Annotated in this window: 101 protein-coding genes, 6 pseudogenes and 3 riboswitches; of the genes and pseudogenes, 68 read left to right on the plus strand and 39 right to left on the minus strand. The window is 51.1% G+C overall.

Translation table 11 applies throughout. From position 1 onward, the window contains the following. Positions 1-380: 380 nt before the first annotated feature. Positions 381-695: a glycoside hydrolase family 18 protein gene (locus NWF35_RS07095; protein WP_435873853.1), complete on the minus strand. Its 315-nt coding sequence runs from the start codon at positions 693-695 to the stop codon at positions 381-383. 15 nt (positions 696-710) lie between these two features. After that, positions 711-1,034, minus strand: coding sequence for a hypothetical protein (locus NWF35_RS07100; protein WP_301238363.1), 324 nt, complete (start codon positions 1,032-1,034; stop codon positions 711-713). A 595-nt stretch (positions 1,035-1,629) separates the two neighbouring features. Here NWF35_RS07100 and NWF35_RS07105 point away from each other — a divergent pair. Together NWF35_RS07105 and NWF35_RS07110 are read left to right on the plus strand one after the other, a co-directional pair. Next, on the plus strand, positions 1,630-3,285 hold the full coding sequence (locus tag NWF35_RS07105; RefSeq protein ID WP_301238364.1) for a hypothetical protein: 1,656 nt from the start codon (positions 1,630-1,632) through the stop codon (positions 3,283-3,285). 104 nt (positions 3,286-3,389) lie between these two features. After that, complete coding sequence (locus NWF35_RS07110) at positions 3,390-5,525, plus strand: S8 family serine peptidase (protein ID WP_301238365.1); 2,136 nt, start codon at positions 3,390-3,392, stop codon at positions 5,523-5,525. A gap of 56 nt (positions 5,526-5,581) precedes the next feature. Here NWF35_RS07110 and mnmA read toward each other — a convergent pair whose 3' ends face one another. Further along, a complete protein-coding gene (gene mnmA, locus NWF35_RS07115) occupies positions 5,582-6,679 on the minus strand; it encodes a tRNA 2-thiouridine(34) synthase MnmA (RefSeq protein ID WP_301238366.1) in 1,098 nt (365 codons plus the stop codon). Between the two features lie 183 nt (positions 6,680-6,862). Here mnmA and NWF35_RS07120 point away from each other — a divergent pair. The 10 genes and pseudogenes from NWF35_RS07120 to NWF35_RS07165 all read left to right on the plus strand — a co-directional run bounded on the left by NWF35_RS07120 (position 6,863) and on the right by NWF35_RS07165 (position 16,690). Further along, a pseudogene (locus NWF35_RS07120) lies at positions 6,863-8,217 on the plus strand (TrkH family potassium uptake protein). 140 nt (positions 8,218-8,357) lie between these two features. After that, positions 8,358-9,083 carry an ABC transporter permease gene (locus tag NWF35_RS07125; RefSeq protein WP_301238367.1) on the plus strand — a complete coding sequence of 242 codons (726 nt, stop codon included), beginning with the start codon at positions 8,358-8,360 and terminating at the stop codon, positions 9,081-9,083. 5 nt (positions 9,084-9,088) lie between these two features. Next, a complete protein-coding gene (locus tag NWF35_RS07130; RefSeq protein ID WP_301238497.1) occupies positions 9,089-10,156 on the plus strand; it encodes an ABC transporter ATP-binding protein in 1,068 nt (355 codons plus the stop codon). Between the two features lie 113 nt (positions 10,157-10,269). After that, complete coding sequence (locus NWF35_RS07135) at positions 10,270-11,193, plus strand: tetratricopeptide repeat protein (RefSeq protein ID WP_301238368.1); 924 nt, start codon at positions 10,270-10,272, stop codon at positions 11,191-11,193. Positions 11,194-11,287: 94 nt separating this feature from the next. Then, a complete protein-coding gene (locus NWF35_RS07140) occupies positions 11,288-11,617 on the plus strand; it encodes a hypothetical protein (protein ID WP_301238369.1) in 330 nt (109 codons plus the stop codon). Positions 11,618-11,727: 110 nt separating this feature from the next. Continuing rightward, positions 11,728-12,159 carry a MerR family transcriptional regulator gene (locus NWF35_RS07145; RefSeq protein ID WP_301238370.1) on the plus strand — a complete coding sequence of 144 codons (432 nt, stop codon included), beginning with the start codon at positions 11,728-11,730 and terminating at the stop codon, positions 12,157-12,159. A 5-nt stretch (positions 12,160-12,164) separates the two neighbouring features. Then, positions 12,165-13,334, plus strand: coding sequence for an MFS transporter (locus tag NWF35_RS07150; protein WP_301238371.1), 1,170 nt, complete (start codon positions 12,165-12,167; stop codon positions 13,332-13,334). Between the two features lie 192 nt (positions 13,335-13,526). Beyond that, the gene (gene arcD, locus NWF35_RS07155) at positions 13,527-14,957 is read left to right on the plus strand and encodes an arginine-ornithine antiporter (RefSeq protein ID WP_301238498.1); all 1,431 of its coding nucleotides are present in this window, start codon (positions 13,527-13,529) and stop codon (positions 14,955-14,957) included. 124 nt (positions 14,958-15,081) lie between these two features. Further along, a complete protein-coding gene (locus tag NWF35_RS07160) occupies positions 15,082-15,702 on the plus strand; it encodes a DUF47 domain-containing protein (RefSeq protein WP_301238372.1) in 621 nt (206 codons plus the stop codon). Then, entirely contained in the window at positions 15,695-16,690 is a 996-nt protein-coding gene (locus NWF35_RS07165; RefSeq protein ID WP_301238373.1) for an inorganic phosphate transporter, read from the plus strand. The genes NWF35_RS07160 and NWF35_RS07165 overlap by 8 nt, the downstream gene beginning before the upstream one ends. Positions 16,691-16,709: 19 nt before the next feature. Here NWF35_RS07165 and NWF35_RS07170 read toward each other — a convergent pair whose 3' ends face one another. The 7 genes from NWF35_RS07170 to NWF35_RS07200 all read right to left on the minus strand — a co-directional run bounded on the left by NWF35_RS07170 (position 16,710) and on the right by NWF35_RS07200 (position 23,978). Beyond that, on the minus strand, positions 16,710-17,642 hold the full coding sequence (locus tag NWF35_RS07170; protein WP_301238374.1) for a DMT family transporter: 933 nt from the start codon (positions 17,640-17,642) through the stop codon (positions 16,710-16,712). Between the two features lie 131 nt (positions 17,643-17,773). Next, the gene (locus NWF35_RS07175) at positions 17,774-18,709 is read right to left on the minus strand and encodes an aromatic acid exporter family protein (protein WP_301238375.1); all 936 of its coding nucleotides are present in this window, start codon (positions 18,707-18,709) and stop codon (positions 17,774-17,776) included. Positions 18,710-19,041: 332 nt separating this feature from the next. Then, positions 19,042-19,755, minus strand: coding sequence for a LutC/YkgG family protein (locus NWF35_RS07180; RefSeq protein WP_301238376.1), 714 nt, complete (start codon positions 19,753-19,755; stop codon positions 19,042-19,044). After that, a complete protein-coding gene (locus NWF35_RS07185; protein WP_301238377.1) occupies positions 19,752-21,182 on the minus strand; it encodes a LutB/LldF family L-lactate oxidation iron-sulfur protein in 1,431 nt (476 codons plus the stop codon). The genes NWF35_RS07180 and NWF35_RS07185 overlap by 4 nt, the downstream gene beginning before the upstream one ends. Then, entirely contained in the window at positions 21,183-21,923 is a 741-nt protein-coding gene (locus tag NWF35_RS07190) for a (Fe-S)-binding protein (protein ID WP_301238378.1), read from the minus strand. A 77-nt stretch (positions 21,924-22,000) separates the two neighbouring features. Beyond that, positions 22,001-22,717: a FadR/GntR family transcriptional regulator gene (locus NWF35_RS07195; protein ID WP_301238379.1), complete on the minus strand. Its 717-nt coding sequence runs from the start codon at positions 22,715-22,717 to the stop codon at positions 22,001-22,003. A gap of 256 nt (positions 22,718-22,973) precedes the next feature. Further along, positions 22,974-23,978: an aldo/keto reductase gene (locus tag NWF35_RS07200; RefSeq protein ID WP_301238380.1), complete on the minus strand. Its 1,005-nt coding sequence runs from the start codon at positions 23,976-23,978 to the stop codon at positions 22,974-22,976. A 182-nt stretch (positions 23,979-24,160) separates the two neighbouring features. Here NWF35_RS07200 and NWF35_RS07205 point away from each other — a divergent pair, with 182 nt between their 5' ends. From NWF35_RS07205 to NWF35_RS07215, 3 genes and pseudogenes are all read left to right on the plus strand, one after another. After that, positions 24,161-24,982 (plus strand): inositol monophosphatase family protein, encoded by an 822-nt coding sequence (locus tag NWF35_RS07205; protein WP_363321571.1) that lies wholly within the window; start codon positions 24,161-24,163, stop codon positions 24,980-24,982. A gap of 47 nt (positions 24,983-25,029) precedes the next feature. Next, positions 25,030-26,454: a dipeptidase PepV gene (gene pepV, locus NWF35_RS07210; protein ID WP_301238382.1), complete on the plus strand. Its 1,425-nt coding sequence runs from the start codon at positions 25,030-25,032 to the stop codon at positions 26,452-26,454. A 317-nt stretch (positions 26,455-26,771) separates the two neighbouring features. Then, a pseudogene (locus NWF35_RS07215) lies at positions 26,772-27,166 on the plus strand (CDI toxin immunity protein). 453 nt (positions 27,167-27,619) lie between these two features. Here the strand turns inward: NWF35_RS07215 and NWF35_RS07220 are convergent. Then, positions 27,620-28,297, minus strand: coding sequence for a hypothetical protein (locus NWF35_RS07220; protein ID WP_301238384.1), 678 nt, complete (start codon positions 28,295-28,297; stop codon positions 27,620-27,622). A gap of 270 nt (positions 28,298-28,567) precedes the next feature. Between NWF35_RS07220 and NWF35_RS07225 the strand changes: the two genes are divergently transcribed. From NWF35_RS07225 to NWF35_RS07235, 3 genes are all read left to right on the plus strand, one after another. Then, positions 28,568-29,329, plus strand: a complete 762-nt coding sequence (locus NWF35_RS07225; protein WP_301238385.1) for a GNAT family N-acetyltransferase — start codon at positions 28,568-28,570, stop codon at positions 29,327-29,329. A gap of 4 nt (positions 29,330-29,333) precedes the next feature. Further along, positions 29,334-30,290: a lysophospholipid acyltransferase family protein gene (locus NWF35_RS07230; RefSeq protein ID WP_301238386.1), complete on the plus strand. Its 957-nt coding sequence runs from the start codon at positions 29,334-29,336 to the stop codon at positions 30,288-30,290. A 249-nt stretch (positions 30,291-30,539) separates the two neighbouring features. After that, on the plus strand, positions 30,540-31,505 hold the full coding sequence (locus NWF35_RS07235) for a metal-dependent hydrolase (protein ID WP_301238387.1): 966 nt from the start codon (positions 30,540-30,542) through the stop codon (positions 31,503-31,505). 910 nt (positions 31,506-32,415) lie between these two features. Here NWF35_RS07235 and NWF35_RS07240 read toward each other — a convergent pair. Beyond that, positions 32,416-34,680: a molybdopterin-dependent oxidoreductase gene (locus tag NWF35_RS07240; protein ID WP_301238388.1), complete on the minus strand. Its 2,265-nt coding sequence runs from the start codon at positions 34,678-34,680 to the stop codon at positions 32,416-32,418. A gap of 490 nt (positions 34,681-35,170) precedes the next feature. Between NWF35_RS07240 and NWF35_RS07245 the strand changes: the two genes are divergently transcribed. From NWF35_RS07245 to NWF35_RS07255, 3 genes are all read left to right on the plus strand, one after another. After that, positions 35,171-35,755 carry an RNA polymerase sigma factor gene (locus tag NWF35_RS07245; RefSeq protein WP_301238389.1) on the plus strand — a complete coding sequence of 195 codons (585 nt, stop codon included), beginning with the start codon at positions 35,171-35,173 and terminating at the stop codon, positions 35,753-35,755. Next, on the plus strand, positions 35,727-37,322 hold the full coding sequence (locus NWF35_RS07250; RefSeq protein WP_301238390.1) for a DUF4179 domain-containing protein: 1,596 nt from the start codon (positions 35,727-35,729) through the stop codon (positions 37,320-37,322). Before NWF35_RS07245 ends, NWF35_RS07250 begins: the two co-directional genes overlap by 29 nt. A 294-nt stretch (positions 37,323-37,616) precedes the next feature. Further along, a complete protein-coding gene (locus NWF35_RS07255; RefSeq protein WP_301238391.1) occupies positions 37,617-38,477 on the plus strand; it encodes an AraC family transcriptional regulator in 861 nt (286 codons plus the stop codon). A gap of 490 nt (positions 38,478-38,967) precedes the next feature. On the opposite strand, the gene NWF35_RS07260 is transcribed toward NWF35_RS07255, so the two are convergent. Both NWF35_RS07260 and NWF35_RS07265 read right to left on the minus strand, forming a co-directional pair. Next, a complete protein-coding gene (locus NWF35_RS07260; protein ID WP_301238392.1) occupies positions 38,968-39,168 on the minus strand; it encodes a hypothetical protein in 201 nt (66 codons plus the stop codon). Positions 39,169-39,376: 208 nt separating this feature from the next. Then, on the minus strand, positions 39,377-40,528 hold the full coding sequence (locus tag NWF35_RS07265; protein ID WP_301238393.1) for a cysteine desulfurase family protein: 1,152 nt from the start codon (positions 40,526-40,528) through the stop codon (positions 39,377-39,379). 232 nt (positions 40,529-40,760) lie between these two features. Here NWF35_RS07265 and nadB point away from each other — a divergent pair, with 232 nt between their 5' ends. Genes nadB through nadA form a run of 3 tightly spaced genes read left to right on the plus strand, consistent with a single transcriptional unit; the run spans position 40,761 to position 44,233 of the window. Next, the gene (nadB, locus tag NWF35_RS07270) at positions 40,761-42,266 is read left to right on the plus strand and encodes an L-aspartate oxidase (RefSeq protein WP_301238394.1); all 1,506 of its coding nucleotides are present in this window, start codon (positions 40,761-40,763) and stop codon (positions 42,264-42,266) included. Between the two features lie 15 nt (positions 42,267-42,281). Next, entirely contained in the window at positions 42,282-43,133 is an 852-nt protein-coding gene (gene nadC, locus NWF35_RS07275; RefSeq protein WP_301238395.1) for a carboxylating nicotinate-nucleotide diphosphorylase, read from the plus strand. Continuing rightward, a complete protein-coding gene (gene nadA / locus NWF35_RS07280; RefSeq protein ID WP_301238396.1) occupies positions 43,130-44,233 on the plus strand; it encodes a quinolinate synthase NadA in 1,104 nt (367 codons plus the stop codon). Before nadC ends, nadA begins: the two co-directional genes overlap by 4 nt. Before the next feature lie 485 nt (positions 44,234-44,718). Here nadA and NWF35_RS16825 read toward each other — a convergent pair. Then, positions 44,719-45,165: pseudogene (locus tag NWF35_RS16825) on the minus strand (IS5 family transposase); the annotation flags it as partial. 20 nt (positions 45,166-45,185) lie between these two features. Then, complete coding sequence (locus tag NWF35_RS16830) at positions 45,186-45,524, minus strand: IS5 family transposase (RefSeq protein WP_363321572.1); 339 nt, start codon at positions 45,522-45,524, stop codon at positions 45,186-45,188. 42 nt (positions 45,525-45,566) lie between these two features. Here NWF35_RS16830 and NWF35_RS07285 point away from each other — a divergent pair. Together NWF35_RS07285 and NWF35_RS07290 are read left to right on the plus strand one after the other, a co-directional pair. Continuing rightward, a pseudogene (locus tag NWF35_RS07285) lies at positions 45,567-45,738 on the plus strand (aminotransferase class III-fold pyridoxal phosphate-dependent enzyme); the annotation flags it as partial. Between the two features lie 124 nt (positions 45,739-45,862). Next, a complete protein-coding gene (locus tag NWF35_RS07290) occupies positions 45,863-47,272 on the plus strand; it encodes a sodium:solute symporter family protein (protein ID WP_301238397.1) in 1,410 nt (469 codons plus the stop codon). 159 nt (positions 47,273-47,431) lie between these two features. On the opposite strand, the gene NWF35_RS07295 is transcribed toward NWF35_RS07290, so the two are convergent. Then, positions 47,432-48,070 carry a TetR/AcrR family transcriptional regulator gene (locus tag NWF35_RS07295; RefSeq protein WP_301238398.1) on the minus strand — a complete coding sequence of 213 codons (639 nt, stop codon included), beginning with the start codon at positions 48,068-48,070 and terminating at the stop codon, positions 47,432-47,434. A 218-nt stretch (positions 48,071-48,288) separates the two neighbouring features. Between NWF35_RS07295 and asnB the strand changes: the two genes are divergently transcribed. Both asnB and NWF35_RS07305 read left to right on the plus strand, forming a co-directional pair. Continuing rightward, complete coding sequence (gene asnB, locus NWF35_RS07300) at positions 48,289-50,109, plus strand: asparagine synthase (glutamine-hydrolyzing) (RefSeq protein ID WP_301238399.1); 1,821 nt, start codon at positions 48,289-48,291, stop codon at positions 50,107-50,109. A 300-nt stretch (positions 50,110-50,409) separates the two neighbouring features. Continuing rightward, positions 50,410-51,810, plus strand: coding sequence for an MFS transporter (locus tag NWF35_RS07305; RefSeq protein ID WP_301238400.1), 1,401 nt, complete (start codon positions 50,410-50,412; stop codon positions 51,808-51,810). A gap of 414 nt (positions 51,811-52,224) precedes the next feature. Here NWF35_RS07305 and gbsB read toward each other — a convergent pair whose 3' ends face one another. After that, on the minus strand, positions 52,225-53,460 hold the full coding sequence (gene gbsB / locus NWF35_RS07310) for a choline dehydrogenase (protein WP_301238401.1): 1,236 nt from the start codon (positions 53,458-53,460) through the stop codon (positions 52,225-52,227). Between the two features lie 42 nt (positions 53,461-53,502). Continuing rightward, positions 53,503-54,999 carry a betaine-aldehyde dehydrogenase gene (betB, locus tag NWF35_RS07315; protein WP_301238402.1) on the minus strand — a complete coding sequence of 499 codons (1,497 nt, stop codon included), beginning with the start codon at positions 54,997-54,999 and terminating at the stop codon, positions 53,503-53,505. 995 nt (positions 55,000-55,994) lie between these two features. Here betB and NWF35_RS07320 point away from each other — a divergent pair. Continuing rightward, positions 55,995-57,536, plus strand: coding sequence for a high affinity choline transporter 1 (locus tag NWF35_RS07320; protein WP_301238499.1), 1,542 nt, complete (start codon positions 55,995-55,997; stop codon positions 57,534-57,536). Positions 57,537-57,659: 123 nt separating this feature from the next. Here NWF35_RS07320 and pcp read toward each other — a convergent pair whose 3' ends face one another. The 8 genes and pseudogenes from pcp to NWF35_RS07350 form a co-directional block, all read right to left on the minus strand. Continuing rightward, complete coding sequence (pcp, locus tag NWF35_RS07325; protein ID WP_301238403.1) at positions 57,660-58,307, minus strand: pyroglutamyl-peptidase I; 648 nt, start codon at positions 58,305-58,307, stop codon at positions 57,660-57,662. 60 nt (positions 58,308-58,367) lie between these two features. Then, a complete protein-coding gene (locus NWF35_RS07330) occupies positions 58,368-59,321 on the minus strand; it encodes a DUF979 domain-containing protein (RefSeq protein ID WP_301238404.1) in 954 nt (317 codons plus the stop codon). Positions 59,322-59,337: 16 nt separating this feature from the next. Then, positions 59,338-60,039 carry a DUF969 domain-containing protein gene (locus tag NWF35_RS07335; protein ID WP_301238405.1) on the minus strand — a complete coding sequence of 234 codons (702 nt, stop codon included), beginning with the start codon at positions 60,037-60,039 and terminating at the stop codon, positions 59,338-59,340. A 610-nt stretch (positions 60,040-60,649) separates the two neighbouring features. Beyond that, positions 60,650-60,868: an amidohydrolase family protein gene (locus NWF35_RS16930; protein ID WP_435873846.1), complete on the minus strand. Its 219-nt coding sequence runs from the start codon at positions 60,866-60,868 to the stop codon at positions 60,650-60,652. 1 nt (position 60,869) lies between these two features. Next, on the minus strand, positions 60,870-61,394 hold the full coding sequence (locus tag NWF35_RS07340) for an amidohydrolase family protein (RefSeq protein WP_435873847.1): 525 nt from the start codon (positions 61,392-61,394) through the stop codon (positions 60,870-60,872). A 136-nt stretch (positions 61,395-61,530) separates the two neighbouring features. Continuing rightward, positions 61,531-62,037, minus strand: coding sequence for an SH3 domain-containing protein (locus tag NWF35_RS16935; RefSeq protein WP_435873855.1), 507 nt, complete (start codon positions 62,035-62,037; stop codon positions 61,531-61,533). Continuing rightward, a pseudogene (locus NWF35_RS16940) lies at positions 62,011-62,472 on the minus strand (L,D-transpeptidase); the annotation flags it as partial. The pseudogene NWF35_RS16940 and the gene NWF35_RS16935, both read right to left, overlap by 27 nt. Before the next feature lie 153 nt (positions 62,473-62,625). Further along, the gene (locus NWF35_RS07350) at positions 62,626-63,528 is read right to left on the minus strand and encodes a L,D-transpeptidase family protein (RefSeq protein ID WP_301238407.1); all 903 of its coding nucleotides are present in this window, start codon (positions 63,526-63,528) and stop codon (positions 62,626-62,628) included. Positions 63,529-63,721: 193 nt separating this feature from the next. Here NWF35_RS07350 and NWF35_RS07355 point away from each other — a divergent pair, with 193 nt between their 5' ends. The 8 genes from NWF35_RS07355 (at position 63,722) to NWF35_RS07390 (ending at position 72,339) form a co-directional block, all read left to right on the plus strand. Then, positions 63,722-64,087, plus strand: coding sequence for a cupin domain-containing protein (locus NWF35_RS07355; RefSeq protein WP_301238408.1), 366 nt, complete (start codon positions 63,722-63,724; stop codon positions 64,085-64,087). A 92-nt stretch (positions 64,088-64,179) separates the two neighbouring features. Next, positions 64,180-65,583, plus strand: coding sequence for an amino acid permease (locus NWF35_RS07360; protein ID WP_301238409.1), 1,404 nt, complete (start codon positions 64,180-64,182; stop codon positions 65,581-65,583). 252 nt (positions 65,584-65,835) lie between these two features. Next, positions 65,836-67,902 carry a BglG family transcription antiterminator gene (locus NWF35_RS07365; protein ID WP_301238410.1) on the plus strand — a complete coding sequence of 689 codons (2,067 nt, stop codon included), beginning with the start codon at positions 65,836-65,838 and terminating at the stop codon, positions 67,900-67,902. 4 nt (positions 67,903-67,906) lie between these two features. Continuing rightward, entirely contained in the window at positions 67,907-68,170 is a 264-nt protein-coding gene (locus NWF35_RS07370) for a PTS sugar transporter subunit IIB (protein ID WP_301238411.1), read from the plus strand. Between the two features lie 40 nt (positions 68,171-68,210). Beyond that, positions 68,211-69,470, plus strand: coding sequence for a PTS ascorbate transporter subunit IIC (gene ulaA / locus NWF35_RS07375; protein WP_301238412.1), 1,260 nt, complete (start codon positions 68,211-68,213; stop codon positions 69,468-69,470). 137 nt (positions 69,471-69,607) lie between these two features. After that, positions 69,608-69,904: a hypothetical protein gene (locus NWF35_RS07380; protein WP_301238413.1), complete on the plus strand. Its 297-nt coding sequence runs from the start codon at positions 69,608-69,610 to the stop codon at positions 69,902-69,904. A gap of 175 nt (positions 69,905-70,079) precedes the next feature. Next, on the plus strand, positions 70,080-70,856 hold the full coding sequence (locus NWF35_RS07385; RefSeq protein ID WP_301238414.1) for an asparagine synthetase B family protein: 777 nt from the start codon (positions 70,080-70,082) through the stop codon (positions 70,854-70,856). Positions 70,857-71,148: 292 nt separating this feature from the next. Beyond that, positions 71,149-72,339: a DUF819 family protein gene (locus NWF35_RS07390; RefSeq protein ID WP_301238415.1), complete on the plus strand. Its 1,191-nt coding sequence runs from the start codon at positions 71,149-71,151 to the stop codon at positions 72,337-72,339. Between the two features lie 233 nt (positions 72,340-72,572). Here NWF35_RS07390 and NWF35_RS07395 read toward each other — a convergent pair whose 3' ends face one another. Then, positions 72,573-73,430, minus strand: a complete 858-nt coding sequence (locus tag NWF35_RS07395; RefSeq protein ID WP_301238416.1) for a metallophosphoesterase — start codon at positions 73,428-73,430, stop codon at positions 72,573-72,575. A gap of 773 nt (positions 73,431-74,203) precedes the next feature. Between NWF35_RS07395 and NWF35_RS07400 the strand changes: the two genes are divergently transcribed. The 11 genes from NWF35_RS07400 (at position 74,204) to rlmD (ending at position 86,360) form a co-directional block, all read left to right on the plus strand. Beyond that, positions 74,204-74,653 carry a hypothetical protein gene (locus NWF35_RS07400; protein ID WP_301238417.1) on the plus strand — a complete coding sequence of 150 codons (450 nt, stop codon included), beginning with the start codon at positions 74,204-74,206 and terminating at the stop codon, positions 74,651-74,653. 66 nt (positions 74,654-74,719) lie between these two features. After that, positions 74,720-75,718: a cell wall-binding repeat-containing protein gene (locus NWF35_RS07405; protein WP_301238418.1), complete on the plus strand. Its 999-nt coding sequence runs from the start codon at positions 74,720-74,722 to the stop codon at positions 75,716-75,718. Positions 75,719-75,955: 237 nt separating this feature from the next. Next, positions 75,956-77,095 (plus strand): HAD family hydrolase, encoded by a 1,140-nt coding sequence (locus tag NWF35_RS07410; RefSeq protein ID WP_301238500.1) that lies wholly within the window; start codon positions 75,956-75,958, stop codon positions 77,093-77,095. 450 nt (positions 77,096-77,545) lie between these two features. Continuing rightward, positions 77,546-78,163, plus strand: a complete 618-nt coding sequence (locus NWF35_RS07415; protein WP_301238419.1) for a superoxide dismutase — start codon at positions 77,546-77,548, stop codon at positions 78,161-78,163. 132 nt (positions 78,164-78,295) lie between these two features. Next, a riboswitch (cyclic di-AMP (ydaO/yuaA leader) is annotated at positions 78,296-78,445 on the plus strand. A 1-nt stretch (position 78,446) separates the two neighbouring features. Continuing rightward, complete coding sequence (sleB, locus tag NWF35_RS07420) at positions 78,447-79,175, plus strand: spore cortex-lytic enzyme (RefSeq protein WP_301238420.1); 729 nt, start codon at positions 78,447-78,449, stop codon at positions 79,173-79,175. A gap of 205 nt (positions 79,176-79,380) precedes the next feature. Next, a complete protein-coding gene (locus tag NWF35_RS07425; RefSeq protein WP_301238421.1) occupies positions 79,381-80,016 on the plus strand; it encodes an FMN-dependent NADH-azoreductase in 636 nt (211 codons plus the stop codon). Positions 80,017-80,157: 141 nt separating this feature from the next. Continuing rightward, positions 80,158-80,445: an alpha/beta-type small acid-soluble spore protein gene (locus NWF35_RS07430; protein WP_301238422.1), complete on the plus strand. Its 288-nt coding sequence runs from the start codon at positions 80,158-80,160 to the stop codon at positions 80,443-80,445. A 286-nt stretch (positions 80,446-80,731) separates the two neighbouring features. Beyond that, a complete protein-coding gene (locus NWF35_RS07435) occupies positions 80,732-81,853 on the plus strand; it encodes an MGDG synthase family glycosyltransferase (RefSeq protein ID WP_301238423.1) in 1,122 nt (373 codons plus the stop codon). A gap of 196 nt (positions 81,854-82,049) precedes the next feature. Further along, a complete protein-coding gene (locus NWF35_RS07440; RefSeq protein ID WP_435873856.1) occupies positions 82,050-82,940 on the plus strand; it encodes a fumarylacetoacetate hydrolase family protein in 891 nt (296 codons plus the stop codon). A gap of 159 nt (positions 82,941-83,099) precedes the next feature. Then, positions 83,100-83,229: riboswitch (SAM riboswitch) on the plus strand. Positions 83,230-83,306: 77 nt separating this feature from the next. Then, positions 83,307-84,620 (plus strand): homoserine dehydrogenase, encoded by a 1,314-nt coding sequence (locus NWF35_RS07445; RefSeq protein WP_301238425.1) that lies wholly within the window; start codon positions 83,307-83,309, stop codon positions 84,618-84,620. A gap of 351 nt (positions 84,621-84,971) precedes the next feature. Next, a complete protein-coding gene (gene rlmD, locus NWF35_RS07450) occupies positions 84,972-86,360 on the plus strand; it encodes a 23S rRNA (uracil(1939)-C(5))-methyltransferase RlmD (protein ID WP_301238426.1) in 1,389 nt (462 codons plus the stop codon). A 153-nt stretch (positions 86,361-86,513) separates the two neighbouring features. Here rlmD and NWF35_RS07455 read toward each other — a convergent pair whose 3' ends face one another. Next, positions 86,514-88,079, minus strand: coding sequence for a DNA-binding protein (locus NWF35_RS07455; RefSeq protein ID WP_301238427.1), 1,566 nt, complete (start codon positions 88,077-88,079; stop codon positions 86,514-86,516). 331 nt (positions 88,080-88,410) lie between these two features. Next, complete coding sequence (locus NWF35_RS07460; RefSeq protein ID WP_435873849.1) at positions 88,411-89,760, minus strand: Nramp family divalent metal transporter; 1,350 nt, start codon at positions 89,758-89,760, stop codon at positions 88,411-88,413. A gap of 184 nt (positions 89,761-89,944) precedes the next feature. Here NWF35_RS07460 and rnz point away from each other — a divergent pair, with 184 nt between their 5' ends. Further along, on the plus strand, positions 89,945-90,871 hold the full coding sequence (gene rnz / locus NWF35_RS07465) for a ribonuclease Z (RefSeq protein ID WP_301238428.1): 927 nt from the start codon (positions 89,945-89,947) through the stop codon (positions 90,869-90,871). A 36-nt stretch (positions 90,872-90,907) separates the two neighbouring features. On the opposite strand, the gene NWF35_RS07470 is transcribed toward rnz, so the two are convergent. Together NWF35_RS07470 and NWF35_RS07475 are read right to left on the minus strand one after the other, a co-directional pair. Next, positions 90,908-91,240: an ASCH domain-containing protein gene (locus NWF35_RS07470; protein WP_301238429.1), complete on the minus strand. Its 333-nt coding sequence runs from the start codon at positions 91,238-91,240 to the stop codon at positions 90,908-90,910. A 14-nt stretch (positions 91,241-91,254) separates the two neighbouring features. Beyond that, positions 91,255-92,760, minus strand: a complete 1,506-nt coding sequence (locus NWF35_RS07475) for a carboxypeptidase M32 (protein ID WP_301238430.1) — start codon at positions 92,758-92,760, stop codon at positions 91,255-91,257. 204 nt (positions 92,761-92,964) lie between these two features. On the opposite strand from NWF35_RS07475, the gene NWF35_RS07480 reads away from it, so the two are divergent. From NWF35_RS07480 to NWF35_RS07490, 3 genes are all read left to right on the plus strand, one after another. Beyond that, positions 92,965-94,578 (plus strand): amidohydrolase, encoded by a 1,614-nt coding sequence (locus NWF35_RS07480; RefSeq protein WP_363321573.1) that lies wholly within the window; start codon positions 92,965-92,967, stop codon positions 94,576-94,578. 268 nt (positions 94,579-94,846) lie between these two features. Continuing rightward, the gene (locus tag NWF35_RS07485; protein WP_301238431.1) at positions 94,847-95,266 is read left to right on the plus strand and encodes a cell wall hydrolase; all 420 of its coding nucleotides are present in this window, start codon (positions 94,847-94,849) and stop codon (positions 95,264-95,266) included. A gap of 16 nt (positions 95,267-95,282) precedes the next feature. Continuing rightward, complete coding sequence (locus NWF35_RS07490; protein ID WP_301238432.1) at positions 95,283-95,606, plus strand: spore coat protein GerQ; 324 nt, start codon at positions 95,283-95,285, stop codon at positions 95,604-95,606. A gap of 93 nt (positions 95,607-95,699) precedes the next feature. Here the strand turns inward: NWF35_RS07490 and NWF35_RS07495 are convergent, their stop codons facing one another. Further along, complete coding sequence (locus NWF35_RS07495) at positions 95,700-96,140, minus strand: YtoQ family protein (RefSeq protein ID WP_205493377.1); 441 nt, start codon at positions 96,138-96,140, stop codon at positions 95,700-95,702. A 275-nt stretch (positions 96,141-96,415) separates the two neighbouring features. After that, a riboswitch (SAM riboswitch) is annotated at positions 96,416-96,534 on the plus strand. Between the two features lie 79 nt (positions 96,535-96,613). Between NWF35_RS07495 and NWF35_RS07500 the strand changes: the two genes are divergently transcribed. The 6 genes from NWF35_RS07500 (at position 96,614) to NWF35_RS07525 (ending at position 101,789) form a co-directional block, all read left to right on the plus strand. After that, a complete protein-coding gene (locus tag NWF35_RS07500; protein ID WP_301238433.1) occupies positions 96,614-98,242 on the plus strand; it encodes a nitrite/sulfite reductase in 1,629 nt (542 codons plus the stop codon). Beyond that, positions 98,239-98,517, plus strand: a complete 279-nt coding sequence (locus NWF35_RS07505) for a DUF3906 family protein (RefSeq protein WP_301238434.1) — start codon at positions 98,239-98,241, stop codon at positions 98,515-98,517. The genes NWF35_RS07500 and NWF35_RS07505 overlap by 4 nt, the downstream gene beginning before the upstream one ends. A 46-nt stretch (positions 98,518-98,563) precedes the next feature. Continuing rightward, complete coding sequence (locus tag NWF35_RS07510) at positions 98,564-99,286, plus strand: phosphoadenylyl-sulfate reductase (protein ID WP_301238435.1); 723 nt, start codon at positions 98,564-98,566, stop codon at positions 99,284-99,286. Position 99,287: 1 nt separating this feature from the next. Next, the gene (locus NWF35_RS07515) at positions 99,288-100,043 is read left to right on the plus strand and encodes a sulfite exporter TauE/SafE family protein (protein WP_301238436.1); all 756 of its coding nucleotides are present in this window, start codon (positions 99,288-99,290) and stop codon (positions 100,041-100,043) included. A gap of 13 nt (positions 100,044-100,056) precedes the next feature. Beyond that, complete coding sequence (gene sat / locus NWF35_RS07520; protein ID WP_301238437.1) at positions 100,057-101,229, plus strand: sulfate adenylyltransferase; 1,173 nt, start codon at positions 100,057-100,059, stop codon at positions 101,227-101,229. A 182-nt stretch (positions 101,230-101,411) separates the two neighbouring features. Beyond that, the gene (locus NWF35_RS07525; RefSeq protein WP_301238438.1) at positions 101,412-101,789 is read left to right on the plus strand and encodes a hypothetical protein; all 378 of its coding nucleotides are present in this window, start codon (positions 101,412-101,414) and stop codon (positions 101,787-101,789) included. A 120-nt stretch (positions 101,790-101,909) separates the two neighbouring features. On the opposite strand, the gene NWF35_RS07530 is transcribed toward NWF35_RS07525, so the two are convergent. Then, the gene (locus NWF35_RS07530) at positions 101,910-103,235 is read right to left on the minus strand and encodes a tetratricopeptide repeat protein (RefSeq protein WP_301238439.1); all 1,326 of its coding nucleotides are present in this window, start codon (positions 103,233-103,235) and stop codon (positions 101,910-101,912) included. 195 nt (positions 103,236-103,430) lie between these two features. Further along, positions 103,431-103,652, minus strand: coding sequence for a hypothetical protein (locus NWF35_RS16835; protein WP_363321574.1), 222 nt, complete (start codon positions 103,650-103,652; stop codon positions 103,431-103,433). Between the two features lie 10 nt (positions 103,653-103,662). Between NWF35_RS16835 and NWF35_RS16840 the strand changes: the two are divergent. From NWF35_RS16840 to NWF35_RS07550, 5 genes and pseudogenes are all read left to right on the plus strand, one after another. Further along, positions 103,663-103,838 (plus strand): annotated as a pseudogene (locus tag NWF35_RS16840) (phenolic acid decarboxylase); the annotation flags it as partial. A gap of 283 nt (positions 103,839-104,121) precedes the next feature. Continuing rightward, positions 104,122-105,414, plus strand: coding sequence for an ABC transporter permease (locus NWF35_RS07535; RefSeq protein ID WP_301238440.1), 1,293 nt, complete (start codon positions 104,122-104,124; stop codon positions 105,412-105,414). Positions 105,415-105,427: 13 nt separating this feature from the next. Further along, positions 105,428-106,321, plus strand: coding sequence for an ABC transporter ATP-binding protein (locus NWF35_RS07540; RefSeq protein WP_301238441.1), 894 nt, complete (start codon positions 105,428-105,430; stop codon positions 106,319-106,321). Then, positions 106,318-107,073, plus strand: coding sequence for an ABC transporter ATP-binding protein (locus NWF35_RS07545; protein WP_301238442.1), 756 nt, complete (start codon positions 106,318-106,320; stop codon positions 107,071-107,073). Before NWF35_RS07540 ends, NWF35_RS07545 begins: the two co-directional genes overlap by 4 nt. After that, positions 107,051-107,767 (plus strand): TetR/AcrR family transcriptional regulator, encoded by a 717-nt coding sequence (locus tag NWF35_RS07550; protein WP_301238443.1) that lies wholly within the window; start codon positions 107,051-107,053, stop codon positions 107,765-107,767. The genes NWF35_RS07545 and NWF35_RS07550 overlap by 23 nt, the downstream gene beginning before the upstream one ends. Before the next feature lie 66 nt (positions 107,768-107,833). Here the strand turns inward: NWF35_RS07550 and NWF35_RS07555 are convergent, their stop codons facing one another. Beyond that, on the minus strand, positions 107,834-108,550 hold the full coding sequence (locus NWF35_RS07555) for a S1C family serine protease (RefSeq protein ID WP_301238444.1): 717 nt from the start codon (positions 108,548-108,550) through the stop codon (positions 107,834-107,836). Positions 108,551-108,662: 112 nt separating this feature from the next. Here NWF35_RS07555 and speE point away from each other — a divergent pair, with 112 nt between their 5' ends. The 3 genes from speE (at position 108,663) to NWF35_RS07570 (ending at position 110,734) form a co-directional block, all read left to right on the plus strand. Then, the gene (speE, locus tag NWF35_RS07560) at positions 108,663-109,541 is read left to right on the plus strand and encodes a polyamine aminopropyltransferase (protein WP_301238445.1); all 879 of its coding nucleotides are present in this window, start codon (positions 108,663-108,665) and stop codon (positions 109,539-109,541) included. Positions 109,542-109,604: 63 nt separating this feature from the next. Next, on the plus strand, positions 109,605-110,066 hold the full coding sequence (locus NWF35_RS07565; protein WP_301238446.1) for a hypothetical protein: 462 nt from the start codon (positions 109,605-109,607) through the stop codon (positions 110,064-110,066). Between the two features lie 113 nt (positions 110,067-110,179). After that, the gene (locus tag NWF35_RS07570) at positions 110,180-110,734 is read left to right on the plus strand and encodes a biotin transporter BioY (RefSeq protein WP_301238447.1); all 555 of its coding nucleotides are present in this window, start codon (positions 110,180-110,182) and stop codon (positions 110,732-110,734) included. Between the two features lie 24 nt (positions 110,735-110,758). Here the strand turns inward: NWF35_RS07570 and NWF35_RS07575 are convergent, their stop codons facing one another. Beyond that, entirely contained in the window at positions 110,759-111,250 is a 492-nt protein-coding gene (locus NWF35_RS07575) for a hypothetical protein (protein ID WP_301238448.1), read from the minus strand. Here NWF35_RS07575 and NWF35_RS07580 point away from each other — a divergent pair. Beyond that, positions 111,237-111,443 carry a YqgQ family protein gene (locus NWF35_RS07580; RefSeq protein ID WP_301238449.1) on the plus strand — a complete coding sequence of 69 codons (207 nt, stop codon included), beginning with the start codon at positions 111,237-111,239 and terminating at the stop codon, positions 111,441-111,443. The genes NWF35_RS07575 and NWF35_RS07580 overlap by 14 nt on opposite strands. A 165-nt stretch (positions 111,444-111,608) precedes the next feature. Next, entirely contained in the window at positions 111,609-113,021 is a 1,413-nt protein-coding gene (locus tag NWF35_RS07585) for an amino acid permease (protein ID WP_301238450.1), read from the plus strand. A gap of 41 nt (positions 113,022-113,062) precedes the next feature. On the opposite strand, the gene leuD is transcribed toward NWF35_RS07585, so the two are convergent. Next, a complete protein-coding gene (leuD, locus tag NWF35_RS07590) occupies positions 113,063-113,686 on the minus strand; it encodes a 3-isopropylmalate dehydratase small subunit (protein WP_301238451.1) in 624 nt (207 codons plus the stop codon). Then, positions 113,683-115,119 carry a 3-isopropylmalate dehydratase large subunit gene (leuC, locus tag NWF35_RS07595; RefSeq protein ID WP_301238452.1) on the minus strand — a complete coding sequence of 479 codons (1,437 nt, stop codon included), beginning with the start codon at positions 115,117-115,119 and terminating at the stop codon, positions 113,683-113,685. The genes leuD and leuC overlap by 4 nt, the downstream gene beginning before the upstream one ends. Positions 115,120-115,343: the final 224 nt, after the last annotated feature.

The raw sequence follows: 115,343 nt of genomic DNA on the forward strand, positions 1-115,343 counted from the left end.
CAAACAGTGCGGATACACCATCCACGCTGATCTGAATGGGGCGATCAACATCGCCAAAGCCATTTCAGGGTTAGTAGCCTAGCACACTGGTAACAGGTGTGCCGCCCATCCGGGTACGTGCTAACCGGGTGGGACGGGCTGATGACACAGCCCTAGCTTGAGGGTTGCCCGAAACAGAAATGGACTGAGGGCGTTAACCACTCAAGAATCCCACGGCTTTAGCCGTGTGGAGTGTCAACAGATACGGTTCATGGTTTGGATCACGTTTGGAGGGACCTTCCTTTCCGAAACAACACTTGCGCTGGTGAATATGTCTAGGGTTCGGGAGATGTCCGATCTGTCTTCCAAAGTTGGCCGGCCCACGGCAAAACCACTTGGATTTACTCCACCGGCATTTTGGTGACCGCAAAGTCGAGGACCTTTACCAACCACGTCAGCGGGGTTCTGGGCCCCGGCTGTTTTATGCTGTAGTTGAATGTCATGATGTTCACTTTGTCTGCATCTCGGCCAAGGTATTGCCAGTCTTGGGCGAGCTGCCCGGACCATCTTCCCGGTTCCCGTGTCTTGGGAAAGACGGAGATGTGCAGTTGTTTTCGCTTGGCGTGCAAATTCCGGGCGATAAGCGCGACAAAGTCAGACAAACGCTCCCGGTCCTCGGCGAGGAGCGGCTCCAAATTTAATTCCACACCGTCGATCCGTTGCTGTTCGGCTCATTGGTCGATTCGTTTAGCCAAGATACTTCGGTGGTCTGCCGTTGCCAACCAGTAATGCAGACGCTTGGGATCCCCCCCCCCGTTTCCCAAAGAATAGATGATTTCGATCCGATGTTGTCGTGCCAGTGTCAGGGCTTTTTCGTTCGCTCTCGCCGAAGGAGTGAGACCGATGGTACCGTCCGGCTTTAGTTCGTACCGAAAGAAATACACTGTGTCTATGGAGGCAGTATGTTGTTGAAAGGAAGTGATGGCTGCATCCGTTTGCCAATACGATATATAAACGGCCACCCTTGGACGGATAGTAGATGCTGGCGGGTTCACGGTCGGCGGCGCGACAACAGGTGGTGACGAGCGGGATCTCCTAATATGGTCTGATGAGGGATGCTGATCGGTTGAATGCCGAATGCCAGCGGTTATGTAACGGTGGTGGTACCGGTTTTTTTACATCCAAGTTGGGGAAGGGCCCAGATTCATTGTCCGTGTCTCCCCAATCATCCTCTTCTTCCCAACCGTACGGTTGATCTCCTCCGGCAAACGATCGGGTTGAAGACGGGTTGGAAGGGATGTGCTGCGGTTTTGCCGCCTTTACCAGAGGGACTCATCGGTTATCGCGTATAGAACTACCACACTTGATGTACCTGCGATCAACATAAAGAACAAAACAGTCCAAGGGTAAAGGATAAGCCCCGCCACTGCCACGATCGCTGTTTCTCGGGTGGAGATAGCGGCTTCGGGATATAAATCATAATCATTCCGCATGGTGCTATCCTCTTAAAAAATGGGTTCATGTCCATCATAATGAAACAGATCTGTGGACAATTGTGCCAAAGGACCTATTTTTGTTCCTGGTTTTCATGGAAGGAAAAGGGATTCTTCGTATCGTAATAAGCGGTAGTGGAAAAAAGGGGGAGCTTTCATGTGGAAAATGTGGTGTGGGCTGTTGTTGGCGGTTTTGTTGTGGGGAACGGCAGAAACCGGGCAGATGATTCCCCAGGCACAGGCAGAGGCAAGAAAGGCAGCGATGCTGGCGGACTATGCCATGGAAATCAGAGAGAAAACGCCACGGTCCGATGGGATTTACCATGTGGATACGCCCGCTATGATTCAACGGTTGAAGGAATTGAATATCAATACCTATTATTACCTGGTGTGGCATGAGCGGACTGATTGGGATGATTTTGTGCATGAATTCATGCCTGCAGCTCAGAAAGCGGGTATTCGCGTCATTGTTTATCTGGTCCCGCCGACAGAATCTACGGGGACGAGAAAATCGTATCCGTATGTAACAGATTATCTCGCATGGGCACGGGCGATTGCGGAGATGTCGAAGCAATATCCCAATCTGATCGGTTGGGCGATTGACGATTTCAGTCACAACCTCGATTTCTACACCCCTGCATATATGGAACAGATGAAGGAGACCGCAAAAAGCATCAATCCCGATCTGCAGTTTTACCCTGTCATGTATTCGGTGGCGTTGAACGAGGATTTCCTGAAAACGCACGGTGCTTATATTGACGGAGTTATTTTGGCTTACCGGGATGACCCTTACCGAAACACGCAAATCTGGGCGACCGAACCGGCGCAAATTGAACAGGCGAGCGCGCTCACTCAAAAATACGGATTGGACCTGATTTGGATGGTGTACGCGTCCAAATTGTCCCGCACGCCGGCCAATCCCAGTCCCGTTTATGTGCGGGAGGTGTTGCAGACGGCGCTGGACGCAGTGCGGGACGGGAAGATGGATGGAGTGGTCACCTACTCGTTGGCCAAGGAAAATCTGGCCGAACCGGAGGATCAGAAAGCGGCCGACGGAAATGGTTATCTCAGTTTCTTCGTTCCTGCTGCGGTAGCCACCCAACCTGGTGATCATGTGGATGCCACGCAAACGATCCGTTCGGTACCCGGTCAGACGGATTCGTACAAGCTCACCTTTCGGACAATGGACGAAGGACCAAATGCTCCCGGATATCATGTAAAGCAGCTGCTGATCGACGGGCAGGTCGTTTGGGAAGAGGACGTCGCAACGGAACTGACCGATCTCAAATGGCGGGAGATCAGCCTCGATTTGACGCCGTATCTGAAAGGGAAGTCCAAAGCGACGCTGACATTTCGGCTGATCGAAAAAAATAGCGTCAACAACTATTGGACCAATGTCGGTTTCGATTCGATCCGTACGGAAGGGTTTAAACTGGACAATCCCGAATTTGAAACCGATGCAGGTTGGACGATCGAACGGGATATGCCCCGTTTGATCGGTGAAATCCTGCATTATGACCCCGAACGGCAAGCGCATACCTTTCATCATGTCAACACCACGTATTTGACATACGGTTTGTTTGATGACATCCGATTGGCACATATTGACGAAGAAGTGAAAAGCAATCTGGTGACCACCGCCGAAAATGCGATGGATTACTATTTCTCCGAAGAAATCGGCAACGCACTGAATCAACTGGAAGCGTTGGAAAACAAGATTTCGGCACAAGCGGGCAAGGAGATCCCTCAGGAGACGGCAGATGCGTGGTTGAAGAAAATTGATGCTATCCGCGGGTTATACCAGACACAGTAAAAAGAGCAAAAATTTTTTGTTATATATTTTCAGTATAGAAGGATTTGATAGAATAAACGAAGTATTGTATATAGTCCAATGATATCAAAATTGGGGGGGACAGGATGCGCAGCCGAACTCGAGTGTTGTTCGCAGTGTTGTTGGCCGTTCTGCTCACAGTTACCGGTGTTTCCGTACCGGCTTCCGCATGGTATGATCCTTCCAGCGATCAGACGGTGGTCAGGTCGGGAGAAGACGGGTATTACTTTGTCGAGTTGAGCGATCCTGCCATCGCGGAGTACAACGGTGGAATCCAGGGATACGCCAAGACGAAGCCCGAGGCGGGTCACAAGATCAGCATCCAGTCCGAAGCCGTGCAATCTTATGCCAATCGATTGAAGAGCGAGCAAGATGCGGTGAAAAATTGGCTTCGGAGAAAGGCGCCCAAAGCACGGGTCGTGACAGAATATGAGATCACTTTGAACGGTTTGGCCGTCAAAACCAACGGCACCGACCCGAGTATCCTGCGTCAGGCACCTGGAGTCAAGCGGGTGGTCAAAAGCATCAAGTACCGCCCGGCAATGGATGTGAGCCACGAGATCATCAACGACATCCCGATGTGGAAATCCGGATATGACGGGAAAGGGATCAAAGTGGCGGTCATCGACAGCGGGATCGACGCCAAGCACCCCTTTCTCACCGATCCTGATCTGAAAACGCCTGAAGGCTTCCCCAAAGGGGACACCCGTTTTACCAGCAAAAAGGTGATCGTCGCACGGGTTTACTCTCCGGACCCGACCAAAACACCTGAAGCGATCGACAGTCACGGCACACACGTTTCGGGAACGATCGCCGGCATCGCGAATTACCAAGATCCGTCCGGTGTTGCGACGAAGCCTTTAAGCGGTGTCGCGCCGAAGGCATATCTGGGTAACTACAACGTGTTTCCGTGCAGCGATTGCGAAGCGGATAGCATCTATATCGCCAAAGCGGTGGAGGACGCGGTACGGGATGGCATGGATGTGGCGAATCTGAGCTTGGGCGGCCCGGCTGAACCGGGGTTTGACCTGCTGGCAGAAGTGGTCAACGCGGCTGTCGATGCTGGGATGGTCACCGTCATCTCCGCAGGGAACGAAGGACCTGGACCGATGACTATCGGTTCTCCCGGAACAGCGGACAAGGTGATCACGGTTGCCGCTGTGACCAACAAGCACTTTATCGGGTTACCGATCAAAGTGACGGTGGACGGAGTGGAGAAAACTCTGCCGGCCGGCTCTTCCGCACCTGGCGGACAAATCCAGACACGGGTGGCAGCGCCGCTGGCCGTCGTCACTGATGACAATGGTACAGCCTGTCAGGGAATCACAGCCGATCTCACCGGCAAAATCGCCGTGATCAAGCGTGGTGGATGCACGTTTACGCAAAAAGCTGCAGCGGCTCAGGAAAAGGGAGCTGTCGGCGTGATTTTGATAAACAACACTGATGGCGATCCCACTGCCATGTTGGTGGAAGAAAGCGTCACGATTCCGATGGTGATGGTGTCGATGAATGACGGGGATTGGATTTTGAAGGGACAATCGGCATCCGCCGTGTTGGAACCCCTCCCCGAGCGAGAATTTCTCACGACCAACGACAGTTATATCGCCAACTTCTCCTCCAGGGGACCGACGGTAAACTACACGCTGAAGCCGGATGTGGCCGCAGTCGGGGTAAATGTTTACTCCAGCGTGGTGGGAGGCGGTTTGGCGTCATACAATGGTACCTCGATGTCGGCGCCTCATGTTGCCGGAGCAGCGGCCTTGTTACAACAGGCTCACCCCGATTGGACACCGCAGGACATCAAAGCGGCATTGATCGGTACCGGCAGGGATCCGAAGAGTGCAGCCAACCCGTTGGAAGTGGGCGGTGGAATCATCGACGTGGCCGCGGCCAATAAGCCGGTCGCTTTGGCCAATCCGGCGAGTCTGAGTTTCAAAATCGTGCCGCCCAACGGGCAAAACAGCAGCAAAACCATGCAGGTAACGGTCAAAAACACCACAAAAACCAAACAGACGTATTACATCATCGTTGACAACAAAGGAAATGTCAAAACAAGCGCCACCTATCTCACTGTCAACCCGGGAGCTGAGGGCACGTTTAAAGTTACGGTTTCCGGTAAAGGAAAAACGGTGGGTCTGGATTATACCGGATACATCACGTTGTTGGCCAAAAACGGCAAGAAGATTCGCATCCCATACCACTATCGGGTGGATCACAACTAAAGCAACAAGCCCGGACCAATGCGGTCCGGGCAAGTTTTTGATCTTGTTGTGCAATGTCAGGATGCTTCTTTTTTGTGGGTTGTGTCGATGATGCCGCCGCCGAGGCATACTTCTCCATCATACAACACCACGGATTGTCCGGGTGTAACGGCCCGTTGCGGACGGGCGAATTTCACCAAAATCGTGCCGTCTTCCCGGGGGTGTACGACCACTTCTTGATCCGGTTGGCGATAGCGAAATTTGGCGGTACAACGGAAGGAGTCCTTCGGCGCTTCCCCGCTGATCCAATGTACGTCGGTGGCGATAAGGTAATCGGAATACAGAGCAGGGTGATCGTGTCCCTGTGCGACATAAAGAATATTGTTTTCCAGGTCTTTGCCGACCACAAACCAGGGTTCACCCGTTCCGGAACCACCGATCCCCAGACCGTGACGCTGACCCAATGTGTAGTACATCAGGCCGTCGTGCCGACCTTTGTACTCACCGTCCAAGGTGCGCATTTCCCCTGGTTGGGCTGGGAGATAATGGCTTAAAAACTCTTTAAAATCCCGCTCGCCGATAAAGCAGATTCCTGTGCTATCTTTCTTTTTGGCGGTGGCCAACCCAGCCTCTTCGGCGATGCGTCGAACTTCTGGTTTGGTCAGGTGTCCGATGGGGAACAGCGTACGTGCCAGCTGTTCCTTGCCGACCATATAAAGGAAATACGTTTGATCCTTATTGGGATCAGCCCCGCGCAGCAGTTGAATCTCTCCATTCGTTCGGCGTATTTGGGCATAATGACCGGTGGCGATGTAATCAGCTCCTAATTGCAGGGCTTTCTCCATGAATTCGCCGAATTTGATTTCCTTGTTGCACATGACGTCCGGGTTGGGCGTACGGCCTTTGCGGTATTCATCGAGAAAGTAAGCGAATACTTTGTCCCGGTATTCCTTTTCAAAGTTGACCGAGTAATACGGGATACCAATTTGGGCGCAAACCCTTCGGACATCTTCAAAGTCTTCCGTTGCGGTGCAATTTCCGAACTCGTCGGTGTCATCCCAGTTTTTCATGAACAAACCGATGACGTCATATCCTTGTTGCTTCAACAGGAGTGCGGAAACCGATGAATCGACGCCGCCGGACAAGCCGACGACGACACGCGTTTTTTTACTCATATGCTCAAGTCCCCTTTCGTCGTGAATTGCCGGATCAAGGGGGAACGCAGTTCGCTTGTTCCTTCCTATCTTCTCCATTATAATCAAAACCAAGTGATGGACATAGTATACCAAATGGAATGTCGCATCCCACTTATTTAAAGTTAGTATATCACAGATGTCAAGGGTGAAAAGTAAGGGATTATGACGGATACTACTATAGGCAAAAGAAAACTGACACCTGCTCAAATTTTGGTGATTGGGTTCGCCGTAACTATCCTGATCGGTGCCTTGTTGCTTACTTTGCCCATCTCAACGGAAAACGGTCAGCCGCTTCAGTTTGTCGATGCGCTTTTTACGTCTACCTCTGACGTTTGTGTGACGGGTTAGGTTGTTCGCGATACGGCGACGACCTTCAGCACATTTGGGGAATTGGTCATTCAGGTAGGCGGACTGGGATTCATGACATTCGCTACTTTTTTGGCGGTCTTACTGGGGGAGAGAATTGGAGTAAAAGAACGGTTGGTTTTGCAGGAAGCATTTAATCAGTTGAAAATGGCAGGCGTCGTCAAGTTGGTTTTGTATGTCGTTCTCATCACCTTCACGATCGAAGGGCTGGGAATGGTCGCATTGGCCTTTCAATGGGTTCCGCAATTCGGATGAGAAAAGGGCATATACTATTCTTTTTTTCACGCGGTTTCTGCTTTCAACAATGCGGGCTTCGACTTGTTCGGTGATGTGTACGGGAAATTTTCCGGGTTGACGCATTATGCCGAATCACCGATTGTTAGCTTGACCATTTCTACTTTGATCATTCTCGGAGGGATCGGTTTCATCGTCATCGTGGAGCTTCTGCAATACCCCCGAACCAAACGGTTGAGTCTACATACCAAGCTGGTCTTGTCCGTCACGGCAATTCTGATTGTGGTCGGTACACTGTTGATCATGCTGGTGGAATGGATGAACCCCAAAACACTGGGCCCCATGTCGTTTGGTGGTAAAATCTTGGCCGCATACTTCCAATCAGTCACATCGCGGACGGCTGGTTTCAATACGGTGGACATTGCAGGATTGTATCCGACGACACATTTCTGATCGTGATTTTGATGTTCGTCAAGGCTTCACCCAGTTCGACGGGAGGCGGGATCAAAACGACGACATTGGCCGCCATCTTGTTGGCTGTGTGGTCCATGGTACGGGGACATGACGAGGTGGAGTCGTTCCGACGTCGCATCCCCGGTACCCAGGTGTATAAAGCTTTGACGGTTACTGCTGCCGCTATGACGTTGGTGATAGCCGTGACGATGGTGTTGACCATAACGGAAAGTCAACATCTGCAAGGCATCTTTTTGAAGGCACTGTTCGAAACGGTTTCGGCTTTCGGTACGGTAGGTCTGACAATGGGATTAACGCCGTATTTGACGATGGCGGGCAAGTTGCTGATCGCGTTCACGATGTTTGCCGGACGGCTTGGACCGGTGACCATCGCGTTTGCCATCGCCAAACGAAATGAACAGCGCCCGTTCCGATATCCAGAAGAACGGCCGTTGATCGGATAATGAAGGATCAAGTGGTTGGAGGAAGAGCGTGTTCAGCTACCAGGAGGGATGGTTTGGGTACCGATTATGAACGGGGCGGATCATCATGGTGTGAATAGGATGAGGAACGGATGCCGGATCACCAATGGGGGGACCCGAGCATGAGACAAAGCTTGTCAGGGACGGCTATCTTGTTGATCTCATCGATTGTAGGGGTGCTTGCTTGGGGAGTGATATTGATTTTTTCCCCGGATGGGTGGCCAGCAATAATTGAAGCGGCACCCAAGTGGCTGGGTGTATGGTTTGGGTCGGTGACGGTGGGCTTGATTGTGACGGTTCTCAACCTGGCGGTGGCATTACCCGCAGCAAAAGTGTTGTCTCGTGTGGAATGGAAGGGAAAACCGACCATACCAGCCTACTTCCTGTTTGTGATCGTACTTTTGGCTTTCGCTTTGACCATGTTGGGGACGTACAAAGGGCCAGTGGATTTGGTACTGATGGTGTTCATCCCTACCATCCCTATTTCTATCTTTATACTAACCTATGCTTATCAGTCTATCGGGAAAGAAATGGTGGAGCAGGCCAGTACCTTGGGTGCTTCACCGATCCAGGTGTTTTGGACGATTACACTGCCTCTGTTGCGTCCCGTGATCGAAGTGGTTTCTTTGCTGGTTTTTTTTACTGCAGTTGGACAATCCCTATTGATCTGGTGGTTGGAAGGCGGTCGTGCCCTTGGCATTCCCGTTTTGTTTCATGGTTTGCACCGCAAGATCGCTACAGTTTGCTTGTTCCTGTTTGTTGCTTCCGGTACCGCTGCAATCATCTGGATGTGGTGGAGGGAGCGACAACATAACAGCAAACGTTCGCAAGGGGAGGGATGCGGTTGAAAGAAATGCTGAGGTTGGAAAAATGGACCGCATCGCAAAACAGGAAAACAGTGCTGAAGGACATACAGCTATCGGTGCATCAAGGGGAAATTCTCGCCTTGCTCGGCCCGGCTGGCGCAGGAAAAACCATCTTGCTCAAAACTATTGCCGGGCTGCATCCGAATCAGCGAGGTCGCATCTGGTTAAACGGCATGGATATCACGGCACAGTCCGCCCATCGTCGCAATGTAGTGATGGTGTTTCGGGAAGCACTGTTATTTCCTCATATGACAGTGGCAGAAAATGTGGATTATGGGTTGCGTTTTCGGAAATTGCCTCCGGATGAACGGAAAAACATGGTTCACAACGCATTGGCTTGGTTCGGGATGGCGGAGATGTCGAACCGGATGCCATCGGAGCTTACAACTGATCAGCAACGTCGCGTTTCACTTGCACGTGCATTGGTATTGCAACCCGATCTGTTGTTGCTGGACGAACCAATGAGTGATTTAGAACCATGGCTGCGGCAAGATCTGCGGATCCTGCTGAAAGAATTGTTGTACAAGCTGGGAATGACGGTGATTTACTCCACACGGGATCGCGAGGAAGCGGTTCGATTGGCGGATCGAATCGCCATCCTGCATCAAGGTCGTATCCTGCAGGAAGGAACGGCCAGACAGTTGGTCGACAAACCGGTTGCACCGGATGTGGCGAAGTGGATGGGATCAGCCGTTCTCATCCGGGGAGTTTGGCGAAAAAGGGTGTGGGAAACGGATGTCGGCTCTTTCCCCGTTGCCATGTTTCCCCGTTCTTTTCCGGAAGGAACGATTGTCAGCGGTGCGATCTATCCCCGTGACCTTCAGGCGGCAGGCTGGTCACAGCCCATTGGGGAGCGAACGCTGCGATTGGAGGGCAAATGGGTGTTATCTGCAGATACGGGAAGGGAATATCTGCATCACATTCAGTTGGACAATGGTGTCAAAGTGTCTATCTCAAGTCGACGTCCATTGGAACGAACGGAAAGCGGACGGGTCGCCCTGTTGGTGGAAGCGGATTGCATCCCGTTGTTTGCAGATGAGAAACATTTGTTATAATGATAGAAAAACATGATTCTTCCGATGGTATGATTTGTCTTTTATTTCTAAAAAATGTTGTCGTAGTGGAATCATGAGGAATCTGAACCTTGCAATTGAATGGAGGGCGAAGCGTGGGAGAAAAACAGATGATTCCACTGTTCGACGGAGTCGGACACCCAGTGTGGCTGGACCGGGAAGAATTCCGTAAAGAGGTGATTCCCGAACATTTGAATGCTGAATGGAATCATCCGGAGGAATTGTATACGTTTGTGGTGCAGATTTTTCGGGACGGTTTTGTAGAAGAAGCTGACCGTGGCGCCGACCGATTGTTGGAGTTGTACAACCGAGCTGAAGGTGTCCTCCTGTTGAAATCGCTGATTCTTTTGCGCAAGGGGGAAGATGAAGAAGCGGAAACCTTGTTACGTGAATGCATGAAGAAGTACCCGGATCGTGGCCTGGCACACACCTATATGGCCCGTATTTATGATAAACGGGGAGACCGGGAACGCGTGATCGAATCGCTGCGTCGGGGACTGGAGCTGGAACCCAATCAGGAGACGGCGCTATTGTGGTGGGTCGATCTGATGATCGAAGAAGGCGGCAAGAGTAAGGCAATGGACGAACTGAAGCCGTTTGTGGAAAAAGAAGGGGCTTGGTGGCCAAAATTAATCGCGGGCCGTCTCCATTTGGAAGAGGCGGATACCTCGGCAGCCGTTCATTTCTTCAGCAATGTGTTGGAATGGTTTCGATCCGAGCGGGATGAACAGACGCCCCCGTCGTTTGATGAAGAGGTAGCACTGATGACGATCGTCACCATCTTGAGTAAACATGGATGTAAGAATGAATTAATCAAGCTGTGTGATCAGTACTGGCGGGCAGAATACTCCACGCCTTTTGCTGTCTTGGATTATGCGCAGGCGCTGGTCGAAGCAGGACGTGTCCGGGAAGCAGTCGATCGGTTGCAACAAGCTTTCAACTTCGTCCTTCCCGAATATGTGCACTTGGTGGAACGAAAACTGGTGGAACTGAATCAAAAGTTTTCGTTGAAAACATGATGTCCCGACTGAAGGGACAGTCAGTATCATGTGGCCTCCGGTTATTGTCAAACGGAGGCTTTCTTTATATCATGAAAAGAAGGAGTGTGAACGGATGAGCAATCGATGGTATGAACTGATTTACGACGAACGTCTTCGAATTGAACGCCCGGTGTTGCACGTGGCATATGATCAGCTGACTTTGGAGCAACAAGACGAGTTCGAAATGGTTTGTCAACGGGTATGTGCCCAGATTCCCCCGCAAATCAAGCTGCTGGAACAAGCGTATATGGATTGTTATGAGCGCTTGAAACAGACAGACGAGGACGAGGCGTTTTATGAGACGATGGAGAAAATGAATGACATTTCCAGCCGCATATGTGATCTGAATGTTTTGTTTTTGCAAATTGAAGGTAGTTTTTTGGCCAGTCGAGCGCATACCTGACCAAGCAGGATTCTCCGCTTGGTTTTTCTTATGCTTAACGAAAAAAATTAACGTTGACGTAAACGTTAATTTGTCGGTACAATGAATATCAATTGAAGAGGTGACCTGCCATGGCTTGGCTCAAAATTGAAGATGTAGCAAGGAAAACGGGATTAACAAAGCGAGCGATCCGTTATTACGAGGAGATTGGGCTGTTTCAGCCCAGCCAGCGCAGTGGCAGCGGATACCGCCTCTATACGGACGAAGATGTCCAAGAGCTGAAACGCGTGGTGGACATCAAGGAGGTACTGGGATTTTCGTTACAAGAAATCCAGCAGTTTTTGGAGCTGGGCAAACGCATTGAGGCATATCGTCGGGAATACAGCCAAGCCACGGATCCGACGATGAAACGGCAGGATATCAAGGAGATGCGGGAAGCTTTGGAACAGCAATTGGAGATGGTGGAAGCGAAAATGAAGAAGATGGTGGCGTTTCAGCAAGAGGTGCGAAACATGCTGACCCAGCTCCAGCAGATCGAAGAGAGCAATGGAGAGGGAGGGTGAAAAGCGTGGGCTCGACGATACATGATGAACATGAGCGACGGGCGAAGCGCGGTATTTTGACAACCTGTTTGGCGGCATTGTTCGGTTTCATGGGGATCGGGGTGGTGGACCCGATTTTGCCGATCATCTCAAAACAGATCGGCGCGACACACTGGCAGGTGGAAATGCTGTTTACCAGCTATATTTTGATGATGTCGATTATCATGATTCCCAGCGGGATTTTAGCTGCTCGTTGGGGTAGCAAGCGTATTCTGGTATCTGGACTCTTCCTGGTGGCGGTCTTTGCGTCTGCTTGTGCGATGTCATCCACCATCGGACAATTGATGGCATTTCGTGCTGGGTGGGGAATGGGCAATGCGATGTTTTTCGCCACATCCATGTCCATCTTGATTGGGATGGCCGCCAACTTGGATCAAGCCATGGGTTATTATGAGGCCGCTTTGGGCATGGGTATGTCGTGCGGCCCGTTGCTGGGTGGATTGCTCGGTCAGTTTGGGTGGCGTTACCCGTTTATGGCCACCAGTGTCTTGATGCTGTTGGCATTTGTACTGACGCTTCTCCTGGTTCAGGAGCCGGCCGGTCAGAAAATCCGAAGCGCCGGGTTCGGCGACTTTGTTTCCGCCCTTACCTATCGGCCCTTTTTGTTGGTGGGAGTAGCGGCGATGCTGTACTATTACGCCTTTTTCACTGTTTTGGCCTATTCACCTTTGCTGTTGAAACTGGATGCCATCTCTTTGGGGTTGATTTTTTTTGGATGGGGTGTCGGCTTAGGGATCGGTTCCACTAAGTGGGCGCACGGATTGTTGCATCGTCATTCGCCGATGTGGGTGGTCCGGTTAGGAGCCGTACTGATGGCGGTCGTACTACTGTTGGTGCTGATGTCGCCCAACAAAGTGATTACGATCGCGGTGATCGTGTTGTCTGGTTTCGTGTCCGGGCTGAACAACACCGCTTATTCAACACTGGCAATTGAGACGTCCCAAGCCCAACGGAGCATCGCTTCGGGTGCCTACAATTTCATCCGATGGCTGGGTGCCGCCGTGGCACCCGTGGCGGCCGGATTCGCCTCCACGTACTTTCCGACGGCGCCGTATGCGATTGCGTTGTGCTGTATGTTGGTATGTGCAGGCTTGCTGATGTCAGCCAAAAGCACGCAGACACCTGTCGCATCCTGATGAGAATCCGTCTCCATCCCAGGCTCCGCTGTCATTTTCCAGCGGAGCCTGTTTCCCCTACTTTTATGGTAAAATAAACCTTTTTACATTCGCTCATCCTTTACTAAAATAAAGAGGGGCGAATATCAATATAGAAAGGTGGGGGAAGACGAGTCGAAGCCCACTGTTACGGACTCGTCTTTTTACTTTGATATGGTGAATCGGAAAGAACTCAACTTGTTTTCATTGATTGCCATTGTGGTCGGCACGATGGTGGGAGGCGGTGCGTTCAATCTGCCGAGCGACCTGGCCGTCGCTGCCAACAGTGGCCCTGTTCTTATCGGTTGGCTGATCACCGGGGCCGGGATGATCGCGTTGGCTTTGGTGTTGCAGAATTTGGCCATGCGCCGTCCCGATCTGGACGGAGGGATCTACAGTTTTGCCCGGGCAGGATTTGGTGAGTTTTTGGGATTCAACAGTGCATGGGGATACTGGGTGTCAGCGCTGTTGGGCAATGTGGCTTATGCTACCTTGCTGTTCGGCTCGCTCAGTTATTTCTTTCCCATGTTCGGCAAAGGGAACAATCTCCCCTCCATCGTTTTTGCATCTGTTTTGCTGTGGTTGCTCCACTTCTTGATTCTACGCGGGGTGAGGGAAGCAGCATTTGTGAACCTCATCACGACAATCGGAAAACTGGTCCCCATTTTCCTGTTTTTGATCCTGATGGTGTTTGCGTTTCACTGGGATGTTTTCGTCCGTGACTTTTGGGGAACGGCTCGGGGTTTCGACTGGCCGGTGGTCAAACAACAGGTGAAGGACACCATGCTGGTGACACTGTGGGTGTTTGTCGGGGTAGAAGGTGCCGTCGTGTTGTCCGGACGGGCTAAGCATCGAAAAGATGTGGGGCGGGCCACCGTCATCGGATTGCTGGGCACGATGGTGATCTACGTTTTGATCTCTGTCCTTGCCATGGGAGCACTCAGTCGCGGAGCGCTGTCGAAACTGCATGAGCCATCATTGGCGTATGTGTTGGAACACGTGGTCGGACCCTGGGGGGCTGTGATCATCAACTTGGGGTTGGTCATTTCCCTGTTGGGGGCGATGCTGGGATGGACGCTTCTGGCCGCGGAATTGCCGTATGTCGCAGCAAGAGATGGGATCTTTCCCCGATGGTTGGGCCAAGAAAACCGCAACGGCAGTCCGAGTGGGTCGTTGTGGTTGACCAACGGGCTGATTCAACTGTTCATCATCATCGTCCTCTTCTCTGAGTCAACCTATCAGGTGGCGTATTCATTGGCCAGTGTTGCCATTCTGCTGCCTTACCTGTTTTCGGCGTTGTATCAGATCAAACTGGTATGGACCGGTGAGGGGTATGCTAAAGGCGAATCCCGAGGCAAAGATTTGCTGCTTGGGATCGCTGCTGTAATCTACGCATTGTGGCTTGTTTATGCCGCCGGGTTGGATTTTCTTTTGATGACGGCGATTTTGTATGCGTTGGGCATTTTCTTCTATATTTCCGCCCGCAGGGAAAATGGAAAAAAAGCATTTCGCGGTTGGGAATTGCCGCTTGCGACCGGGATTGTCATCGCAGCTGGCGTGGCAATCTATCTGATCGCTGTCGGCCAGTTGTCTCCGGCGGGTTGATAGGTTCGTCAACGACTTCTATCATGAACCATTCCTTTACATTTTGGTAAATCCCATTTTCAACCCAATTGATTAAGAGTATGATAAGGAATGGTGAAGAAATCATGGACAGGAGGAATTGGCGTTGTTGTTCAACAGAGCGAAGGACCGGGTCTTCTACCAAACATTGATCGATGCAGCTGCAAACCTGGTCGAAGCCATGCAACTGTTTCGTGAAAATGTTGAAACCCTGGAAGAGAAAGAGCAGTTCGCCGAACGGCTTAAAGAGCTGGAAGACAAAGGCGACGATTATACACACCTGATCATCCGGGAATTGAATCAAACCTTCGTGACACCGTTGGATCGGGAAGATATCCTGCAGTTGGCGGTCAAGTTGGATGACGTGCTGGACGGTGTCGAAGCGTGCGCATCTCGTTTCGTATATTTTCGCGTGCATCAAACCACGCCGTATTTGATACAGTTCGCTGACATCTTGGAGCGTTCGGCCAAGTACTTGCATGAAGCCTTCATCGCACTGGAAAAAAGGGATTTCGCCACGATTCGTAAACTCTCCGTCGAAATCAACTTGTTGGAAAATGAAGGGGACCGGCTGATGCGGGAAAGTGTGGGTTCGTTGTTTGAAAACCCGACCGACCCGATTGAGCTGATCAAGATGAAAGAGATTTACGAGAAGCTGGAAGGCGTGACGGACACGACGGAAGACTTGGCGGACGTGATGGAAAGTGTGGTTATGAAGTATGCCTGATCCGATGTGGTTAATCGTACTCGTCGTCATTCTCGCACTTATCTTTGATTTTACCAACGGGTGGAATGATTCGGCGAATGCGATTGCAACCGTTGTCGGCACGCGGACGCTCTCGCCGCTCCAAGCCCTGCTGTTGTCAGCCGCGTTAAACTTGGCCGGGGCATTTTTCTCCACTGCCGTGGCCGAAGCGATCGGGAAGGACATCGTTGATCCTAATGGCATTACATTACTGGTGATCGTCGCCACTTTGTTGGCGGCCATTTTGTGGAATACGGCCATGACACTGATGGGCTTGCCGATCAGCGCATCCCACGCTTTGATCGGGGCATTGGTCGGAGCGGCTATTGCATACAACGGATGGGATGTACTGCGAGTGAAAGGGATTGTCACCATCTTGATCGCTCTTCTGGTTTCACCGTTGCTGGGAGGCGTGCTGGGATTTGCCATCATGAAACTGATCCGCCGGGTGTTTGCGGAAACATCGCCTTCCAAAGTGAAAAAATGGTTCCGCCCGCTGCAAATTGTATCCGCGTCGTTCATGTCGTTCAGTCACGGTACGTCGGATGCACAAAAGGCGATGGGCATCATCACACTCGCCTTGTTCACCAGCGGACATCTCTCCAAATTAGAGGTTCCGATCTGGGTGATGATAGCCGCCGGTTTGGCCATGGCTATCGGGACGGCGGCCGGTGGGTGGCGCGTGATTCAGACAATGGGCGCTCGTCTGAGTCGGTTGGAAACTCCTCACGGTTTTTCCGCGGAAACCGCTGCTGCACTGATTTTGACCACGGTGGCCAAAATCGGCGTCCCGGTCAGCTCCACGCATACGATCACCGGTTCCATCATCGGTGTGGGTGCGGCCGAACGCATTCGCAGTGTGCGTTGGGGCATCGCCGGCAAGATCATCTACGCTTGGGTGTTGACCCTGCCGGGTACGGCCGTGATGGGCTTTATCCTGTATGAAATTCTGCGGGTGCTGGAACCATAATTATCCATAAAAAAACCGGTCAAGTGACCGGTTTTTTGTTTTCCTTGGACAGTGCGACAACGGTGGCAACGATGCAGATCCCGCCGATGGTCTGCCACACGCCCATCGGCACATGCAGCCACACCACCGTAACGATGGCCGCCGCCAGCGGTTCGGCACAGGCCAAGAGGGAGGTTTCCGTCGGCGTGAGATAACGCAGACTGTCCAGATACCAATAGAATGCGAGCAACGTACCGAAAATGACCACAAATCCGACGAGCAACCAAGTGTTACCCGTCCACACTTGCTCCGACGTCTGCCAAAGCGGGTGCACGATGTTCATTCCCACACCGCCGATCAACATGGCCCAGCCCACGATGACACCAGCCCCCCACCTGCTCAACAATCGGGACGGATACAACGTGTAAAAAGCGGCGGTGACGGCGGAGCCCAACCCCCAGACAACGGCGGAAAGGGAGATGCTCAACTCGTCCAACCGTCCGTTGGTCACCAGCAATCCGGTTCCCACCAGTGCGAGCACCACGGCGACGATATCCTTCCGTCCGGGAAGTTGTCGGTTGCGGAGCGCAACGTAGACAGTGACGAAAATGGGGCCCAGGTACTGTAACAGGGTGGCAGTGGCGGCGTTCCCCGCTTGGATCGCTTCAAAATAGGTGTACTGCACACCTGCCATTCCTAAAAACGAAAAGATCAGCAGTTGGCGTCGATCCGATTTTTGCTTCCAGACCTGCCACACCTTTTGTTTTTGCACCAAAGCGAAATACAGGAGCAGTAGAATGCCGGAGAGGGACAACCGAAGGGAAACGAGCCAACCGGGTTGAAATCCTTGGTGCTGAAACAGCCATTGCGCTACCGTACCCGACAATCCCCAACAAGTAGCCCCGGCCAATACCATGGCGAACCCTTTGAGGCGGTGAAAGGAGGGGGGGACTGCCATTGTTACAGACCGCATTGGATTCATCCTTTCCCGAAAGACGTTTCCCTCCATTTTAACGGGAAAATGAAGAGTTGGAAATGGGTTCTTGCATCCGTGTTGAGGCGTCTGATACAAGGGATATGTTTTCGCCTTGGTCATCAGACACCTTAGACGGCATCGAAAATGTATCCTTCCAACTCGTTCAGCATCTGCAATAAAGCAGCACGGATTTCAAATTCCTTGCGGGTTTTGGGGAGTGGCATGTCTTCGCAGGTTTCACGCAAGGCGCGGATCTCCTCCTGGATTGGGTGGAAATCATCCTCACCAGAACGCAATGCTGCAGACATTTTTCTGAGAATTGAGGCCAGCATCTTCCCCTGAACGATCACCTGATCCACACGGGAGACGAGAGCAAGCATGTGTTTGATGCGTTCATACTGCTTTTCTTTTTTTTCAAAGTGATGAAACCGGAGGACGTCGTCCGAGGTGATATAGTTGTCCTCATGCAGGAGCGCTTCTTTTTTTCCTTGTTGAATCAGGTTGTGGATGGTGAGAATTTCCGCACCGTCCCACATATAGTCCTTCTCCTCCAACGCACGGGCGAAATGATCGAACACGTTGGCGACCACCAGCTCCAATTGGCGGTGGATGTTGAGGAGTTGTTCCTTGCGGCTCGGCATGTAGAGCCAGTTGATGGTAAGTGAAACGGTCATGCCGATGAGGATCAACCAAATTTCATTCAATAAAATGTCCATATCCAGATGGCCGGCGGTATACACGTGAATGGTGACGACGGTGCCGAGTAACAAGCCGCGCTCGGTCCTGGTCCGTACCAATATTGGAATTAGAAACAGCAGGATTAAGCCGATGACATAAACATGAAAACCCAGCAAACTGAATAGCAAGGTATCCACTGCCAGGGTGAACAACACGGCGATCGTCATTTTTCCGGCTGTGACCACTGTTTCTTTTCGTGTGTTCTTCAAAAGGAGCGCTGCGACGATCCCGGTGAATTCTGCCAATTTCAAATGAAGGACATCGGCGATGTAAATGGCGAGCACCACAGCAACAACGGTTTTTGCAGTTCGGAATCCGATTCTCATGGTTGGCTCATCCTTTTTCCGAAGTGACTAGGGCGTGTCTGGCAAATTCTGTCCTATTGCTCTCCCGGTTCGCTCCACCTGCCTCCCATAAGAAAGTAGGTCATGGCCGCTCCGATCCGGAGCACAGGACGCGGGCAAAGTACGCTTCGTTTCGATTTCATGTTTGCGCTATCCGGGTCTTCGCTCGGTCGGGCGTGGTGAGTCGCTCACCCGGGAATGCATTTGCTCCTTCCCGGATTCACTCTAAAAGCGAGAGCCGGTGGGCAAATCTCGGTAACCGGCTCCCATGTGAAAAGTATAGGCAATGGATCCAAGCTGTTCAACGGGTTTCGTCAGCGGTCCGTCACGACGATGTAGGTGGCTTTGACGGGTCCGTGTACGCCTACGACTAGGTTCATCTCAATGTCGGCGCTGTTGCTGGGGCCGGAGATGAAGTTGACACAAGACGGAATCGCTTCCCCCCGTTTAGCCCGATCACGGATCATGCGAGCAGCTTGCGTCATGCGGGGCACAAGCGTACTCAGGGGAACGATGGCGATAAAGTAACGGGGGAGAAGGCTGACGGAGCGGCCTTTTCCTCCACCGCTCATCAGGACGACGGTCCCCGACTCGGCCAGTGTGATGTCGCTGATCGAGATGCCCACATCGGCCTGCTCCGCGCGTTCGATATTGGTTTTCCCTTTTTCAGGATCCCATATATACACGTCCAACCCGTATGGATTGTCTTGGGTGGTGCATAGGGAAGATAACCCGAACTCGTCAAAACGCGGATCATCCGAACAGATCACGGAATTTCCGTTGTAAGAGCGGATCGTTTCCAAGAGTACGTCAGGCAGGGATGGGGATTCCGTTCGCCGAACATCCGTATGAATCATCCGACATTGACGTTCAAACACTAACAACAGTTCTTCCTGAGTCACATCGGCGAGGGTGCGCCATTGCGGTCCATACTCCCAATGAGAAGGCCGCTTCACCGATTCTGAAATACGGGGACGTCCCAGTTTCCGGGCGATTCGCTCCAGAAACGCTTCGCGGTTGTGAATCACAACTGCTCACCTCGTTTGCGCCGATTTTCGAACCATTCACGGAAGGTTTCCCGTTTGGGGGAGGGAAGGTCACGAATTGATGTCCACGGTTGGAGCGGTCCCGGACCTTGATGGATGACGCCATCTTCCTCCCAGGGTCGAAGAGCGGTTCGTGCCAGTTTGGTTCCCCACCGGTACAGACGGGGAGATTCGGACACCATGCCGAACGCCTTCATCGCCAAACGCTCGCCGAGCGGTGATTGCCTTTCTTCTTCGGCCGTTTTTTGCCGGTGTTGGATCAACAGTTCGTGCAACGGAATTTTCACCGGACACGCTTCCGTACATGCGGCACACAAACTGGACGCGTAGGGCAGTTCCCGGTAGAGATCTTCGCCGCCCAATAATGGCGAAAGCACGGAGCCGATCGGACCGGAGTAGATGGAACCGTAGGCTTGCCCGCCAATGTGGCGGTATACGGGGCAAACGTTGAGGCAGGCGCCGCATCGGATGCATTGGAGCACGCTTTGGAATTCGGTGCCCAGGATGTCGGATCGCCCGTTGTCAACGATCACCAGGTGAAACTCTTCCGGTCCGTCCGCGTCGCCTGCCGCTTTGGGCCCGGTCAGGCAGTTGATGTAGCTGGTCAGTTTCTGGCCGACGGCGCTACGGCAGAGCAATCCCACCATCACCTCCAGCTCCTCCCAAGTGGGTACGATCCGCTCCATCCCCATCACTGCGATGTGGACGGGCGGCAGGGAGGTGACAAGCCGGCCGTTTCCTTCGTTGGTGACCAAACAGACGGTGCCCGATTCGGCGACGGCGAAGTTGCAGCCGGTGATTCCCACTTCCGCCGTCAAAAAATCGGGACGAAGTTGCTGACGGACGAACGCGGTCATCTCTTCGGGCTCAGCGGACCCCGTATATCCCAGCTTTTCCGCGAACACCTGGCGGATCCGTTCCCGGTCCTTGTGTATGGAGGGCCCCACGATGTGGGAGGGGGGATCATAATCGTCTACTTGCAGGATGTATTCTCCCAGATCCGTTTCCACCACCCGGCAACCGATCGCTTCCAGGACGGAGTTTAGGCCGATTTCTTCCGTCACCATCGACTTCGATTTGACGATGCGGCGGGCGCCTCGTTTTTGAACGACATCGCGGATGTAGGCGGTCGCTTCCTCCGCCGTTTGTGCGAAAAAGACATGGCCCCCGAGTGCATGTACCCGGTCGCTCAATTGTTCAAGGTAAAAATCCAGATATTCCAGGGTGTGACGCCGAATCTCTTCACCCAGCCGTCGCCATTCCTCCCAGTCACCCAATTCCTCAGCTGCACGCAGGCGGCTTGTCTGCATGCGTTCCTGCGCGGCACGGACCGCGTTCCGCATAAATTGATCCCGAATTCCTTTGTCCACCCGCCGGTAGAAAACGACGTCTCCAAATTGCAGGCCCATTTATCTCCCCTCCTTCTCCAGACCGGACTGCAACACCTGGGCGATGTGCATGACACGGATCGGTTTTCCCTGACGGTGAATCCGGCCACCCAAATGCATCAGACAGCCGCAATCGGCCCCGATCAGGACCTCGGCGTCCGTTTCCTCAATGTGCGATACTTTTTCATCGGCCATCTGCTGGGAGATCGGCGCCATCTTCACGGAAAAGGTACCGCCGAACCCGCAGCAGTCATGTGCGCAGGGAAGCTCGGCCAGCGACAGTCCCTTGACATGGGCCAACAGCTTCATCGGTGCATCTTTCACCCCAAGCAGGCGGGTCATGTGACAGGAACGGTGATAGGTGGCTTTGACGGGAAGTGTTGCATCGACATCCTCCACTTCCAGGATTTCTACCAAAAATTGTGTTAATTCATAACTCTTTTCCGCCAATGCACGTGCTTTTTCCTGCCACTCCCGTTCGTCCTCTCCGGAAAAGAGATGAACATACTCCTTCAACATGGCCGTGCAGGAGCCCGAAGGGGCCACCACATAATCGGCGTGGGCAAACGTCTCGATCATGTGGCGGGCGGCCTTTTTCGCCTCCCGATGATATCCGCTATTGAAGGCGGGCTGGCCGCAACAAGTTTGCGCGACGGGGAAATCCACTTCACAGCCGAGCCGTTCCAACAGCTCCACGGTGGCTCGTCCGACTTCCGGATAAAATACATCGGCCAAACACGTGATGAACAACGACACTTTCATGGGAACTCCACTCCTCTCCCTGTTCATCAGGTCATCAGATGACTTTGTGTAAACACGTGATGCAAAGAAATTTTGTGTCACTCCTGTTCCCCGATTCGGCCTGACAACAGTTGTTCCACTCCGTTGAGATGATCCACCATCCGGATGCGTGCCTGTTCGGCGTCTTGGGCTGCAATCGCATCGTATATGGCACGATGTTCACGATTCAATCGTTCGGCGATGGACAGTTCGGCGAAGAGACCTTGTTGCCGTGCTTCCTGCATGGCAGTGACGATCATTTCCGAGACGCTGTCCAGCAGGTTGATCAGTAGGTGGTTTCGTGCCGCTTTGGCGATTGCCAGATGAAAAGACCAGTCCAGTTGTTCCCCGCGGGTATGATCGTGTACATATTTTTCCATTTGGTCCAGAATGTACTGGAATCTTTCAAGGTCTTCCTCCGTCCGGCGACGGGCGGCAAACATGGCAGATCCGGTTTCCAGCAGCCGACGGATTTCAAACAGTTGGCGCACGTCTTCGGGGCTCATCAACAGGGCATGCGACAAAGTGGAGGACAATGTACGCGGATCGTACTGCCGCACGTAGGTACCTTCTCCCTGCCTCATTTCGATCAGCCCCATGGCCTTGAGGGCGCTCAGCGCCTCCCGTATCGCCGAACGGCTGACTCGAAAGGATTCGGCCAGCTGTTCGACTGAAGCCAGTTTGTCTCCGGGTTTGAGTGATCCATCCTTGATTTGTTGGATCAACTGATCCGCCACTTGTTCGTAGATCTTTTTCTTGTGAATCTGTTGATACATGGTCTCCACTCCTGATGACACCATTGGATACGCTTGAGGGCGTGTCTGATTCCCTCCTGCGTGTTATTCAGGAGGGAGAGAATTTCTGTGCGGGAATAAGGCTACCCTGCCTTCCAAGCACTGTTGAATGGCTGGCTGGGTGATAACGTTTACACTTTTGGCCGAGTGACCATTTTCCCTTTCACTGCTGTTCGGGGGAAAATGGTCACCTTTAAATCGGTCACAACTTAGCATCCGAGTGTCGGCCCTTGACTTGTCATTTATTCATCAATTGAGAACGCGACGGCGGGCCGAAATTTTGCTCCGCCGGTATGGGGTTGGTCACCTTTTCCTGGAGAATACGGTCAATGCGTGCCAGATCTTCCGCGGTCAGCTCCCATCCCATCACGCCATCCACTTCTTTCAGTTGTTCTGGACGACGGGCTCCCCACAGTGCGACCGAGACGCCCGTTTGTTGCAAAGCCCAGCGTACGGCTAACTGCGTGACGGTTTTTCCTTTTTCATCGGCCAATTTTTTCAGCTCGTCAACGGCTGACAGATACTGGCGGAAATGCTCACCTTGAAACATGGGGCTGTGATGGCGAAAGTCGTCTTTCGGGAATGTGGTGTCTGGTGTAAATTTTCCCGTCAGCAGTCCGTGTGCCAGCGTGCCCCAGGTCAGGGTACCGATTTGGTGCTCCGCGCAGTAACGGAAGGTGGTGTCAAGCTCCTCCGTCTGGAACAGATTCAATCGCGGCTGGTTACTATGTAATGGCGCTGCTTGCCGCCAAACGTCCATCTGCCCTGGTGAATAGTTGCTGACGCCGATAGCACGGATTTTGCCGTCTTGATACAATCGGTGCAATGCTTCAGCTGTTTCCTCGATTGGAACTTCAGGATCAGGCCAATGCACTTGATACAGATCGATATAATCCGTACGGAGCCGGCGCAGGCTGTCCTCCACTTCCCGGAAAACACGATCGCGGGATGAGTTGCGCCAGACCCGCCCTTCATCGTTCCATTCTAAACCGACTTTGGTGGCGATGATCACCTGATCCCGTCCGTGTTCGGCAATGGCCTCACCGACGATCTCTTCCGAGAGGCCCATTCCATATACGGGGGCGGTGTCGATCAGGTTGATCCCTTGATCCAAGGCATGGCGGATCGCCCGAACCGCTTGAGCACGATCCGTGCCTCCCCACGCCCAACCGCCGATCGCCCAAGTTCCCAGGCCGATCCGCGACACGTTTAAATCAGACGTACCGAGTCGGATATATTCCATTTCATGACCTCCCGTTACCGGATTATTTTTATTGTCTTTTATTGAACGTCCGCTCGTCAAGGATGGGAGCGCTTCCCAACCCGATATTTTCCTTTCCCTGTTTTATAGCGGGTTTGGTCGTTTTTCATCCCCCGTGATATAGTTAAAAAGGGAACAAATGTGTTCCGTTACGGAAGGAGAGGGTGGGATTGACCTTTTTGGATGTCGCTGTAGAAGCAGCTCGCCGCGCGGGTGAGTTGATCCGTGAAAAGGCATACCAAACAAAACAAGTGAAACAGAAAACGTCAGCTTCCGACTTGGTTACCGAAGTGGACCAACGTTCGGAAGAGATCATTCAGGAGATCATTTTGCGGCATTTTCCCGACCACGCCATCCTGGGAGAAGAAGGTGTGGCCGCGGGAGATAAAACCGTAGACGAAGTATGGGAAGAAAGCCGGCAACACGAATATGTCTGGATCGTGGATCCTATCGACGGTACCAGTAATTTCGTGCACGGATTTCCCTTTTTCTGCGTGTCCATCGCGTTGGCGAAAAATGGAGAAGTGATCACCGGCGTCGTGTATGATCCGATGCGGGACGAGCTGTTCACCGCGGAAAAAGGGAAGGGAGCGTATCTGAACGGAAAGCCGATCCGAGTCTCGGGTGAGGAGACACTGGCCGAAAGCATGATGGCGACGGGCTTTTCGAATGGGCAGAGAAGAGTCGAGCAGCAGTTGCGCATGCTTTTGCGGACGGCTTCGCGTTTCCGGAGCCTCCGAAACGGGGGTGCCGCCGCTTTGCATCTGGCGTATATTGCCGCAGGCAGACTGACGGGATATTGGGAGTTGGGTCTCAATCCGTGGGATCTGGCGGCGGGTGTGTTGCTGGTGAAAGAAGCGGGAGGCGAAGTGACCGACACTTGGGGCCGGCCATTTGATCTGACGGTGCGGAACATGTTGGCCACCAACGGAAAAGTGCACCGGGAAATGGTGGAGCTGTTGCAGGAATCGCTGGCTGACTTGTAACGTGACGGTTGCATACCGGGAATGCCGATAATAGGGAGGCAGATACGATGACGATCGATTGGCAGAGGGAAGTGGAATCCCGAAAAGACGAGTTGCTGGAAAAACTGAACGCGTTTTTGTCCATTGAAAGTGTTTTGGACCCGGATACTGCAGGTGAAGGTGCCCCGTTCGGCAAAGGAATCGATCAAGCGTTGACCTATATGTTGGAACTGGGGAAAGAAAACGGGTTTTCCGTCAAAAACCTGGATGGATACGCCGGACATATTGAGTACGGTGAGGGAGAAGAGATCGTCGGGATCTTGTCCCATGTGGATGTGGTGCCGGCGGGGGACGGCTGGACCACGCCGCCGTTTTCGCCCGACATTCGCGACGGCAAATTGTACGCCCGCGGTGCGATTGACGACAAGGGACCGACGATGGCCGCGTTTTTCGCTCTGAAGATCGTGAAGGAGCTGGGCCTCCCGCTGTCCAAAAAAGTGCGCCTGATCCTGGGTACCGACGAGGAAACCTATTGGCGCTGCATGGATCACTATTTCAAACATGAGCCGATGCCGGTGATGGGCTTTACACCCGATGCCGATTTCCCGTTGATCGTGGCGGAAAAAGGTTTCCTCGACATCTCCCTGCGCGGAGAAGTGCCGTCCGGCGAACCTGTTGCGGAAGGGGAAGATACTTGGACGCTTGCTTCCTTTACCGCCGGGCAACGGGTGAACATGGTGCCCGATCTGGCCAAGGCCAAATTGGTGGGCGAAGGCGATGTTTTTGGCCTGAAGGAGCAGTACCAGGAGTTTCTGCTCAGCCGCCGCATCCGGGGCTATGCCGAGGAAGCGGATGATCACCTGATGTTGGTGCTGGAGGGAGTTTCACACCACGGTTCCGAGCCGGGCAAGGGGTTGAACGCCGCGCTGGAACTGATCCGGTTCCTGAAGGAAAAAGTACAGTTGGATGCGGACGGTCAGCGCTATGTGAATTTCGCCCATCGTTATTTGGTGGACAGCTTCTTCGGTGAAAAGATGGGACTGGCGCAGTCCGATGACATTGTGGGCAAATTGACGGTCAACGCCGGTGTGTTCCAGTATGAACGGGAGCAGTCTCACTTGGTGCGGATCAACGTGCGGTACCCCATTTCCGGCGATCATGAAACGATTTTGCGGGAGATCGACGAACTGGCCCGTCCGTACGGGTTGCGTGTCGAGGATGTAGATCACAAAGCGGCCCATGCTGTGGACAAAAACCACGAGCTGGTGCGCACGCTCTCCCAGGTGTATGAGGAGCAAACCGGGCAACAAGCCGAATTGCTCGCCATCGGCGGCGGCACCTATGCCCGTGCGCTGGATGTCGGTGTGGCGTTCGGTCCGCTGTTCCCGGGTCGCGAAGAGACGGCACACCAAAAGGATGAACACATCATGGTGGACGATCTGTTGAAAGCGACGGCTATTTATGCGCAGGCGATTTACGAGTTGGCGAAGTAATCGGACCAGCGTTACCAGCGGTAGCGGTTCTACCGCTGGTTTTTTGTTGATTGGAGTGGCACCGCAAAGGCTTGTTTACCTTGGAATATATGATCGTCATGGCTGCGGTGATTCTCTTGGCCGACGTGTTGTACTCGGTGCTGAGCATCAACGATGTGGCTGGTAAAATAGGAAAAAAGTGATTCAGGTGCTGAACGGGCAGAGTAATAACACCGGCATATTGGAGAGGTAGTTTGTCAACATCGGGAACCGGCTTTGTATGATGCCGGTTCTATATTAATACAGGGCGCGTATAGAGGGCTAGGAGGCTATCGAATGTGACTTTATTTGAAGAATGTATCCATGCTTTGGGCAGGAATTGCAAAGTACTTTCGAAAAAGGAAACAAACCGTTTATTCACCGAACTTGGAGAGAAATATCCTTTTACTGATTGGGGGCGGATTGATTGGGAAAAAGTAAAGAATCGATTTTATATGGAATCCAGTGATGAAATCATAAAGTATCTCAAAAGAGAAATACCTCAATTAAATAGCATTGTATATATTATATGGGATGAAGCCAGTTGCCTGCTGTAGAAAGTGATTTGCAAACGATACTTCGAGTAATTGATGATGCTACTGCTGTGAGTTATGACACATGGCTATATTGTCCATCTGACGGGTATGTAATAGAGTTTTTCCATGAAGGAGAAATCGTTTTAGGTGTGAGGTAAATATGTTTTCGTCTTCTGGATGATGTGATAATCGCCATCAAAATTTTGGTGAACAAAGCCAAGAAACAGGGGATTTCCACTGTAGTACTAAAACGATATCTATTGGTCGGTCACGGCGGATGAAAGTGAAAATGTCACAGCACCGGAAGAACCCTCGCTGGTTTTCGTTTTAGTTGGCGATTAGGAAAGTATCATGAAAATGATCCATGGACAAAATCCTACCACCATCGTCGATTTCGAAAGGCTGGGGAATATCCTGATTTCGATTGGCGAAGCAATCTATCATTTTCAAATGCCATACTAGGGGTGTGTAAGGAGGAAATGTTTTCCTGGGTGGTGACTTACCAAGCACTCCCCCCTCAAACGGTTATTAAGTGGGTCGGGGAAGGAAAATGAACCCCCGGGACTCTGTCAACAAACTAAACCGGCATCATTCGATGCCGGTTCGCTTTTTCATGGTAAGGTTTTGTTCACCGTGTTCAGTAACGGGTCCAGTATGCCCCCAATCAATCCGTTACCCCCGTTGTTGCCATTATTCCCTTGATCGCCATGATCATCGGGAGGTTGAGATGGTTGCTCCTGTGGCGGTGGCGATTGGGAATCCGGCGGATTGCTCGGTTCGGATTGGGATGGTTGACCCGAGTCATCCCGACGGGGTTTCCGTGATGGTTGATCAGAAGATGCCGGTTCCGGAGCAGGGTTCGGTTCGTAGGCGGGTTGTTCCCTCTCATTTGTAGATGTATTTCCGTTGGTACGACCGGTATTCGGTTTCGATTGTTCATATGTAGGTGCGGTGATGGATGGTTTGTTCTCCGGTTTCATCGCAACCGCCGGCAAATGAGGAAACTGTGACGGATAGTCGGCAGAACGGGATACATGGTTTTTAGACGCATCGTTTTGGCCTGACGGATGGACAACAGGTTGTTGTTGGTCGTTAGAAGTGGGTACGGACGACGGGGTATAGGTGTAATAATCGCCAGAGATTTCTTTCAACACATGTTGTCCGACAGGCGCTTGCGCCGTTTGTGCGGGGATGAAGCCGGTCAACAGGAAGCATCCCGTTACGGTGGCAAATACCATTCTCCTCCGCTTTTTCAACTGCTTTCGACGTTCCGATCTCGTTGGCTGCATTGAACACTCCCCTCCTTTCCAACCCTATTCATCGGCCATTGTATCAAATTGCAGGCGGCTTGTCTGTACCAGCGGAAATGCAATTGGTGTCAAAGTCAGGGGATATTTGACATTCATAGAGGGAAGTTGCTTGTACTCTTGTGTTCCGATGGGATAAGCCCTCTGTTTTTTAACGATTGCGCAATAGGGGCTCAATCTTCGCTACACAGGCGTTTGATACAATTCCTTCGATCCCGGTAAACAGACATTTCCCCAAGGAGGGGGTCCCTCATGGCGAAAACGATAGAGACACTCACTCCGCTGACAGTCAAGTTGGCGGAAAATGAGGAGGAGCGGCAACAAGCCTTCCGCTTGCGTTACCGTGTGTTTGTCGAAGAAATGAAGAATGCGTTACTATGCAATCCCCAACGGTTGGAATGCGATCAGTTTGACCCGTATTGCGACCATCTGATCGTCGTGGAACCTGACCGGGGGGAAGTGATCGGTACGTATCGTTTGTTGCCGGGTGACCGGGCTCGTCGTCACTGTGGCTTTTATTCCGAGACGGAATTTGACCTTTCCGCTTTTCAAAGTGCGGCATCGGTCACCTTGGAGTTGGGGAGGAGTTGCGTCGCACCGGAATACCGCGACGGAAAAACGATTCAATATTTGTGGGCTGGTATCGCGGATTATCTGAAACGGCATAGGTTTCGGTACCTTATCGGTTGCGCCAGTTTGCCGTCAATAGAACGAGAAGATCTGAACCGGGTTTACAGTTGGCTGCATTGGAAGGGGATGTTGACCGACGAATTCGGGATTCAACCACTTCCTGACCGGAAAGTAGAAGGGTTGGAACTCATCGACATCACGGGGCAGGAGAAAGCGATCATGCGGACCATTCCTCCTCTGCTCAAAGGGTATGGTCGTTTGGGAGCCAAATTGGCGGCCCAGCCCGCATACGACCCGATCTTTGGTACCTTCGATTGGTTGGTAGTGCTGGAAACATCACACGTAATCCGACGGTATCAGCGTCACTTTTTGGAGGGGAGGTAAACGTTTGTACGAATGGATCGGCAAATTGACGAAGAGTGAACGGAGGATGCAGACGGTCTCGTATTGGTTGCGGCGGATGCCGCGTCCGTTGGTTGAATGGATGTGCCGATGGTTGGGTTTGTTGCTTTTTACGGTAGGTTTTTCGTTGAGACGGAAAATCCGGGAAAATCTGTACCAATTGTTGCCGGAACGAACTTCCAGGCAAATCCATCGCATCGCCCGACAGTATTTTGAGCACGGGGTCCTTACATTGTATGAGATTCTGGTCGATGTACCGTCCGAGTCGATCGGGAACTGCGCAAGATTTACGGTCGAAGGGGAAGAACATCTGAGACGGGTGCTGGAGAACGGAAAAGGGGCCATTTTGTTTACTCCTCATGTCGGCAATTATTTTTATTATTACTGGTACTTCTCACAACGTTATCCCTGCCTGACCGTGGTGACGGCGGGGAGTGAAGAGTTGCGCCCCCTGTATCTCCGCATGCAATCACTCGGATGCCAAGGATTGGATTATGACCATACCCCGCCGCTGACGCTTTTGCGCAAGTTGCGGCAGCATTTGCGCGAAGGTGGTGTCATTCTGCTCTTGGGGGATTTTTGGCGGCCCAATTTTCCGCGCGCGCTGATGTTCGGCAGACAAACGCGCAGTCCCAGGGGAGCGGCCCAATTGGCTTTGCAAGAGCAGGTACCGGTGATCCCCTTTTACGGATACCGTGAGCGGGGCTTATGTCATCGCATGGTGATCGAACCGCCCGTTCACCTGTACAAGTATTTCGAGTCCAATCAAACCCTGGAAGCGACCAACCGGTTGAACGGTTTTCTGGAAAGAGCGATCCGCGCCTGTCCTGAGCAATGGTTTTACTGGTTTAATGTCGATCGCCGTTTGGATTTGGTGGGCGATCGGGCTGTGGAAGATGGAGGGAGTAAAGATGAAATCGACCCGGTTTCCGTTTCTTCGTAAGAATCAACAAGTTCGTCACTCGATGATTTCAAGAACGTTTTCGACGGGCATTTTGTCGCCTTTGGCAGGCCGGGCGGGCAAAGGAGGACAGGTTTCCACTCCCGCCCTTCTCTGTATTGGGGCGTTTTCGAAGGCAACGGGAAACGGGGGAGAAAGAGAGTGAGGTGATCCATTTTACCGGGTACACCGGGGATGGATTGTCTCACTCTCTCGTTTATTCGGGAAGTGTTCAGCAAGAGAAAGGGGAGAATGTCGTTGGATACGGGAAGCCATCTGCTGTTCGGATTCACCATGGCCGGGCTGTCGTATTTGGACCCGGCGATATCCGGTGACCCTACCTTGGCCCAGGCGGTGATGGTGGGAACGGTGGTGGGTTCCAATGCGCCGGATTTTGACAGCGTGGTGCGATTGAAAGGATATTCCGCCTACATTCGTCATCACCGGGGTGTCACGCATTCGATTCCCGCTTGGTTCATCTGGCCGGCGGTGATTGGAGTTCCGTTGGCCGCTGGATATCAAGTGTGGGATCATTTTTGGACGTTGTACGGCTGGATATTGCTATCCGTCATCTTTCATGTGATCTTGGACTTGTTCAACACCTACGGTGTGCAAATCGCCCGACCATTCGTGAAAAAATGGTTTCACCTCGATATTTTGGCGATCTTTGAGCCGTTTTTGTTTGTGGTGCATCTAGGAGGGTTGTGGTGGTGGTACCAAGGAGCCGACCCGCGTCAGGTGTTTGGTTGGGTGTATGCGGCCACCGTCGGGTATATTGTTGTTCGCGCGTGGCATCATCGGCGGGTGATCGACCGAGTGTATAGGGAAACGGGTTTGGAAGGAGTTTGCCATGTATTGCCCACGTTTCACTGGTTCCATTGGCTGTTTGTCGTAGAAACGGAGGATGGATTTTATACAGGGAAAGTGTCGGGGCGTTCGGTGCGGGTGGAAGATTTCTACCCCAAGGCACAGGAGCACTCGGCAATCCGGGCGAGTATGAAAACGGACGGGGTGCGGGCGTTTCTCAGTTTTGCCCAATGGGTGCACGTCACCTGTCGCGAGTTGCAAGACGGGTACGAAGTCATATGGAGCGATGTTCGCTTTTGGTACGACAAAAAACTGCCGTTTGGCGTCAATGTCCGGCTGGACAAACACGGCAACGTGGTGTGGCAACGGTTGGGCTGGCGCAAGCGGCTGTGGGACCCACCGTTTGTGTGAGGGGGAGAGAGGGAAAGAGCCGCCCGTTTGGGGCGGCTTGCTCGATTTCTTTTCGAATTTCTTCTGACTGGAGGAAACCGTTACACATCCTCCTGCATCTTTCAATCATGTTTGTGTTCCATCCATTTGCTCCAACGTTGGAATCAGGTCAATAACCCCCGCTCAGAAGTCCCATTTTTAAACAACTGTTTGTACAATGGGGGACCGCTCCTAGCATATACTGATTTACGGGTGTTGGGGAGAGGGGAAACCCTCTCTTTTTTTGTGTGTGGATGTGACGGGACCTCAACGAGTCATGTTTTTGCGGTACCGGCGCTTCAACGCTTACTGCAATATTGTATTCTCGGCAGACGGCCAGAAAACAACCCAGCATAAAAGCTGGGCAAGCAAAATCCACAATGTGGTGTCCAATCCATTTACCAATGCATCAAAATGCTGTTCTGTCGGAAATACCGATGAAGCGAGTAGTCCCAATCAGGATAGTAAAATAAGGCTACGACGTGAATCTCTCGATCAGAAGTGTGAGCGCACGACCGCTGCAATTGTGGGTCAGTCGCTGGATAGTTGTACAGAAAAAGCTCTAACCCAAGGCAGGCGACCAACCTTAGCGCTTGGGAGTGCGGGGCTTTTTTTGTTGTTCGTTGGGGGGAGTGAGTAGCTGACGTATCTCGAGGAAAGTTTTGAACGCGGTCAGTATACCAACCACGATCTCACCAGCAGGAAGATTGTGATGACTGTGTTCAGAGCACGGCAGAAGTACGCGCTTCAGGACACCCCCGCCGCGCAAGATTAGACCATCTCTCGTAAAACGGAGGATTGATCTAAATGAAAGGTCCTCAACTAACAGGCTGACTCCCCCTCCTTGGTGAGGGGGAGTAACAGGAATTCTCACCTAACTTATGCTGATCCGCTACACCGTTTCGGGGTGAGATTTCATAACAACCACAGGAATTCCATTCAAAATCGCATTCCCGGATAGTTCGTCTACGGCTAGTTCATCAGATAGTATGTTGTAGTTGACTCCGGCATATCGATTAGCAGTTTCGAGACGGATACCTGGAAGATTATGTCCCCAGCCATGTGGAAGACTGATAACACCAGGCATCACATCTTCCGTGACCTCAACCGGAACCTGAATCTTGCCCGTGCGAGAGGTGACTACCGCTTCTTCTCCGTTGGACAGTCCCAGTCGCGCTGCATCATCGGGATGAATCCACAGTGTACAACGATTGTCTCCCTTTACTAATGTTTCTATGTTATGGAACCACGAGTTGTTGGAGCGCAAATTCCGTCTTCCCACCAAAACCATCTTCTCACTCGGAGATACCCGAAGCATTTTCCGAAGCCTCTTTACATCCTCAACCAGCAAATCTGGAGCCAACTCAATTTTTCCCGATGGTGTAGCCAGAATTTCCGGAATGCGGGGTACAAGCGGCCCTAGGTCGACGCCATGCGGGTTGGCTTTCAGGACAGCCAAGCTTAAGCCTTCCGGGTTGGATCTGAAGTGGTCGCCATACGGTCCCACCCGCAGTAAGAAATCAAGCATTCGTTCTGGACCCCGATCCGCATTCAATTGAGACATTATTTCCTTCGGTTCACGGCCCGCTATCGATGAATTTGGATTTTTCACCTCTTGTTGGATCAACTGCATTATAGCGAAATCGTCCAAAGCCTTTACCGGATCACTGCCAAGTTCTTTTTCACTAAGAACGGCCATCAGGTTAAGCAAGATTTCCCACTCGTCCAGCTGATCTGCTGGCAAATCAAACACAGGTGGGGAATAGTGGGCAATATTTCTTACCGATAGTTGATAAAATGTTATATCGTAATGAGAATGTTCCAGTGGTGAAGGCGCTGGCAGGAACACGTGCGCATATCTGGTTGTTTCATTAAGATAACAATCAATACTAATCATGAACTCCAGGTTCTCGAAAGCTTTCTGAAGCCGGTTGCCATTTGGTGTTGAGAGAACCGGATTCCCGGCAATTGTAATAAACGCTTTGATTTGCCCGGGGCCAGGTACTTCCATTTCTTTGGCCATACAGACAGCAGGCAATTCTCCAATAACTTCAGGCATGTTTCGAACACGGCTGTGAAACCGGCCGTAACGGATTCTGCGCTTCTTCCCAGAGCTTTTTGCTGCAGCAGGTGTTGGAAACATCACACCGCCTGGACGATCTAAGTTTCCGGTTAAGATATTCAACACATCAACCAGCCAACTGTTGATTGTCCCATAAGCCTGTGTACATGTCCCCATTCGACCGTAAACCGCTGCTGTTGGCGCTGAAGCAACCTCACGGGCTAAACGGTGGATGGTGTCGGCAGGTATTCCACACAAGGGGGACACTGCCTCGGGAGAGAATTCCTGAGCCAACTTTCTCACTTCGTCTAAACCGACCAAGTGTTCTGCCAGCCTTCCCAAATTCACCAATCCCTCTTCAAAAAGAGTATGAACGAGCGCAAAGAGAAATAAAGCATCCGTTCCCGGACGGATAAAGTGATGTTCATCGGCCGCTTTTGCTGTAACAGTCCGGGCAGGATCAATTACGACTAACTTGCCGCCCCGGTTTTTTAACGCCTTTATTCGCGATCTCATATTGGGTGCGGTCATCAGAGAACCATTCGATACCAACGGGTTGGCACCTATCACCAGTATATAATCTGTACGGTCTACATCGGGAACCGGAACGTTAAAATTCCCACCAAACATGAGTTCAGACGACAGCTGCTTCGGTATCTGATCCACAGTACTGGCGGAAAATCTGTTTCGGGTACCAATTGCCCGGATGAACATAGGAGCATATAGTTGGGCGGAAAGGTTATGAGAGTTGGGATTACCCAGATAGATACCGACAGAATCCGGTCCATGCTCTTTAATGATAGGGAGCAGTCGTTTGCGAACCTCTGCAAATGCCTCTTCCCATGTCACTTCGTGCCATTCCGTTCCTCTACGGACCATAGGCTTTTTAATACGATCCGGATCTGCATGGAATTCTTTTAAGCTATATCCCTTTGGACACAAATAGCCCCGACTAAACGGATCTTTAGAATCGCCGCGAATGGTCAGCACTTCTTGATTCACAGTATGAATCTCAAGACCACAAGTAGCTTCACAAAGAGGACAGGTTCTGTAATGGACTTTCGTTTCGTGAGTAAGCTGTCCATCAGATTTCATCAACTTCCCTCCCACCCAACGCTACTAACCGGTTGGTATGTCCTTCTTCTACTATATTTTTTTTAGAAAATTCATTCAACAAAAATAAAGTCACAGCCTGAAGTTCATTATTTGACGCGAGTTACCCAGTTAGAACAGCGTTAACTATTGAAAAGCATGTTGTAAGGGGTATCTCATGCCCATCAAGCGGAGATGTGAAGATTCCTTAACTTGATGGGCGATGCGGTAGAGGGGCATTTTCGTTGCTTTCCACAGTTTATTTCCACTTATTTCTGAAATGGCACCAGACTTGCCCAATGCTCCCTCTACTCCGATGATACTGTCCGCCCGGGCATAAATGATCCTTCACCCTTGGTGCTCCTCTGTGGATACGTTTGTTAGCCGATTGACTATGGTCTTCACTTCACAATAAATTTTTTTTCATAAGCGAATGAAAATAGAAAAGGTGAAGGTAATATTGGATAGAAACAACGAGAGGGGAGGAACTGAGTTGCGTGATGAATCGCAGTGGGTGCAAGAGGTGCTACAAGGAAACAAAGAAGCTTTTGCCTTCATCATCGACCGATATAAACAACGTATCTACGCATTAATATATCGCATATGCCGGAATACGCATGACGCCCAAGACTGGACACAGGAGGTATTTATTCGCGCTTACCGCTATTTACAAAGTTATCGCCAGGATGAGTCCTTTTCCGCATGGATTTATAAAATCGCGGTAAACACATGCAACACGCAATTACAAAAGAGGAAAGTCTACACGAAGGATACGATTGTAGAAATTCCGGCAACAAATACAACGGACAGTCCCGAAGAGAAGATGGTAAGTTGCGAAAGAAAAAAAGAGTTGCAACAAGCTTTGGACCAATTGCCGGAACACTATCGCATGGTGATCATGCTCCGTTATATGGATGAGTTGAGTTATAAGGAAATAGGGGAGATTTTGCAGATACCCATGACCACGGTACAAAACCACTTGTATCGTGCACGAAAACAATTGCAGAAACATCTGGCAGGCCTAGTACAACAGGAAGGTGGAAAAATTTATGATTTGTTCAAAACAAAATCTTCTTGAGCAGTGGTGGGACGGGTTTTTAGAGAAGAAAGAAGTCCCGGATTTGGAACAACACCTTCGGTCCTGTTCGGCATGCCAAACCCATTTAGCTGAGCTTAAAAAGGAAAAACAAGTGGTGGAAGAATGGTTAAACGAACCTGTGTTGCATGACTCTTTCACCGAGCAGATCATGGCCCAGATTCGGGAACTGTCACCTGAGCAGGAAAATGAACCCGTCATACCTATAAAGAAAAAAAGGGCTCGGCGCAGAAGAATGGCGCTGGTGATCGGTTCCACCGTAGCGATTTTAGCGATATTCCTTGGGATCGGGACGGCAGTGTCACCTGCGTTTGCAAACTTTGTCAAGAAGAGCATTTTTCTGATCGATCGGTTCGATTCCCATGATGGCGGATTGAAACTAGCCGCAAAAAACGGGTTTAGTGCCCCTCTTAACAAAAAAATAACCAGTTCGGGGTATACGGTCGAATTGAAAGAAGTGATTGCCGACCCTTCCCGCATTACGGTTGATTTCCAAATCAGAGACGCAAATGGAAAATTGGTTCTCTATAAATTAGGCAATGATAACTATTCTCCCATCGCATCTTTGGTGGATGAAAATGGGAAAGTTCTGGCGTATGGCCATGACAATACTGGGGATTCCAACCAACATCGCCTTACCCTTATACCCACGGAGCCCCTGCCAAACAAAGCAACACTACGGATATCGGCGAATGTATTGCGCCACTTCGATCTGCATCATGAAAAAATAATCAAAGGGAGCTGGAATGTGTCTATACCGCTACAGCTAGACAAAGGCATATCCTTTACCAGAGTCGCTCACATTAATCAAACGCGGACTTTTCATGGTGTAGATGTCCAGTTGCATGACTTTTTATATTCACCGAGCGCGATGTCTATACAATACTCGTTAAAGCAAAATGAACAAGAAAAGAAACAGCTTCAACGAATCGCAAAACAATTCCCGCAACGTGATTATTCACCGAAAATGGATTATGAAATTACGGATAATCAAGGAAAAATCCTTGCTTACCTTACCCATGATGATCTATCCGGCAAGAGAGAGGAAAATCACCTTAACAGTGCCGTACAGAAAATTGGCGTTGGAGAGATTTCCAAGAAGGATCTGTACGATCTTCATCCACTGAAGAAAGGATACTTCTTCCGATTAAAAGGAATTGTGAAAAAAGAAGCTGCAGATGCCCACATCACATTTAACCCACAAACTGTCTCGCAACAGCCTGTATCGTTTAACTACAAAGGAAATTTGATCACCATCACTTACGCGGGGCATGAGCCTTCAAAAGGTTCACACAACCACAATCTTGCGGTGAATGTGGAGTTAAAGCCGGTTGACAATTATCAGGGCTCAATGGATTGGCACTTTGTTGACGACAAAGGAAAAGTACACAACTTCTATGGTAGTGCAGAGAACAAAAATGGCGTTTATCATTATACGCTGGTCATTGATGATATTGTGGATGCTCCCAAACAGCTTATCCTTGTTATGGATGCGATCGACCATTATTACCCGGCCTATTGGGAGGTTCCCCTCCGGTTTTCCAAATAATAGTCACCGCACATCGCTATCAAGCTAAGAAAATAGAATACCGCTAAGACGGAAACGCTATTCTTTCCTTAGAGATAAGAAAGGATGGCGTTTTTTCGTGAATCCCGATTCAATATGAACTTCGCCTGCGATAAACGGCTTGAATTATCATCTTCACCACTCTCGATCCTCAGTATGTTTTTGTATAATTTTGGATAATTAGGGAGATGCAATAAGAACCTGTTCGCGGAAAGCATGAAATGACAGGATTACCTGATAAGTCAGTGGTACGATTAACCAAGGGAGGTGGTGCGGTTGGATTGGTTAAACCGGATGAACGATGCTCTTGACTTCATTGAGAAGAAACTGGATGAACGTTTGGATATCGAAACAATTGCAAAGGCTGCTTATGTGTCTACGTTCCATTTTCAACGAATGTTTTTCATGGTGACTGGAATGACAGTGGCCGAGTATATACGAAAACGCAAACTAACATTAGCCGCGCAAGAGCTGACAACGTCATCATCTAAGGAGTTGGACGTAGCGTTGAAATATGGCTATGATTCTCCTGAGTCCTTCTCCAAAGCATTTCGAAAAATCCATGGCATTGCGCCCTCAGAGGCTCGAAATCCAGGCGTTAGCCTTAAAGCTTTTCCCCGCATCACCTTTCATCTATCACTGAAGGGAGACAAAGAAATGGATTATCGAATTGTGGAGAAAGAGGCTTTCACGGTCATCGGCAAGTCCATTCAAGTAACGTGTCAAGATGGAGAACACACACGCCAAATCCCGAAGTTCTGGGAAAAATGTCATCGAGATGGCACCATTGCCAAGCTTGCCTCCATCGGAACAGGTGAGAACTTGCTTGGGATCTGCTTGGATATGCAGCCGGGTAGGGGAGATTTTACCTATATGATTGGAACTCAAGCCGATCCAACAATACCGGCGGAAGGGTTCTCCGTGAGCACGATCCCTGCTTCCACTTGGGCTATATTTACCTGTGTCGGTCCGCTCCCCGGAGCCATACAGAGCGTGTTCAGCCGAATATTTCAAGAGTGGTTTCCCGCCACAGGATATGAACACTCCGGAGCTCCCGAGCTGGAGGTATATCCTCCGGGGGATACCATGGCGGAAGACTATCGGTGCGAAGTTTGGATTCCCATTGTAAAAAAATAGTCAGTTGACAAACCGATTGCAAACAGCAGTCGGTTTTAATTTTGCGATGAAGCAACGAGGCCGTTGTTAGTGTGGATCATTAGTGGCCAGTGATTGGCAACTCGATAGACATATCCTTTCCCGAAAAACCAAACGGGTTGAAGGGGGGAGAGGACAGAAAAGAACCCAGCATATAAGCTGGGCAAAATCCACAAGGCAGATGGTATAGTTTTCTAATTCCACCAAAGAATGCATAATCCAAATATCGCCATAAAAAGGAAGAAGAGACCCAACGAAAAACGATCAAGATCCATGAGAAATAACGCTAAAATAGAATCAATTACATCGAAAATAATATGTTTTTCAAGTATTTTCGGTTTCCATCTGAACACCCAAAATAAAATTACCCCAGCAGTTCCAAGTACGAGAAGGAATAATCCTAGCAATATTTTCAAATTCCTTCCCCCTACAAGTTAGTTCTCTTCTAAATATATGAGATGGTTTACAAAAATCAGTGAGAAGGAGAAACTGGAACAAAGATCGAGTTCAATATTCCGAATACTATTGGAATCAAAAAAATGATGATCGCGATCCATATCCATCGTTTCACTCGCTTGATTTCCACCCGTTGCTTCTCGATCCGATTCAGTCGTTCGATGACCTTATCAAACCGCTTGTCAATCTGGTCGAAACGCTCTTCCATCTTGTCCATTTTTTCGAACGCTCTGTCCATCGACTGTACTAGGCGTTGTGTCGTTTCTTCAATTTCCTTTGGTATTTTGTTTTCCATAAATGTGATTAACGGACATAGCCTCTTTGAAAAACAAGAGCTTGATGTCCACTAAGGTACTGATCTTTGTCACAAAGAGGGCGTTTCTCTCACTCCTGATCAAACCGTTGATCCGCAAACATGTGGAGTTTCACCGAATCAACGACCGCAGATACGCGATTACTTCCTTCAACCGTTCGACAAACACATCAATCTCTTCCTCGGTCGTCGTACTGCCGAGTGAAATCCGTACGCTTTGATGCGCCTCATCCTGGCCGCGTCCCATCGCCATCAGCACGTGAGAGGGTGCGTGTTTTCCCGCGCTGCAGGCGGAACCGCTGGAGACGGCAACCCCCATCCGATTGAGTTCCAGCATCACCGCTTGACCTTCGATGCGATGGAAGCTGAGATTCAAGTTGTTGGGCAAACGTTGTTCAGGATGGCCGTTTAGCCGTACTTCCCCGATTTCCGTTTCGATCCGCTGCCAGAGCCGGTCGCGCAATCGGGTGAGCCGTTCCCGGGTCTCTTCCGCTTCGCGGGCGGCCAGTTCGGCCGCGATCCCCAAACCGACGATAGCGGGAACATTGTAAGTACCGGGCCTCATACCGCGTTCGTGTCCACCGCCGTGAACAATAGGGGAGATACGGACGCCCTTGCGCACGTACAGTGCGCCGACCCCTTTGGGCCCACCGATTTTATGAGCGCCCACGGTCAGCAAATCGACATGAAGATCACGCACCGAAAAAGGGACCTTGCCGAAAAACTGGACGGCATCGGTATGAAACAGCACGTGTTTATCACGGAGCAACCGGCCGATTTCCGCGATAGGCTGAATTGTTCCTACTTCGTTGTTGGCCGCCATGATGCTGACCAGGATGGTGTCGGGACGCAGAGCCTGCTCCACATCTTCGACCCGGACAAGACCGTTTTCGTCAACCGGAAGCTCCGTTACCTCAAAGCCGCTCTCCTTCAGCGACCGGCATGTTTCCAACACTGACGGGTGCTCGATTTGCGTGGTGATGATGTGTCGCCCGATGTGACGTCGCTTTTTCGCGGCACCTTGGATGGCCAAGTTGTTGGATTCCGTTCCTCCGCCGGTGAACACGATTTCCCGAGGGCTTCCGGCTCCCAGTGCGCGCAGGAGTTGTTGCCGAGCATGCTCGACCGCATCATGGGCGTGTTGTCCCCAATCGTGTAAACTGCTGGGATTGCCGAATTCAAATTCCATATATTGGATAACACCTGCGCGCACTTCCGGCCGGACGGGCGTGGTGGCTGCATGATCCAGGTAGATCCGATTCATCTGATTCAAACGCCGGAAACCCTTGACCGGCGCTGTTCCCTCCCTTTTTTTGCTCAGTGATTAGCAAAGTGTTCAAACTCCATTTCATTATAACGAAAGGGGAAAACAATTTCCTCCCTATAGATTCGTAACCGTTTTCACCAGCTCAAAATTGGCAGTTGACAATAAGCCGGATCATATCAACAATAAGAGTGATCGGTTGAGTTGATTATGTGAAAGGAATCACAAATATATGCGGACGGTACAATCGGATTATATCGTGGTGGGCAGTGGTATAGCGGGATTGATGACCGGCCTGTTACTGGGAAATACAGGTGAAGTGATCATACTCACCAAAGCACGTGAGGAAGAAAGCAATTCATTTCGGGCACAAGGCGGGATCGCCGCCGCCGTCGGCGAGGGGGATTCCCCCGAACTGCATCGGGAGGACACGTTGCGGACGGGCGTTCAGCATTGTGATCCCACATCGGTGGATGTGTTGGTGAACATGGCGCCCAAAACGATTCAACTGCTGACGGAGTTGGGAGCGAAATTCGACCGTGACGGCGAGCAATGGGCATTGGGACGCGAAGGTTCCCACAGTGCATCGCGCATTCTGCATGCCGAAGGGGATGCGACGGGTGCGGCAATCACCCGGGCATTGCTCCAGCAGGTGGCGAAGCGCCCGCACGTGAACCTGATCTCCCATACGATGGTAGTGGATTTGGTTGTATCTGACGGGGAATGTGTTGGTGTGCTCGCGGCCGACGCTGAAGCGGGTGCGACGCTGTATTTGGCGCACGGCGTCGTGCTTGCCACGGGCGGATGCGGTCAAGTGTACCGTTTTACAACCAACGGCCTCGTATCCACGGGTGACGGGTTTGCCATGGCCCGACGGGCGGGAGTGCCACTGATGGATATGGAATTCGTCCAGTTTCATCCCACTGCATTGGCAGTGGAACAAAATCCGATGTTTTTGGTTTCGGAAGCAGTGCGCGGCGAAGGTGCCACTTTGATCAATGATCGCGGTGAAGCATTCATGCAACGGTATCATGAATGGGGCGACTTGGCACCGCGAGATGAAGTGTCGCGGGCGATTTACAGCGAAATGCAACAAGGGCGCCGTGTCTTTCTGGATGCTGGCGTGATCGGCGATCGTTTCGCCCGTCGATTCCCCACGATTGATCGCTATTGCAAATCACATGGAATCGATTCAGCAAGGGACCCGATACCGGTCACGCCTGCCGCACATTTTATCATGGGCGGAATACGGACCGATTCATACGGGCAAACGCGACTTTCCCGCTTGTTTGCATGCGGGGAAGTGGCATGCACCGGCGTTCACGGCGCCAACCGCCTGGCAAGTAATTCCCTGTTGGAGGGAGCCGTCTTCTCCCAACGGGTGGCGGAACGGATGGCGCACCTGCCGCCGCGGGAGAAAGGGCCGGATCAAGTGCTTGCTGCCGAACTGTTCACGGATCGTACGCAAATGGAACAGTGGAAAGATCGAATTCGGACGATCATGTGGGAAAAGGCAGGCATCGTTCGAACGGCGCAGGGCTTGGCCGAAGGGTTGAACGCGTTGCGCGAGATGGAAATCGAAGTACCCGTCTCCGCATGGGAGTGCCGCAATATGATCAGCGTGTCACAAGCCATTTTGCAATCGGCTTTGTGGCGTCAGGAAAGCCGCGGTGGACACTATCGGGCGGATTTTCCGGAAACCCTGGAGGAATGGGCGAAAAAACACCGCGTGGTGTAGAAAGGGGCGGGGGAGATGAACCCGTTGGAACTGGAGGCCGTCATTCGAACGGCATTGAATGAAGACCTCGGGCCAGGCGACATTACGACGGAAGCTTTGGCGGAAGAGCATCATGAAAGCGCGGCCGTATTTATTGCCAAACAACCGGGTGTCATCGCCGGCCTGCCCGTGGCGGAGCGCGTGTTCCGCCTGTTGGATGCAGATGTGCGGTTTGAATGGTTGGTGGAAGAAGGAGACGAAGTGGCGGCGTACACCGCTGTGGCTCGCGTGACCGGCCGGACGCGCGCCCTGCTCACAGGGGAGCGTGTGGCGCTGAACTTCATGCAGCGAATGAGCGGCATTGCGACAGTGACCCGTCAGGTCGTGCGCCAAGTGGAAGGATTAAACTGTGTCATCCTCGACACACGCAAAACGACGCCGGGATTGCGACTGTTGGAAAAGTACGCCGTGCGAATCGGCGGCGGTACCAACCACCGTTACGGTCTGAGTCACGGTGTGATGATCAAGGACAACCACGTGGCGCTGGCAGGCAGTTTGGAAGCGGCCGTTCGCCGCGTGCGGGAACGCGTAGGGCACATGGTGCAGGTGGAAGTGGAGTGCGACACGCTGGAACAGGTCAAGGAAGCACTGAAACTGGACGTGGATGCCATTCTCCTGGACAATATGAAACCCGCCGAGCTGCGGGAATCGGTACGCTTGATCGACGGCCGGGTTTGGACGGAAGCATCCGGGGGCATCACACCGGACAATGTGCGGGAAGTGGCGGAAACCGGCGTCAACGGCATTTCGCTAGGCTGGTTGACGCATTCAGCCAAGGCGTTGGATATCAGTTTGGATTGGACGGGAGAAAAGGGGGATGAGCGATGATCGACATGTTGACCGCGGTGCATCAGGATCTACCGGAAGAATACCGCACGCTCTCCGACCAGGAATTAGATCGACGCATCAGGGAAGCGAAGCGTCGGCTGGGATCTGACTTGGTGATCCTGGGCCACCACTACCAGCGGGATGATGTGATCCAATTCGCCGACTATCGTGGGGATTCGCTGAAACTGGCCAAAATCGCAGAGAAACTGCATGATGTCAAATATATCGTCTTCTGCGGCGTTCATTTCATGGCCGAAACGGCCGACACACTGACCACGGATAAACAGATTGTCGTGCTGCCCGATATGAAAGCGGGTTGCTCCATGGCTGACATGGCGGATATCGATGAAGTGGAAGAAGCGTGGGAAGTGATTCAGGAAGAGTTCGGTGACACGGTGATTCCAGTTACCTATGTGAACTCCACGGCGGCGATCAAGGCGTTTGTTGGTCGTCACGGCGGGACGACCTGCACGTCGTCCAATGCGGAGGCCGTGTTGAAATGGGCGTTTGAGCGGAAAAAGCGCATCCTGTTCCTGCCTGATCAGCATCTGGGGCGCAACACCGCGTACAAAATGGGCATCCCGCTGGAGCATATGATCATCTGGGCCCCTGAGACGGGAGAATTTGAGGATGATCATTGCCACCGGGAAGACGTGCGCATGATCCTGTGGAAAGGGCACTGCTCCGTTCACCAAAAATTCCTGCCCGAGCACGTGCACCGCGTCCGCGAACGCGACCCCGAAATGAAAGTGATCGTCCATCCCGAGTGCTCGTTTGAAGTGGTGCAACTGGCTGATGAAAACGGATCTACCGATTACATCATCCGCACGATTGAAGCCGCCCCGCCGGGAAGTAAATGGGCGATCGGCACAGAAGTCAATCTGGTCCAACGTCTGGCTCAGGAGCATCCGGAACAAAAAATCATGTTGCTCAGCACAACGATGTGCCCGTGCCTGACAATGAACCGGATCGACCGTCCGCATCTGTTGTGGGCACTGGAAAACCTGGTGGAAGGCAATGTGGTCAACCAGATCAAAGTGGACCCGGAAACCACTCATTGGTCCAAAGTGGCGCTGGATCGGATGTTGGCGATTCAATGATGATGACATCACGACCGTCATCCCAGTTCGATGGGAGACGGTCTTTTTTTGATTCTGGTCATCAGGACATGTTGACTTTCACTGGGCTGGGTACTTATTCATTTTTGAATGAACGGGTATACGGACTGTTATTCAAAATTGAATCGGCTGAGGAGAGAAGTGAAAAGGAAGAGGGATAAATAGCTGTTCAGAAAGAAATAGAATGGAACGAACATGAAAATGCATGAATACAGAATCACCAGAGCTAGAAAAATCAGCCCACTACAACTATGGAGAGAAAATTAAAAAAACACTATATAGAATAAATCTTGGCATAAAAATTGCTGTAATTAAAAATGGGGAAAAGGGAAGGGAGAAAATCGCGGTGTCAACAAGTTGGGTTCCGGTTGGCAGATAAATTAGGAAAAATCACACCCGAGGGATTAGACTGCTATTTCTTTGCAATAGTGGAACCGAAGCGGTTGAAGGAGCGATCAAGCTAGAACCTATTTCAAAATACGATTGACACACCATAGAATAAGTGCAACCAGACAAAAAGCCTTGTAATGTTCGACAAATCGTTCATAACGAACAACCAGGCGACGGTAGTTATCCATCCAGGCAAAGCAACGTTCAATTTTCCAACGATGTTGGTAACTGGAACTGACTTTGATGGGACGACCCTTCTTGGGAGAACGTCGTTTTCGACGTTGGATGGTGGGGATGCAGATCTTGATGCCTCTTTTTCTTCACCAGTTTCGAAAGGCACGACTATCATATGCCTTATCAGCTATCAATTCCTTGGGACGGTTTTTGGGGCGCCCCCGTTTTTGAGGGACACACACTGATTCCATCGTCAATCGAGCAAGTTGACTCTCATGGGGTTGGGCACTTGTGACATAAATACCAATCGGCAGACCATTTCCGTCTGCCACCACCATGACCTTGGAACCCTTCCCCGACTTGGTTTTCCCTACTTCAGACCCCCTTTTTTCGACGGTACAAAGCTACCGTCGAGGAAGGCTTGAGCCCATTCTATTTTCGATTGTGCATCCAACTGTGAAAGAAGGGCTTTCCATATTCGTTCCCATGTACCGTCTTCCGTCCATTGATGCAGCCTGCGCCAACAAGTGGTTGGCGATCCATATTTCCGCGGCATGTCTGCCCAAGGACATCCCGTTTTGAGAACGTAGAGGATTCCATTTAAAGTCTTTCTGGGATCTGCCGGAGGTCTTCCTGCTCCCGGCTTCCTTGGAGGAATCAGCGGCTCGATTATTTTCCACTGTTGATCAGTTAACTCGTGTCTGCCCATACTTTCAGATTACAATGAACAACACCAATTTTGAAATAGGTTCTAGCCAAATACGTCACGAGGCGCCTTTATGTCCTTCCATTTACCGGTTGTTTTCATGGACGTTCCATGGGGGCGTTAAGCGTAAGTAAGTTCGAAAAGCAAATACCGGAAATTTTTGCAGCCGAACGGTCTTACTTACCAGATTCCTTATGCCAATACAAAAGAGAGTCCGCCGTTGACTGTCACCAAACAGCAAATTGACGAGGACTGGGAATACTGGATGAGGCACTGACAAAGTATGAAGAAGCATTTTTCAGCGGCCTAAAAAAGAAGAGATTGATGGAGGAGGGACAATGATGCAATTGCTTGATATCATTGTTATTCTAATCTATTTTGGTACGATGATCGTGATCGGTGTATACGGTTCAATGAAAGCCAAAACAACCGAAGAGTATGTCTTAGCCGGAAGGAATTTAGGATTCTTTATGTTTTTTGGTTGTATGGCGGCGGTCATTTTGGGTGGGGCTTCTACGATTGGAACGGCAAAGCTGGGTTATCAGTATGGAATATCAGGTATGTGGTTTGTGGTCATGATTGGCTTAGGGATACTTCTGTTGGGGATTTTTATGATCAAGCCCCTCTTTGGGGAAAAAGTGAAAACAATCAGCGAATTGTTAGGCAAACGGTATAATACCGAAACAAGGTATCTAAGTGCCGTTGTGGCTAGTATCTATACACTCATGGTTTCTGTTACACAAGTGATTGGAATGGGAACCATTTTTCATGCAGTACTCGGTTGGGATAATAATTTATCCATGGTGACCGGAGGCGGGATCGTACTTTTTTATACGCTGCTAGGTGGTATGTGGAGTGTCACCATAACGGATATTATTCAATTTGTGATCAAAGCCACAGGGATTTTTATCATCATGTTGCCCATGAGCTTACATGCAGCAGGTGGCTGGTCAAATCTGGTTTCCAAATTACCCAGTACTCATTTCGATGTGACTCACATTGGATTAACCCAGATCTTTCAATATTTCCTGCTCTATACACTTGGATTGATTATTTCTCAAGATATTTGGCAACGGGCATTTACAGCAAAAACAGAAAAAATTTCTCGTACAGGCAGTATTTCTGCTGGTGTTTTTAGCATTGCTTATGCGATTGCGATCAGCATCATTGGGATGTGCGGCGTTATTGTCATACCAAACATCGATAATCCGCAAAATATTTTTGCTGCTATGGCAGTAAAAATTCTCCCGCCCGGTGTGCTGGGACTTGTGCTGGCTTGTGTGTGTTCGGCACTGATGTCAACTTCATCAGGTACACTGCTCGCCTCATCCACATTAATCACCAATGATATACTCAAACCATTTTTCTTCAAAAATGCAGATGAAAAGCGGTTAATGACCATTTCCAGGGTCGTAACTTTGCTGGTAGGGTTGACTGGGATCGCCTTTGCCCTTTGGATTCGAGATGTATTAGTTGCACTGGATGTAGCGTATGCGATTCTCTCTGGAGCCATATTCGTACCTGTTGTGTTAGGGTTTTTCTGGAAAAGGGCAACTGCGAAAGCAGGATTTTATTCCATTATCATCAGTACTTTGGTCATCATCGCCGGGTTAGCGATTGAAGGGATTACTTCAACCAATCCGATTATGTACGGAATCGCCACCAGTTTCTTCGCGATGATCATCCTCTCACTGATCACTACGTCGAAAGAAGTTGTTCATGAAGAGACAGCCAAAAAGGAGCTTAGTTAGATTTCGAACAGCCCTACCACATTGCTATCAGTTACGGGCGAAACTGTTCCAATCTCCAACCAGGTGAATGCATGGAGACGAAATCCCATTAAGGTCTCCGATTGGGGAAGACCCAAAAAGCCGCTTTGTCTCACAGTGGGATCAGCGGCTTCTTTTATTTTATCCGTTAGGCTCCGGTGGAAGTTCCAGCGGAGGGATTTGCAGATGCTGTACCCTCAAGCGTGTCAAATGTTTGGCCATGTCGTGAGGTGAATAGGGCATATCGTTTTTCAGCCACCAGGAAATGACGCCCAAATATGCAGAAGCGGCATAATGGATCAAGATCTCTTTGGGCACTTTGGGCTGGATCTCTTGGGTCATACTTTGTTCCAGGCGGCTGTCCAAGACGTTGACAAAAACGTCCATGAGCCGGAACCAAAAGCTTTGTTGCCCTTTCTTGCCGAGCATCACTCTATAAAATTTCTCGTGTTTGGCAACATGCTCAAATACATAGACCAGGTCGGGAAGCGGCTGAACAACATTTCCGTCCGAATCGGCAATGTCGTAGTCGATGATCCGGCATTCCTTCATTCCGGTTACCAATTCTTTCAATATCTCTTCTACGCTTTGCGCGAGCAGATCTTCTTTGTCTCGGTAATGCAAATAGAAGGTGGCGCGGTTGAGGGTGGCACGCTGGGTGATGTCTTGCACAGTGATCGCACTAAAGCCTTTTTCGCCGATCAGCTCGATGAGTGCGTTTCTCAGCATTTGGCGCGTGCGGATGACTCGGGGATCCAATTTTTGGGGTTTGGATGACATGGGTTCCCCCTCCTTTGTTATCTTTTTGTTAATTAATAAATAAATATATTCTATTTGTCGTATAATCGACAAATCGTCTGAGATTGATCATTGCAATCACCGTTAACAGTATTATAATTGACACTGCGTCGTTTATAAAACGGTTTGTTTAAAAAATGGAACTGTATGATTGAGTAGGAGCCGCTTTCCATTACAGTTATGGATAGGAGATGGTAGACATGTGTGGTATCGCCGGTTGGATCGATTGGGAAAAAGATCTTTCGGGTGAGCAGCCAGTCTTGGAAAAAATGGCCCAGGCCATTCGCCATCGCGGACCGGATGCGGACGGATTTTGGCTGTCGCAAAGGGCCGCTTTGGCGCATCGTCGCTTGATTGTGATCGATCCGGAAGGCGGTCTTCAACCAATGGTTTATCGCCAAGGGGATCGGATTTATACTTTGACATACAACGGGGAGATTTATAACTACCTTGAGTTGCGCCGTCTGTTACAGGAGCGCGGCCATGTATTCAAGACCAATTCCGATACAGAAGTGCTGTTGCACACCTATTTGGAATGGGGTGAAGATTGTGTTCGTCATTTGAACGGGATTTTCGCTTTTGCCATTTGGGATGAAGCGGAGCAGAAGCTGTTTTTGGGACGCGACCACTTGGGGGTCAAGCCGCTTTTCTATGCCGAACGCGGAAGCGCCGTCTTGTTTGCTTCCGAAATCAAGGCATTGCTCGCGCATCCGGCTGTCAAGCCGGAATTGGATCAGGACGGGTTGGCTGAGATATTCGGCATGGGGCCGATGCGCACTCCTGGCGTTGGGGTGTACAAAGATGTGAAAGAAGTGCGTGCCGGTCATACAGTTGTGTTTACGCGGGAAGGAAAACGCATCACCCGTTATTGGGAGCTGAAAAGCAAACCGCACACGGATGATGTGGAGACGACTGCTGAGCGCATTCGCGAGATCTTGGAAGATACCGTGCGGCGCCAACTGATTTCCGATATGCCGCTCGTGGCGATGCTATCCGGCGGGTTGGACTCCAGCGGTTTGACGGCGATTGCTGGGAAAGAATTGAGCCAAGAAGGGAAAACACTCCATACGTATTCGCTCGATTTTGTCGGCAGTGACCGAGACTTCCAAGAAGACTTGCTCCATCGCGATTTGGACCAACCTTGGGTCAAACGGGTGTCTGAACATGTGAAAACCGAGCATCACACGATTGTCCTGGATGCGGATGAACTGCTGGAGAACATACTTGTACCGCTTCGAGCTCGTGATTTGCCGGGAATCGGGGAAATGGAAACGTCGCTGTATTTGTTGTTCAGAGAGATGAAAAAAGATGCGACGGTGGCCTTGTCAGGTGAATCGGCGGACGAAGTGTTCAGCGGTTATCCATGGTTCCACCAAGAAGAATTTCTGAATGCACGCACGTTCCCGTGGCTGGTGAGCACCGGTTTCATAAGCAAGGTCATGTCCCCAGAAGCGTTGGCTAAAGTCCGCCCGGATGAATATGTGGCGGCGAGATACGAAGAAGCGATTGCCGAAGTGCCGGTCTTGCCCGGCGAAACGGAGTTGGAAGCGCGCCAGCGGGAAATGTCTTATCTCTTTATCACCCGTTTCTTGCCGTTCATGCTCGACCGTAAAGACCGCACCAGCGGTTATGTCGGTTTTGAAGTGCGTGTCCCGTTCTGCGACTATCGCTTGGTGGAATACCTGTTTAATGTCCCATATCAAATGAAAACAGTGGATAACATCGAAAAAGGGATTTTGCGGCGCGCACTGAAAGGCTATTTACCGGACGATGTGCTCTACCGCCGAAAAAGTGCTTATCCGACCGCACAAAATCCGAAGTATTTCCAAGCGGTCAAGCGCTGGATGAAAGAGATTTTGAACGATGCCAATTCCCCGGTATTACCGCTGATCGACAAAAAGAAAGTGGAAGCGGTCATTGATGGAAAAACAGAACTCAATGACGGCAGAATCACCAAATTGTTGGAATACCTCATCCAAGTGAACATGTGGTTGAAAGAATACGGGATTGTCATTCGTTAACTCTATCGTTATTTATTACAAAAACCTGCTACTGTATTAGTAGCAGGTTTTTGTATTTATGATAGAAATGATTTTTTCAGGTTCTCTTCGATCAGGTAGAGGAGCCGGAAGTAACAGTGAACGAACGGGATGATCTGGAGATCTTCTGGGTAGACAACATTCTATCTTTTCTTCATAAAAGACATTTACAAAAATATTAGAAATATGATACAGTGAAAAGAACAACCAGAGTTTTTTCGGTATTAATTACAGAAAAGTCAATCAATTATAAAGCAATTATGAAAAGGTGGGGAATGTGTAATGTCAAATGTTTCAATTGCCATGCGTTTAGACAGGCTACCGATTACCATCCTTCACAAAAAAGCAACGGTGTTAATCGGAACCGGTCTATTCTTTGACTTCTTTGATATTTTCCTAGCGGGAGTTCTCAGTACCGTCTTGGAGGAACATTTTCATGTCGCTCATGAACTTTTGCCCCTGCTGCTCGGCTCCAGCTTTTTGGGTATGTTTATCGGGGCAATCGTGCTCAATGGTTTGGCGGATCGGTTTGGGCGGAAAAAAGCTTTTATGTTTAATCTGGCTGTCTATTCGGTATTCACGCTACTCGCTGCATTTAGCCCAAACGTTGGGTTATTGATCGTTTTCCGGTTTTTAGCCGGGCTTGGTCTGGGGGCCGAACCGCCGCTTTGCGATACCTACCTCAGTGAGTTGTTACCAGCCTCCAAACGTGGGAAATATGTGGCCTGGGCATATACTTTAGGCTTTTTGGCGATGCCGGTCGAAGGATTCTTGGCAAAATTATTAGTACCATTGCAATTCCTGGGATTCGAAGGTTGGCGTTGGTTGTTTATCATTGGCTCCATCGGTTCACTGGTCGTTTGGATTTTGCGGCGGAATTTGCCCGAATCCCCACGATGGCTGGCAGCAGCGGGACGGCTGGAAGAAGCGAATCGAATCACTGCTCAGTTTGAAGAGGAGGCGAAGAAAAAAAGGACAGATTTGGTTCCATTGTTTTCCTCGAGTACTCAGACTCTTCCTGAACAAATGCCGAAACAAAAAGTATCCTTCGCTGTTTTGTTTCAGAAACAATATCTGCAATCCACTGTTATGTTATGGTTTTTTCAAATATTGCAAACCATCGGCTATTACGGATTTGGGACCCTTGTACCTCTAATCTTGAAGGCGAAAGGTTATTCCGTAATTCATTCGCTGGAATATACCGCATTCACTTTTTTGGGGTATCCGATCGGTTCATTGTTATCACTACCACTTGTGGAACGGATTGACCGCAAATGGCTAATCGTTCTTTCCGCTTTTCTGATGGGTGTGTTTGGTATCTCATTTGGAGTAACGGAAAACCCTATGCTCATCATCCTGTTTGGAGTATTATACACGCTCGTCAGTAATGTCTTTTCGAATGCTTTTCATATTTACCAAGCGGAGATTTTTCCAACCTCTGTTCGCGCAACAGCTACTGGGGTCGCTTACAGTTTGAGCCGCTTCATGAGCGGGTTGATGCCATTCCTGTTGCTTCCGATTTTAAAACAATACGGTTCTACGGTCATGTTTACTGTCGTTGCCATTGCGATGGGACTCATTATGATTGATATTGGCTTGCTAGGGCCGCGAACCACGGGGCGATCTCTCGAAGAAATCAATGAGGAAAAATTCCATCCTTCTGACTCGCATATCAGTATGTAAGGAGTATTCGGCTAAAAAAACACGTTCTGTTCTAGGGTGTCTGATATTCATCGAACCGAGAGAAGGGTGGCCTTTTCTCCAACAAGGACCTTTCAGATTGTGAAACAGGAGCGAGAGAAAAGGCTCACCCGTCAAAACATCTCTTAGGGAGTGCCTGGGGAATACTGTCCACATGGCTATCCCGACTCGCTCCATCAGCGCCCAGCGGGGAAGCGGATGTTGACCGCTCTGACCTGGTCAGCACAGGGCGCGGGCAAAGTGCATATCGCTCTGAAGAAATTGCCCGCGAGTTCAATCCTGCGCTTTCCGAGCCTTCGCTCAGTCAAGGCTTAGGTCTTCGCTCGCCTGGGAAAGCATTGCCCCCTTATGGAATGACAGACACGCCATAATCAGACAATATTCGTTCATGACATTTTAAACACTAACAAACGGCTTGCTGTTGTACTCTTCGATCGTCGATGGCTCCAAATTGAAGCAGCGGCGATAAATCCATTCATAGCCTTTTACATCGATGTCACGCGGATTTCCAATCGTTTGGGGATCGTTATATGCTTCCTGTGCCAAGCGTGGAATCATATCGGCAGGCACGCCTTGTTCCTCCAGGGTCGGGATTTCTACATCCCTGACTAATTGATAAACCGCTTTTACAGCTGCTTTTGCCGCTTCCTCGACGCTCATGCCGTGGATGTTCACACCCATTGCCTGTGCAATTCGCGCATATTTTTCCGGTTCTCCCATCCAGTTATATTCCATGACAGGCCCTAACAGCGCCGCTACGCATTGACCGTGAGCCACTGGGATGATTCCACCGAGTGTCTGGGCCATTGCGTGTGCGGCTCCCGCCGATTCGCTTCCATAGGAAAGACCGGCAAGCATGGCTGCCTGTGACATAGCATAGCGTGCTTCAATATCATTGCCGTTGGCTACTGCTCGACGTAAGTACTTCGCTACATACTCGATGGCGAGCAGCGCAACGGCATCCGTCATCGGTTGAGCGTAATGACACGTAAAGCATTCTATGGCGTGAGACAAGGCATCAATTCCTGTGGCTGCCGTAATATGCGGAGGCATGGAGACGTGAAGTTCTGGATCAATTATCGTCAAATGAGCAGCGATCAACGGACCTCCCACATTAAATTTGAATTGACGATTGGGGTCGGTAATCACTGCCCATTGCGTAACCTCACTACCCGTCCCGGCCGTAGTAGGGATCGTGGTAAGCGGCGGAATCCGTTTGGAGAGCGGTTTTTTCCCCTCAGCCGCTTCATACTCCAAAACCGGTTCTCCATGGACTACTTCAACCCCAATGGCTTTGGCTGTATCCATCGAGCTGCCACCACCAACAGCAACAAGGCCGTCACAGTTTTCGTCGAGGTATACCTTTGTCCCATCAGCCACAACATAAATAGACGGGTTTGGTTCTACTCTGTCAAAAATCACGACTTCAATCTGTGCTTCTTTTAAACTAGCAACAACGGGATCAATCAAACCTACTCTTCTTACGCCCGGGTCCGTGACAAGCAACACTTTGCTGACGCCGAGCTTTTTCACTTCTTCTCCGGTGTGCGTGACCACACCGACACCGTGTTTTACGACCGTGGGCATCTCAAAGCTTTTGAATCTGCTCATTCGTTCAAAGCGCATGAACATGTGTGATCTACTCCTTTTATGTAAGTGTAAATAAATAAACTGCTAGAACACTTCTTTTGCCTTCGGCTTGACCTCTTTGAACCAATTCATCGGTTGAGGGTTTGTATTTAAGTAGATATGTTTCAGTTCCGTGTATTCTTCCAAACCAATCAAGCTTAGCTCACGTCCGATTCCCGATTGTTTATATCCACCCCAAGGAGCTTGCGGGAAATACGGATGATAATCGTTGATCCATGTAGTTCCCATGCGCAATTGTCGGACAACCCGTTCTGCTCGGTTCAGATCACTTGTCCAAACAGCACCTGCCAATCCATATATGCTGTCATTTGCCAGGCGAATCGCTTCTTCTTCCGTATGGAACGTTTCTACAGTAAGCACGGGACCAAAGGATTCTTCTTGAACGATACGCATACTCGTATGGCAATTGATGAAAATAGTAGGTTCGATGAAGAAACCTTTTTGCAATTCCGGATTTTGGGGGCGTTTGCCTCCAAGCACAAGAGTGGCTCCTTCTTCCAAGCCCATTTGAATATATTTTTCAACTGTCGCTAAATGCTCGGCGGAAATCAACGGACCCATTTGCGTATCTTCATCAAAACCGTTACCCAGACGGATGTGCTTCGCCTTTTCAACGACCGCTTCTACAAACCGGTCGTGAATGGATGCTTCTACAAGCAGCCGCGCCCCGGCGGAACATACTTGACCGGCATGGAAAAACACAGCGTTCAGAGCGTAATCTACTGCTGTCTCAAAATCTGCGTCGGCAAATACAATATTCGGGTTCTTTCCTCCAAGTTCCATGGAAATTTTCTTGAAATTCCCGGCTGCTGCTTTCATAATCTGTCTTCCAGCTTCTCCACCGCCGGTAAAGGAGATCAAATCAACGTCGTGGTTTTCTGCTAATTCAGCGCCAACAGTCGAACCAGGCCCCAAGACGAGGTTTGCGACACCAGGTGGCAACCCCACCTCGTCAAATATCTCGAATATTTTAATGGAAGTAAGAGGAGTAATTTCCGCAGGTTTCAGCACAATTGTATTCCCTGCTGCGAGTGCCGGAGCCAATTTCCATGAAGCTTGTAACAATGGATAGTTCCATGGTGTAATTAATCCACAAACTCCCACAGGCTCACGAACCACTCTGCTGACGGAATGGGGATGGGGGGACTCAATCATATAGCCGCCGTCCTTGTCGGCGAGCCCAGCGTAATACTGAAATACACCAGCGATTCCATCCATATCAGCCAAGCTTTCAATCAGCGTTTTGCCCGTATTTAAAGTTTCTAATTCGGCTAATTCCTGTCTGTATTCTTTAATTTTAAGGGCTATTTGAAAGAGGATTTCTCCTCTTTCGATAGAGGTTAGATTTCTCCACTCTCCGTGATCAAACGCCTTTCTTGCCGCTTGAATGGCATCCTTCGCGTCTGAGCGGTCTCCACGCGGTACAGTGGCGATCACTTCTTGATTGTAGGGGTTCATAATCTGTTTGGTCTGTCCTGAACGAGCATCTACCCACTTGCCATTGATGTACATCTTGTTCATCTTTTCCACCCCTCTAAAAAATAAGGAGAGCCTTCTTTCATTGCGCTCAATTTAGGCGCTCAATTTAGAAAGGAGTTTTTAAAAACATGATATGACTCCCTCTACCATATCCACTTTTTCTCGAAATTCACAGGATGCGGAGTGATGCAGTTAATCGATCCGTATGGAACCGAGTGTTGCTTCTCAGGCCACGAAACAGTCATGGCGGCACCTTACGCGCGGAAGAAAGAGCGGCAAGGTGATTGGAATGGGACTGATCCCTGATACAGCAGTGACTCATCGTAAATTCGGACGAACGGCTTATAAAGGCGGTGTCCAGTGCGAGGTGTCATCATCGTCATCGTTGTGACACCGGGATGTGCTGTCATCATGCTGGGCGGTGAGTAGAGGCGAGCTGAAGTGAGTTTCTTTCTTGGTTTAAGTGAGGTTTTGTGGGGTGGAACTGAAGGTATCCCACTATCATGGTGGATAAGTGCGTGCATTTTCCGATTATTTTCGAGGAGTAGTGTAACAGCGATATCAAATGTAGTGCTTGAGATGACGTAAGAAACTGGGTCGTTAGTGTCCACAGTTTATTTCCTTGGACAACGCCCAAGTTCAGTATGTACCCACATCGATGGTGTAACTGTTACCTTACGTTTGTTTTCACCTCTCACTCTTATGGTTTTACTAGCAGAAGGGATTGTTGCTAAAAACAATTACACTGTAGGATGAGCACTTCTCGATGAATATTCTAACATTTCTAGTTTGACCGAACAATCCCCAGGGAAAAGATTTATCAAGAAAATAACTGCAACTTATTTAAATCGCAATTCGTCAAATAATGTAAAAGTAATTTTTTTTAAGAAGGAAGTGAACGGAAAATGGGAACGATGAATACAACCAAATCGAATCCAGCCTCCAATCTGGCTGTGCAAGAATTGAACGTGCAGAAAAGTTCTAAGACTTTTTGGACACCGTTAAAAACGGCTGTAGTTGGTTTTTTTGTATTTACTATGATCACACTGGCTTATTCGTATTTTTCAAAAAGCGAGATATACTGGCCCGGATTGATGATCATGCTACTGTTATACTGTGTTTTTTATTACATAGGTGCAAAAGCGATTACCAAAAGAAAAGGGAAAACGGATGACATGCTTGTAGCAGGAAGAGCGATGCCCCTCTGGATCTCTATGTTCACCATGACAGCCACCTGGGTCGGAGGCGGATACATTACCGGTACGGCGGAAAGTGTGTATAAATCAGGGATTGTGTGGACCCAGGCCCCGTGGTGTTACTCAATCAGCCTGATTATTGGCGGAATCTTTTACGCTCGAAAAATGCGCAAACTGAAGTTTATGACCATGCTTGATCCACTGGAAGCCCGTTTCGGTAAAAAAATGGCCGGTCTACTCTATATTCCTGCGCTTATGGGGGAGCTATTCTGGAGTGCGGCGATCTTAACCGCTCTGGGAACAACATTTGGAGTGATTCTCGGATTTAGCTTTACTGTTTCGATTATTTTTTCTGCTGTTGTTGCTGTTGCTTATACGGTTGTTGGCGGGCTTTGGGCTGTTGCACATACAGATGTTTTGCAATTAACGATTATGTTTATTGGTTTATTTCTTGTCTTACCTTTTGCTTTTTCTCATGTGGGAGGTTTTACAGCAGCTTTTGAACATTATCGGGCAGGTATGAAAGATTCTTTGAGTATTTTCCCTCCTCTCACAGGCTGGAAAGATCCAGACTGGGGGAATTCCTACTGGAACTGGTGGGATTACTCTTTGCTCCTGATTTTTGGCGGGATCCCCTGGCAGAGCTATTTTCAACGTATACTTTCTGCAAAAAATGAGAATGTAGCCATGTGGTTATCCATTACTGCTGGATTGTTATGCGCAGTAGCCGCAATTCCTCCAACGCTCATAGGAATTGCTGGTTACAATGCAGACTGGAAAGCATTAGGAACAACAGCTCCTGAAAACTCTTCTATGATTCTTACTTATGTATTCAAATATATGACCCCCAATTTGGTCGGTGCGATCGCGCTTGGCGGATTAGCTGCAGCAGTTTTGGCCGCGGTTGCCGCATCGATGTTGTCAGCCTCCGGCATGGCCGCCTGGAATGTATATCGCCCCTTGGTAAAGCCGCAAGCTACTCCCCACCAACTACAACAAATCATTAAGCGTTGCATTATCATAATTGGAACGGCTGCTACACTGATCGCGTTAAATGCCAAGAGTGTCTATGCTCTTTGGTATTTATGCAGCGATTTAGTATACGTCATATTATTTCCTCAGTTAACTTGCGCGCTATTTTACAAGGGTGCCAATCGGTACGGTTCTCTTGCTGGTTTTATTGTGGCAATGGTGTTGCGCATGGGTGGCGGAGAACCTCTTCTCGGTATACCGCCTCTGATTCCTTATCCGATGATTGAAAACGGTACTGTATTGTTCCCATTCCGCACTTTTGCTGCGCTAGCAGGGTTTGTCTCCATTTTCGTCGTTTCTTATTTTACCCGTTCCATCTGTCCCCCGATAAAACTGAGAGATACAAAATGATGAGAAGAGAGCATAAACTGATGTATAAAAAATAAAAGAGGCGACGGAAAAGAAACTCTGCACCACATCCAGCGAACTTTTCTCATCCCGCCTCTTTTACCAGTGAACTCATCAGTGCTTCCTCTAACAGATCTGACCGCCCATCGCTTGAATGTCCACCGTCTGAGTAACAGAGGTTTGAACGGCAATTTCAAGTGCTTGTACAATATGATCCAGACTCATACTGGGAGCTCCAGCATGGCGAATCGCCTGCTCGGGTAAGTACGGGATATGAATAAATCCACCGCGGATGGATGGAAACTCGGTCGCGATCAAATGGGACAGACCATAGAAAAGGTGGTTGCACACAAATGTGCCCGCTGTCTGGGAAACAGAAGCCGGTATATCCGCTTCCCTGATGTTTTTCACAATCGCTTTAATTGGAAGACTCGACCAGTATGCGACCGGACCATCCGGCACGATCGGATCGTCAATCGGTTGGTTTCCTTCATTATCGGGGATCCGGGCATCATCCACATTGATTGCTACGCGTTCAACCGTGATGTCGCTACGTCCACCCGCTTGCCCCACACAAATCACGACGTTCGGTTGAACCTCTTGAATTGCCTGTTTTAAGACCTCGATCGATTTATGGAAAACAGTCGGTATTTGTTTTGTGACAAGTTCGATATTGTCAAAATTCTTGGTGCTCAGTCGTTGAATCGCTTCTGACGCCGGGTTGACAGGTTCACCCCCGAATGGATCAAATCCTGTAAGTAACACTTTTTGCACACAAACTCCCTCCCGAAAAGTGCCAATCGACCGAACGATTGGCACCGCTGCAAAATACCACTAGAATACCAAGAAATACATCAGGAAGATGTTCACGACCAACAGCATCAATGCAGTTGGCACCTGTGCCTTGATGACTGCGTGTTTGTCCGGCAAATCGAGCAACGCTGCCGGCACAATATTGAAGTTTGCAGCCATCGGAGTCATCAGGGTTCCACAGTAGCCGGAAAACATGCCAATCGCGGCCATAACAGCAGGATTTCCTCCGTGCATTTGAACAACCAATGGCAATCCGATTCCTGCCGTCATAACCGGGAAAGCGGCAAATGCATTTCCCATGATCATGGTAAATAAAGCCATTCCAACCGCATAGGCCGCGACTACAAGGAAACGGTTATCGACTGGAATCGACGAGCTCACCAGACCGGCTATCACTTTTCCCACACCTGCCGCAGCAAACAAACCACCTAAGGTGGCGAGCATCTGAGGAAGCACAGCGGCCCAACCGATCGCATCCAACAAACGTCGTGATTCTTGAATCGGCTGCAAACTTTTTTCCCGGGTTAATGCCATGGCTGCAATCAACGCAATGACGCATGCGACACCCAAGCTGACAAGTGTCACATTCTCTTTATCCAGCAACAAAAGCCCGCCGATTTTCACATCTTTTAACCACATCGTTCCGACGATGGTAATCAACGGGATCAATAGAGCCGGCAGAAACAATTTGTTTCCGAACTTCTTGGCACTCACCGCCCGCTGCTCGTCTGTAGTTTGGCTGTAAGATCCCGTACTCACCCCTCCAAGACCTGCAATCAGCGCCATGATGATGACGAGAACTCCCATATACATGGGCGGAATCACTTGTCCAAACAAAAACGATATGGCAAACAGGCCCCAAAACAAAGCAGTTAACACCCGCTTCGGATTGCCCCTGTCTTTCAACGTCAACAGCGAAATGACAACGAGAAAAATACCTGCGATATAGTAGATATATTCAAGATTGAGAATCATGATTTTATCTCCTCTTTTATACGTATGTTGAAGTCGAATCGTTCACTTGAGACTCTTCTACTTGACGCTTTATTTTTCGCTCCAACAACAAGAGCCGAGTACCGTGGATCAGGAAAGCGGCGATCGCGGTTGGAATGCCCCACATAGCCATATCAAGGGGTTCCACCTTGATCCCGTTTTGTTCAAAGAATCCTTTCATCAACAAGATCGCGCCAAACGCAATAAAGATATCTTCGCCGAAAAATAATCCCACGTTGTCAGCAGACGCTGCGTATGCCTTAATCTGATTGCGCACCTTTTCCGGAAGTGTTCCATATCGGTTTTCAGCAGCGCCCTCTGCCATTGGCGCAACCAACGGACGCACCATTTGGGCGTGTCCACCGAGGCTTGTCAATCCTATAGTTGCGGCAATTTCCCGTACAAACAAATACAAGATGAGGAGACGTCCAGTCGTAGCCGCTTTCACTTTGCTGATCAACACTTGCGCTTGTTCCTTTAGGCCGTAACGTTCCAGCAGGCCAATCACCGGCAAGGTGAGTATGAACAATGAGAGATAGCGGTTTTTTACAAATGCTTCACCGAATGAGGTCAGGATCTGGTCGAATGGAAGATCTCCGGCCAAACCGGTGGCAATTCCTGCAACCGTTACGACAAGTAATGGATTAAATCGCAAGGCAAAACCGACTATCACAATTGCAATCCCAATAAGCGTCAGCATTCCTTTTTCCTCCTACTCGGTTATGGAACGATCTGTAGCCGACTGAAGGCAATCATAAAACACAATCTTCTCCTTATGATTATTTATCTGAATATAAAGACTGCCAACTAATTTATCTTCATTTTTGCCGCATCACTCCTCACTTCCATTAGGAGATGAAAACGCTTTGGATAGGGAGCGTCTTTTGGTGGGGTCATCCGACGGACAATGTATCTATTTTCATTCTATTGTATGTGGAAATTGAAAACCAGTCGAAGGGAGGGTAGCGAGTGATTTGTTCATAAGAGACAAGCAAAAATGGCGCTTATGATATGCCGTCATTCGTACATTGCCGCTTTGAAACGGCAGCGCTTTGCATAGCGGGTGGGGAATATCGCCCAATTTTTTCTATAATTTCCTTCTGATAGCAGGGATAAATGTAATCACGGAGTGATGATATAGATGCGAGTACGCAACGGTTGAGCTCATATCCATCTGTGCGCTTTCATGGTCGAGAGATCATGGGTGGATATGAAGCGATTCATGGTGGTGTAAAGTAGACCGTTGCGTACTCGTGTTTTTTGTCCGATTTTGCGGTTACAAAAAGAAAGCGAGTGGGAAAAAGGCTCAACTACCCCACTGTCATGCTGGAGGGCCGATACCATTCTACAGCATTGCGGTAAAGTACCTTCTCTGCAAGCGCTTCCCCAAGGGTCTCACGGATGAGGTCAATATCCGCATCCTGAAACGGTCTTACGGCCCTGGTGAAGGGAAGATCCGTGCCGAACATCAATGCATGGGGATTGACCACAGTGATGGATCGAATCGCCTCTTTCACGTCCAAATCCACTCTACCGAACCCTGTTGGCTTTGACTCGTATCCCTTTTTCCACCAGAGAGAGCAAAGTGGGAAAACCTTCACGGGATAACCCCAGATGATCGATGGAGACAGCGGGCAATCGAATTAACAATGGGGCAAGGTCGGTCAACATACGAGAATCGATGTAGAGTTCCACGTGCCAGCCTGCCAGCTCATATACACGTAGAGCGAATTGCTCCAATTGGGCCAATGGCACGGATCTCCCGCGATGTACATTGAACCGGACTCCCCTGACTCCGAGTTGGTGAAGGTGCAGGATTTTTTCGTCGGGATAATCGACAGGCAACTGAGTGACGCCGACAAAGTTCGGACCGAGGGTTTTCAGCGCTTCTGCCAGATAGCTTTGATCAAATGATTGAAAAGAGCCGGATACGACCACACCTCCGATCACACCAAGGTGACGGGTTCTTTGAATGTAATCATCACAAGTGAAAGGATCGGGCAAAAAGCCTTGATTTTTTGTCAGTGGAAAACGTGAGTCGATGATAATGGGCATCAAAAATGTTCATTTATTCAGTAAACTCCTTTTGAAGAATGAGGAAAGAAAAAGATGAATCCGGGAACCGATCGGTGAACGATTCCCGGACACGATGTGTTTTGACGGAACCTGGGGAGATGGACAGGAAAAATGATCAGTTCACTTTTTTGGCAACAGATTGATGGAGATAAGCCTTGTATCCGTTGGACAATTGGATTTCGTACCACTCACGGCCTTGCCCGGTCAGGGAGAACACCGTACCGTTCACCGCTTTTTGGATGATGGGAGCGGATAGTGACGGTGCCGTTCGGACGTTGGCCCGGCTGGCCGTAATTTGTACACGGCCGGATGCAGGCCGGATCGTGTCCATCCCTGTATCCTTGCCCGCGTTAACCACGTTGGCATTGTAGACGTATCCCGTTTTGCCGTCATTCAGCTTTACCTGATACCAGTCCCGCACTACACCGGTTTTCTCAATAACGGTGTTTTTGGCCAGCCGGGTGATGACAAAGGCGCCGGTGGACGGTCCGGTGCGAATATTGGTTTTGTCCACCGTAATTTTCAGCTGACCGGAAGCCGGTTGGACGCCGTAGGAGGGGTCGCCCTCCCAGCGGCCGGTATGTTGGCCGTTGTGAATCCAAACGGGTGTGCCTTCCGGCACGATGTCGTAGAGCTGAATCACGTCCTCGTTGCGCATCCGCACACATCCGCTCGATGCATGAGAGCCGATGGATTCCGGTTGATTGGTACCATGAATGCCGTAGGAGCGTCCTTTGTCACCGTTGACGCTGATGCCCAACCAGCGCGGACCGAGCGGATTGTTTGGATCGCCACCGGGGATGTTTTTCCAGCCCGGCTTCACAATCTTTACGACCAAGGTGAAGGTGCCTTCCGGCGTCAGGGATTGGGTTCGGCCGGTTGCAACAGGGTATACTTTGTAGAGATCCCCGTTTTTGTATAAATATAGTTTGTTGGTCTGCTTGTCCACTTCAATTTGGTAATGGACGGTTGGTGCCGCGCCGACGTTTGTCAGTGTGAACGTGAAGATCAACACCAGCGCGACAAGTGGAACGAACCACCATTTCCAATGGCGAATCGTTGTCGTTCCCTCCTCTTCACTCCGTCTCCCTGTCCCGTCTCGTAAAGAAACCGCCTCATCGGCGGATGGCTTGTTTCTATTTCTAGCATACAGAGATTCCGAATTCCCGTGAAGAGGAAGGAAGAGGAGATTTTGCGAAATCTCGTTTCACTAGTCGCGGACGACACTCCGGTGGACGTAACCGCTGGCATCTCCGATGCGGATTTCATACCAATCCCCGCTCATGCCGAAAACGGGCAACGGTGTTCCCTGCTTCAGCCAACGCAACACCGGCGCATGAAAGGATGGTGCGGTTCGAATCTTGGCTGTTCGAGGGGCGATCGTAACCGTGATCGGGTGTCCGTATCGCACGGGCGGATTTGACCTTACCACGGAGCGATGTACGAACCCGCAGCCGCCCCGCCATATCACCCGGTACCAGCTTCCTGCTTTTCCGGTAACCTTCAGTTGGGTTCCGCGGGGCAAACGGGCCAAAATGTCGGCGTGGAAAGAAGCGCCTTGACGGATATTGGCCGCAGCCGGCGTTGTCCAAAGCGTTCCGTCGGCGGAACGGACCGGAAGACGGACATCATTGGAGTGGGCGAGAGCGTGTTTGCCGCTCCTGTTCACAATGGTTACAGGGGTGCCCACCGGGATGAGCCGGAACAATTCAGCTACGTCCGCATTGCGCATCCGGATGCATCCGTGGGAGGCATAAGTGCCAATGGAGTCAGGACGATTGGTGCCGTGAATGCCGTAGGTCGTACCATCGTCACCATGGACGCTCAGACCCAGCCATCGTTTTCCAAGCGGATTTTGCGGTACGCCGCCGGGGACGTTTTTCCAGCTGGGATTCACCACTTTCATGACGATGGGAAACGTCCCTTCCGGTGTCAGGCGGGGTGACCGTCCAGTGGCGACGGGATAGGAGCGAACCACCGTTCCATTTTGGTATAATGTCAAGGTGTTGGTCGATTTATCGACCACAATGCGGTATCCCACGGAAGCGCCAGCGCTCGGTAACGCCCATCCCACAACCAACAGAAAGCAGATCAGAATGGCAAGACGTCGCAAGCCCATTCCCTCCTGATAAAAAAATTGACGGATCAACTGATGATGTGTTGTAATTCGGCGAAAATGTCTGTTTTTTCCTTCTATTGAGTGGAGATTTTTGTTGATCGATGAAACAGAAGCAGAGGAAAACGGTACCGCTCGGAACATGATCAAACCATCACTTTTTCCACAAGGATGTAAAAGGGGTGAGTGCATGAGAAAGCGAAGCCGTGCGAACGCGGAGCACTATCATTGGGGGGAGGCGTGTGACGGGTGGCACCTGGTCAAGCACCCGGATATGAGCGTGATACATGAACGGATGCCACCGGGAACAAAAGAGACAAGACACTACCACGAGCGGGCACGCCAGTTTTTCTTCGTATTGTCCGGAGTCGCGACGATGGAGATCGCGGGGGAGACGGTGGAATTGCATCCGCTGGAGGGAATCGAAGTGCCGCCGGGAGTGCCGCATCAGATGCAAAACCGATCTGCGAGATCAGTGGAATTTCTTGTGATCTCCCAACCGTTTGCACAGGGAGACCGGGTGACCGTTCCCCTTTCCGAATCGGAAAAAGCTTGACCCAACTGTGTAATGCAGAGTAGCATTGTTAATAGGTGTGTATTATTTCGCTAGTTTTCATTATTTTTAATTATGAGAAAAGAGGTGAAATGATGGCGAATGCATCGCAAACAACTAAAGAAGACTTGCGACGAGGTTTAAAGGAGCGCCACATTCAACTGATCGCATTGGGCGGTACCATCGGAGTTGGATTGTTTCTCGGATCGGCGAAAGCGATTCAAACGGCGGGGCCGGCCTTGATGCTCGCATATGTGATCGGCGGTATCGTCATTTTCTACATTATGCGGGCATTGGGCGAGTTGGCGATGTATCGGCCTGTTTCCGGCTCTTTCAGTACCTACGCTGAGGAGTTCATCGGTCCGTGGGCCGGTTTCTTCACCGGATGGACGTATTGGTTCATGTGGGTGGTCACGGGCATGGCCGAAATTACGGCAGTAGGGTTGTACGTGCAGTTTTGGCTTCCATCCGTTCCCCAGTGGGTACCTGCATTGGTGGCATTGGCTGGGGTGTATGTGGCCAATTTGATCGCGGTCCGTTTGTATGGTGAGTTTGAATTCTGGTTCGCTATGATCAAGGTGGTCACCATTTTGGCCCTCATCGGCACCGGTTTGCTGATGATTTTTACAGGGTTCGGCAATGCAGGGGAATCGGTCGGGTTCTCGAACCTGTGGAGCCATCAGGGCTTTTTCCCGCACGGCATAATGGGCGTCTTGCTGGCTTTGCAAATGGTGATGTTTGCTTACCTCGGTGTGGAATTGATTGGTGTGACCGCGGGTGAAGCGGAAAACCCGGAAAAAACGTTGCCTTCGGCGATCAACAAAGTGTTGTGGCGGATTCTGATTTTTTACGTTGGTGCGCTGCTGGTAATCATGTCGCTGTATCCCTGGAATCAGTTGGACGGCAAACACAGCCCGTTTGTCATGACGTTTGAAAAAATCGGGATTCCCGCCGCAGCGGGTATCATCAATTTCGTCGTATTGACGGCCGCCCTTTCTTCATGCAACAGCGGCGTTTTCTCCACGGGCCGCATGTTGTATGCTCTGGCACAAAAAGGGCAGGCGCCCGCCATCTTTGGCCGCGTGAGCAAACAGAAGGTACCGGCCAACGGATTGACTGTATCCGCCTTGATATTGCTGATCGGCGTACTGCTCAACTATGTGGTGCCGGAGCAGGTGTTCGCATACGTGACCAGCGTGGCAACGGTGGGGGCGATTTGGACGTGGTGTATCATTTTGGTGGCCCACTTGCGGTATCGCAAGGCGGTTCAGGAAGGCCGTGTCCCGCCTGCTTCGTTCCGGATGCCGGGAGCACCTTGGACCAATGTGTTGGCGCTGTTGTTCCTGGTGCTGGTGGTTGTTCTGCTCGCCTTTGACAAGGACACCCGCGTGGCTTTGTATGTCGCCCCGGTGTGGTTTATCCTCTTGGGCATCGGCTATGCATTGACGCAAAAGGGCAAATCGGCTCAGACCGCGGATACGAAAGCCTCCGCTCGGTGAGTAGAAACCCGCGGCGGCTCTGATCCCGCCTCCCTTTGCCAATTGATCTGCAATCTCACCCTCTCCCAACAGGGAGAGGGATTTTATTCGGCAACAAAACGCGGTACAGAGAGGTGAAAACGGTATAGAAGTGGCGAAAAGCAGAACGAAAACCCAATTTTTGTGCAAACAGATGTGTACAAATTGTGATGAAAACGCTTTCTGATATGAGATCACCTTTCATATAATGGTTTGTGAGGAAGGGGTTTATCTATGCAATTAGATCAAAGAAGTTTGAGGCTATTGCAAGAAATCATTTCTACACCAAACGCAAGGTTTGGGGATCTAGAGCGGAAACTTACCCTTTCCCGCAGACAGATTCAATATAATCTAGAAAAGATCAATGATTGGTTGAGCGAAAAAAATCTTCCACGAATTGAATACGACCGGCATCACGGTTTTCAGATTGACAAATCTCTTATGCATGCAGTGGTGGAATGGGGTTCTTTCCAATCCAAGGAGATGTATATTTTATCCGATGAAGAGCGTGTCAGATTCGTATTACTCCTCCTGCTTACAAAGAAAGAAGACTTGTCCCTTCTACATTTTAGCAGCGCTCTCCAAGTGAGCCGCAACACGGCTCTATATGATATCAAAAAAGCCAAAGCCTTCGCCAGAGAATTCGGCATCGACCTTCTTTATAGCAGAAAAGAGGGTTATACACTCGATGGTTTAGAATGGAACAAAAGACGTTTGCTAGTGTCTTTGATCCGCATCAGTCTGGAACACGAGAATGGGGAATGGCTGCTGGGTCAAGCGCTGGGAACGGATTTCAAATGGGTAGCCATTGTTCGCCGAGAACTGGAACAAATTGAACATCAGTTGCAAGTTCGTTTTACAGACGAACGTTTGGCAGAGCTGTCTTATGAGATGGTCTACACCATGATCCGCATCCAGACGGGAAATAGGCTGGTTTGGCCGGAGGGTGATTGGAATGAAGTGGTTTCCACTCCGGAGTACGAGGCGATAAAGAAACTTGCTCAAACGTTGCAGTTGGAAGAAAAGGGAGACTCTGCAGAACTGGCTTATTTTGCTCTTCAATTGCTGGTAACCAATCTAGTAGATGCAGGTAATGAGCTGCATTCTCACAGTCAGAGGCTGATGAGCCAATCCATTAGGATGATTGAGGAGTTTGAGAAGCATGCCTGTGTCATATTGCAGGAGAAAGAAGTACTGGCCAGGCAAATTTTCCAACATCTACGTCCTGCCTATTTTCGTGTGAAATTTGGCCTGGAGTTGGAGAATCCTCTACGGGATCTCATCTTGAAGGAACATGGGGAACTTCATCACCTGGTCAAGAAGGCGATGAAGCCATTTTACCAACTGGTGGGGCGTCCGGTGTCTGATGATGAAAGTGCGTATGTGACGATGCATTTTGGAAGTTGGCTCAGAAGGCAGGGAACGGAACTTTCATCCCGACCGAAAGCTGTGGTTGTTTGCCCCAAAGGAATCGCCATCTCCAAAATGCTTTTAAAAGAACTGAAAGAGATGTTTCCTGACATCCTCTTTCTGGATAGCTTATCTGTACGGGAATTTTATCGTTCTCCGTTTTCGAATGACATCGTTTTTTCCACGGTGTTTGTAAGAACTGAGGCACCGCTATTTATTGTGAATCCCATTATCGACATTGATGAGAAGCAAAGGATTTACAAAGAAGTTACGCAAGTTCTATACGGTATTTCGCAGACGGAACTCAATGTTCCGGACTTGCTCGAATTGATCGGCCAATACGCCGACATTCGTGATGCCGAAGGGATGGCGAAAGCCCTTCGCAGATATTTCAAAAGCAGTTACAAAAAAAGATTGGTGAGGAAGGAGAAAGACAAACCTGTGTTAGACCAACTCATCACTGAAGAAACGGTTCAGCTGATTGACGAGGTAGAGAACTGGCAAGAGGCGATCCGTTTCGCTTCCAAACCTCTTCTTGAAAATGGCTCGATTGAACCGTCGTATGTTGAGGCGATGATCCGCTCCATTCAAGAGACAGGGCCTTACGTGGTCATCACACCCAAAGTCGCCATCCCACACGCCCGCCCGGAAGAAGGAGTCAACATGTTGTCCATGAGCCTTCTTCGTTTGAAAAAAAGCGTGCGGTTTGGCGAAGATAAGCCAGTTCACCTTGTTATCGTACTGGCTGCTACTGACGATGAATCTCATCTGAGAGCACTCGCACAGTTGACGGAACTGTTGTCACTGGAAGAAAACATTGATCAACTGATCCAGTCAAAAGAAAAAACGGACGTCATGAATTTGATTCATCATTATTCGAAAGGAGAATGATCAAATGAGAATTTTGGTTGTATGCGGAAATGGTCTGGGCAGCAGTTTCATCATGGAGCTGAATGTGAAAAAAGCGCTTGTTGAACTCGGGAAAGAAGCTGTCGTTGAACATACTGATTTGGCGACGGCGCGCACGGAAAAGGCGGATCTTTTTATCGGAGCTAAAGACATCATTCACAGTCTTAACGATGGAACACGGAAAATCATCGCTTTGGAAAACGTCATGAATGTAGGAGAGATAAAAGAGAAACTCACTCCATATTTATGAAGTAAATACTCTCAAAGCGGGGGAGAAAGGAGGATGCTTGATGTTTAACATGATTATGAAAGACATTTTGGGAACCCCGGCCATTCTGGTTGGTTTATTTGCCCTCATCGGCCTTCTTTTGCAGAAAAAAGGAGTGGCTGACATCATCGCCGGCACGCTGAAGACCATCATGGGATTTGTGATCATCGGCGCAGGTGCGAACGTGATCATCAGTTCCCTAGATATTTTTGGGAAAATGTTTAACAAAGCATTTCACCTTTCCGGGGTGATCCCCAATAACGAGGCCATCGTTGCTGTAGCTCAAAACGCATTTGGCATGGAAACCGCCTTAATCATGGTTTTGGGGATGGTTGTCAACATCTTGCTTGCCCGTTTTACAAGATTTAAGTATATCTTTCTCACCGGACACCACACGATGTTTATGGCCTGCCTGATCGGGGTGATCCTATCGACAGGTGGTTTAAAAGGAGCCGATCTTGTCATCATCGGTTCTGTATTATTGGGTTTGTGCATGGTTCTGTTTCCGGCTTTATTACAATCCTATGTCAAACAAATCACCAATAGCGATGACTTTGCGGTAGGGCATTTTGGATCGCTGGGCTACTTTGCCGCAGGAACGATTGGGAAATATTTTGGCAATAAGGAAAATTCAACTGAGAACATCAAGGTGCCGAAGCAACTCAGTTTTTTACGCGATACTTCGGTGGCTGTATCTTTGACCATGACCATTCTCTTCGTCATCGTAGCGCTCTTTGCCGGTCAGTCGTTCGTCGAGAGCGAGCTTTCGGGTGGAACCAACTTTATCGTCTACTCACTGATTCAAGCCATTACTTTTGCTGCAGGCGTGTATATCGTTCTGGCCGGTGTACGGATCTTGATTGCAGAAATTGTCCCGGCGTTTAAAGGGATTGCGGATCAAATTGTGCCTAATGCCAAGCCAGCGCTCGATTGCCCGACGGTTTTTCCTTTTGCACCCAACGCGGTGATCATAGGCTTCATCATGAGCTTTCTTGCCGGATTGATCAGTATGTTTGTGCTGCCTGCGCTCGGGCTTGCCGTAATCGTTCCCGGATTGGTACCGCATTTCTTTACTGGAGCGACAGCGGGCGTATTTGGTAATGCGACCGGCGGAAGGCGTGGAGCGATACTTGGGGCGTTTGCCAACGGACTGCTGATTAGTTTTCTCCCAGCACTGTTGCTGCCGCTCTTAGGGACTCTTGGCTTTGAAAAGACGACCTTTGGTGACTCTGACTTCGGAGTGGTCGGCTTAATCCTCGGCTTTATCATGAGATTGTTTTAAAACTACCAGACCCCTACCGTTGATGGTAGGGGTATTTATATTGCTTGAACCTTTCTTTTGTTGGCGGGAGGAATTCAGGTGTTGGCCACCAAACAGATCCAGTGATATAGAGATAAAGGAGTTAGGGGGGGATCTCCTTGCAGAACACGGAATTAGAAGTTCCGGCAAACTGTAATTTTGACCATGCGAAGAAAGTAATCGAGCAGTGCTGTCGGGAGGAAGGGCTTCAGATCACTTTGACAGGCAGTCTATCGTCTTATCCAGGTTCTACCCATTGGCATTTTAAGAAAGGAAGGGAACGTGGAACATTGGAAGTGACGATTTGGCCAATAAAGAATCGGATTTGGTTTTCAGTTCAAAAGGGGCGGACAAGCGAATGGATCGAAGAGGTCATTCAACGGCTGAAACACTCGATTGAAAGTCGGCTCAAGTAGATTTCAAGCGAACTGGGATAACCGTGTATAAATAAGAAATCAAACAAGGGAAGAACCACATGAAAATAACGGATAATGCCCGGATTGCCGATCGGGGGTGGACGGAATAAAGGATTACCACTCGCTTCGCTCTTAGACAAAAAGGAAGGATAGCTGGGGAATATCTTGGCCGGCGATGGGCAATATGGGAACATCCTTGTACCTGCTTTTTAAGGAAATCAAAAAATCAGCCACTGTGGCCCTTTCAGGAGAATCCGTGGATGAAGTGTTTGGGGGTTACGCTTGGTTCCATAAAAAAGAGGTATGGGAAGCGGATACCTTTCCGTGGTTGGCCTTTTTGCTAAGGGACAAACATGACCACCTTCTGTCTCCTGAACTGGCCGAAAAGCTGAACCCATGGGAATATATAGAAGAGCGTTATCGGGAAGCGATTGCCGGTGTACCCCGCTTGCATGGAGAGGGAAAAACGAATGCACGTATGCGGGAAATATTTTTTTTGCACTTGAAGTATTTCCTTCCGATGCTGTTGGAACGAAAAGACCGTATGAGCATGGCGACCGGGCTGGAAGTGCGTGTTCCTTTTTGCGATTACCGTCTGGTCGAATATGTGTGGAATATCCCATGGGAGATGAAATGTGTAGGCGACATCGAAAAAGGAATTCTACGCCAGGCTTTTGCCGAAGTATTGCCGCAGGATGTGCTTTATCGACGTAAGAGCCCCTATCCCGCAACATATAGTCCAGGGTATAGGGAAGCGCTACGGCAACGGCTTCTGTCGGTCTTAAATGACAAATCATCCCCTTTGGTACCTTTAATCAATAGTGGAAAAGTAAAGGGAATAGTTCAAAAAATGACGGCTAAACCCGTTACTTACATGAGTATCGCTATGCTGGAACGTTTCATTCTGCTGGATGCCTGGCTTAGGGAGTACAACGTGCAGATCTGCTTGTGACCATGATGGTCCATCCGGTGGTGGTTAGAAATCGACATGAATGTCCTCATTCATTCAGACCTGATCGGTTCCTGTTCTGCTCTGATCCCCAAGGATACACAAAAGAAGAATAGAGGACCAACACCGGAGTTGTGGTGAACGCGATCGGTGTTGACGAATTGGGGTATATCCCCTCCCGCCATTCTCTCAGTTAACCCCGCCCCTGCTGACCGGTGGGGATTTTTATATCCAACTATGACATGTTATTGTATACAATAAAATGAAAAGTCTATCAACAAAGGGAGGGGAACCGATGAACTCGCATGAAACTGCTTTGGTGACCAGTCCGTTGGGGGTAGGAGCCGTCGTCACGCTGTTGATTGCCGTTTCGTTTTGGTTGGACCGCCGTTATCGGTGGTTTTCTTGGTTGGGAACGGCGATTCTCGTCATCACTGGTGGGGCTGTGCTGGCCAATATCGGCGTGATTCCCCCGTCGATCGAGATGGGTTCCAGCCAAGTCAATCCGTTTTACACGTTTGCGTATGATTACGGGGTCCCGTTGGCCATTGTCTTCATCTTGCTGTCCACGGATCTGCGTGCTTTACGAGGAGTGGGGAAGCCCGCATTGATCGCCTTTGTATTGGCCTCAATCGGCACGTTGGCGGGAACGGTGGTTGGAGCGTGGTTGTTGGCTGATGCGATCGGACCGGAAATGTGGAAACTGGGCGGGCAATTTGCGGCCAGCTACATCGGCGGTGGGGTGAACTATGCTGCCGTGGGACAGGCTGTGCATACAACTGGTTCGTTGTACGCCGCGGGTGCCGCTGCGGACAACATCATGACCAATCTGTGGATGGTGGCCACTGCGGTGATCCCCACTTTGCTGGCCCGTTTTTATCCGTCCATCCGCAACCGACAGGGAACTGATACGGCACCGGTGGCAAACGGCTTTATGAGCGGCGGACCGACCACTGTTTCCATCCATGAGATGGCGTATTTGACGGCGGTGGCATTGACGTTGGTCGCCGTTTCCCAGTGGATCACACCGATCGTGGCCCGATGGGTCGGATTCGAGATTCCCACCGTTATTTACTACACAACGTTTGCTTTGCTGTTGTCTTGGCTTACGCCGATCAACCGTTGGGGTGGCGGAGAAGAACTGGGCAACCTGATGCTTCATTTCTTCTTCGCCACCATGGGAGCGGGGACCATTCTTTCGACACTGGTGAACAAAGGACCGGCCGTCTTCCTCTTCCTGACCGTGTTGGTGGGTGTGCACGCGCTGATCGTTTTCGGTCTGGGGAAATGGACGCGGATCGAGATCGAAACGCTGTCCATCGCCAGCCAGGCAACCGTCGGCGGTCCGTCCACCGCGCTGGCACTGGCCGTTTCTCAACGCTGGACATCGCTGGTGACGCCGGGAGTGTTGTTGGGTGTGTTGGGCTACGCCATCGGGACTTATGTGGGGATTGCCACAGCCCGCCTGTTGCAGGTGTTGTTGTGAGAGGATTTGGACAAGGTCACAAAAAACCCGCCGAGGTAGATCGGCGGGTGTGAATATCTCTGGATGAAAGGAACCCCTTGTACCAACGGATACCGGCCAAAACGATTAAAAGAAGATAGATCACCAAAAAGGGTTTTGACTTTCTGTAGAATAAAAAGCCGATTGTGGACAGGATCTAAGTAAAGATTGAGAGCCTAACTGCAACGACAACACCATCTTTATCCACCATTTCATCAGGATATCTCCCTCCTCAACTCCAACACACTGATCTGCGGGCGGCAGTTGAAGCGAATTGGAAGCAAGGTGGTTCCAATGCCACGGTTGACATGTAACTGCATACGATCCAGCTGATACCATCCGTCCACATACTTTTTTGCCCCTGGTGGTGTGATCACGTGACCAATCAGAGGCAGACGAATTTGCCCACCGTGGCTGTGGCCGGACAATTGCAGGTCGACGGGATGATGTTTCGCTCCCTCCGCAACATCCGGACAGTGAGACATCAGGATGGTGCAGGCGTTTGCAGGTAACCCATCCAATGCGTGCCTGATGTCCGGATGCGACATCAGCAAATCTTCGATACCCGCAAGTACAATCACATCCTCCCCTTTTTGAATCAGGCGGTGTTCGTTTCGCAACACTTCAAAACCGCTCCGATTCCAGCCATCGACGATCGCTTCGGGATCTCGGTAATCGTGATTGCCCAGTACGGCGAATTGGCCGAGTGGGGCACGCAATTGGGTCAGATACGGGATCGCCTCGTTGACGACTTCGGTACCATCGTCGACCAGGTCACCGGTGAACAGGAGCAAATCAGGCTGACAACGCCGGATCGTTTTGGCAATGGTATCTAAATCCCGCGGCATCAGGTGAAATCCGAGATGCAAATCACTGAACTGCACGATCCGCATCCCTTCAAACGCTTGCGGTAAACAGGGAATGCGAATGGACACATGCTCTACCTCATGCCAATAGGGTTCAATCCAGTATCCGTACACGCCCGCGGAGCCGATCAGTCCAGCCAATCCCAAAGACGCCGTCAGCAAATGCTTGAGAAATTGCCTTCTAGTCAGTTTGGTAGTTACTTGCATGCTTCTCTTCCCCTTTTCATGCAGCCAGGGCGTGTCTGGTCATTAGAACTGGCGGTGATGTTTTCGAAGCGTATTTTGCCGCGTTCTGCGCACCCGGTCCAAAGCGGGTTTGCTTCCTAGGAGGGCGCAGGTGGAACAAGCCTGGAAAGCAATTTGGAAGATATGATCAGGCATGTCTCAGGTTGAGGATAGCATGAGTTGATCTCCTTCACCATTCATTTTTCAACATCCTTCATTGAAGTCAATTATTCTGAGCCCAGGCGACAAAAGGTGTCCTTTTCTGTATGGAAAAAGGTTCCCCTAGCTCAACATGGCTCTAACGAAAAAAAATCGCTACCCCTTAACAATTACATGCTAACGATCTGGTAAAGCCGTTCAAAATGTGACCAATGGTGTTTAGGGGGAATGGAATTTTACGGACGAATCGATTTCCATAAAAAGTAAATAATTGACAAATAAAGAGAATGGGGGCACTAACTCCAATTTGAGAGGAGGATCAGGGAAAACGAGAGCGGAGAGGGAATCGTCCTGCTGTCAAGGGCCGATCCATTGATGAAAAGGAGAGGATCAGATTGTTGAGAAGATGGGGGAAGCTGCTGATTGCTTGTTCATTGACGGTTTCGTTGATGATCATGCCGGTGATGGGAACAAACGCTTAGAAAGGTACAACGACGAAAACAAACGTACAAAAACAGCAACAATCGACCCAAGCACAGACGAAACAGCGTGCATTGACGCGGTTAAAACAGATGAAAGCCCGCGGGATGCTGAGGTTGCTGAGTGTTGTGGAGTTGGAGCAACAAGGAATGAAGTCGGGTAAACAGGGGACCGCGCAGTCAACCGAACCTGCCAAGGTGGAATTCAAAGGGCAAGCCACCATCTACGACATCCATTACTTCTACTATGCCGGGGGTATAGGGGCACCCTACTACTTGGTCAATGCAGATACCCTGCGGTTTGTGGAGGATCAGCACAACATGCCCACGGGCAACTACTATCTGATCACATTCGGATTGGTGGGTGCTGCCCAACCGTACGATTTCACATTGAGCGGGGAAGGGTTGATCCCGGAAAATTCGTACCCGGAGCAAGCTCACTTTACTACCCAGTTTCCTTTTGGTAACGCCCATTTCACCCGGCTGAAACAGGGAGAGGAAGACCAGGTGCAAACCTTGACTGCCCGTGTGGATGACGGCACTGGGTACGTCTATTTGAATGATTGACCGGTCGGGGACAAAAAAACGGGTGATTTTACGATTCAAACAACGTTCCGACTGGGGTATAACACGTTGGCCTATGATGTATTTCGCAACGACTCCCGCAACTGGATGTCCACCAACTATGAAGTGATCGGCACCGATCTGATCCGACTGGGCGGGGCGGATCGTTTCGAAGTATCGGCCAATATCAGCCGGGAAATTGACAAACGGTATGCCAACCCGCAAACAGTGTACATCGCAAGCGGTTTGACTTATCCAGACGCGCTATCCGGCGCCCCGTTGGCGACACGGATGGAAGCGCCGCTGTTGCTGACGCAATCGGATCATCTGCCTAGCAAGGTAAAAGCGGAAATCGAACGATTGAAGCCGAAACATGCCGTGATACTGGGCGGGACGGGATCGGTGTCCACTCAGGTGCGCGGAGAATTGGCCAACATGGGTATCGTGGTGGAGCGCATCTCGGGGGCGGATCGGTTTGAAGTGTCCGCCAACACGGCGGAACGCTTAGTCCAGATGCAGCCGACCGATACGGCCGTTATCGCGTCAGGTACGGTGTTTTCCGATGCGCTGTCCGCTTCCGTTCCCGCGGGTCTCAACGGGTATCCGTTGCTGCTGGTGACACGGGATGCCGTCCCCGGGGCAATCACCAAGTTTCTCCAAGCCCATCCTGAGATTCGTCGCTTCATCATCGCGGGCGGTCCAGCCACGGTGAGTGACCGTGTCATGGCCCAACTGGCCAAACGGGGCGAGGTGGATCGAATTTACGGGGTGGATCGTTATGACGTGTCGGTCAATGTGGCCCGTTATTTCGGTCTGTACACCGATTCCGCCGCGTTGGCACGAGGAGACGTGTTCACGGATGCTTTGTCCGGTGCGCCGCTGGCCGCGATGTCCGGTACGCCGCTGTTCCTCACTCCTTCCGACCGGTTGCATTCTTATGTGGAAGCTCATCTGAGCGAAGTGAGATCGCAGATCGGGCCGTTGAATACCGTTTACCTATTTGGCGGAACGGGTTCCATTTCAACAGCAATCGAGAAAAGGATGAAATGGTATTTGGGATATGAATAAGATTGGTTAATGAGCGAAGCCTTCTGACCGAATGATGGAAGGGCTACCCGGAGAGCGGGGTGTCCTTTTTTCAGCGAAAATGCCTGATAAGCCTTCCGTTCCGGTTCATCATGGAACCGATGCGGAAGGTTTTCTTTGTTAACCGAATTCATACAATTAACAGTTGGGCTTTGATGCGATCCTCTGGTAAAGTAAAAGGAAGTAGGTGAAAAAGAGGAGGAAGAGTTGTTGTATCGGATGATCTTGTTTGACGTGGATGGGGTGTTTTTAAGCGAAGACCGATGCTTTGACGCTTCCGCACTTTCTGTGTGGGAGCTGTTGTACAATCCCCGTTATTTGGGATTGCGGGGAGATGTGTTTAACACTCAACCTTCCGAGGAAAAAATCCGTCACTTGCGCCAACTGGTGTTTGACAGCGACAGGGTGTTGGATTGGATCAAAACGCGGGGGATCAACTCCAACTGGGATATGGTTCAGATGACGTTTTCCCTGCAGTGGCTCCGCTTGTTGAAACAAATTCAAGCCGAGCGGCCGGAGTGGGTGGCGGAAGCGATGAACGGCCCCGTCACAGCCGATGTGTTGCGTCAGTTGGGCGGACGGTTGCGTGAAGCGGGCATCATGTTTGAGCCACAGTTTGGCGCGTTCATCCCGGCATTGGCCGAGTCGAACGCCACCAAACAGGAATTGATCGCGTATTTCAATACGTTGGCGAAAGCGTGGTTGGGTGTGGAAACCGAGGTGTTCTCGCCCAAAAGCGCGTTGTGGGAGTTGGGGCGTCATGTGTTTCAGGAATGGTATCTGGGTGACGACCGATACCGGCAGGTGGAAGGCAAAGCACCAGTCACACCGGGCAAAACTGGATTTTTGCATCAGGAGATTCCACTGGCCGATCCCCAGGAGATTCGACATGTGCTGGACGGGTTACGAGCAGAGGGCATCGTGTTGGGATTGGGAACCGGCCGTCCGCTGATCGAGACGGAAGTGCCGCTTACCGCCCTTGGATTGTATGATGCGTTTGATCTGGAACGGATCGTCACCGCAGATGATGTGATTCAGGCTGAACGGGCGCATCCGGAACATGCCCCGCTCGGCAAACCGCAACCGTACACATATTTAAAAGGATATTTCGGTCGGAGCAAAGCGGATGCGGAAGTGCTCACCGTCGATTTGCCGTTGCCCAAAGGCGAAGAAGTGCTGATCGTGGGGGATTCGGTTGCCGATTTGTTGGCGGCCCGAAAAATGGGTTGCAAGTTTGCAGCCACGTTGACGGGATTGACCGGAGAGGCCGCGCGGGCCAAGTTTGAGGAGTTGGGCGCCGATTATATTGTACGCGATGTGACAGAATTGTCTCGCGTTATCAGCGGAACCGGACGGTAAACCGGTGTTTGTCCACTGGGACTGCTGACAAAGTGGCCCTGTGCCTGTCCGGTCACCCTAGTCAGGCAGGAATGTTACCCAGGTGAGCGACTGGCCAAGACCGGCCGAAGAAGAACCGTAAAAAACGCAGGACGCTATCGGCGGTCAATTTTCTTTTGAGCGAAGCACCTTCTCCGCGTCCTGCGTATCCGATCCGAAGCGGCCTTGTTTGCTTCCCTGCAGGGAGCAAGTGGAGCGAGCCGGGAAGATGATGCGCACCATCACGATCAAAAATCGGAACCTGTGGACCTGATCAACACATGGCGGGATTCTTAACGAAAGCCCACTTTTCATACATTTAAGTTGACTATAATTCCACGTTTTTTGCATAATAGAATCGGGAAGGATGTAAGTGCCCGTCCTTTTTCGAAGATGAAAAAGGACCAAATCCTACATATTGGAGGGTGAATCATGGCCAAGCACGAACTGCCTGCATTGCCTTATGCCTATGACGCTTTGGAGCCGCACATCGATGCGCAAACGATGGAAATTCACCATGGCCGGCATCACGCCACGTATGTGAACAACTTGAATGCGGCGTTGGAAGGTCACACCGCCTTGGCGGAAAAATCCATCGAAGACCTTCTGCGCAACATTGATCAAGTACCGGAAAGCATTCGTACGGCCGTGCGCAACAACGGTGGCGGTCATGCGAACCACAGCCTGTTCTGGCAAATCATGAGCCCGAACGGTGGCGGCGAACCGAGCGGAGAGCTGGCTAACGCGATCAACCAAGCCTTCGGCAGCTTCGACCGGTTCAAAGAAGAATTCACCAAAGCGGCAACCACCCGTTTTGGTAGCGGTTGGGCTTGGCTGGTCGTGAAAAAAGACGGTTCTTTGGCCGTGACGAGCACGCCGAACCAAGACAGCCCGCTGATGGAAGGCGACACGCCGATTTTGGGCTTGGACGTGTGGGAGCACGCCTACTATCTCAAATACCAAAACAAGCGTCCGGAATACATCAAAGCGTTCTGGAACGTGGTCAATTGGGACGAAGTCGCCAAACGGTACCAAGCGGCGCGCGGATAAGAAAGATCGACAAAAGCGCGGTGGAATCTTCCGCCGCGCTTTTTTGTTGTGTGATTTCCAAGGAAATACATACCTTACATTCTAATCATTTTCTCTTGAAAGGTTTCCATATCCAACTTATAATGGTCAACGTACATTGAACAGCCGAATCTTCGCGTCGGTGTTCGGCGCGGGGTACGGGGGATGCAATCAATGTTGGGGTGAAGTCACCATTTTGGTGGCCGGGATCAACTCCTTGCCCGAACCCGTCAGCTAACCTCGGAGGCTTGAAAGGAGGAATCACATGTCTATTTGGAAAAAGTGGGCTTGGGTGCTCACGGGTGCAGTAGTTGCGGTGATCGTTGCAGCGGTTCCGTTTGGAAACGGAAAGGCGGAAGCGGCTGCACCGACGATGATACAATACGGCAGTAATAACGGAGATGTCTGGGATTTGCAATATCGCTTGCTACAGCTGGGGCTGTACCGTGGCAAGCTGGACGGTATATATGGTTTGAAGACGGAAAAAGCGGTTATCCAGTATCAAATTCATCATAAATTGCGGATCGATGGTATTACCGGTCCCCAAACGTGGGGATCGTTGAAGCGGCATACCGTATCCAAACAGACGGTATCCAAAAAAGTCCACAGGCAGCCTTGGCATTCTGTAAATTCCCGATTTTCAAAACAAGACATTGCGTTGATTGCACGAGCCGTATACAGTGAAGCGCGAGGCGAACCCTACAAAGGGCAAGTAGCTGTAGCCGCTGTGATTTTGAACCGGATTGATTCACCGGAGTTTCCGAAAACAGTACGCGGTGTGATTTTCCAAGATGGTGCGTTTACGGCGGTACAGGACGGGCAGTTCTGGATGAACCCCAATAGTACGGCCTATCGCGCTACGATGGATGCGATCCGGGGTTGGGACCCTACACATGGTTCGTTGTACTACTTCAACCCGGACACCGCAACTTCCGGATGGATCTGGTCTCGCCCGCAGGTGACCAAAATCGGAAACCACATCTTCACGAAGTGACGAGGAAAAGCCCGTTCCCTTGGGGACGGGTTTTTTTCATGAGTAAAAACCGGAGTGTATGGAAATCTTTTGAGGGGAGATTGTTTATTCATTTTTAGCTTGACAAAAGTAAGTATATAAATGCATAATATCAACGTAACTAAAGTTAGTTTAAATCCGTCATCACTCTCTCATCCATTCCACAAACGAAAGGAAGGAAGCTCACATGGCGACCGTATTGTACATCACTGCCAATCCCAAACCGGAAGACCAGTCGTTCAGCTTGCAGGTGGGACGGGCATTTTTGAATGCCTACCGGGAGGCCAATCCCGAAGATCAAATCGTCGAGTTGGATGTGTACAAATTGGACATTCCCTTCTTGGACGAAGATGTGTTCAGCGGTTGGGGCAAATTGCAGCAGGGGACCTCGTTTGAGGAATTGTCCGCAGAGGAGAAGAAAAAAGTGGGACGGATCAATGAGATCGTCGATCAATTTGCAGCAGCGGACAAATACATCATCGTCACCCCGATGTGGAACTTCAGTATTCCTCCGCGGATGAAGGCGTATATTGACTCCATCTGTATCGCGGGCAAAACGTTCAAATACACCGAAAACGGTGCAGTCGGTCTGCTGAAAGGGAAAAAAGCTGTCCACATCCAAGCGCGTGGCGGCATCTACTCCGAAGGCCCGACCAAGGACTTTGAGTTCGGCGACCGTTATATCCGTGCCGTGTTGTCATTCCTGGGTGTGGAATCCGTGGAATCTGTCATTGCCGAAGGTATGGCGCAATTCCCGGACAAAGCCGAAGAAATCAAGCAAAAAGCCATCCAACAAGCACGCGATTTGGCCAAATGCATCTAAGTACAATGGAACAGAAAAAATGCCCAATCCCCCTCTCAACCCTCATCATGGACGACCGCCCAAATGGGCGGTTTTTTCCTTTTATTGTCCACCACATCATTTGTTTCTCTTGATGGGAAACTATTCGCAGGGGGTGGAAACATGGCTCGAAAACGGCGCAGGCGATTGTTGGTGCCCGAGTCGCGGCCGGCCCTGGCGCGCTTGAAAGCCCAAGTGATGAGCAAAGAATTGGGTGTAGGACCGCTGTCGCCCGACCAGGTCAAAATGGAAGTGGCCAAGCAAGTCGGCGTACCCCTTAAACCCGGTGACAACGGAGATTTGAAAACGTCCGATGCCGGAAAAATCGGCGGCACCATCGGTGGCCACATGGTACGGGAAATGGTCAAACTGGCGCAGGAGCAGCTGGCGCGTCAACGATCCCAGCCCTAGACCACGGTTCATTTGGGTCGTCAGGTTGTCGACAATGTCCGAGGGATCCGATTTCTCACGCGTGACCTTTGAGCGCAGTGATTCAGGAGCGAGAGGGAAATCGGCACACCCGGAATCGCAGGTGGCCAAAACATGTTGTCAGCAGTCTCACGGCCCATTTGGACCACCAACCTGTTTCATCATTGTAAAAGATTGATCAATTTTTCGCGAGATATTGATAAGAAAGGAGACGGATTGGGTCGTTTTTGTCATAATGATAGAGGAGTGGGATTGAGGAGGGCGCCAAATGGAACGTGTATTGCTACTGTCGATGGGATTTGGTGCCGGGCACAACTCGGCGGCACAAGCATTGTTACATGTGATGGAACAGCGAAACGCACGAGTGATGTACGTTGATTTGTTGGACTGGATACCGACGAAGGCACATCCTCTCCTCCAAACCGGGTATCACCGTATGTTGAACCGGTTTCCGTCAGTGTATCACTATCTGTATGATTGGACACATCAGTCCCGTTGGTTTCGTTATGTTTCCGGGGAAGCGATCAAGCGGGCGGGGTGGATGATCCGGCGCCAATTAGTACGGCGACTATCTCAATTCCGTCCAACAAAGGTGGTAGCGACTCATCCGTTCGCATTGATGTGGTTGTCTTCCCACTGGCGTCGCATCCCTTCATTCTGCGTGGTAACCGATTATGAAATTCATCCCATTTGGCTGTCGGGCGCACCTGATGTGTTGTGCACGGCCAGCGGAATTTCTGTTCCTCCACAGGCGCAACGCCGTTTGTGGCAATCTGCCACCAGGATTGTCGAGACAGGTATTCCCGTGAAAAGGGAATTTCTCCAAAACGTGTCGAAGCAGGAAGCGCGACGTTTGTTGGGATTGAGTCCGGAACGTCCGGTAGTATTGGTGATGGGCGGCGGGGAAGGGATGGGGCCCGTCCGCGAAACCGTACGGGAATTGGAGAAAGCAGGCCCCATTTGTCAAGTCGTGGTGCTGACAGGGAAAAATGAAGCCCTGATGTATGAGCTGACCCGTCATTCTCTGCCACCCCACATTCGCGTAGAGGGATTCCAACCCGATGTCCCCTTGTTCATGGATGCTGCAGACCTGTTGATCACCAAGCCGGGTGGACTCACCATAACGGAAGCGATGGTCAAACGTTTACCCCTGTTACTGTTGAACGCATTGCCGGGGCAGGAAGAGGCGAACCGGAGATACCTATTGCGCCATCGAGTGGCGGAAACGGTTCAGTTCGGTCGATTGACACAACAGATGAAGCGTTGGTTGGAGTCACCGGCCCGTCGGGAACACATTGCCCGAGTCATGTCGAATCTGGCATCCGGAAATGCGGCTGATCGAATCGCTGATGAAGTTTTGCAACCGGCACGTCACCGGGTGTTGCGATGATCTTCCCGCAAAAAGGCTTGCAAGCACCTGCTTTTGATGCATATGCTGGGAGGAGAGGAGTGGTTGGATGCGTTTGGTAACCTATGTGATCAAAGAAGACGTGTTGAACATCCGGGCGGAAGAGCATGGCGATGCCCGGATCGGTTGGGTGCAGGATGGGTATGTTTGGGATATCGGTTTTGCACAGGAATGGGCCATGTTGGAAAAGGGAATGCCGTTTCCCCGTGCGATCCCGACAGATATGGTTGCGTTCCTGGAAACAGGGGCGGATGGCCTTTCATTGTTGCGTCAGGTGATCGATGCTTGCCGGGGTACACATCCTGATCAAGTGAAAGTGGAGGGTGAACCGGTGGCATTGTCGCTTGCGGAAGTCCGTTTGCTTCCGCCGGTGCCCAGACCGCCCAGCTTTCGTGATTTCTACGCGTTTGAACAGCATGTCAAAACGGCGCGGGCACGACGCGGCCTCGATATGATTTCTGAATGGTATTATTTTCCTGTTTTTTATTTTTCCAATCATCAGACTATAGTGGGACATGAGCAACCAGTATACCGCCCGAAAAACACCCAATGTTTGGATTATGAGTTGGAAGTGGCATGTATCATCGGGAAAAAGGGACGCAATATCCCCCGAGACTCAGCAAGGGAATATATCGCGGGATTGTGCATTCTCAACGATTGGAGCGCACGGGATGTTCAGCTTGAGGAAATGAAAGTGGGTTTGGGACCGGCCAAAGGGAAAGATTTTGCCACTTCGTTGGGACCGTGGTTGGTCACCTTGGATGAGCTGGAAGACCGAAGAACCGGTGATCATTGGGATTTGGCGATGACTGCCCGGGTCAACGGGGTTGAATTGTCCCGCGGCAATCTCCGGGATTTGCACTTTTCCTTTGCGGAAATGATCGAGCGAGCTTCTCAGGATGTTTTTTTGTATCCTGGAGACGTAATCGGGTCCGGCACAGTCGGAACCGGGTGTATTTTGGAGCTGGGTACAGAGGTGCATCGTTGGTTGGAACCGGATGATGTGATAGAGCTGGAAGTGGAGCGCTTGGGCGTTCTTCGCAACCGCATCGTGGCGCGGCATGATTGATGTCCGGTTTCCCGTGGAACCGGACATTTTTCTACTGGGAACGGACAAATTTCGCCGTAATGACGATGTCTGTTCGATATTGTTCAAAAAAAAGGGTTTGACAAACGTATTTTTTTTGTTGGATAATAGTGACTAATTAAATAGGGATCAACCACTGACTCGTTATCGAGAGAGGCGGAGGGACTGGCCCGATGAAGCCCGGCAACCATGTTCGGCCCCTGCGTTGTAGGCAGGGTACGGGCATAAGGTGCCAATTCCTGCAGTACCTTCGGGTGCTGAGAGATAAGGAGCAGGGTGGCGTGGATACATGTCCCCTCTTCTTATCTTTGGAAGAGGGTTTTGAATTTTTAAAGGGGGGAGCAGGCGATGAAGCGTGTCGATGTTGCGTTGTTGGGACTGGGAACGGTGGGAACGGGAACATACAAAATGCTCCAGTCCAATCAGGACGTGATTGCACGCAAAACGGGCACGCTGTTTGAAGTCCGCCGCATTCTGGTGCGGGATTTAACCAAGAAACGAAAGGTGGAAGGCGTGAAACATCTCCTGACCACCCGCTTTGAGGATGTATTGGAAGCGGGGGTGCAGGTGGTGATTGAAGCGATGGGCGGAATTGAACCCACGCTCACCTATGTGGTGAAAGCGATCGAAGCGGGATGTCACGTTGTGACCGCCAATAAGGAGCTAATCGCCAAACACGGGGTGGAGCTGGAGCAGCTGGCGCGTGAAAAGGGCGTTCAATTGTTGTATGAAGCCAGTGTGGGCGGCGGCATCCCCGTTTTGGGTACCTTGCAGCATTTGTTGAAAGCGAACCGCATTCATAAGGTTTCCGGGATTGTCAACGGTACCTGTAATTATATTTTGACGCAAATGACTGAACATGGACGTTCGTTTGACTCTGTTCTTGCGGAGGCGCAGGAAAAAGGATACGCTGAAGCCGATCCGACTGCAGACGTCGAAGGCTTCGATTCGGCTCACAAACTGGCGATTCTCTGCCGGTTGGCTTTCGGGGTGGATGTGGCGGTGGATGACATCCCGCGGAAAGGGATCACGGACATCACGGTCGCCGAATTGGAGATTGCCCGTCGACTGGGATATTCGATCAAATTGCTCGCCCAAGCTGAACAATACGGTGAAGAAGGACCGGTAGCATTGCAAGTAGCGCCCACCCTGGTGCCGCTTTCCCATCCGCTTTCCGGGGTTCGCGGCGTTTACAACGCCATCCATGTGGAAGGCGATGTTGTGCAAGATGTGACACTGGTGGGTCAAGGTGCGGGTGAACAACCCACCGGCAGTGCGGTGGTGGAAGATTTGTGTAATGTGTACCGACTGCCTGCTTTGCGCGCTGCCTCCCTTCGTCGACCGATGATTTTGCCGGCGGGTGAAGAAAGCGGTGTCCAGTTCCTCCTGATCGAGACGGAGGAAGTATTGGCTGCCGACACGGCGGACAAGTGGAAATCGGAGCTCGTCGATACAGGCATCCAAGTGCTGGATGCAGTCATTTATCCGGATCATGGACGGAGCCATGCCGCTTTCCTCGTTCGCAACTGGGAGCCGCGGCTGGCTTCAGTTCTACCGGCGGAATGGGAAGTGTCCGTCAAACGGATCATTACCCGCCCGGTGTTGGCGGCCTCTGTGGCGCAAGAAGAAAAAGAAGTGGTGAGTGCGGGTTCCGTCAACTGATGTGGAGTGAAGACGCTTTTGGGAGCGGGTCCGATGTTTTAGTCTATAACGTGTCTTGTCATTCCGTAAGGAAGCAATGTTTTTCCAGGCGAGCGAAGACCTAAGCCCTGACTGAGCGAAGACTCGGGAAGCGCAAGATTGAAATTGCGGGCAATTTCCTCAAAGCAAAGCGTACTTTGCCCACGTCCTGCGCTGACCTGGGCGGAGCGGAGATGGGGGATCGGAGCTCGTGAAATTTGACATCAACCTGACCGCCTTCCTGCGTTTTGCGGGAAGGCGGTTTTTGGTGTCCGGGAAATTCGGGTACAATGAGGGGGATATCGTCCGATCTCGGGTAGGAAGGTATGAATGATGAAAAAGAACGAAACGATGATTCGCCTGAAAAAGGGGGAAACCATCCAGCTCCCGATCCGTCGTTTGGGCATCAACGGGGAGGGAGTCGGATTTTATCAAAAACAAGTGGTGTTCGTCGACGGGGCCATTCCGGGTGAGGTAGTGGTGGCCCGTGTGGAAAGCGTGGAACGACGGTTTGCCAAAGCCCGTCTGCTTCGGATTCTGAAGCGATCTCCTCACCGGATTCAACCGCCGTGTCCGGTTTATGCCGATTGCGGGGGGTGCCAACTACAGCATATCGATTATCCGATGCAGTTGAAGCTGAAAAAGGAATTGGTGGAAGAAGCGTTTGCCCGTTACACTTCCTTGCGGAAATTGCCGATCGAAGAGATGGTGGGGATGGACGAACCGTGGCGATACCGCAACAAGGCCCAACTGCCTGTGCAATTACGGGGGCAAAAGGTGTTGATGGGCATGTATTCGGCCCGTTCCCATCGGTTGGTCGACATGAGGGAGTGCGGGGTACAGCATCCCGAGACCAACCGCATTCTGGAAACAGCGCGCAAAACGGTGGAGGAGCTTGGCATTCCCATCTACGATGAAAAGAAACATACGGGTGTGTTGCGCCATTTGGTGGTCCGCTTTGGGTTTCAGACGGAAGAAGCCCAATTGGTGCTGGTGTGCCGTACCGACGAATTGCCGCGAGAACGAGAGCTGGTGATGCGTCTGGTTCGTCGCTTGCCGCAGGTGAAAAGCATCGTGCTCAACGTCAACCCGAAACGCACCTCTCTTGTCTTTGGTGAGAAAACGCGCATTTTGTGGGGCAAGGAAACAGTGGATGAGCGACTGAATGAAAAAGTGTACGCGTTATCGGCTACGGCGTTTTTCCAGCTCAACCCGATCCAGACCGTGAAATTGTACGACTTGGTGAAGGAAGCCGCCGCGCTGACGGGGAAAGAAACCGTCATCGACGCCTATTGCGGGGTAGGGACCATCGGTTTGTGGTTGGCGGATCGTGCCGCCCGCATCATCGGGATGGACACAATCCCTTCAGCGGTTGAGGATGCCCGACGTAACGCGAAACGGAACGGGATCGGCCACGCCGAGTATCATGTCGGTCGAGCGGAAGATTTGTTGCCCCGGTGGGTCAAAGCGGGGTTACGGCCCGATGTGGTTGTGGTCGACCCACCGCGGACTGGTCTAGGTCAGCCGTTGATCGATATGCTAAGGGAAGTGCACGTGCCGCGGCTGGTGTACGTGTCCTGTAATCCGTCCACTCTGGCCAAAGATTGTGAGCAATTGCTGCAAGGGGGGTACGAGCTGAAACGGTTGGTTCCGGTTGATATGTTCCCCCAAACCGCCCATGTGGAAACGGTGTGTACCCTGTCTGGCTCCAAAAAAAAGTGATCCGTAGTAAAACATTCAAATTTGGAAATGGTGAAAAGTGATCGCTGTCGCCCGTCCAAGCGACTCCGGAACGTATTTGCGAGGGTAGGCAAGCGGCCCGCATTTGGATGTGACTTTCCAATACGGGTCGCTTGTCCACTTTTTATCGTTTTCTTACCGAATCTCCAGCTTCTCCGTCAATCGGGTGTCTTTATCCTGTTTCAACCGGATATATGCGGTGCCTTTCGCCCCCGGGTCGATTTGTGCGGTCAAGGCCATTTCGGCATGTCCTTTGCTGTCCGACTTCAGTTGGAACGGGGCGCTGTAACCGTAAGTACTCGGCCAGGAACCGTCTGCGTTGCGGAACTTGGCCACTTGTTTCCCGCCTTCCAAATAGAGGCCGAGTCGGTATCCGTCGAGTGTTGTGCCCGGCTGCATCCCGTCAGCCATCACACGGATCGTCACCGTTTTTCCGGCGGGAATCGGGTTGGGATGTTCTGATATGTACCGGATATCCCCGGAGGGCGGAGCGGGTTTACTCGAACCTGCGCCGTAGGAGCCCGGTTTGAAGGTGGAGGGATCCCACCATTTGTATCCGTTGTCGGGAGGCGCCCATGGCTCCTTCTCCGGTTCGGTACTCTTGGCCGGTTGTTCCCATTCATACAAACGGGTTGGTTGATCCAATTTCAATCCCGGTACTTCCGAAAGACGGGTATAGGATTCCTTTTTGGCCAACCAATTCACCAGATTGACCAACAAGACGGCATCGTCCTGTTCGTGGAAACCATCATGCGTTTTTTTGGGTGCACCCGTCTCTTCATTCCGATATTTGGGCGTATCGTCTTCCACGGGAGACGAATCGCCGATGAAAGCTGCCTTTCCTTTCCCGGCTTTGGCGATGGCCACCATCGGGCCTTCGGGGATGCCACCCCCATTGTAGACGCCTTGGTCAACGGCGTGACTCCATTTGGCATTGGTGCGGGGCAAATATACGATCCCCTTTGCTTTTTGCGGATCAAGAATAGCAACGGTCGATCCGGCGTGCATCGCAAAAGTTTGAACGCCTTTCGTGATCCCGAATGCTTGATTCGGCGGGGCGATCTGGTTGGCCGTCACATCCCCGATCGCATTATAGCGGAAACGGACGCCGAAATGCTGGGCTAACCAGTCGGAACTGATGACATTCCGCATCGGGGGAGATGTGGCTTCTTCAGGGCTCATTCCCTTTGTCGGGCTGTTCCAGGCACCGCGTCGGTAACCGTTGAACACTTCGGACGGATCCCAGCGGTTTTTGTTTCTGTCGGCATTGTAATGGTCGGAGATGAACAGGATGCTGCCGCCGTTTTGAACATATTGCCACAGGGCGCTTTGCTCCGATTGTTTGTAGGGGTTGTTGGCTTCTCCGATTACGAATACGTCGTATGGGCGCAAGTCATCATAAGTGATCGGCTCTTTTTTGCGCAGTTCCTTCACTTCATAGCCTTCATCCGCCAATGCTTGGGCGAAGTTAGAAAAACCCCCGTCGATGACCCAGTCAGCCGATCCGGCTGTTTCTTCATGCGTGTTGTCAAACAACACTTTTTTCCCATTCGGCTTGTCGGGTACGATCACGGGGGCTTCATCCTTGGGTTTCACTTGTGGTTGGTGGCTGCATCCGGTGGCCATCAGCATCCAGGGAACAAACAAGGTCAGCAAGACCATGGTGGAAACGAGCACTTTTGCCATTTTGCTTTTGAGCATGAAGGCACCTCCGGGATGGGGATAATCTCATTTTATCACTTTTTTTGGAATTATTCATGTATTTCTTGTCCACCTGTCGCTTATCATAAAAAATCCCGCAGTTCAGCTCCATCATTCGAGCTGAACTGCGGGGAAGTGTCAAGAAGGAGAAGTGTTTTCCCGAGATAGGTTCCTGGGGGGCGTCTGATCGTTCACATCAGGCGGCAACGTTTCCTTGGGAGAGCGAAGACTAAGCCCATCGAGCGAAGTACTGGAATGCATAGTCCGTTCGCGAGCAATTTCCTCTTCAAAATTTTGCCCGAGCCTGCGCTTCCGGTTTTGTGTTGAAAAACTACGCCAACAGTGTTGTATACAGCAGATATGCGTTCAACCCTGCGATGACAAATGCGATCGTCCACGCAACGACTTTCAACCATGTCGGGTTGGCGAATTCACCCATCTTCTTCTTGTCACTGGTAAACTGAACCAGCGGAAATACGGCGAAAGAAAGTTGCAGGGACAGGATCACCTGACTCAAAATCAACAGCTGCATCGTCCCGTTTTCCCCGTACATCGCGGTGACGATGACGGCTGGTACAATGGCGATCAGACGCGTGATCAGCCGGCGCAGCCACGGGGCAAGACGGATATTCAGAAATCCTTCCATGACGATCTGTCCGGCCAATGTACCGGTCAGTGTAGAGTTTTGCCCCGAAGCCAACAGTGCCACCCCGAACAGCACACTGGCGATGGAGGTGCCCAACAGCGGTGTAAGCAGGTGATATGCCTGCTCGATCCCGGCCACTTCCACGTTGCCGGAACGGTGGAATGTCGCTGCGGACAATATCAGAATTGATGCGTTGATCAAAAGTGCAAAAAACAGTGCCGCCGTGGAGTCGACCGTCACGTACTTGATTGCTTCCCGCTTGCCTTTTGGTGTTTGGTCAAACTGACGCGTCTGCACGATCGACGAGTGCAGATACAAATTGTGAGGCATCACCGTCGCTCCGAGAATGCCGATAGCGATGTACAGCATTTCTGGGTTTTGGATGATTTGCGGATTCGGGACGAAGCCTTTCGCCACACCCATCCAGTCCGGTCTGGCCATCACCAGTTCCACTGCAAAGCAGATGCCGATGACAACCAACAATGAGATGACGATCGATTCGATATAACGGAATCCTTTACTTTGCAGAAGCAGGATTAACAGCACATCCAATACGGTGATCATCACGCCGTAGAGGAGCGGGATCCCGAACAGCAGATTTAACGCGATCGCCGAACCAATCACTTCCGCCAGATCACAGGCGGCGATGGCCAACTCGCACAAGATCCACAACGCGATGGCTACCGGTTTGCTGTAGTGATCCCGACATGCCTGGGCCAAATCGCGCCCGGTCACAATGCCCAGCTTTCCTGACAAGGATTGCAGGATCATCGCCATCACATTGGATAGCAGGATGACGGCCAACAGGGTGTAATTGAACAATGAGCCCCCTGCGATATCGGTAGCCCAGTTTCCGGGGTCCATATATCCGACCGCCACCAAATAACCGGGACCGGCAAACGCAAGGAATTTTCGGAGCCACGATCCCTTTTTCGGGATGGGCAAAGAACGGTATACTTCAGGTAATGACGGCTGTTGTCGTACCCGGCGCCATCCTCCGGAGTCGGGAGTGGTGTGGGGTGCTGTCATGGCCATGGTCCGATCACCTCTTTCTCTTAACTAACAAAGATGGTTCAAAGCGATTTTTTTGCACTAGGTCAACTTTTGTCGAAAAAAATATAGTTCAAATCTCGTTTCACCATAATATTAGTCATGGGCAATAAAGTTGCCCTGATCTAAATTATATATAATTCTTTGTTCGCGGGGAAGGGGAAGATGGATGGAATTGATTTTTCTGGGTACGGGAGCCGGTGTCCCGGCCAAGGAACGCAACGTGTCGGCGACGGCGTTGAAATGGACGGAGCGAAAAGGAAGAACATGGCTGTTTGACTGCGGGGAAGCGACACAACATCAAATCCTTCATTCACCGGTGAAGTTGGGGAAAGTGGATCACATCTGGATTACCCATCTGCACGGGGATCATCTTTTCGGCCTGCCGGGTGTGCTGGGCAGTCGCTCATTTCAGGAAGCAAATACACCGCTCATCTTGTTTGGGCCGGAAGGGTTGCGCCGATTCGTGGACACGGTACTGACTGTAAGTCAGACACATTTACGATATGAATGGGAAGTGAGGGAGGTGACACCTGGCGTTGTTTATGAGGATGATGACGTGCGGGTAATCTGTGCGGAGTTGGATCATGGTATCCCTTGTTTCGGCTATCGCATCGAGGAAAAGGATCGACCGGGTTCGTTGCGGACGGATTTGCTGAAGGCGTTGGGTGTTCCGCCAGGTCCATTGTATCGTAGGCTGAAAGCGGGACAGGATGTGCAATTGCCCGACGGCCGAATGATACGGGCACGAGAGGTGTTGGGACCGCCCAAACGGGGAAGGGTCGTGACGATTTTGGGCGACACCCGTCCGACGGAAGCGGCGGTTCGGCTGGCATCACAGGCGGATGTACTGGTACATGAAGCTACGTATCGGACCCAGGAAGCGGCCCTGGCAGTAACGCACGGTCATGCCACCACGGTGGATGCTGCGCGTACGGCCGTACGTGCGGGGGTCCGCACACTGATCCTCAACCATATCAGCCCGCGATACGGTGTTGAGGACGAACCGGCGTTGTTGGCCGAAGCCAGGGCCATCTTCCCGGAGACATACGTCGCTCGAGACGGTTGGTGTTTCCCGGTCATTTCACGCGATTGAACAATGGGAAACAAATGGACGGGAGACGGCTCTGCATCAGGTGACGGGACTCCACTCATGCACCCAAACCTCCATTGAGGGAACCCAACGCATGTCCGGGTGCAACGAGAGGATATACTCACGGTAGGCGTCCAGATCCGGGAATCCCTCGGAGCGGGCGTCAGTGTCCGTCATCTCTCCCAATTTCTGACGATATACGGCGGTGATGGAAAATCGCCGTCCCCGCAATTCGAGGGTTTCACCGGGGTCGGCGTATCGGCCGTTCCGTCTGGTCGCATACTTTTCTCCACGAAGAGCTTTCTCAATATCCGACTCCCGTGTGACCAAGCGATCGATCGAACATGTTTTGGGCGGTAGGGGCTGGGTCATCCCGGACACTCCTTTCAAAGCTTGTACAGTTCTGTGTACTTCTTCGTTAAATAGTCCATATACGGCTCGATGGAGAGAGATTCACCCGTTACCCGCTGTACCAGTTCGTCCGCCGTATATTTCTTACCGTGTTGGTAAATGTTTTCCTTCAACCATTGATGCAGCGTGCCGAATTCCCCTCGGGCGATCTCTTCTTCGATGTGGGGGTTCGCCCGTTTGGCCGCTGCGTAAAACTGTCCGCTTAAAATATTGCCCAGCGTGTAACATTGGAATGCACCGCCGATTGTATCCGCATACCAATGAACATCCTGCATGATGCCCATGCTGTCAGTCGTCGGCACGATCCCCAAATCGCTCTGGTATCGTTCCCGCCAAGCTTCCGGCAAATCCCGGACCGCTAACCTACCGTCCAGCATGGCCAGCTCCAGATCGAATCGCAGAATCACATGCAGGTTATAGGTGACCTCGTCGGCATCTGTCCGGATCAGTGAACGTTCCACTTTGTTGATGGCGCGATAGAATGTCTCTTCGTCCACGTTACCCAGCTGGGAAGGGAACACCTTCTGCAGACGCGGATAAAAATGACGCCAGAAGGGGCGACTGCGCCCGACGATGTTTTCCCACAGGCGGGACTGGCTTTCGTGAACGCCGGAGGAGGTTCCGTTGGCCAACGGCGTTCCTTCGTATTTTTCCGAGATGCCCAATTCATACATCGCATGTCCGGCCTCGTGAATCGTGCTAAACAGGGCTTCGGTCAGGTCGTTTTCTTTGACGCGCGTGGTGATTCGCACGTCCCCCAATGAAAATTTGGTCATGAATGGATGGGGCGATTTGTCTTGGCGACCCCGGCGGAAATCAAAACCCAGCTGACGAATCACGAGTTCGCCAAACGCCAGTTGGTCCCGCTCCGGAAAGTGCTGTCGGACGCAGGCGTCGTCGACGGGCTCTTGCTCCGTGATCGCCTGTACGAGCGGGACGAGCCGTTTGCGGAGTTCCCCAAACAACGCTTGTAGCTTCTTTGCCGTCATCCTTTCGTCGACATAATCGATCAGCGGGTCGGCGATGTGCTCGTAACCGGGGAAAAAGCTGGCCAGTTCCCGGCTGTACTCCAGCGTTTGTTCCAAATACGGGCGGACAAGGGAAAAGTCGTCAGCTGCTTTGGCCTTCACCCACACATTGTACGTGGTGGCCGTGTGGTTGGAGAATTTGGCGATGAAAGAAGCGGGGACATTGACGGCCCGTTCATATTCTTTGCGAGCGACACGGATCAGAGCAGCGTCGTCGGAATCGGGAGGCAAGCTTTGTTCATACGATTTCAAATCATCTAACAACTGACCCAAACGGTCGTCGGTCAATTTTTCATGCGCCAATTGGTGCAATGTGGCGATCTGCCGTCCCCGCGCTTCGGCTCCACCTTCGGGCATGTAGGTCGATTGATCCCAAGACAGCAGGGCGGCCGCTGCATGCAGATCGTTGATTTCCGTCAACCGCTTTTTCAGTTCATATAGACGTTCGTCCATTTTGTCTCTCCTTTTCTTTCTCATGTCATGCAATTAAACCAAAATGTTACAATGATACGGGAAATCACAACCGATTATGTACGGGAAGCGATGAACTAAGACAGGAAACATTCCTGAATATACCCGCTACTCCTCATTTTAACATGATATTGACAAGGAGCATATATCCGATTGGACTCATCATGGTGCAAGGGAGAGGGCGAAGTGGAAAAAACACTGTTCTTACATGGTCGTGTGATCACCATGGATGCGAGACGGGAATCGGCGGAAGCTGTCTACGTGGAGAATGGACGTATCGTGGATGTGGGTACCAGTCAGGATTTCCTGTTGCATTGGGGAAGAGCAGATGTGCGTCGCGTCGATTGGCAGGGTGCGACGGTCTATCCCGGTTGGGTGGACAGCCATGTGCATCTGGCGGCGTACGGGATGCTGCGCCATCGGTTGGATCTGAACGGAACGAAGAGCAAAGGGGAGATGCTTTGTCTGTTGCGTGAAATCGCCGCGCGCACGCCCGAGGGGGAGTGGATCGTCGGGGTCAATTGGGATGAGAACCAATGGGCGGAAAGGGAAGTCCCGCACCGGGAGGAGCTGGACGCTGTTTCCTTACGTCATCCCGTTTTTTTGACCCGCATCTGTCACCATGCGCATGTGGCCAACACGGTCGCATTCCGGGTCGCAGGCGTGGGGTTGGAACCGGATGATCCCGAGGAAGGCAAGTACGGCCGGGATCCGGATGGCAAGATAAACGGAATGATCTACGAAAACGCATCACGCCCGTTCTTCGCGGCCATACCCGAACCGACGGCCGAACAAAAGCGCTCCTATATCCGTGAGGCGGTGAAAGAGGCGCTGGCCCTCGGGTTGACTGCGGCCCATACGGAAGATTTGCGTGTGATGGGCAGTGTGCGTGAACTGTTGCGGGAATATCGCGGTCTGGTTGAAGCAGGGGTGTGGTTCCGCACGCATCATTTGCTTTATCATCCTCATTTGGATGAAGCGGTGGAACTGGGACTTCAAGCAGGGACGGGGGATGAATGGACTGATGTGGGCGCGGTTAAGATCTTTGCAGATGGTGCGATCGGGGCACGAACCGCCTGGTTGTCGGAGCCTTATGCGGATGCGCCGGAGACTGCAGGCGAACCGGTTCACTCGGATGACGAATTGGCAGGATGGGTGAGCAGGGCACGCGAAGCCGGCTTTCCTGTCGCCATCCATGCGATCGGAGACCGGGCCGCCGAACAAGTGATCAACACTTGGGAGCGTCATCCCTCGCCAAAGGAAACGCGATATCGGGACCGGTTGATCCATGTCCAGGTGCTTCGTCCTGATTTGTTGGCACGGATGAGTGAATTATCATTCGTCGCGGACATCCAACCGCGGTTTGTGGCCAGCGATTTTCCCTGGGTGCAGGACCGTCTGGGAACGGAACGTCTCCCGTATGCTTATGCGTGGAAATCATTGCTCGACGCGGGTGTTGTGTGCGCCGGTGGGAGCGATGCACCGATCGAACCCTTGAATCCGTTACTGGGAATCCATGCCGCAGTCACCCGTCGGCATCCGGAGGAGTTTCCCCACCCGGGATATGGTCCCGAACAAAGACTCACCGTCAAGGAAGCATTGCGTTTGTGGACGGCAGGAAGCGCTTATGCCGAAGGAAAGGAAATGGAACGGGGTTCGATCACACCGGGGAAGTGGGCTGACTTCACTGTGTTGGACCGTACACTTTCGGATACGGAACCGGACGAAATCCTGCAGGCGCGGGTGATTATGACTGTGGTAAACGGAAAGGTGGCATACCAGGGGAATAAGGATGTATGACGGCGAAGCGTGAGACTGCTGAAAAAAAGTGGCCTACCATCGTGATGTTGGGTGAGCTATTTTCCCTCTCACTCCTCTTTCGGCAAGCTCAAAGGTGGCTCGTGGGTAAACGGTCACCCTTTGTTGGAGGAGCTCCGTATTTCCCGTTGAGCGACTCAAGCCGTCGCTACGGAGCGGAGACGGGAAATCGGAACACGCAGACTTTGTCAACAACTTGAATCGTTCTTTTCACCTTCGCTTTCACATAGAATAACCGCGAGGTGATTGCATGCCGGTTCGAGCCAATAGTGAAGAAGTGAAATTGTTGGCGCGTCTGATGCGGGCGGAGGCGGAAGGGGACGGCAAGATGGCCATGATGTTGGTCGGCAATGTCGGCGTCAACCGGGTAATTGGCGATTGTCTGGATTTTGAGGGTCTCCGGTCGATCAAGGCGATGGTGTTCCAATCGCCCGGAGGCTTTGAAGCCGTGCAGCGGCCGTACTTTTATCAAGCGGCCAGAGATCGAGACATTCGTCTGGCCCGCAGGGTTATCCGGGGCGAGCGATACGATCCGGCTTCCTATGCGCTGTGGTTTTTCAAACCGGTCGGTCCATGTCCCCCGCAATGGTTCAACCAGACCCATAGCGGTCGGTACAAAAGCCATTGCTTTTACATCCCCCAACCCGCGTCGTGTCCGGATGTATACTGAGGAAGGAGGAAAAGCGGTGTATTGGCCTTATTACAATCCATACGGAAACGGTTCCCTGTCGGTTCAAGGATGGGATGACGCATCGGTATCACAGCAAAGACAACGTGTGTATTCGGAAGACCTGCTCAGCCGAAACATCGGGAAAACGGTGACGGTATATCTAACTTTTGAAAACAATACCCAATGGAATGCGAAGCAATTCACTGGCACTCTGCGTGGCGTCGGCCGGGATTTTATCGTGGTCCGCGACAGGCAAACCGGTAAGGATCACATGTTTCTCAACATCAATATCGATTATGTGGTGTTTGACGATCGGCCCGCCACTTTGGCCGGTGAATAGGCAAAAAAAGGCGGCCCGATCAGGTGGGCCGACTTTGATGATGCGGAGTCCGTTTTCCGGTACTGCCAGGGGAAACGGATTTTTTTTTGCAGTTCACTCTAAAACGTAAGCCAGTGCGTCCAGTGCTTGGTCCACCGTTTCCACGGTCACTTGCGCCCGTTGGGACAGTTCTTTCAACGGATGATGCAAGCTTTCGGGGCGAACCAAAATGAGCGGTTTTCCCATCTGGATGGCCATGGCAGCGTCCATCGCTGTGTTCCATTGCCGGTATTTCTCACCAAACAGCGCGATGACCACATCCGCTTTTTGCATCCAGATCCGCGTCCGCAGGTTGTTCAGTTCGGATGCGGCATGATCCCGATACACTGCGTTGGGCTGTTTCCCTTTGATGAGTTCGCCGATCGCGTCCGAGCGGTCGTGATCTTCCTGCGGCCCTTTAAAGATAATCGGCAAGCCGCGCTCTTCCGCTTTTTTTCGCAGTTGTTCGCGCCAGTCGTCATGAATTTGTCCCGCCAGATAGACCAAGAGTTCCAATTTTCATCTCCTCCTTTTGAGGTCGTGTCTTGATCCATATCGTGTGTACTGCCTTGACGTCATTGTAGTAGATCCTCTCCTATTGTATCAAAAAGCGATAAAATGCAGTGCCCACCTTCCGTACGCTCGGAGTTTTCTCACAGGTAGTCTGTTTGCCACTAAAAAAATATTTTTGAAAACGGGTTGACAATAACGGCGAATCGGAGTATCATGACAACAAATCGCCTTAGTTTACTAATCTGAGTGGTTAACTCGGTTTTAATAATATTCCTGCTTACCCATCCAGAGAGGTGGAGGGACTCGGCCCTATGAAGCCTCGGCAACCAGTTTCGACCCTCATGGGCGGAACCCGGTGCCAATTCCGGAGAGAACCGCGCGTTCTCGAAGATGGGGAGAAAAAGGCGTTATCGAGACAAACCGCCCCTTTTCTCCCGCCGGGAAAAGGGGTTTTTTACATCAAAGGGGGAGCGATCATGGCGCGACAGCAACAGTGGAAATGGGCGAAAGATGTTGACCGTCTGAACGAAGTGGAGAAGTTGAAATTGGAGAAAGACGGTCTGGATGTTATTCCCGATATCGAGAAATACGCCCAAACCGGGTTTGAGTCGATCCCGGAGGAGGAATTCGCCCGTTTCAAATGGGCGGGATTGTACTTGCAACGGCCCAAATCTGACGGTTATTTCATGATGCGGGTGCGGATTCCGACGGGGATATTGAATTCCCGGCAGGTGCGTGTGTTGGCCGAAGTGGCTCGCGATTACGGCCGGGGTCTCATCGACGTGACCACACGGCAGGCGGTGCAGTATCACTGGCTTCGAATCGAGAATATCCCGGACATTTTCCGGCGGTTGAAGGAAGTGGGTTTGTACTCGTACGAGGCATGCGGCGACTGTCCGCGCAATATTGTCGGCAATCCGTTGGCAGGAATCGATCCGTATGAGTTGATCGATACGCGTCCGATCGTAGCCGAACTGGAAAAGACGTTCTTGCTGAACAAAGAATTTTCCAATTTGCCCCGTAAATACAAAATCTCTGTCTCCGCCAACATTCACAATGCGGGGCACGCACAAATCAACGATGTCGCCTTTACTCCCGCGATCAAGGAGATTGACGGAGAAAGGGTAGTCGGATTCCACGTGTGGGTGGGCGGCGGATTGTCCAACCGACCGCATCTGGCTCAGCAGTTGGATATCTTTGTTCGCCCGGAACAGGTGGTGGATGTGGCAGTCGGTATCACCAAAGTGTTCCGGGATTACGGTTATCGTGAAAAGCGGCACCGTGCTCGTCTGAAATTCTTGGTCGCCGATTGGGGACCGGAGAAGTTTTTGGAGGTATTGACTGAACTGATCGGTCCCTATCCGTCGCGCGGGGAAGATCAGCTGAAGGAGTGGAACGGTGGGTACTTCACGGGTGTACATCCGCAAAAACAAGAAGGGCTGTGCTACGTGGGGCTCAATATTCCTGTTGGCCGGACGTCCGCGGAAGAGTTTTTCCAACTGGCCGATCTTGCCGATCAATACGGCTCTGGCTCCGTGCGCACGGTGAACACCCAAAACGTCATCATTCCCGACGTACCGCGGGAGCGGGTGGACGATCTGTTGAAAGAACCATTGTTGGAACGGCTGACACCCTACCCGAAAACATTTGTAGGACATGCCATTTCCTGCACCGGTAAAGAATTCTGCAACTTGGCGCTGACCGAAACCAAACAGTTGATGTACCGGACCGTGCAATATCTGGACTCCCGTATCGACCTGGATGTGCCGATCCGTTTGCATGTGAATGGTTGCCCCAATTCCTGCGGACAGCAACAAATTGCCGACATCGGGCTGTTGGGCGGCAAATTGAAAACGCCAGCAGGTATGGTAGAGGCATACACCGTGTCGGTTGGCGGACATCTGAACGGGAAAGGCCGCTTCAACACCCAGCTCAAGGGTCGGGTGGAAGCAAATGATGTTCCGCGCGTGTTGGAATCGTTGGTACTGTTTTACAAAAATGAACGGCAACCCGGTGAATCGTTTGCCGATTTTGTGGATCGCGTAGGGGTGGCCGCCTTCCAGGAGCGACTGGACGAAGCGCTGGCGAAGGCGGGAACGAAATGAGTGTGCGTAAGACAAAGCAGCGGAATGACAGTTTGGATCCCTCCCTGTTTCTATACCGGTTGTCGGTTGTGACGGAAGATGGGGAAACTCATACGATCGTCGTGTTGGCAGAAGACGACGAAACGGCCTTTAGTGCTGCCGAAAAGGAATGGGAACGGAATTTTCTCGTTCCGCCAAAAGTTGCGGAATGGGCGTTGGAGGAAAAGCGCCGGGTAAAATCGGGAAGCGGCTATGTGGTCAGCGGAATTGAACCGGAAAATTCGTCTGATGTGTGACCAATTGCGCCCCGATTGAATATGCATTGTGCAGGAGGGAACATCAATGGGCAATCAAACAGTACAGACGGAAGAAAAAGTGTGGTCACCGGAAGCGTGCAAAGCGGCGGCGGAGGAATTACGGAATTCTCATCCTTCAGACATTCTGGCATGGGCCGTTCAGCAGTTCGGCCCGTCGGATTTGACGTTGGCGTGCAGCTTCGGTTATGAAGACGTGGCGCTCGTGGACATGTTGGTCAAAGTAAACCCCGATGTGGATATTTTCTACTTGGACACCAGTCTCTTGTTCCGGGAAACTTACGAAACCCGGGATCGTCTGGCGGAGAAGTATCAAAAGGATTTCATCCGTGTTGCCACAGATCTAACGCTGGAACAACAGGCGCGGGAATGGGGGGATCAGTTGTGGGCACGCGATCCCAACCAGTGTTGTTACCTTCGGAAAGTGGCACCGCTTGAAAAGCAGTTGAACTCCTACCGTGCGTGGATTACCGGTATCCGACGGGAGCAGTCACCCACCCGTGCCAATGCCGAAGTGGTGGAATGGGACGCCAAGTTCCAATTGGTCAAGATTAATCCGTTGGTATTTTGGTCTTCCGAGCAAGTGTGGTCATACATCAAAGAAAACGAGGTGCCATACAATCCGCTTCATGATCGCCAATACCCCAGCATCGGCTGCGAACCGTGCACCCGGCCGGTCAAACCGGGAGAAGATCCGCGAGCTGGTCGCTGGGCGGGATTTATGAAAACGGAGTGCGGATTGCATAAGTAAAATGTTGGAGATCGGTATTATCTTCACGGGTTTTTTGGTGGGCACGTTGGTGGGGCTGACAGGGATGGGCGGGGGGTTGCTCATGACCCCGCTCCTCATTTTGTTGTACGGCTTTTCTCCCACGATGGCGGTAGGAACCGATTTGGTTTATTCCGCCGTAACCAAGGCAGTCGGAACATTGCAGCACATCCGACAACGTACGTGGAACAAGCAGATAGTGTTTCAGTTGATGAAAGGCAGTGTCCCAGGTGGAATCATAGGGGTTCTCGCCATCCGTGTACTGGATCACTTCTCTCTGTCCGTGGAGGATGTATTGGGTCATTTGTTGGGCATCACGTTTATCCTGGTGGCACTGTTGATGGGCTGGCGATTGATACAAAAGCGTCGCCAGAACCGAACGTTCCGCTCATTGTGGCAGATGCCGCTGGGCGTATTGGGCTTGGTGGGCGGTTTTCTGGTCGGCCTCACATCCGTGGGAAGTGGGTCAATGTTTATGGCCTTTTTGCTGGCCACGACTGCGCTTCCCTCTCCGGTGATGGTGGGAACCGACGTGGTTCATGCCTTCTTTTTGACACTGACCACAGGCGTTGTACACGCATCTTTCGGTCATGTGGACTGGCCGTTTGTGATGTATCTATTGATCGGATCCATCCCAGGCATACTCATCGGTGGTCGGTTTACGCTGAAATTGCCCGATTTCGCGTTACGGATCGGGTTGATTGTAGTGTTGTTTTTGACAGGTGTCAAGTTGGTGTGAGAGGAGTGGAAAAATGGGAGAAACCATCGCACCGCACGGCGGCGTGTTGATTGATCGCGTTGTCGTCGGAGAAGAAAAAGAAGAATGGATTCAGCGAGCGGAGAAGTTGCCGAGAATCGAAGTGACCGGGGTGACCCTGTCCGATTTGGAGTGTATCGCAACCGGCATTTTCTCTCCGCTGACCGGTTTCTTAAACGAAGAGGATTACCTTTCCGTACGGGATACAATGCGGTTGACGGACGGTACGGTGTGGAGTCTGCCGATTACGCTTCCGTTACCGGATGAGGTGCAAAAAACGGTCAAACCGGGTGACACGGTGGCGCTTGTCCATCAGGGCGTCGTGTATGCCGTGATGGAAGTGGAGTCCGTCTATGGTGTCGACCAGAAAAAAGAGGCACGCGAGGTGTTCCGTACCGAAGATGAGCAACATCCGGGTGTGGCCCGACTTTACCGTTCACCGGCGGTGTATGCGGGCGGCCCGATTCGGTTGCTCCGCCGCCCAGATCACGGTCCATTCGCTCAATATTTCCATGATCCCCGTACTGTCCGTGCCGCTTTCCAGGAGCGCGGCTGGCAGCGGGTGGTCGGGTTTCAAACGAGGAATCCCGTGCACCGGGCGCATGAATACATCCAGAAGGCAGCGCTGGAGACGGTAGATGGCTTGTTCCTCAATCCATTGGTCGGTGAGACCAAGTCGGACGATATTCCAGCAGATGTACGCATTCGCAGTTACGAAGTGATTCTAAAAGAGTATTATCCCAAAGATCGGGTGTATTTTGCGGCATTTCCGGCAGCCATGCGCTATGCCGGACCGCGTGAGGCTATTTTCCACGCTATCGCTCGTAAAAACTTCGGTTGCACTCATTTCATCGTGGGGCGCGATCATGCGGGTGTAGGTGACTATTACGGCACCTATGACGCACAAAAGATTTTCCTCGAGTTCCGTCCCGAGGAGCTGGGAATTACCCCGTTGTTCTTTGAACATAGTTTCTACTGTAAACGGTGCGGGGGAATGGCCTCCTACAAAACATGCCCTCACGACAAGGAGCATCATGTCATCCTGTCAGGGACCAAAGTACGGCAAATGCTGAAAGAGGGAATCATGCCGCCGCCCGAGTTTTCACGTCCGGAAGTGGTTCAAGTGCTGATCGAAGGCATGCGGGAAAAGGAACGTGTTACGCAGTAGTTTGTGTAGTCTGAAGGGTGGCCGTTTTCATTGAGCGGAGACGGGAAATCGGAGCCCGCAGATATTGTCAATAACTTCCCCGTCCGGTATGGACGGGTTTTTTTACTGGGACAGAATCCGAACCATTCTATGTTATAATTTTGTACATACATGTATGATGATTGCAAGGAGGATGGAACCGGATGACTCAACCATCGCTGCAACAGGCGATTGATGGGGATCTGAAGACCAAATCGGAAGAGCTCGCCGAAAAATACGGGATGAACTTATCCGATTTTCTCGCTTTTTGTACATATGATCGTGTCAACCACGGCGAGCTGGAAAGGATGCGGGGACTGCTTGAAAAATTCCGTCAAACGATGTTCGATGTAGTCAATGAGGCGGAAACGCTGGCAGACCTTCCAAACAAAGAATTATTTATCGCCACGATCGATGGCGCGTTCAATGCTTTCCAGTTCATATTACCTGGTGAGTTGGGCAAAATGCTCAGAAAATCAGTTGTCGAGTATCAAAAACGGCAATTGGAAGAAGCGGTCGAGGAGAAGAAAGCAACAGAGTGAGACTAGATACATAGACTCGAGGGAAGGGTAGCCTCCATCCGTCGAGCGACCTTTGAGTTTTCGCAATTCACCTAGATTGTTGCAAGAAACCCCGGAGTCTTTGCGCTTCCGGGGTGTTAATTATGACCGATAGGGTGTGTCGCTTTCCCGCAATGCTTTTTCCGCTCGATACAGCTCCTCCAAGCAAGAACGGAACCTATCGGGATCCCCTTCTCTCATGCAATGCGCCTGATGGAACAGTGCGTCCCGTTCCCGTTTTCGATCGCCGTTTTTTCGCGCCCATTTTACAGCTTCCTGGTAATGATCAACCGCCTCTTTCATTTCACCCCTTTGACGGTAATAATTCCCCATGGCCATCAGGGCGTCAACATACACCGGATCATAGGGATGTTGACGTCCCAATTTCAACGCCTGTTCAAGTTCCTCCCTTGCTTGATCCCATTTTTCCTGTGTCATGTACAACAGTCCCAACCGGGTATAGACTTCCAGGATGACCTGTTGATCACGGAGACGGTTTTTTAACCGGAGGGCCAGGCAAAAGCAAAGTTCAGCATTTTCCCAGTCTCGGTTTTGGAAATATACGTTTCCAAGCAAAGTCCATAAATGAAACGCGCGATCATACTTATGGTTCAAACGTGCAATTTCCAATCCCTCAAGAGCGCACGAAACCGCATCTTCTGACAGGCGTTGTCGAAGGAGCAATTCCGTCCGCAATTCGTAAGTTTTCAAAACGGTGTGAATGTGATGGATCTGGGGAAGGTGTTGCCACAGGGTTTCCACGGTTTGAAACGCTTCACCGGTCCGGCCCAGCCGATCCAGGCATGCTGCTTTATTGACCAACAGCAGGTAGCGGAGCTGTCTTCGTTCGCCATCCGGATGGAAGGCAGACAATCCATTCTCAATATATTGCAAGGCCTGCTCATAACGTTGCTGGGCGAAATAGACAGCCCCCAGCTCACAAAAAGCGGCTGCTTCCAAGTTGGTTTTTCGTTGCTCGGGTTGTTGCCCGGTCAGCCGAATCGCATTGAACAGTAACCGTTCGGCCCTGCGTAAGTGACCTTTGGTTATATAGCACTTTCCCTTGAGGTAATATACGACCGCGGCCAAATCATGGGTATCGTCGAATGACAATTCGTCGATTCGTCTCAATGCTTCATCGGCATATCCGAGATCGTGCAATGTTTCGATGGAGGTGAGACGGAACCGCAGACGTTCCAGTTCTTGACGCTCTTCCTGTATCAGTTTGGGTACTGCATCCAAGTCCAAGTCCAGCTTGGAAAGCAGGTAACGGATTTTGTCGGGATGAACGTGCGGAATACCGCGCTCAATGTTGCTGATCGTAGCGGGGGAAATATGGTCGTCGGCCAGATCTTCCAATCGAAGTCCGCGCTTCTTTCGTATTTTTCTTATTACATCACCAATTTTATCTATTTGTAGGGACTGCAATCCGTTTTCTCCTCCTATCCCTTGCTCTATGCTAATCCCCATAGTACAACAGGCGTATTTCCGGGGAAAGGGACAGAAGAAATTACCAACCACTATTTGGAATTTTTGGTGGTATTCGATAGTGGGATGGCGGAAAAAGGACCCGATTGCAGGAATGGAAATCAAGAGGGATTAGCTGGGGATGTATATGACTGTTTATGCTTCAGAACCTTCCTCCAGCCATTTTAGGGCCATTTCCAACCAGGTAATATATCCTTTTTCCCGTTCCATTGCTCTCGTCAGTATCAAAAAGTGATCAAAATGGGGGGAACGAGCAATGGGATCCGTCATTTCCTTTTGTAACTCATCAAAACGTTTCTCTAAAAAAGTCAACTTCTTCTTACGTTTGTTGCACTGATCCCGAAAGAGTTCCTTCACTTCATTCGGTGACGATCATTTGGAACTGATGCGTCAGTATCGCGATGCGGGGCCGACCTATCCTATCGAGGTAGTGGATGAATTGCAACCATTACCTTTGTCGAGGATTGCGGACCCGATCGTGAGGACGTGATCAATTGCCCACCGAGTGAGCTGCTGACAGGATCTGCGAGCCGGAGAAACTGAGCAAGTGGGATTGCCGGTGTGCCTGCCATCCAAGGACACAGCCAACCCCCTCTCCATTTGAGGGGGTTCCTATTTTGTTTTTCTACGCCAATGACTTCCTCTACACAGCTAACAGAGGCACTTCTGTTGGTTGTCGTGGGCTTCTTGCTTCCTCTGGATCATTTTCAAGAGCAACCTTTTATAATAAAGTGAGTAATAACTCACTTTTTTGTTGACTCCCCATGAGAACCTAACATACACTGTGAGTGAGTAATTACTTAATATGAATGGGGAGGGCTTCATCGTGTGGAAACGAATTGGTGCGTTGATTGTCAAGGAGTTTATCCAGCTGAAACGCGACAGGCGCACCCTGGCGATGATGATCATGCTTCCTGTCATCTGGCTGGTGGCGTTCGGGTACGCGGTCAATTTTGATGTGAATCATTTCCGAGTTTTTGTCGTTGACCAAGCGAACAGCGAAGACAGCCGCCAAGTGATCCATGAAGTGGAAGCGCATGAGGAGATGAGCGTGGTGGATCGGGGTACGGAACAAGAAGCGCGTAATGCATTGAAATACGGCAAAGCCGATGTCGCCATCTTGTTTCCCAAAGATTACGATTCCATCGCGAAAAGCAAAGAACAACAGCTGAATATCTTGGTAGACGGAAGCCGCCTGTTCACGGCCCAATCGGCAGTGCGCGAAGTGAGTGAGGTTTTGGGTAACATTCAAAAAGCCAACATGAAAGAGCTCCGGCAAAACATCGAAGAGCGTTTCACGGGCCATGAAGTGCCGGAGGTGAAATTGGAGCTTCCCGCTGACTCGCCGCTGGCCAAGCTGCCGCCGAATGTGGCGAAGGACTTGCAAAACAAGATCCAGTCCCAGATCCGGGCGGCGATGGATGAGCGATTGGAGAAGCAGAAAAATGAATTGAAAGATCAGTTCCCAGACCCCGAATATATGGCTGCTAAGGTGGAAGTGCTGTACAACAAGGATTTGAAGAGCGTGTACTATATGATCCCTGGCTTGATGGGATTGGTGCTGATTTTCATCACCACCTTCATGACGGCGCTCGGCGTGGTGCGAGAGAAGGAAAGGGGCACCTTGGAGCAGTTGATCGTCTCGCCGCTCCGTTCGGTCGAATTGATCTTGGGGAAACTGCTTCCCTATATGATCATCGCAACCTTCGATTTCCTTTTGGTGCTCGCGGTCGGTATCGGGGTGTTTGATGTTCCGTTCACGGGAGATCTGGTTTCTTACCTCTTGATGGCGCTCATTTTCTTGTTCGCGTCGCTCGGCATTGGTCTGTTCATCTCGACAGTGTCGCAAAACCAGCAACAAGCGATGCAGCTCGCCATGATGACGTTATTGCCGCAGTTCATCCTGTCCGGCTTTGTTTTCCCATTGGAAGCGATGCCCGAGTGGATCCGCTGGTTGTCCTATCTCATGCCGCTCACTTATTTCTTGCCGATCAGCCGTGACGTGTTCCTCAAGGGCATGAGCGCATGGGATCACCCGGTGGCATTGGCAATGCTGGCTTTCTTCGCTGTGTTGTTCCTGTTGGTGGCGACAGTTCGCTTCAGGCGAAGCTTGACTTGAGGGGAGAAGCCGGATGATCTCATTTCAGGATGTTTCATTTCGATATGGCAAAGAAGAAGTGCTGAAAAATCTTTCGTTTCAAATCGGGGAAGGCGAAATCGTGGGGATCGTCGGTCCCGATGGTGCCGGGAAATCCACACTGTTGAAGTTGCTCGTGGGGCTTCTGAAGCCGAAGAAAGGCAGCATCAAATACAGCGAGTCGTTCTCATCGGGATTTGTAGCGGAGCACTTTGGTTTGTATGAGGATATGAGCATTGAGGAGAATCTGCTGTTTTACGGCCGGTTATACGGCTTGTCCAGGGAAGAGGCGACACGGCGGAGCAAACAGCTCTTGAAATGGACCAAACTCTCCCCGTTCAAGGATCGTTTGGCGGGAAACCTTTCCGGCGGGATGAAACGGAAGCTGGCCATCAGCGCCGCATTTCTCCATCGCCCTTCCTGTATGATACTGGATGAGCCGACACATGGGGTGGATCCGGTTTCACGGCGCGAGATTTGGAAGCTGATTCGGGAAGTGAAAGCCGAAGGGGCCACCGTCATCGTCTCAACGCAATATCTGGATGAAGTGCCCCACTGTGACGAGGTGCTGCTCCTGTACCGGGGAGAGCTCATGAAAAAAGCGTCCCCGCAGGCGCTGATCGCCGAGTTTCCTTACGCGGTGTACCGCATCCCCGATTTACGCCACATGTCCCTGAGGGAATTGCAGAAGTTGAAAAACATCTCCCATGTCGCCGATGCGTTTCCGCGAGGGGTGGATTGGGTTTTCCTGGTCAGCCAGGAAGAAGCGGTTCATGCCTTGCGCGACTGGATTCGAGAAAAAGGACTTGAACGCGAATTGGAGCGCATCCAGCCCACATTTGAAGATGTGTTCATCAATTGGATGCGGGAAAGGGGGAGTCAGAGATGATCGAACTCCACCGGATCACCAAACAATTTGGTACCTTTCGCGCGGTGAATCAGGTATCATTAACAGTGTCAAAAGGGAGTGTCTTTGGACTGCTCGGCGCCAACGGAGCCGGCAAAACGACTCTCATCCGGATCATGTGCGGAATTTTGCCCCCGACGAGCGGCAGTGGGCTGGTTTTGGGGCGTGACATTGTCAAAGAACGGGCACAGATTAAAGAGCGGATTGGGTACATGTCGCAAAAATTTTCCCTGTATCCCGATTTGACCGTCGAGGAAAATATCCGATTCTATGCGCGGTTGTATGGTGTGGAGCAGATCAAACAGCGGGTGGAGGAACTAATCGAGCAGTTTTCGCTTCAAGATGCGGCCAAGAAGCAAGTGTCGGCGCTCGGAGGCGGAATCCGGCAGCGGGTCGCTTTCGCATCCGCGATCGTTCATATGCCACAGCTTTTGTTTCTTGACGAACCGACCAGTGGCGTCGATCCCCTGACCCGGCGTCTGTTCTGGGAACAGCTGTATGAATTCACCGAACAAGGGATGACCGTTTTGGTGACCACACACTATATGGATGAGGCGGAGCGATGCGAGCAAGTCGCGCTCATGAATCAAGGGCAGATCGTGGCGAAGGGAAAAGTGGATGAATTGAAAGAGCGGTACGCCGACGAATTGGGCACGGCGCGGCCGACGCTGGAAGAAATCTTTGTGCATGTGATCAACCAAGGAGGAGAAAATGTCCAAGAAAAGTTGGGATGAATGGGTTCATGATATTGCGGAGCAATACGATTTGGATCTGAAAGCGGACAAAGAAACGCAAAAACAGAAAAAGATTTTGGAAGCGGCCATTCATGTGTTCGCGGAAAAAGGCTTCAGCGGTGCCTCGACAAGCGAAATCGCTGAGCGGGCCGGTGTGGCTGAAGCCACCATTTTCAAGCATTACCGTACCAAGAAAGGATTGCTTTTGCGATTGGTCATTCCGGCGATTGCCCGGGTGGCCTATCCTTATATCGCCACTCCCGTGCTCAACATCCTCAATCAGGACAAGCCGTTGGAAGAACTTTTGCGCGAGGTGGTCATCGACCGGAAGGAACTCCTGGAGAAAAACTGGAAAACATTACGCATCATTTTGGTGGAGAGTTTATTCCATCCGGAGATTCGCGAAGCACTGAAAATCCATGTCGCCAGAAACGTGTTCCGTATGGCGTCAGAAAAGATCGAGGAGCTGAAAAGCAAGGGCAAGCTGCGCGCCGACCTCCCCAACCATGTTATTTTGCGGGGGATCATGTCACAGATTGGGGCATACCTGCTTGCCCGTAACGTGATTCCCGAATTGTTGGCCCAAGGGGGAGAAGATGAGGAAATCGGCTGGATCGTGGATATGTTGATCAACGGCATCGCTCCCAAGCCAGACTCCAAAACCGATTCTGAAGCAGACGAGGAAAGCCATTGACAGCAACTGTCAATGGCTTTCTGTAGAACAGATAACAAAACATTTCTTATGTGCGTATAGACGACATTAACTCATATATTTTCGGATCCACGGTTTGATTTCATCGACTGGAATCGCAAAACCGATGCTCTGCGACGGATAAATGATCAAGGTGTTGATGCCGATGACTTCACCCAGGATGTTGATGAGCGGACCGCCGCTGTTTCCCGGATTGATGGCCGCATCCGTTTGAATGACGTTCCCGTAATAGCGATTGGCTACCTGCAGTGGCCGGTTTTTTCCGCTGATGACGCCCACGGTGACGGTATGTTCCAGCCCCAGCGGGTTACCGACCGCAATCACCCATTCCCCTACTTCCACTGTTTCTGCACTCCCCAAGCGGAGCGGTTTCAACGGATAGGGTGGTTGTACCTTGATCACCGCCAGATCGCGTTCTTTATCGGACCATACTCTCCGAGCTGGTAGAGAGCGCGTATATCCGTCCAACTTGACCGCGATTTTGTCTGCGTCTCGGATGACGTGTTCATTGGTGACCAAATAGCCGTCGGGGTGAATGACAAACCCTGTTCCGAAATGACGGGGAGGTGGATCGCTTGAGGCGGAGGACCAGCCCGGAATCAGCATGCTCAGGATATGCTCTTCCAGATTGCGCGGTTTCTCTTCGGTGATGATCGATACGATGCCTTTGCGCACCCGTTTGACCACCTTTACAAAATGATTGGCCGGGTGCGCAGCCGAAGAGACGATTGGTTCCGTACGATGCAGTCTGATTTTGCGTTGCATGCATTCCAGCTCCTGTTCGTCCACTTTCCGGTGGATTGTGGTATATAATATGAAAGGACAGGGCTGACGTGCAGGGGCAAATCCCCATTTTTGTTGAGATGAGGAGGAAGCGATGAAACAGACAGGATTGAAAGGTTATGTGGATTGGAACGGAGAAATGTGGCTGGCCGACTCCGAAGAAAAAGACGGTTTCAGCTCGATTTGGAAGGTGAAACAAGTCCTGCACAAGGAGCAATCCGAATTCCAGGAAGTGTCGGTGATCGAAACTGTGGGATTCGGACGTGCGTTGGTGTTGGACGGCATCATTCAGACAACGGAGCGGGACGCCTATATCTATAATGAAATGATCACACACGTGCCGTTGGCGACCCATCCCGAGCCCAAGACGGTGTGCATCATCGGTGGCGGGGACTGCGGGGCAGCCAGGGAAGTGGTCAAATATCCGACGGTGGAACGGGTGGATATGGTGGAAATCGATCCCAAAGTGGTGGAAGTCAGCAGGAAATACTTGCCCACCGTCGCTGGGGAAGGAGAACCGGACCCGCGCATCCGTTTTGTCTATGACGATGGAGCCGCCTTCATTCGTGCACACAAGGATGAATATGATGTCATCATCGTCGATTCATCCGATCCGGTTGGGCCGGCGGCGGTATTGTTCGAAGAGCCGTTTTACCGCGACGTTTACGCCGCATTGAAACCGGACGGATTGATGGTATGTCAGAGCGAATCACCGGTCTTCTATCCCCATATTTTGAAACGCGTCCGAGATACAATGCAATCGATGTATCCGGTGGTCCGCACGTATTTGGCAACAGTACCGACGTATCCGGGCGGAATCTGGAGCTTCACGTTGGCGTCGAAACAGGCCGATCCGTTGCAAACCCAACCCGACCGGCTGCGTGATGAGGACACGAAGTATGTTAACAGGGATATTTTCCATAGTTGTTTCGTCTTGCCTAACGACGTCCGGAAAATTGTGCAAACGGGTTGATCATATCCATCCTCCCCTGTCTATATACATGAAGCAGATGGTACAGGCAGGGGAGGAAGCCTTATGAACAATTGGTGGAGACGATGGTTTCGCTCTGTGCTGACTTATCTGATCATCGCTGTGGTGACGGTCTTGTTGATGATCTATTACGAACAGGCCCAAACCAAAAACTACATTGAAGATTACCAACGATTGGGCGGCAGCAAAGTGATCAATGATATTTCGGACACCTACAAGCTGATCATGGAGCGCTACTCCAACTACAAATTGAGCCGAGAGATGAAGATCAAAATCGTTGACAGGCTGAATCGGTTGAGTGCCCAACTGCAGGAAGTGGACGAGCGGATCAACACACGGGAAGTTGATCGTCGGGTGGATTTTTCATTTGTTTACCATGATATCAAATTGGTGAATCTTTCCTTGTCTGATGCGTCCAAAGACGATATCGTGCCGGTCATCGTCTTGCATGCGATGGAAGGGCTGGGAGAATTGAAAAGGGAGATCACTTATATACGCTACCATTGATGGGGGACGGAGAAAACTGTCAACCTTGCAAATATAGTCAGTTGACATTAGTCAACGGCTTTTTTTATGCTTAAAATCGTGGCAAATGATCTTGGGATGACGAGGTGTTCAACGTGTCCAAACGTGTGTTGACCGTTCGTAATATGGTGTTGGCGGCGATGTTTGCTGCCCTGCTGGCCATCGGCGGGCAAATCCGCATTCCCTTGGAACCCGTTCCGATCACCTTGCAGACGTTGGTGGTGATGTTGACTGGTTCCATCCTGGGAGCACGAATCGGCGCGATCAGCATGATCGTGTTCATCCTGCTGGTGGCGTTCGGTGCTCCGATTTTGTCCGGCGGTGCTGGCGGATTGGGGGCACTGCTTGGTCCGACCGGCGGATATGTGCTCAGCTGGCCCTTGGCCGTATGGGTGATCGGTTGGTTGACGGAACGTGCGCCGAAGTTGCGGGTATGGAATCTCACCTTGATTCACCTGCTGGGCGGCGTATTGCTGGTATATGCGGCAGGAGTGACATGGTTGGCGTATGTGGCCGGTTTGGGATGGAAAGTGGCTGTATTACAAGGGGCGCTGCCGTTTATCGCGGGGGATGTCGCCAAGGCGGTAGTGGCTTCCATTGTCACGCTCGGCGTGATCCGTGCATATCCAGCGATTCGGCCCCGGAAATAAATACGTCCGCAGGAAAGCGGACGTTCAGCTCTGAACCGGTAGTGTTGTAAAGCCGGCATAACGTTCGACAAATCGTATAAAGCGTTCATCCAGAGGTACAATGAGGTCGGTGGCACCTCGGTCATATTTGCCGTTTCGGTTGATTACCCGCAATTGCTTCACTGTGATTTTGTAGTATTGCGTGGAAAAATCGGCGTTGACGATCGTGTCGCCGGCCTTTTCTTTTGTTTGGCGGTAAGCGGTCAAGCGAAACGGCACCATCCCGAGGATGTTTTCCAATAGTACGTGGTACGAGGTATGCGGTTTTTGAAAGATCAGTTCCTTGGTCGTAATCGTGCATCCAAAATCATAGCGTTTTTGAGAAAGGAGGAGTTCACCCTCCAATTTTTTTATATTTATAAAATTTGAGTGTCGCAATGGATTCACACCCTTTGAGTTCGTGTTTCCATCTTTTTTATTGTACCATATATCGGTGGAGTATGCCGTGAAAGGAGGAGTTTGGATGGAGGCATCCATCCGGACAATGTCCGATGTGCGTGCATTGCTCAAACGGTTCGGAGCCATTATCTATACAGGGGACGAGTTGGGAGATCTGGATTTGATGGAGGACGAGCTGGCCGAGTTGCACCACTGGGGGATGATCGAAACGTCGGAATACATGGCAGCCTGTATGGTCATTCGCCAGAGGAGAATGGAATTGGATAAATGAAAGAAGGATAAATATACAAATTATGTAACCGAGAAATGTATTTCTTTTTTTAAGTCAATTATGGTATATTGTTTCTAGATATTTGATCAAATTGTGACATCATATTTATGCAGCATACACCGCAATATTGCGTTTTTATTTTGTCAAATCAAGGGGGTCAGAAACATGAATCCGTGGTTGCGCAAAAAATCCATCGAACAGCTGCAAGCGGATGGATTGAAGGAAACCGGTCTCAAGCGCGTGCTGGGTCTGGGAACGCTGACCGCCATCGGGCTTGGCGGCATTATCGGTGTAGGCATCTTCGTGTTGACGGGGGTGGCGGCAGCCACGCATGCCGGACCGGCCGTGTTGCTTTCCTTTATTATCGCTGGTTTGGCTAGTGCAGCGGCGGCATTGTGCTATGCGGAGTTTTCCGGATTGATACCCGTTTCCGGAAGCGCTTACACATACAGTTACGCTGTGTTGGGTGAATTCGCCGCTTGGATGATTGGTTGGGACCTGTTGTTGGAGTACTCACTGGTGGTGGCCGTCGTCGCCATCGGTTGGTCCGGCTATCTGCAGTCCATTTTGGGGCAGATCGGAATTCATCTGCCGGTATGGGCCCAGGGTGCGCCCGGCACGGGTGATGGACATGTCGTGGATCTTTTGGCGGTATTGGGGAGTTTGGCGATTGCCGGCCTGCTCACCATCGGGCTGGAGTGGGGTTCCCGGTTCAACTCGCTCATGGTGGCCATCAAAATCGGCATCATCCTGGTGATCATTGGCGTCGGCAGCTTCTATGTCAATCCGGATAACTGGACCCCGTTCATGCCGTTCGGTTTCAATGGCGTGATGCAGGGGGCGGCGCTCGTCTTTTTCGCGGTATTCGGTTACGATACGTTGACAACAGCCGCGGAAGAAGCGAAAAACCCGCAGCGGGATCTGCCGAGGGCAGTGATTTTGTCGTTGGCGATCGCCATGATCCTGTATGTGGGGATGTCGCTCGTTTTGACGGGGATTGCACATTACACGACTTTAAACAATTCGGCGCCAGTGTCAAAAGCTTTCACGGATCTCGGATTAAAATGGATTCCGGCCATCATTTCCGCCGCGGCCGTGGCGGGGATCACCAGTGTGTTGTTCTCCTTCATGCTGGCGGCAGCCCGTGTTTGGTTTTCCATGAGCCGTGACGGTCTACTGCCGAAATGGTTCTCCGGTATCCATCCGAAGTTTCGCACACCGCACCGCCCGACGCTGATCATCGGCGTGGTGACGGCATTGGTGGCAGGATTTACACCGATTTCCGAAGTGGCAGAGCTGGTAAACATCGGTACCTTGTCGGCATTCATCCTGATCTGTGCTTCGATTATGATTTTGCGGGTAAAACGCCCCGACTTGAAGCGTTCATTCCGCACGCCGTTGGTGCCTTTTGTGCCCTTGATCGGAATTGTGTTCTCCGCTTGGTTGATTATCAGCTTGCCGCCCATTACCTGGATTCGGTTTTTGGTGTGGCTCGTGGTCGGTATCGTATTGTACGTATCCTACGGGATGAGAAAAAGCAATCTGGCACAGCAACAATCGACGCAAGAGACAAAATAACTTGCAGCATGACGAAGGGGCGCCGGAAAGCGCCCCTTGTTTCATATCAACGGGAGACCCGAGCTGACCCGATAATATGCTGGCACGGTCTCCTCGTAACATGCGATTTGCTCTTCATATTGCAGCGTCATATCGATATCGTCCAAGCCGTTGATCAGACAGTGACGGCGATACTCGTCCACTTGGAACGAGGTGGAAAAGCCATCTTCATCCGTTACGACACATTTCTCCAGATCGACCGTGAGGGTGTATCCCTCTTTGGCTTCGGTACGTTGGAAGAGTTCCTCCACAGTTTTTTCAGGCAATTTCACTGGCAGCATCCCGTTTTTGAAACAGTTGTTGTAAAAGATATCGGCGAAAGACGGGGCGATGACCACGCGGAATCCGAAGTCCAAAAGTGCCCACGGCGCATGTTCACGTGAAGAGCCGCAACCGAAGTTGTTTCGCGCGAGCAGAATGGACGCCCCTTGATAACGCGGCTGGTTCAGCACGAAGTCCGGCCGCGGTTGACCGTCATCGTCAAAACGCCAGTCATAAAACAGGAATTGACCGAATCCGGTCCGTTCGATCCGCTTGAGAAACTGTTTAGGGATGATCTGATCAGTATCTACGTTGGCCTGATCCAGCGGTGCCACGATTCCCGTATGCCGGATGAGCGGTTTCATTGTGTTACCTCCTTTTGCCGGATATCTTCCGTTTCCCATTCCCGGATATCTACGAAGTGACCGGCGATCGCTGCTGCGGCGGCCATCATCGGGCTGACCAAGTGAGTGCGTCCGCCCCGACCCTGCCGTCCTTCGAAGTTGCGGTTGGAGGTGGAGGCACAGCGTTCGCCCGGTTGTAGAACGTCGGGGTTCATCGCCAGGCACATGCTGCATCCCGCTTCGCGCCATTCAAAACCGGCCTCGGTGAAAATCTTATCCAACCCTTCCGCCTCAGCTTGCCGCTTCACTTGTTGCGATCCTGGCACCACCATCGCGTGAACGTGCGGTGCCACTTTTTTCCCTTTGACCACGCTGGCGGCGGCGCGCAGATCCTCGATCCGGGAGTTGGTACACGATCCGATGAACACCCGGTCGATCCGAATGTCGGTGATGGGCGTTCCCGGTTTGAGTCCCATGTATTCCAATGCGCGACGTGCCGATTTGCGCTCCGTTTCCGTAGGGAAGGAGTCCGGATCCGGTACCGTGCCGGTAACGTCGACACCCATGCCGGGACTTGTGCCCCAAGTGACTTGCGGTGCAATAGTGCTGGCGTCGATTTCGACCCTGCGATCGTAAACGGCACCTTCATCGGTCCGCAATTCTTTCCACTCCGCCACAGCCCGTTCCCAATCTTCCCCTTTGGGGGCCAGGGGCTTGTCTTTCAGATAGGCGAACGTCGTTTCATCGGGGGCAATCATGCCGGCTCGCGCACCCGCTTCGATGGACATATTACAGACGGTCATCCGTTCTTCCATGGTTAATGCACGGATGGCTTCACCGGTGTATTCGATGACCGTTCCCGTCGCACCGTCGGTACCGATGAGGGAGATAATGGCCAGGATCAGGTCTTTGGCGGTTACGCCGGGTTTCAGTTTTCCCTTGACGTGGATCTCCATCGTCAACGGTTTCGCTTGAGGCAAGCACTGTGTAGCCAAAACATGCTCCACTTCACTGGTCCCAATCCCGAACGCCAGGGCACCGAAAGCGCCGTGGGTGGATGTATGGCTGTCCCCGCAGACGATGGTTTTGCCGGGGAGTGTCAGCCCCAGTTCAGGCCCGATCACGTGGACGATGCCTTGTTGCGGGCTGTGCAAATCATAAAGGGAGATGCCGAACTCCTGACAGTTTTTGGCCAGTGTCTCCATTTGTTTGGCTGAAATGGGATCGGTGACGGGAAGCGAGCGGTCCGTTGTGGGCACATTGTGATCCATCGTGGCTACGGTCAAATCGGGCCTTCTCACTTTCCGACCGGACAAGCGCAATCCCTCAAATGCCTGTGGTGACGTGACCTCGTGGATCAGATGAAGATCGATGTACAACAGTGCGGGTTTGCCCGGTTCCTGGTGAATCACGTGTCGATCCCATACTTTTTCAAACAGTGTTCGTGGCTTCATAACCCAACACCTCATTTCATGAAAAGTGTGGATAAAGTCAACGGGACACGTTCTTCCCCTGCCCGCTGGCGTGACGGGACAATGATTCCGCAGGAAAACGGTCCCTATCGTCTGATTGTTTGACTGCTGATATTGTTCCTATTTTAACAAAGTTTCTCACAATGGCAAGCACATATTCACGGTTGTTCACGATTTGTTGAAAAAAAACGCTTTCCAAATGCAAA

Source organism: Polycladomyces subterraneus (genome assembly GCF_030433435.1).
In the GTDB taxonomy this organism is placed as follows: Bacteria; Bacillota; Bacilli; order Thermoactinomycetales; family JIR-001; genus Polycladomyces; species Polycladomyces subterraneus.

Bases quoted from the DNA above. Each gene is read 5' to 3' on its own strand.
- NWF35_RS07105 (WP_301238364.1), top strand. From the start codon at position 1,630: ATGTGGAAAATGTGGTGTGGGCTGTTGTTGGCGGTTTTGTTGTGGGGA.
- NWF35_RS07110 (WP_301238365.1), top strand. From the start codon at position 3,390: ATGCGCAGCCGAACTCGAGTGTTGTTCGCAGTGTTGTTGGCCGTTCTG.
- mnmA (WP_301238366.1), bottom strand. From the start codon at position 6,679: ATGAGTAAAAAAACGCGTGTCGTCGTCGGCTTGTCCGGCGGCGTCGAT.
- NWF35_RS07125 (WP_301238367.1), top strand. From the start codon at position 8,358: ATGAGACAAAGCTTGTCAGGGACGGCTATCTTGTTGATCTCATCGATT.
- NWF35_RS07130 (WP_301238497.1), top strand. From the start codon at position 9,089: ATGCTGAGGTTGGAAAAATGGACCGCATCGCAAAACAGGAAAACAGTG.
- NWF35_RS07140 (WP_301238369.1), top strand. From the start codon at position 11,288: ATGAGCAATCGATGGTATGAACTGATTTACGACGAACGTCTTCGAATT.
- NWF35_RS07145 (WP_301238370.1), top strand. From the start codon at position 11,728: ATGGCTTGGCTCAAAATTGAAGATGTAGCAAGGAAAACGGGATTAACA.
- arcD (WP_301238498.1), top strand. From the start codon at position 13,527: ATGGTGAATCGGAAAGAACTCAACTTGTTTTCATTGATTGCCATTGTG.
- NWF35_RS07165 (WP_301238373.1), top strand. From the start codon at position 15,695: ATGCCTGATCCGATGTGGTTAATCGTACTCGTCGTCATTCTCGCACTT.
- NWF35_RS07170 (WP_301238374.1), bottom strand. From the start codon at position 17,642: ATGCGGTCTGTAACAATGGCAGTCCCCCCCTCCTTTCACCGCCTCAAA.
- NWF35_RS07175 (WP_301238375.1), bottom strand. From the start codon at position 18,709: ATGAGAATCGGATTCCGAACTGCAAAAACCGTTGTTGCTGTGGTGCTC.
- NWF35_RS07185 (WP_301238377.1), bottom strand. From the start codon at position 21,182: ATGGGCCTGCAATTTGGAGACGTCGTTTTCTACCGGCGGGTGGACAAA.
- NWF35_RS07190 (WP_301238378.1), bottom strand. From the start codon at position 21,923: ATGAAAGTGTCGTTGTTCATCACGTGTTTGGCCGATGTATTTTATCCG.
- NWF35_RS07195 (WP_301238379.1), bottom strand. From the start codon at position 22,717: ATGTATCAACAGATTCACAAGAAAAAGATCTACGAACAAGTGGCGGAT.
- NWF35_RS07200 (WP_301238380.1), bottom strand. From the start codon at position 23,978: ATGGAATATATCCGACTCGGTACGTCTGATTTAAACGTGTCGCGGATC.
- pepV (WP_301238382.1), top strand. From the start codon at position 25,030: ATGACGATCGATTGGCAGAGGGAAGTGGAATCCCGAAAAGACGAGTTG.
- NWF35_RS07220 (WP_301238384.1), bottom strand. From the start codon at position 28,297: ATGCAGCCAACGAGATCGGAACGTCGAAAGCAGTTGAAAAAGCGGAGG.
- NWF35_RS07225 (WP_301238385.1), top strand. From the start codon at position 28,568: ATGGCGAAAACGATAGAGACACTCACTCCGCTGACAGTCAAGTTGGCG.
- NWF35_RS07235 (WP_301238387.1), top strand. From the start codon at position 30,540: ATGTCGTTGGATACGGGAAGCCATCTGCTGTTCGGATTCACCATGGCC.
- NWF35_RS07240 (WP_301238388.1), bottom strand. From the start codon at position 34,680: ATGAAATCTGATGGACAGCTTACTCACGAAACGAAAGTCCATTACAGA.
- NWF35_RS07250 (WP_301238390.1), top strand. From the start codon at position 35,727: ATGATTTGTTCAAAACAAAATCTTCTTGAGCAGTGGTGGGACGGGTTT.
- NWF35_RS07260 (WP_301238392.1), bottom strand. From the start codon at position 39,168: ATGGACAAGATGGAAGAGCGTTTCGACCAGATTGACAAGCGGTTTGAT.
- NWF35_RS07265 (WP_301238393.1), bottom strand. From the start codon at position 40,528: ATGAATCGGATCTACCTGGATCATGCAGCCACCACGCCCGTCCGGCCG.
- nadB (WP_301238394.1), top strand. From the start codon at position 40,761: ATGCGGACGGTACAATCGGATTATATCGTGGTGGGCAGTGGTATAGCG.
- nadC (WP_301238395.1), top strand. From the start codon at position 42,282: ATGAACCCGTTGGAACTGGAGGCCGTCATTCGAACGGCATTGAATGAA.
- nadA (WP_301238396.1), top strand. From the start codon at position 43,130: ATGATCGACATGTTGACCGCGGTGCATCAGGATCTACCGGAAGAATAC.
- NWF35_RS16830 (WP_363321572.1), bottom strand. From the start codon at position 45,524: ATGGGCAGACACGAGTTAACTGATCAACAGTGGAAAATAATCGAGCCG.
- NWF35_RS07290 (WP_301238397.1), top strand. From the start codon at position 45,863: ATGCAATTGCTTGATATCATTGTTATTCTAATCTATTTTGGTACGATG.
- NWF35_RS07295 (WP_301238398.1), bottom strand. From the start codon at position 48,070: ATGTCATCCAAACCCCAAAAATTGGATCCCCGAGTCATCCGCACGCGC.
- asnB (WP_301238399.1), top strand. From the start codon at position 48,289: ATGTGTGGTATCGCCGGTTGGATCGATTGGGAAAAAGATCTTTCGGGT.
- NWF35_RS07305 (WP_301238400.1), top strand. From the start codon at position 50,410: ATGTCAAATGTTTCAATTGCCATGCGTTTAGACAGGCTACCGATTACC.
- gbsB (WP_301238401.1), bottom strand. From the start codon at position 53,460: ATGTTCATGCGCTTTGAACGAATGAGCAGATTCAAAAGCTTTGAGATG.
- betB (WP_301238402.1), bottom strand. From the start codon at position 54,999: ATGAACAAGATGTACATCAATGGCAAGTGGGTAGATGCTCGTTCAGGA.
- NWF35_RS07320 (WP_301238499.1), top strand. From the start codon at position 55,995: ATGATCACACTGGCTTATTCGTATTTTTCAAAAAGCGAGATATACTGG.
- NWF35_RS07330 (WP_301238404.1), bottom strand. From the start codon at position 59,321: ATGATTCTCAATCTTGAATATATCTACTATATCGCAGGTATTTTTCTC.
- NWF35_RS07335 (WP_301238405.1), bottom strand. From the start codon at position 60,039: ATGCTGACGCTTATTGGGATTGCAATTGTGATAGTCGGTTTTGCCTTG.
- NWF35_RS07340 (WP_435873847.1), bottom strand. From the start codon at position 61,394: ATGCCCATTATCATCGACTCACGTTTTCCACTGACAAAAAATCAAGGC.
- NWF35_RS07355 (WP_301238408.1), top strand. From the start codon at position 63,722: ATGAGAAAGCGAAGCCGTGCGAACGCGGAGCACTATCATTGGGGGGAG.
- NWF35_RS07360 (WP_301238409.1), top strand. From the start codon at position 64,180: ATGGCGAATGCATCGCAAACAACTAAAGAAGACTTGCGACGAGGTTTA.
- NWF35_RS07365 (WP_301238410.1), top strand. From the start codon at position 65,836: ATGCAATTAGATCAAAGAAGTTTGAGGCTATTGCAAGAAATCATTTCT.
- NWF35_RS07370 (WP_301238411.1), top strand. From the start codon at position 67,907: ATGAGAATTTTGGTTGTATGCGGAAATGGTCTGGGCAGCAGTTTCATC.
- ulaA (WP_301238412.1), top strand. From the start codon at position 68,211: ATGTTTAACATGATTATGAAAGACATTTTGGGAACCCCGGCCATTCTG.
- NWF35_RS07385 (WP_301238414.1), top strand. From the start codon at position 70,080: ATGGGCAATATGGGAACATCCTTGTACCTGCTTTTTAAGGAAATCAAA.
- NWF35_RS07390 (WP_301238415.1), top strand. From the start codon at position 71,149: ATGAACTCGCATGAAACTGCTTTGGTGACCAGTCCGTTGGGGGTAGGA.
- NWF35_RS07395 (WP_301238416.1), bottom strand. From the start codon at position 73,430: ATGCAAGTAACTACCAAACTGACTAGAAGGCAATTTCTCAAGCATTTG.
- NWF35_RS07410 (WP_301238500.1), top strand. From the start codon at position 75,956: ATGATCTTGTTTGACGTGGATGGGGTGTTTTTAAGCGAAGACCGATGC.
- NWF35_RS07415 (WP_301238419.1), top strand. From the start codon at position 77,546: ATGGCCAAGCACGAACTGCCTGCATTGCCTTATGCCTATGACGCTTTG.
- sleB (WP_301238420.1), top strand. From the start codon at position 78,447: ATGTCTATTTGGAAAAAGTGGGCTTGGGTGCTCACGGGTGCAGTAGTT.
- NWF35_RS07425 (WP_301238421.1), top strand. From the start codon at position 79,381: ATGGCGACCGTATTGTACATCACTGCCAATCCCAAACCGGAAGACCAG.
- NWF35_RS07430 (WP_301238422.1), top strand. From the start codon at position 80,158: ATGGCTCGAAAACGGCGCAGGCGATTGTTGGTGCCCGAGTCGCGGCCG.
- NWF35_RS07435 (WP_301238423.1), top strand. From the start codon at position 80,732: ATGGAACGTGTATTGCTACTGTCGATGGGATTTGGTGCCGGGCACAAC.
- NWF35_RS07440 (WP_435873856.1), top strand. From the start codon at position 82,050: ATGTTGGAAAAGGGAATGCCGTTTCCCCGTGCGATCCCGACAGATATG.
- NWF35_RS07445 (WP_301238425.1), top strand. From the start codon at position 83,307: ATGAAGCGTGTCGATGTTGCGTTGTTGGGACTGGGAACGGTGGGAACG.
- rlmD (WP_301238426.1), top strand. From the start codon at position 84,972: ATGAAAAAGAACGAAACGATGATTCGCCTGAAAAAGGGGGAAACCATC.
- NWF35_RS07455 (WP_301238427.1), bottom strand. From the start codon at position 88,079: ATGCTCAAAAGCAAAATGGCAAAAGTGCTCGTTTCCACCATGGTCTTG.
- NWF35_RS07460 (WP_435873849.1), bottom strand. From the start codon at position 89,760: ATGGCCATGACAGCACCCCACACCACTCCCGACTCCGGAGGATGGCGC.
- rnz (WP_301238428.1), top strand. From the start codon at position 89,945: ATGGAATTGATTTTTCTGGGTACGGGAGCCGGTGTCCCGGCCAAGGAA.
- NWF35_RS07470 (WP_301238429.1), bottom strand. From the start codon at position 91,240: ATGACCCAGCCCCTACCGCCCAAAACATGTTCGATCGATCGCTTGGTC.
- NWF35_RS07475 (WP_301238430.1), bottom strand. From the start codon at position 92,760: ATGGACGAACGTCTATATGAACTGAAAAAGCGGTTGACGGAAATCAAC.
- NWF35_RS07485 (WP_301238431.1), top strand. From the start codon at position 94,847: ATGCCGGTTCGAGCCAATAGTGAAGAAGTGAAATTGTTGGCGCGTCTG.
- NWF35_RS07500 (WP_301238433.1), top strand. From the start codon at position 96,614: ATGGCGCGACAGCAACAGTGGAAATGGGCGAAAGATGTTGACCGTCTG.
- NWF35_RS07505 (WP_301238434.1), top strand. From the start codon at position 98,239: ATGAGTGTGCGTAAGACAAAGCAGCGGAATGACAGTTTGGATCCCTCC.
- NWF35_RS07510 (WP_301238435.1), top strand. From the start codon at position 98,564: ATGGGCAATCAAACAGTACAGACGGAAGAAAAAGTGTGGTCACCGGAA.
- NWF35_RS07515 (WP_301238436.1), top strand. From the start codon at position 99,288: ATGTTGGAGATCGGTATTATCTTCACGGGTTTTTTGGTGGGCACGTTG.
- sat (WP_301238437.1), top strand. From the start codon at position 100,057: ATGGGAGAAACCATCGCACCGCACGGCGGCGTGTTGATTGATCGCGTT.
- NWF35_RS07525 (WP_301238438.1), top strand. From the start codon at position 101,412: ATGACTCAACCATCGCTGCAACAGGCGATTGATGGGGATCTGAAGACC.
- NWF35_RS07540 (WP_301238441.1), top strand. From the start codon at position 105,428: ATGATCTCATTTCAGGATGTTTCATTTCGATATGGCAAAGAAGAAGTG.
- NWF35_RS07545 (WP_301238442.1), top strand. From the start codon at position 106,318: ATGATCGAACTCCACCGGATCACCAAACAATTTGGTACCTTTCGCGCG.
- NWF35_RS07550 (WP_301238443.1), top strand. From the start codon at position 107,051: ATGTCCAAGAAAAGTTGGGATGAATGGGTTCATGATATTGCGGAGCAA.
- NWF35_RS07555 (WP_301238444.1), bottom strand. From the start codon at position 108,550: ATGCAACGCAAAATCAGACTGCATCGTACGGAACCAATCGTCTCTTCG.
- speE (WP_301238445.1), top strand. From the start codon at position 108,663: ATGAAACAGACAGGATTGAAAGGTTATGTGGATTGGAACGGAGAAATG.
- NWF35_RS07565 (WP_301238446.1), top strand. From the start codon at position 109,605: ATGAACAATTGGTGGAGACGATGGTTTCGCTCTGTGCTGACTTATCTG.
- NWF35_RS07580 (WP_301238449.1), top strand. From the start codon at position 111,237: ATGGAGGCATCCATCCGGACAATGTCCGATGTGCGTGCATTGCTCAAA.
- NWF35_RS07575 (WP_301238448.1), bottom strand. From the start codon at position 111,250: ATGGATGCCTCCATCCAAACTCCTCCTTTCACGGCATACTCCACCGAT.
- NWF35_RS07585 (WP_301238450.1), top strand. From the start codon at position 111,609: ATGAATCCGTGGTTGCGCAAAAAATCCATCGAACAGCTGCAAGCGGAT.
- leuD (WP_301238451.1), bottom strand. From the start codon at position 113,686: ATGAAACCGCTCATCCGGCATACGGGAATCGTGGCACCGCTGGATCAG.
- leuC (WP_301238452.1), bottom strand. From the start codon at position 115,119: ATGAAGCCACGAACACTGTTTGAAAAAGTATGGGATCGACACGTGATT.